General features: G+C 65.2%; 72 protein-coding genes and 1 pseudogene. 35 read left to right on the top strand and 38 right to left on the bottom strand.

Going from position 1 to position 89,198, the window contains the following annotated elements:
• Positions 1-285: 285 nt before the first annotated feature.
• The 5 genes from HV711_RS23695 to HV711_RS23715 all read left to right on the top strand — a co-directional run bounded on the left by HV711_RS23695 (position 286) and on the right by HV711_RS23715 (position 5,989).
• The gene (locus HV711_RS23695; protein WP_035484134.1) at positions 286-693 is read left to right on the top strand and encodes a hypothetical protein; all 408 of its coding nucleotides are present in this window, start codon (positions 286-288) and stop codon (positions 691-693) included.
• Between the two features lie 950 nt (positions 694-1,643).
• On the top strand, positions 1,644-2,435 hold the full coding sequence (locus tag HV711_RS23700; RefSeq protein ID WP_035484135.1) for a gamma-glutamyl-gamma-aminobutyrate hydrolase family protein: 792 nt from the start codon (positions 1,644-1,646) through the stop codon (positions 2,433-2,435).
• A 30-nt stretch (positions 2,436-2,465) separates the two neighbouring features.
• A complete protein-coding gene (locus HV711_RS23705; protein WP_013588276.1) occupies positions 2,466-3,800 on the top strand; it encodes a glutamine synthetase family protein in 1,335 nt (444 codons plus the stop codon).
• 27 nt (positions 3,801-3,827) lie between these two features.
• Positions 3,828-5,264: an aspartate aminotransferase family protein gene (locus HV711_RS23710; RefSeq protein ID WP_035484137.1), complete on the top strand. Its 1,437-nt coding sequence runs from the start codon at positions 3,828-3,830 to the stop codon at positions 5,262-5,264.
• A gap of 248 nt (positions 5,265-5,512) precedes the next feature.
• Positions 5,513-5,989: a tellurite resistance TerB family protein gene (locus HV711_RS23715; protein ID WP_035484139.1), complete on the top strand. Its 477-nt coding sequence runs from the start codon at positions 5,513-5,515 to the stop codon at positions 5,987-5,989.
• Here HV711_RS23715 and HV711_RS23720 read toward each other — a convergent pair.
• Entirely contained in the window at positions 5,947-6,828 is an 882-nt protein-coding gene (locus tag HV711_RS23720; protein ID WP_013588273.1) for a LysR family transcriptional regulator, read from the bottom strand. The two genes, HV711_RS23715 and HV711_RS23720, sit on opposite strands and share 43 nt — an antisense overlap.
• A gap of 131 nt (positions 6,829-6,959) precedes the next feature.
• Between HV711_RS23720 and HV711_RS23725 the strand changes: the two genes are divergently transcribed.
• Together HV711_RS23725 and HV711_RS23730 are read left to right on the top strand one after the other, a co-directional pair.
• Entirely contained in the window at positions 6,960-7,727 is a 768-nt protein-coding gene (locus tag HV711_RS23725) for a TerC family protein (protein ID WP_028363111.1), read from the top strand.
• Between the two features lie 74 nt (positions 7,728-7,801).
• Positions 7,802-8,095, top strand: a complete 294-nt coding sequence (locus tag HV711_RS23730) for a TFIIB-type zinc ribbon-containing protein (protein ID WP_035484141.1) — start codon at positions 7,802-7,804, stop codon at positions 8,093-8,095.
• Between the two features lie 89 nt (positions 8,096-8,184).
• On the opposite strand, the gene HV711_RS23735 is transcribed toward HV711_RS23730, so the two are convergent.
• Entirely contained in the window at positions 8,185-9,597 is a 1,413-nt protein-coding gene (locus HV711_RS23735; protein WP_028363110.1) for an MFS transporter, read from the bottom strand.
• A 396-nt stretch (positions 9,598-9,993) separates the two neighbouring features.
• On the opposite strand from HV711_RS23735, the gene HV711_RS23740 reads away from it, so the two are divergent.
• From HV711_RS23740 to HV711_RS23760, 5 genes are all read left to right on the top strand, one after another.
• The gene (locus HV711_RS23740) at positions 9,994-10,947 is read left to right on the top strand and encodes a 2-hydroxyacid dehydrogenase (RefSeq protein ID WP_035484142.1); all 954 of its coding nucleotides are present in this window, start codon (positions 9,994-9,996) and stop codon (positions 10,945-10,947) included.
• Positions 10,948-11,044: 97 nt separating this feature from the next.
• The gene (locus HV711_RS23745) at positions 11,045-11,989 is read left to right on the top strand and encodes a LysR family transcriptional regulator (protein WP_028363108.1); all 945 of its coding nucleotides are present in this window, start codon (positions 11,045-11,047) and stop codon (positions 11,987-11,989) included.
• 45 nt (positions 11,990-12,034) lie between these two features.
• Positions 12,035-12,946 carry an MBL fold metallo-hydrolase gene (locus tag HV711_RS23750; protein WP_035484144.1) on the top strand — a complete coding sequence of 304 codons (912 nt, stop codon included), beginning with the start codon at positions 12,035-12,037 and terminating at the stop codon, positions 12,944-12,946.
• 146 nt (positions 12,947-13,092) lie between these two features.
• Complete coding sequence (locus HV711_RS23755) at positions 13,093-14,025, top strand: LysR family transcriptional regulator (RefSeq protein WP_013588266.1); 933 nt, start codon at positions 13,093-13,095, stop codon at positions 14,023-14,025.
• A gap of 167 nt (positions 14,026-14,192) precedes the next feature.
• A complete protein-coding gene (locus HV711_RS23760) occupies positions 14,193-15,896 on the top strand; it encodes an IS1634 family transposase (RefSeq protein ID WP_175145267.1) in 1,704 nt (567 codons plus the stop codon).
• 58 nt (positions 15,897-15,954) lie between these two features.
• On the opposite strand, the gene HV711_RS23765 is transcribed toward HV711_RS23760, so the two are convergent.
• The 9 genes from HV711_RS23765 to HV711_RS23805 form a co-directional block, all read right to left on the bottom strand.
• Positions 15,955-18,969, bottom strand: a complete 3,015-nt coding sequence (locus tag HV711_RS23765; protein ID WP_035481884.1) for an ATP-binding protein — start codon at positions 18,967-18,969, stop codon at positions 15,955-15,957.
• 134 nt (positions 18,970-19,103) lie between these two features.
• Positions 19,104-19,592, bottom strand: a complete 489-nt coding sequence (locus HV711_RS23770) for a DUF3331 domain-containing protein (RefSeq protein WP_035481885.1) — start codon at positions 19,590-19,592, stop codon at positions 19,104-19,106.
• 39 nt (positions 19,593-19,631) lie between these two features.
• Complete coding sequence (locus HV711_RS23775) at positions 19,632-21,359, bottom strand: FAD-dependent oxidoreductase (RefSeq protein WP_035481887.1); 1,728 nt, start codon at positions 21,357-21,359, stop codon at positions 19,632-19,634.
• A gap of 48 nt (positions 21,360-21,407) precedes the next feature.
• Positions 21,408-22,937 carry an alginate export family protein gene (locus tag HV711_RS23780; protein ID WP_035481889.1) on the bottom strand — a complete coding sequence of 510 codons (1,530 nt, stop codon included), beginning with the start codon at positions 22,935-22,937 and terminating at the stop codon, positions 21,408-21,410.
• A complete protein-coding gene (locus HV711_RS23785; RefSeq protein WP_035481891.1) occupies positions 22,927-23,886 on the bottom strand; it encodes a hypothetical protein in 960 nt (319 codons plus the stop codon). Before HV711_RS23785 ends, HV711_RS23780 begins: the two co-directional genes overlap by 11 nt.
• Positions 23,887-23,992: 106 nt before the next feature.
• Positions 23,993-24,244, bottom strand: a complete 252-nt coding sequence (locus HV711_RS23790; RefSeq protein ID WP_035481893.1) for a DUF1427 family protein — start codon at positions 24,242-24,244, stop codon at positions 23,993-23,995.
• Positions 24,245-24,268: 24 nt separating this feature from the next.
• Positions 24,269-24,910, bottom strand: a complete 642-nt coding sequence (locus HV711_RS23795) for an HD domain-containing protein (protein WP_013588259.1) — start codon at positions 24,908-24,910, stop codon at positions 24,269-24,271.
• Positions 24,911-25,191: 281 nt separating this feature from the next.
• Positions 25,192-26,661, bottom strand: a complete 1,470-nt coding sequence (locus HV711_RS23800) for a mechanosensitive ion channel domain-containing protein (protein ID WP_035481894.1) — start codon at positions 26,659-26,661, stop codon at positions 25,192-25,194.
• A 61-nt stretch (positions 26,662-26,722) separates the two neighbouring features.
• Positions 26,723-28,594 (bottom strand): amidohydrolase, encoded by a 1,872-nt coding sequence (locus HV711_RS23805; protein WP_035481896.1) that lies wholly within the window; start codon positions 28,592-28,594, stop codon positions 26,723-26,725.
• A gap of 623 nt (positions 28,595-29,217) precedes the next feature.
• Here HV711_RS23805 and HV711_RS23810 point away from each other — a divergent pair.
• The 8 genes from HV711_RS23810 (at position 29,218) to HV711_RS23845 (ending at position 41,430) form a co-directional block, all read left to right on the top strand.
• Positions 29,218-31,590: a type VI secretion system Vgr family protein gene (locus HV711_RS23810; RefSeq protein ID WP_035481898.1), complete on the top strand. Its 2,373-nt coding sequence runs from the start codon at positions 29,218-29,220 to the stop codon at positions 31,588-31,590.
• Positions 31,591-31,692: 102 nt separating this feature from the next.
• Positions 31,693-32,949 (top strand): DUF4123 domain-containing protein, encoded by a 1,257-nt coding sequence (locus HV711_RS23815; protein ID WP_175145269.1) that lies wholly within the window; start codon positions 31,693-31,695, stop codon positions 32,947-32,949.
• A 125-nt stretch (positions 32,950-33,074) separates the two neighbouring features.
• The gene (locus tag HV711_RS23820; protein WP_254604875.1) at positions 33,075-33,578 is read left to right on the top strand and encodes a DUF3304 domain-containing protein; all 504 of its coding nucleotides are present in this window, start codon (positions 33,075-33,077) and stop codon (positions 33,576-33,578) included.
• Positions 33,579-33,580: 2 nt separating this feature from the next.
• Positions 33,581-34,264 carry a DUF3304 domain-containing protein gene (locus tag HV711_RS23825; RefSeq protein ID WP_244142723.1) on the top strand — a complete coding sequence of 228 codons (684 nt, stop codon included), beginning with the start codon at positions 33,581-33,583 and terminating at the stop codon, positions 34,262-34,264.
• 2 nt (positions 34,265-34,266) lie between these two features.
• Positions 34,267-35,787, top strand: coding sequence for a T6SS phospholipase effector Tle1-like catalytic domain-containing protein (locus tag HV711_RS23830; protein WP_244142722.1), 1,521 nt, complete (start codon positions 34,267-34,269; stop codon positions 35,785-35,787).
• Between the two features lie 538 nt (positions 35,788-36,325).
• Positions 36,326-37,147, top strand: coding sequence for an alpha/beta fold hydrolase (locus tag HV711_RS23835; protein WP_082201577.1), 822 nt, complete (start codon positions 36,326-36,328; stop codon positions 37,145-37,147).
• 222 nt (positions 37,148-37,369) lie between these two features.
• Positions 37,370-38,332, top strand: coding sequence for a helix-turn-helix domain-containing protein (locus HV711_RS23840; protein WP_015002524.1), 963 nt, complete (start codon positions 37,370-37,372; stop codon positions 38,330-38,332).
• 167 nt (positions 38,333-38,499) lie between these two features.
• A complete protein-coding gene (locus HV711_RS23845; protein WP_035484336.1) occupies positions 38,500-41,430 on the top strand; it encodes an ATP-binding protein in 2,931 nt (976 codons plus the stop codon).
• A gap of 39 nt (positions 41,431-41,469) precedes the next feature.
• Here HV711_RS23845 and HV711_RS23850 read toward each other — a convergent pair whose 3' ends face one another.
• From HV711_RS23850 to HV711_RS23865, 4 genes are all read right to left on the bottom strand, one after another.
• Positions 41,470-43,284 carry an HAD hydrolase family protein gene (locus HV711_RS23850; RefSeq protein WP_035484337.1) on the bottom strand — a complete coding sequence of 605 codons (1,815 nt, stop codon included), beginning with the start codon at positions 43,282-43,284 and terminating at the stop codon, positions 41,470-41,472.
• Between the two features lie 72 nt (positions 43,285-43,356).
• Positions 43,357-44,430, bottom strand: coding sequence for a glycosyltransferase family 4 protein (locus HV711_RS23855; protein WP_035484338.1), 1,074 nt, complete (start codon positions 44,428-44,430; stop codon positions 43,357-43,359).
• 199 nt (positions 44,431-44,629) lie between these two features.
• Entirely contained in the window at positions 44,630-44,896 is a 267-nt protein-coding gene (locus tag HV711_RS23860) for a hypothetical protein (RefSeq protein ID WP_013588251.1), read from the bottom strand.
• Between the two features lie 29 nt (positions 44,897-44,925).
• Complete coding sequence (locus HV711_RS23865; protein WP_035484340.1) at positions 44,926-45,189, bottom strand: DUF2934 domain-containing protein; 264 nt, start codon at positions 45,187-45,189, stop codon at positions 44,926-44,928.
• 252 nt (positions 45,190-45,441) lie between these two features.
• On the opposite strand from HV711_RS23865, the gene HV711_RS23870 reads away from it, so the two are divergent.
• Entirely contained in the window at positions 45,442-46,176 is a 735-nt protein-coding gene (locus HV711_RS23870; protein ID WP_013588249.1) for a DeoR/GlpR family DNA-binding transcription regulator, read from the top strand.
• Between the two features lie 69 nt (positions 46,177-46,245).
• On the opposite strand, the gene HV711_RS23875 is transcribed toward HV711_RS23870, so the two are convergent.
• The 7 genes from HV711_RS23875 to deoC form a co-directional block, all read right to left on the bottom strand.
• Entirely contained in the window at positions 46,246-47,352 is a 1,107-nt protein-coding gene (locus HV711_RS23875) for an ABC transporter permease (RefSeq protein ID WP_035484342.1), read from the bottom strand.
• 24 nt (positions 47,353-47,376) lie between these two features.
• Positions 47,377-48,933 carry a sugar ABC transporter ATP-binding protein gene (locus HV711_RS23880; protein WP_035484361.1) on the bottom strand — a complete coding sequence of 519 codons (1,557 nt, stop codon included), beginning with the start codon at positions 48,931-48,933 and terminating at the stop codon, positions 47,377-47,379.
• A gap of 59 nt (positions 48,934-48,992) precedes the next feature.
• The gene (locus HV711_RS23885; RefSeq protein WP_013588246.1) at positions 48,993-49,997 is read right to left on the bottom strand and encodes an autoinducer 2 ABC transporter substrate-binding protein; all 1,005 of its coding nucleotides are present in this window, start codon (positions 49,995-49,997) and stop codon (positions 48,993-48,995) included.
• 132 nt (positions 49,998-50,129) lie between these two features.
• The gene (locus tag HV711_RS23890) at positions 50,130-51,191 is read right to left on the bottom strand and encodes an ABC transporter permease (RefSeq protein WP_035484345.1); all 1,062 of its coding nucleotides are present in this window, start codon (positions 51,189-51,191) and stop codon (positions 50,130-50,132) included.
• Positions 51,192-51,240: 49 nt separating this feature from the next.
• Positions 51,241-52,209 carry a ribokinase gene (locus HV711_RS23895; protein WP_035484347.1) on the bottom strand — a complete coding sequence of 323 codons (969 nt, stop codon included), beginning with the start codon at positions 52,207-52,209 and terminating at the stop codon, positions 51,241-51,243.
• Positions 52,210-52,329: 120 nt separating this feature from the next.
• Positions 52,330-54,711: an aldehyde dehydrogenase family protein gene (locus HV711_RS23900; RefSeq protein ID WP_035484349.1), complete on the bottom strand. Its 2,382-nt coding sequence runs from the start codon at positions 54,709-54,711 to the stop codon at positions 52,330-52,332.
• Between the two features lie 13 nt (positions 54,712-54,724).
• Positions 54,725-55,729, bottom strand: coding sequence for a deoxyribose-phosphate aldolase (gene deoC, locus HV711_RS23905; protein ID WP_028363088.1), 1,005 nt, complete (start codon positions 55,727-55,729; stop codon positions 54,725-54,727).
• Between the two features lie 534 nt (positions 55,730-56,263).
• Here deoC and HV711_RS23910 point away from each other — a divergent pair.
• The 3 genes from HV711_RS23910 to HV711_RS23920 are packed head-to-tail and all read left to right on the top strand — an operon-like array spanning position 56,264 to position 61,883.
• A complete protein-coding gene (locus HV711_RS23910; RefSeq protein WP_035484351.1) occupies positions 56,264-56,845 on the top strand; it encodes a DUF2760 domain-containing protein in 582 nt (193 codons plus the stop codon).
• A complete protein-coding gene (locus tag HV711_RS23915; RefSeq protein WP_035484352.1) occupies positions 56,842-58,701 on the top strand; it encodes an Hsp70 family protein in 1,860 nt (619 codons plus the stop codon). Before HV711_RS23910 ends, HV711_RS23915 begins: the two co-directional genes overlap by 4 nt.
• Positions 58,698-61,883 carry an Hsp70 family protein gene (locus HV711_RS23920; RefSeq protein WP_175145272.1) on the top strand — a complete coding sequence of 1,062 codons (3,186 nt, stop codon included), beginning with the start codon at positions 58,698-58,700 and terminating at the stop codon, positions 61,881-61,883. Before HV711_RS23915 ends, HV711_RS23920 begins: the two co-directional genes overlap by 4 nt.
• 119 nt (positions 61,884-62,002) lie before the next feature.
• Here the strand turns inward: HV711_RS23920 and phnX are convergent, their stop codons facing one another.
• Both phnX and HV711_RS23930 read right to left on the bottom strand, forming a co-directional pair.
• Positions 62,003-62,806 (bottom strand): phosphonoacetaldehyde hydrolase, encoded by an 804-nt coding sequence (gene phnX / locus HV711_RS23925; protein ID WP_035486317.1) that lies wholly within the window; start codon positions 62,804-62,806, stop codon positions 62,003-62,005.
• A 40-nt stretch (positions 62,807-62,846) separates the two neighbouring features.
• A complete protein-coding gene (locus tag HV711_RS23930) occupies positions 62,847-64,070 on the bottom strand; it encodes a 2-aminoethylphosphonate--pyruvate transaminase (RefSeq protein ID WP_035486320.1) in 1,224 nt (407 codons plus the stop codon).
• A 132-nt stretch (positions 64,071-64,202) separates the two neighbouring features.
• Here HV711_RS23930 and HV711_RS23935 point away from each other — a divergent pair, with 132 nt between their 5' ends.
• Complete coding sequence (locus HV711_RS23935; RefSeq protein WP_013588237.1) at positions 64,203-65,093, top strand: LysR substrate-binding domain-containing protein; 891 nt, start codon at positions 64,203-64,205, stop codon at positions 65,091-65,093.
• Positions 65,094-65,207: 114 nt separating this feature from the next.
• Here HV711_RS23935 and HV711_RS23940 read toward each other — a convergent pair whose 3' ends face one another.
• Positions 65,208-65,954, bottom strand: a complete 747-nt coding sequence (locus tag HV711_RS23940) for a glucose 1-dehydrogenase (RefSeq protein WP_013588236.1) — start codon at positions 65,952-65,954, stop codon at positions 65,208-65,210.
• Positions 65,955-66,541: 587 nt separating this feature from the next.
• On the opposite strand from HV711_RS23940, the gene HV711_RS23945 reads away from it, so the two are divergent.
• Entirely contained in the window at positions 66,542-67,882 is a 1,341-nt protein-coding gene (locus HV711_RS23945) for a TAXI family TRAP transporter solute-binding subunit (RefSeq protein ID WP_035480895.1), read from the top strand.
• A gap of 68 nt (positions 67,883-67,950) precedes the next feature.
• On the opposite strand, the gene HV711_RS23950 is transcribed toward HV711_RS23945, so the two are convergent.
• From HV711_RS23950 to HV711_RS23965, 4 genes are all read right to left on the bottom strand, one after another.
• On the bottom strand, positions 67,951-68,775 hold the full coding sequence (locus tag HV711_RS23950; RefSeq protein ID WP_035480896.1) for a ProQ/FinO family protein: 825 nt from the start codon (positions 68,773-68,775) through the stop codon (positions 67,951-67,953).
• Positions 68,776-68,880: 105 nt separating this feature from the next.
• Positions 68,881-69,762: a hopanoid biosynthesis-associated protein HpnK gene (gene hpnK / locus HV711_RS23955; protein ID WP_051224185.1), complete on the bottom strand. Its 882-nt coding sequence runs from the start codon at positions 69,760-69,762 to the stop codon at positions 68,881-68,883.
• Positions 69,752-71,125 (bottom strand): bacteriohopanetetrol glucosamine biosynthesis glycosyltransferase HpnI, encoded by a 1,374-nt coding sequence (hpnI, locus tag HV711_RS23960; protein ID WP_028363079.1) that lies wholly within the window; start codon positions 71,123-71,125, stop codon positions 69,752-69,754. Before hpnI (HV711_RS23960) ends, hpnK begins: the two co-directional genes overlap by 11 nt.
• Positions 71,126-71,136: 11 nt before the next feature.
• Entirely contained in the window at positions 71,137-71,487 is a 351-nt protein-coding gene (locus HV711_RS23965; protein WP_035480897.1) for a hypothetical protein, read from the bottom strand.
• 436 nt (positions 71,488-71,923) lie between these two features.
• On the opposite strand from HV711_RS23965, the gene HV711_RS23970 reads away from it, so the two are divergent.
• Complete coding sequence (locus HV711_RS23970; RefSeq protein ID WP_013588230.1) at positions 71,924-72,583, top strand: response regulator; 660 nt, start codon at positions 71,924-71,926, stop codon at positions 72,581-72,583.
• Positions 72,583-74,028 (top strand): ATP-binding protein, encoded by a 1,446-nt coding sequence (locus tag HV711_RS23975; protein WP_175145274.1) that lies wholly within the window; start codon positions 72,583-72,585, stop codon positions 74,026-74,028. The genes HV711_RS23970 and HV711_RS23975 overlap by 1 nt, the downstream gene beginning before the upstream one ends.
• Here the strand turns inward: HV711_RS23975 and HV711_RS23980 are convergent.
• The 4 genes from HV711_RS23980 to HV711_RS23995 all read right to left on the bottom strand — a co-directional run bounded on the left by HV711_RS23980 (position 74,025) and on the right by HV711_RS23995 (position 78,561).
• A complete protein-coding gene (locus HV711_RS23980; protein ID WP_035480900.1) occupies positions 74,025-75,128 on the bottom strand; it encodes a lysylphosphatidylglycerol synthase domain-containing protein in 1,104 nt (367 codons plus the stop codon). The two genes, HV711_RS23975 and HV711_RS23980, sit on opposite strands and share 4 nt — an antisense overlap.
• Before the next feature lie 186 nt (positions 75,129-75,314).
• Positions 75,315-76,487: a bacteriohopanetetrol glucosamine biosynthesis glycosyltransferase HpnI gene (hpnI, locus tag HV711_RS23985; RefSeq protein WP_028363075.1), complete on the bottom strand. Its 1,173-nt coding sequence runs from the start codon at positions 76,485-76,487 to the stop codon at positions 75,315-75,317.
• Positions 76,484-77,905: a hopanoid biosynthesis associated radical SAM protein HpnJ gene (gene hpnJ / locus HV711_RS23990; protein ID WP_013588226.1), complete on the bottom strand. Its 1,422-nt coding sequence runs from the start codon at positions 77,903-77,905 to the stop codon at positions 76,484-76,486. Before hpnJ ends, hpnI (HV711_RS23985) begins: the two co-directional genes overlap by 4 nt.
• A gap of 452 nt (positions 77,906-78,357) precedes the next feature.
• Complete coding sequence (locus tag HV711_RS23995) at positions 78,358-78,561, bottom strand: cold-shock protein (RefSeq protein ID WP_013339388.1); 204 nt, start codon at positions 78,559-78,561, stop codon at positions 78,358-78,360.
• A gap of 307 nt (positions 78,562-78,868) precedes the next feature.
• Between HV711_RS23995 and HV711_RS24000 the strand changes: the two genes are divergently transcribed.
• Entirely contained in the window at positions 78,869-80,314 is a 1,446-nt protein-coding gene (locus tag HV711_RS24000) for an NAD-dependent succinate-semialdehyde dehydrogenase (protein WP_013588225.1), read from the top strand.
• Between the two features lie 98 nt (positions 80,315-80,412).
• Complete coding sequence (locus HV711_RS24005; RefSeq protein ID WP_035486184.1) at positions 80,413-81,003, top strand: GNAT family N-acetyltransferase; 591 nt, start codon at positions 80,413-80,415, stop codon at positions 81,001-81,003.
• Positions 81,004-81,044: 41 nt separating this feature from the next.
• On the opposite strand, the gene kdgT is transcribed toward HV711_RS24005, so the two are convergent.
• Positions 81,045-82,061, bottom strand: coding sequence for a 2-keto-3-deoxygluconate transporter (gene kdgT, locus HV711_RS24010; RefSeq protein ID WP_035486186.1), 1,017 nt, complete (start codon positions 82,059-82,061; stop codon positions 81,045-81,047).
• 315 nt (positions 82,062-82,376) lie between these two features.
• On the opposite strand from kdgT, the gene kduI reads away from it, so the two are divergent.
• From kduI to kdgR, 3 genes are all read left to right on the top strand, one after another.
• Positions 82,377-83,213 (top strand): 5-dehydro-4-deoxy-D-glucuronate isomerase, encoded by an 837-nt coding sequence (gene kduI / locus HV711_RS24015; RefSeq protein WP_035486190.1) that lies wholly within the window; start codon positions 82,377-82,379, stop codon positions 83,211-83,213.
• A 46-nt stretch (positions 83,214-83,259) separates the two neighbouring features.
• On the top strand, positions 83,260-84,060 hold the full coding sequence (gene kduD / locus HV711_RS24020) for a 2-dehydro-3-deoxy-D-gluconate 5-dehydrogenase KduD (RefSeq protein ID WP_013588222.1): 801 nt from the start codon (positions 83,260-83,262) through the stop codon (positions 84,058-84,060).
• 112 nt (positions 84,061-84,172) lie between these two features.
• Positions 84,173-85,051: a DNA-binding transcriptional regulator KdgR gene (kdgR, locus tag HV711_RS24025; RefSeq protein ID WP_063826583.1), complete on the top strand. Its 879-nt coding sequence runs from the start codon at positions 84,173-84,175 to the stop codon at positions 85,049-85,051.
• A 118-nt stretch (positions 85,052-85,169) separates the two neighbouring features.
• Here the strand turns inward: kdgR and HV711_RS24030 are convergent, their stop codons facing one another.
• Positions 85,170-85,718 carry a cytochrome b gene (locus HV711_RS24030; RefSeq protein WP_013588220.1) on the bottom strand — a complete coding sequence of 183 codons (549 nt, stop codon included), beginning with the start codon at positions 85,716-85,718 and terminating at the stop codon, positions 85,170-85,172.
• Positions 85,719-86,378: 660 nt separating this feature from the next.
• On the opposite strand from HV711_RS24030, the gene HV711_RS24035 reads away from it, so the two are divergent.
• Together HV711_RS24035 and HV711_RS24040 are read left to right on the top strand one after the other, a co-directional pair.
• A complete protein-coding gene (locus HV711_RS24035; protein ID WP_035486188.1) occupies positions 86,379-86,750 on the top strand; it encodes a hypothetical protein in 372 nt (123 codons plus the stop codon).
• A gap of 61 nt (positions 86,751-86,811) precedes the next feature.
• Entirely contained in the window at positions 86,812-87,081 is a 270-nt protein-coding gene (locus HV711_RS24040; protein WP_013588217.1) for a hypothetical protein, read from the top strand.
• 83 nt (positions 87,082-87,164) lie between these two features.
• Here the strand turns inward: HV711_RS24040 and HV711_RS24045 are convergent, their stop codons facing one another.
• From HV711_RS24045 to HV711_RS24055, 3 genes and pseudogenes are all read right to left on the bottom strand, one after another.
• Positions 87,165-87,416: a hypothetical protein gene (locus HV711_RS24045; protein WP_028363069.1), complete on the bottom strand. Its 252-nt coding sequence runs from the start codon at positions 87,414-87,416 to the stop codon at positions 87,165-87,167.
• A 143-nt stretch (positions 87,417-87,559) separates the two neighbouring features.
• Positions 87,560-88,738 (bottom strand): 4-hydroxybenzoate 3-monooxygenase, encoded by a 1,179-nt coding sequence (locus tag HV711_RS24050; RefSeq protein WP_035486189.1) that lies wholly within the window; start codon positions 88,736-88,738, stop codon positions 87,560-87,562.
• Between the two features lie 255 nt (positions 88,739-88,993).
• Positions 88,994-89,198 (bottom strand): annotated as a pseudogene (locus tag HV711_RS24055) (threonine ammonia-lyase, biosynthetic); the annotation flags it as partial.

The following is an 89,198-nucleotide window of genomic DNA, read 5'->3' on the forward strand; positions in this document are numbered from 1 at the left end:
GCAGGCCGTAGTGGCCGAACCCGTCACGTATCGCCAGATCGCGCAACGTCCGCCAAAGGTCAAAGCTTCACCATAATGTGAAATTGTGGAGCTAAATGGATAGCCCTTATGGATGTACAGTAGTGCACGCGGATTCACGCCTCGTCACACCAACGGCTGGCCGGTTGATAACGCAAGTACGCGACCGGCACGATTGCGACGGCAGCCCAGGCTGCGATGAGCCGCGCATCGGCACGACGAGAGGCTCCCTTGCGTGGGAAAACCGGCGACTGGAGGGAAAGCAACATGTTTCGATTGGTAGGCGCGGGTGCAGTGCTGCTGATGGTTGCGTCGACAGTATCGGCAGGCGAACGCTATGTCGAAATCTGGAATCCGCCGGAGGCGCGTATCGGGCAGCCACTCAGGCAGTCGCTCACGCAGCCACTCACGCAGCCACTCACGCAGCCACTCACCCAACCATCCTGCAGGAAAAGCAACTGCAGAACGGGGCACCCGTCGCGTCACTCGACTGCATTGACGCCGCACCGTGTGGCTGACCCTCTCGCCAATCCTTCTGCGCACAGCCGGGTCCGGGCAGACAATTCGAAGAAGCACGCGGATCCTCGACCCGCCGAGCTGCCGCGCATCATCACGCCGGAAGGCAACATCTTCCGGGTAGGCACACGTGACGCGACGGTCAGCGTGCTGCGCTAGCAGCTTTCCGGCACGGACCGCGGCCGCGACAAGCGCCAGTCGACGCCACCTGGGCAAGAAACACGCGCTTTTTATGCTGCGGCTCAACGACGCGAGCCACGCGTCGTGCTGCAATCTTCCCCTGTAACGTCGTGAACCCTGCTCACGCTTTACGACATTCCGAACTCAATATCGAGCCCCCGCGCGGCACATAAAAACATCCTTTGGGCCAGCGCGAACCCGTCTCCCGCGACAAAACCAATTGACGGCATGGCTGGCTCGTATATGCTGGTTAACAGGCGATCGTAAGCCCCGCTTCGCAAAACACATTGTCGTATCTTGCGAAGCAGCAAATCCGCTTTGCAACGGATAAACCGATCAGCCAGGCGTGCTATTTCTCAGCAGCACGTTCAACCTGTTCAACGTCGCTAGTCGAGTGTCATCGTGAGAGTCCGTGGCCCTTTGGTGAGATGGAACCGCAGTCAGGCGAGCTGTCCTCGCGCTGACGGCGCCATTGCCAACGGCAGCAGCGGCAGCCTTGCGTTCCGCCGCTTCCTGTCCGTCTTCACAATTCTTTCGCGTCGTTCCGTTCGACGTCACAACTCCGTCTCCGCGCGCGCGTTCATCGCCGTGCGCACAGACGAGGTCGCTTCGCTGTTGCCCTAGCGCCTCCCTCCTGTTTGCCCTTCGATCCGTCCGTCTGGCTGAACGCGTCTGTGCCACGCGCGCGTTCGCGCACGCGCAGCGTTATTTGACGTCGCTCTGTCCGGCTCGCGTGCGCCTTGCCGCGCCCCGCGACGGGCGGCATCGAACGGTGCATCAGTTCATTACGCGCGGCGCGTTCCGTTGACGGCGACCGCCCGCCCTGCTCCGGTGACCTGACACGGCGCATCCGGCCGCGACCTGGTACCGCAGCGTATTTCGAAGCACTCCGTGCCGCATTCGCGGCTCTACAAACACATCTATTCGTTATGCGAAATAAACCGCTAATCGGCATTAGTGCCGACAGAACGACGATAGGCAGCCACCCGTCGCACCTAGCCGGCGAGAAATACATCACGGCCATCGTGGACGGCTCAAACGCGCTGGCCATGCTGCTGCCCGCACTCGGCGAGCGTCAATCCACGCAAGACGTGCTGGCCGCGGTCGACGGCCTGCTCTTTACCGGCAGCTATTCCAATGTCGAGCCGCGCCGCTACGGCGGCGAGCCCGCCGCGCCCGGCACGCTGCACGACGCGGCCCGCGACGCGACCACGCTGCCCCTGCTTCGCGCCGCAATCGCAGCCGGCGTGCCCGTGCTCGCCATATGCCGAGGGTTCCAGGAAATGAATGTGGTGTTCGGCGGAACGTTGCATCAGAGCGTTCACACGACGCCGGGTCTCAACGACCATCGCGAGAACAGGCACGACAGCCTCGACGTGCAATACGCGCCCTCTCATTCGGTCTCGCTCGCACGGGGCGGTCTATTGCAACGTCTTGCACACGGCGCACAGGAAGCGCGCGTGAATTCATTGCACGGCCAGGGCATTGGGCGATTGGGCACGGGCCTCACGATCGAAGCCACGGCGCCCGACGGGCTCATCGAAGCGGTCAGCGTGACACATGCGCGCGCTTTTGCGCTGGGCGTGCAGTGGCATCCCGAGTGGAAGCATGCGGACGACGCGCTCTGCGCTGCAATTTTTCGTGCATTTGGCGACGCCTGCCGCGATCGGATGCGCGCAAGAGACGACGGTCGCGCGGCACCGGCTGTTACGCATAACTAACTGCGGCCCAACAGAACAGAGAGAACCATCATGCATGACATCGACGATTTTCTAAAGAAGAACCACGTCACCGAGATCGAAGCGATCATTCCGGACATGGCCGGCATCGCACGCGGCAAGATCATCCCGCGCAGCAAGTTCGAGTCCGGCGAATCGATGCGCCTGCCGCAGGCGGTCATGATTCAGACGGTCACCGGCGACTATCCGGACGACGGCACGCTGACCGGCGTCACGGATCCGGACATGGTGTGCGTTCCCGACGCCACGACGATCCGCATGATCCCTTGGGCTGTCGATCCGACCGCCCAGGTGATTCACGATTGCGTGCACTTCGACGGCACGCCCGTCGCGATCTCGCCACGCCGTGTGCTGCGCCGCGTACTGGAGCTGTATCGCGCGAAGGGCTGGAAGCCCGTCATCGCGCCCGAGCTCGAGTTTTATCTGGTGGATATGAACAAGGACCCTGACCTGCCCTTGCAACCGCCGATCGGCCGCACGGGGCGTCCGGAGACCGGGCGCCAGTCGTATTCGATAGAAGCCGTGAACGAATTCGATCCGCTCTTCGAAGATATCTACGAGTACTGCGAGGTGCAGGAACTCGAAGTGGATACGCTGATTCACGAAGTGGGCGCCGCGCAGATGGAGATCAACTTCATGCACGGCGATCCGCTGAAACTCGCGGACAGCGTGTTCCTCTTCAAGCGCACGGTGCGTGAAGCCGCGCTGCGTCACAAGATGTACGCGACCTTCATGGCCAAGCCGATGGAAGGCGAGCCGGGATCGGCCATGCATATGCACCAGAGCCTCGTGGACGAAGAGACCGGCCGCAATCTTTTCACCGCCGCGGACGGCAAACCGACCTCGCTATTCACGAGCTATATCGCCGGCTTGCAGAAATACACGCCCGCGTTAATGCCTATTTTCGCGCCGTATATCAACTCCTACCGGCGGCTGTCGCGCTTCATGGCCGCGCCGATCAACGTGGCCTGGGGCTATGACAACCGCACGGTCGGCTTTCGCATTCCGCATTCGGGGCCCGCGGCGCGCCGCATAGAAAACCGCATTCCGGGCGTGGATTGCAACCCGTACCTCGCGATTGCGGCGACGCTCGCGGCGGGTTATCTCGGCATCACACAAAGGCTCGACGCCACCGAGCCGCTGCTGAGCGATGGGTACGAGTTGCCGTATCAACTGCCGCGCAATCTCGAAGACGGACTAACCTTGATGAGCGCGTGCGAGCCCATTGCCGAAGTACTCGGCGAGAAATTCGTGAAGGCGTACCTCGCGCTGAAGGAGACCGAATACGAAGCGTTTTTCCGCGTGATCAGCTCGTGGGAACGCCGGCATTTGCTGCTGCACGTCTAATGCAAAGAGAAAATACCAGGAGACTGTATGAGTTACAGAACAGAAGAGATCGCCTACGTGCAAGCGGCGCCGTCCGCCGCGAACCGGCGCGCCGAAACGCAACGCAGCACCGCGGAACTTCGCGCGCTCGACGCCGCGCATCACATTCATCCGTTTTCGGATATGGGCGCGCTCAATCGCAACGGCAGCCGCGTGATCGTGAAAGCGCACGGCGTGTACTTGTGGGATTCCGAGGGCAACAAGATTATCGACGGCATGGCCGGGCTATGGTGTGTGAACGTCGGCTATGGGCGCAAGGAACTCGCCGATGCAGCGTATCGGCAAATGCTGGAATTGCCCTACTACAACACGTTCTTCAAGACGACGCACCCGCCCGTCATCGAATTGTCCGCGCTGCTCGCCGAGCTCGCGCCGCAGCCGTTCAATCACTTTTTCTACTGCAATAGCGGCTCGGAGGGCAACGACACCGTGCTGCGCATCGTTCATCAATACTGGGCCACGCAGCGCAAGCCTGCCAAAAAGGTCGTGATTTCGCGCAGAAACGGCTATCACGGTTCGACGATTGCAGGCGGCACGCTCGGCGGCATGGGCTATATGCATGAGCAGATGCCGTCGAAAGTCGAAAACATCGTGCACATCGACCAGCCGTATTTCTTCGGCGAGGCCGGAAGCGGCCAGACACAGGAAGAATTCGCTCTGGCCCGCGCCCAGCAACTGGAGGCAAAGATCCTCGAAATTGGCGCTGATAACGTGGCCGCGTTCATTGGCGAGCCGTTCCAGGGCGCGGGCGGCGTGATCTTTCCTGGCTCGTCCTACTGGCCGGAAATTCAGCGCATCTGCCGTCAATACGACGTGCTGCTGGTCGCAGACGAAGTCATCGGCGGATTTGGCCGCACGGGAGAATGGTTCGCGCATCAGCATTTTGGCTTCGAGCCGGATCTCATCACGCTTGCCAAGGGGCTCACAAGCGGCTACGTGCCGATGGGCGCCGTCGGCCTGCACGATCGCGTTGCGACCGCCATTATCGAGAACGGCGAGTTCAATCACGGCCTCACCTACTCCGGGCATCCGGTCGCGGCCGCCGTGGCCGTGGCAAACCTCAGGCTGCTGCGCGACGAGAAGATCGTCGAGCGCGTCAAAACGGACACGGGGCCATACTTCCAGAAAAAGCTGCGCGACACCCTGGCGAACCATCCGATTGTCGGCGAGATTGCGGGCGCTGGGCTCGTGGCCGGCGTGCAACTGGCAGAAGAGCCGTCATCGCGTAGACGCTTTGCAAACGGCGGCGATGTCGGCACGCTCTGCCGCGACTTCTGCTTCAACGGCAACCTGATCATGCGCGCAAGCGGGGACCGCATGCTGCTGTCGCCGCCGCTCGTCATCAGCCGGGAGGAAATCGACGAGATCGTCGCGAAGGCAAAAAGCGCCATCGATGCGACAGCGCGACAACTCGGCGTGTCATAAGCTTTACGCTCGGATCGGCGTGCGCGTGGCGGGTTCTCGTGCGGGCTTGCGTGCGGGCTGTCGTGCGGGTTTGCGTGATAACCCCGCGTATGCCGGCTCCGCAAAGAAAGCGGCGCCGCAAGCCGGTGCTCAACGAGTCTTCGTATTTACCGAACCTTCACTTCGTGATTAGCAGATTTATTCGACACGAACATTGCCGGAGACTGGGCTCATCTTCAATACGGACATCGTCCGCGAAAGGACCGATCATGCGCACCTATCCGCGAAACAGTAAAGAAGCAGCCGCACGAATCGTCGCGCTTGCGCTCACGTCAGACGGCCACGTCTGCAGCTCCGAGGAGCGCGCTCTCGACAAGCTGAACATAGCCGGCGAGCTCGGCCTTGCGCCGGCGCAATTTGCGCAGATTCTACAGGCGCTCTGTGAGGACCGCTCGATTGCGCAGCTGTCGTCCGCGCCTCCCATGGGGCGCCTCGACGCCGCGCTGCTGGCCATATTGATCGACGAAATCGACGATCCCGCGCTGCGCCGCAAGGTCATTCGTTTATGCGTTGCAGTCACGGTGGCCGACGACTATCTCGCGGACGGTGAAATTGCCCTGCTCGCCGCGGTGTTCGACGCATGGGGCCACCAGTTGAAACCCGCCGCAAGCCGGCGCGGCGTTCCGTCGCCTGCGTTTCGCGGTTACACGCGCGCGGCGTCCACGACCTCGGAAGCCAGCCCGTGATGCTGGCCACGGCGGGAGCGGATCGCGTGAATCTCTTCGATCACGCCTTCCGCGCGGCCGAGCCGGCGCAAGCCGCGTAGCAGCGACAGATCGTCGGCGCCCAGTTCCGCGAGCGGAAACACGCCGAGACCGCGCGCGGCAAAGACCGCCATCAGCGCACTGTCCTCGAATTCGCCCACCACGCGCGGCCGGATGCCTTGCGAATCGAACCAGCGGTCGAGCCGCGCGCGCAATGCGGCATGGCGCGTGGGCAGCAGCACCGGCAGCTCGGCGAGGCACTGCGGAAAGCCCGCTCGCGCGGATTTGCGCACGATCTCGGCCGGCCCGTACCAATCGACCGGCGAGCCCACGAGCCGCTGACTCAACACACGCAAATCGGAGTTGTGCGGCGCCGGCTGACAGGCGAGCACCAGATCGAGCCGGTGCAGCGCGAGTTCGGACAACAGCTCGGCAGGCTCGCCCTCGTGACAGAGCAGTCTGAGCGAAGGCGTGCCGAGCACCGGCGCAAGAAGCGCATGAGCCGCGAGCTTGGAAATACCGTCCGAGAGGCCGACTGCAAGCCGCGCGACACCCTCGCCGCCCGCCTCATGCATGTCGTCGAGCAGCGCCTCGCCGAGCTGGAAAATCTGCTCCGCGCGGCTGAACGCCGTCTCGCCGGCTTCGGTCATGGTGACGCCGCGGCCGGCCGGTTTCAGCAACTGTCGCCCAAGGGATTTTTCGAGCTCGCGCACCTGCGCGCTGATGGTCTGCACCGCCATATCGAGCCGCTCGGCCGCGCGCGCAAAGCCGCCCTCCTTCACGACGATCCAGAAATAGTACAAGTGACGGTAGTTGAGCATGATGGTGCCGACGGACGTGAACTTCGAAAAAACCGATCTATTCGTCAGCTTAACACTGGTTTATCCGAGTCGTGCGGGCGGCGATCATAGGCGCTATCCGATCATTAACTCATCCGTTCGCTCACCGACTCATGGACACTCTGCTCGCCCTCGTTGCCGACCCCGCTGCGTGGGTAGCGCTCCTCACGCTCGTCGTGATGGAAGTCGTGCTCGGCATCGACAACCTGATCTTCATTTCGATCCTGAGCAACAAGCTGCCCGAGGCGCAGCGCGCCCGCACGCAGCGTCTTGGCATCATGCTCGCGCTGGTGCTGCGGCTCGGCCTGCTCGGCACGGTCGCGTGGATCGCGCAGTTGACCGCGCCCGCCATTGCGCTGTTCGGCCACGCGTTCTCGTGGCGCGACCTCATTCTGCTCGGCGGTGGTTTTTTCCTCGTCTGGAAGGCGACGCGCGAAATGCACCATCACGTCACGCACGCCCCCGCGGAGGATGAAAGCAGGAGCGCGGGCGGCACCGTGCAGTTGACCGTCGCGGGCGCAATCGGCCAGATCCTGCTGCTCGATATCGTGTTCTCGGTCGACAGCATCATCACCGCGGTCGGCATGACCGACCACATGCCGATCATGTTCGTCGCGGTGATCTGTGCTGTCCTCGCGATGCTGTTTGCCGCGCGTCCGCTGTCGCAGTTCATCGAACGCAATCCGACCATCGTGACGCTTGCGTTGAGCTTCCTGCTCGTGATCGGCATGACGCTGATTGCGGAAGGCTTTGGTACGCACGTGCCGAAAGCGTACATCTACGTGGCGATGGCGTTCTCCGCATTCGTCGAGGCGGTGAACATGCTGGTGCGGCGCGCCAGGTCCCGACGCGCGGCCGGCGCGGGCGGCATGGGCCAGTAACGGCTGTGTGACAAGCACCCGCGAGCCACGCGCCCCCCGATGTTCTTCTACTCATCCTGTCGAGGAGCAACACTATGAAATGCCCTGTTTGCACAACACCTGACCTGCTGATGACCGAGCGCCGCTCGATCGAAATCGACTACTGTCCCGAGTGCCGCGGCGTGTGGCTCGATCGCGGGGAACTCGACAAGCTGATCGCGCAGGATGCCGCACAGACCGCCGCGCCCGCCCACGCGCGCCCGGTTCGCGACGACCGCCGCGAGCGCGAGCACCTTTACGACGGCGAGCGCCGTTATGACGAGCATCGTTCGGGCTATCGCACCCACAAGAAAAAGCGCTCGATTTTCGACGTGTTCGATTTTGATTGAGCGAGATGCACGGGCTGCCGTCCCATCGCTTGTCAAGCTGGTCCAACACCCTGCATGGCGCGTAGCAACGGCACGCCTCATCCACGCGACTACTGGCTGCCTCCGGTTCGCGCCGGCGTCTCGCCGCGCCGCGCGGCAATCGGCTCGACGACGCTAAAGAGCAGCACCAGGCAGAGAAACGCGGTCCCGACCATGTAGAGAAACACGCTCGTCCAGCTGAACCTGTCGAGCAGAATGCCGACCGCAAGCGGTGCGCAGGCGCCGCCGATCTGCCCGACGCAATTCACGATGCCGAACGCGGTCGGATACGTGGACTTGGTCGCGAGTCCCATCGGATACGCGGAATAACCGGCAAAGCCGATACCGAGCATGAGGCCGGCGAACATCAGCGTGACGCCCAGATACGCGACGCTGTTCGGCGCATCGATCAACAGCAGCATCGTCAGCATGGTGCCGAGCGCGCCGAGCATCATCATGGGCTTGCGGCGGCCGCCGAGCAGGCGGTCGGAAATCACGCCGCCGAGCAGGTTGCCGGCCACCGCGCCCATAAACGGCGCGGACGCGAGAAAGCCCATTTTTACCGACGCAAAACCCTTCACCGTGACGAGGTAGGTCGGCATCCACGACATGAAGATGTTGCTGATGCCGATCATGCAGCCATAGCCGATGGCGACGCCGAGAATATTCCATGAGCCGAACACCTCGCGAATCGTCTCGAGCTGCGCCACGCGTTTCGTCCGGTTGAAGGCGTCCAGATACGGAATCCGCGCGACTTCGCTCGTGAGCGGTCGGCCTGGTGCCGCTTGCCCGTGGCCTTGCCGCGGGGTGTCGTCGGCGATATAGCGCTGCTCGGCTTCCGAGCAGAAGCGGTTTTGACCGGGCGAATTGGTGACGAGAAACATCCAGAGAACGGCGAGCACAATGCCCGGCACGGCGAACACGTAGAAGATCTCGCGCCATCCCCACAACTGGATCACCACGATGCACACCGACGGCACGATGAGCGGACCGAGCTTCGATGCGGCGATCCATAGCCCCGTCGCCGTGCCCTTTTCCTTGGCGGGGAACCAGCGATTGATCACGTTCGTGCAGCCGATTCCCAACGGACCTTCGGACAGGCCCAGGCCGACACGGTACGCCTGCAGCAAAAATACCGACGACGTGGTGCCCATCAGCCCCGTAAAGACCGACGTGAGAATCATGAAGACCGAAAACAGAAAGCCTGTGGTCTTCTCGCTGAGCCGCTTGTACAGCAGGCCGACAGGGATCTGCACGAAGCCGTATGCAAACGAAAAGAGACTGACGATCAGACCGGCTTGCGTGTTGGTGATGCCGTATTCCTTCTTGAGGTATGGCAGGGCGATGCCGAAATTGGCGCGATCCGCACAGGCAATCGCCCAGATGCAGAAAATGAGGCCCATCACGATCCACCGGTGGCCGGTGCGCTTTTGCGCCAGCGGCCCGGCCTTGGCAGTGGCGACGACACTCTCGGCATTATTCATGGCGCGGCCCTCGCGACACTGCGTCGGGGCGCGGCTGCACGACAAATCGAGCTGATGCTGCCGCAGGCGTCATGCCGCAGCATGCTGCAGACGCCTGACTTCACGCATGTTTTCACGCTCTGTCTCCGATGTATTTGAAATTTATGGGCGCTTCCATGTGGGCAAGCCGGTGAAGCAATGCTCCTTCCGATGCTGTCGATTCTCGCGACGACGCCTTACCCCGTCCAATCTTTTATCGCTATTACCTGATGCCTGAATTGAATCATTGCCGGGGCGCCGTTCGCTTCGATCCGTGGATCAACTGATAGCGTTTTGGGATTGGACGCAGCGCATGAAAAGCCCGATCATCCGCCGACATCGCGACTGGATACGTCGACTACAACAAGGAGCGCCGCTTTGAAGCCGAACATTCTGCAGCTGAACCCGATTCTGGTTCCCGCCATCAACGACAAGCTCGCATCGCTCTACACCGTGCACCGGCTCTTCGAGCAAAGCGATAAGGATGCCTATATTCGCGAGCACGGCGCGTCCATCCGCGGCGTGATCACGGGCGGCCATACAGGCATTTCTAACGACCTGATTCAACGCTTGCCTGCATTGGAAGTCATCGCGGTCAACGGCGTGGGTACCGACGCGGTGGACCTCGCCTTCGCGCGTTCACGCGGCATTCCGGTCACGGCTACCTTCGGTGCACTGACGGAAGACGTCGCCGATCTCGCCATCGGCCTGATGCTCGCGGTATGCCGCGAAATCTGTGTCGGCAATCAGTTCGTCAAATCGGGGAACTGGCTGAAGAATCCGCATCCGGGCGCCTTGCCGCTGTCGTGCCGCCTGAGCGGCAAGCGCGTCGGCATTGTCGGAATGGGTAAAGTCGGACGTGCGATCGCGCAGCGTGCAAGCGCATTCGATTGCCCGATCACCTATACCGACTTGCGCCGCATGGACGATGTCGCGCATCCGTTCGTTGCCGATCTGCTGTCGCTCGCGCGCGGCTGCGATTTTCTCGTGCTGGCCGCGGCGGCCGACAAGGCGCAAGGCATCGTCAATGCAGCCGTGCTCGACGCGCTCGGCAAGAACGGCTATCTGATCAACGTGGCGCGGGGCAAGCTCGTGGTGGAAAGCGACCTCGTGCAGGCGTTAAAAGGCGGCGTGATCGCGGGCGCGGGTCTCGACGTGTTCGTCGACGAACCGAACGTGCCGCCCGCGCTCTTCGAGATGGACCGCGTCGTCCTGCAGGCGCATCGCGCGAGCGCCACCGTCGAATCGCGCACGGCAATGGGCGACATGGTGCTGGCAAGCCTCGCGCAGGCACTCGCGGGACGGCGCCCCGAAGGCAGCCTCACGACCTGATGCGGCAGCGGCCCGTGCATGTTCGCGGGCCCGCCGGTTGGGGCGGGACGTGCGCACCTATAATGACCGTCCGCTCCCCACCCATGTCGATACCAGCATGCTCGATCTCGGACAAGTGCGCTGCTTCGTCGCCGCGGCGACAGAACTGAACTTCAGACGCGCGGCCGCGCTGCTGCACATGACGCAGCCGCCATTGAGCAGACAGATCCAGTTGCTCGAAGACAACCTCGGCGTGAAGCTCTTCGAGCGCGTTGGGCGCACCGTCAAGCTGACTACCGAAGGCCGCGTGTTTCTCGCCGACGCCAGCCGTCTTTTGAATCTCGCCGAACAGGCCGAAAGCACCGTGCGGCGCGCGAGCAAGGGCAAGACCGGGCGCGTGCGACTCGGCTTCACCGGAGCTGCAGGTTACGAACTGATTCCCGAACTGCTGGTGGCCGCCGCCGACGCGCTGCCCGAGGTCGACGTCGTGCTGCTCGAGCTCGTTTCCGCCGCGCAGATCGAAGCATTCGCCGCGAACGCGATCGACCTCGGCTTTCTGCGCCCCTTGCCGTCGCGGCAAAAGCTGGAGTTCGTGCGCGTGGACGAAGAGCCGCTTATCGTCGCGCTGCCGACACGCCACGCTTTGTGTGCATTTGCACAGGTCGAACTGAAGCAGCTCGACGGGCAGCCGTTCATCATGCCTTCGCCCGCGCAGGGCAAGTACTTTCATGACCGCATCATGGGCATCCTCGCGGCCGAGGGCGTGAATCTGAACATCGCGCAATACATCGACCAGACGCCCACCATTCTGTCGCTGGTGCGCGCCGGACTCGGGCTGGCTATCCTGCCGGCGTCGGCGCAACGGTTTCATTACGACAACGTGGAATTCCGCCTGATTGCCGGCAACACGCTTCACGCAGAAATGAGCATGGCGTGGCGCGCCGATCAGGACAATCCCGCCGTCACCGCATTCCGCTTGATGGCGGCCGGCTACTTCGCCGACAAAACACGCGCGCGCACGGCGCCGCCCGACGCCGATCCCGCCGGGCGCGCCCAGGTATAGCGCTTGCGCGCCATGGCGTGCCTCCTGCGTTACGGACGACACGCGATGATCGTGCACCACCTCAACTGCATTTCGACCTGCCCGCTGGGCGGCCGCCTGATGGACAGACGCACCCGCTCGCTCGCCGAGCGCGGCCTCCTCACCTGTCACTGTCTGCTGATCGAAGCCGCAGCGGGCCTCGTGCTGGTCGACACCGGCTTCGGTTTGCGCGACGTCGCCAATCCGCGCTCGCGTATCAGCCGCTTCTTTCTCGGGCTCGTCAGCCCGGATTTCCGCGAGGAAATGACCGCGATCCGCCAGCTCGAGCGACTCGGTTTCGATCCGCGTGACGTCAGACATATCGTGTTGAGCCACCTCGACTTCGATCACGCCGGCGGCCTCGACGACTTTCCTCAGGCCACCGTGCACCTGTTGCGCGTCGAGCGCGACTATGCGCTTGAGCAGAAAACGTGGATAGACCGGCAGCGCTTCCGTCCGCAACAATGGCCGACGTCCGCGAACTGGCGCGTGTATCAGGCGAGCGACGGCGAAACGTGGAACGGCTTTGCGCGGGTGCAGCAATTCGACGGACTGCCGTCCGAGCTGCTGATGGTGCCGCTGCGCGGCCACACCTTCGGTCATGCGGGCATCGCCGTTCAGACCACGGGCGACAAGTGGCTCTTCAACGCCGCCGACGCCTACTTCCACCATGCCGAGATGCACGCCAATCCGCATTGCACGCCGGGGTTGCGCTTTTATCAGTGGATGCTCGAAAAGGATCGCACGGCACGCTTCGAGAATCAGCGCCGCCTGCGCGAACTCGCGCTGACGAGCCGCGCCGTGACCGTGTTCTGCAGCCACGACGTGACCGAATTCGAACGGCTTGCAAAGCGTCCCGCGAACATGCCGGCGCGGCGTGCCGTGGATATGAGCGCAGCGCCGCACGCTTCCCGATCGAGCGACGATCGCATCGCGTAGCGCCGCGAGGCACACGCACATCGGCGACCACACGAAGCGCGACGAAGAAGGCGACGCGCAAGCCGTCGCGAACGCCACGAAATCCAGTATGCTGAGCGCTCGAGCCGCCCGGCTCGATTGGATTTCGCCCTTCGCCATTCTTCGCCATGAATCTTTCGTTTGAAGTTCTGCAGGTGCTCGACGCCGTCGATCGAACCGGCACGTTTGCCAACGCCGCAGAAACGCTGCACAAAGTGCCGTCGTCGCTCACTTATCTGGTCCAGAAGCTCGAACTCGACCTCGGCGTGAAGCTGTTCGACCGCAGCGGCCGCCGCGCGACGCTTACGCATGCGGGGCGCGTGGTCGTCGAGGAGGGCCGCCGCCTGCTGGCTGCCGCCGAAGACCTGGAATGCAAGGCAAAGCGCATCGAACAGGGCTGGGAGTCCGACCTGTACGTGGCCGTCGACGAGATCATTCCGTTCGCACTGCTGTGGGATCACGTCGACGAGTTCTACAAACTCAAGCTCGACACGCGGCTCAACCTGTCGAAAGAAGTGCTGGGCGGTTCGTGGGACGCGCTGCTCACGCGCCGCGCGGACCTGATCGTCGGCGCGGCGGGCGACCCGCCGCCCATTCCGAACCTCGTCGCAAAGCCGATCGGCTCGCTGCGGCACGTGTTCGTGGTCGCGCCGGATCATCCGCTCGCGGCCTTGCCCGGACCGTTGACGCTCGACGCGGTCGCGCGCCATCGCGCGGTGGCGATCGGCGATACGTCGCGCGAACTCGCGCCGCGCACGATTGCCCTCGCAGACAACCAGGAAGTGCTGACCGTGCCCACGCTCGAAGCCAAGCTCGCCGCGCAATTGCGCGGGCTCGCGGCGGGCACGATCCCCGAATGCCTTGCCGTCGGGGCACTGAGAAACGGTGAGCTGGTCCAGAAGGAAGTGCTCGGCATGCGCGAGGTCACGCATTTCTATCTGGCGTGGCGCGACGACGAAACGGGCAAGGCGTTGCGCTGGTGGGTCGAGCGGCTCGATCAGCCCGACCTGATCGACAAGGTGGTGCAACAGCAGATGCTGCAGTCAAAAACCAGCGTGTGATTCATGCTGCGCCAAGCCGCCAAGCCGCCAAGCCGCCATGGCGCGATAGCGCTAGCCCTACTTTCGCAAACCTGAAGTTTTTTTGAGGTGCGCGAAGCCGTAAAGCGGCTGGAATGATGGATTTTGCAGTATTCTTGGCCAATTGAAAATTGCTACATGAAAGAACAATGCACATTTTTGAGCGCGAGGTCAACGGCCATCGCTACCGTATCGCAGCTCAGTCGGTGTGGGATGCGAAAAAAGGTCGCTCTGTCGCGCGCCAGGCGGTGCTGGGGCCCGTCGCGCCGCCACCGGTAGCGGATCTGCGTGCTACGCGGACGATTGGTACGCGCGGGGTCGGCGATGTCGGTGCGTTGGTCTGGGTCGCTGAGCAACTAGATTTGGTCGCGCACATTGATCGGGCGTGCGGAGGGCTTGGCGCCAAGGGCGGCCCATCAGTGGGCGAGCTGGCGGTTGCCGTGGCGATCCAGAGGGCTTGCGCGCCGGGACCCAAGCGCGACCTCGGGGAATTCCTTGATGCCAGCCTGCCGCGCGTATCGTGCTTGCCGGGCTCTACGTTTACCGGCCAGGCCTTCCATCGCGTTGCCCAGCAGGTTACTGATTTGGACTTGGAGCAGGCCCAGGTGGCGATCTCGAAGGCGGCAGTAGCCCGGTTCGAGCTGTCGGCGGACGTGCTCGCGTTCGACACGACCAACTTCGATACGCACATCGCCACGCTAACGCCGGGCGAGCTGGCCAAGCGTGGACACGCAAAGAGCAAGAGGAAGGACCTGCGCGTGGTCGGGCTCGGTGTTCTGGTCAGCGAGACGGGACACGTGCCGCTGCTGTATCGGACCTATTGCGGCAATGGGTCGGATCAAGCGGTGCTGGGAGCGTGCCTGGGCGGGTTGGCGCAGCTGCACGAGGCACTGGACAGCGGCGAGGGCCGGCAGCGACCCGCGCAGCGTACGCTGGTACGAGATGGTGGGTTCTGGAGCCCACAACTGGAGCTGGATCTCGACGGCGCGGGCTACTACAGCCTCATCTCATTACCGCTCGGGCACGGGGCTGCGCAAGAGGCGCTGCAAATGGCGGCGCAACGCGGTGCGATGAAGCCGCTGACGGGCAAGCTCAGCGACGTCCGAGCGGCGCGCGTGCGAACCGCGGTCGGAGCGCTGGACCGGACTCTCGTCGTGATTGAGAGCCAGGAGCTGCTGGAGGGGCAAAAGCGCGGCATTGCGGTGGCCCTGCGCAAAGCGAAGGAGGAACTGGGCAAGCTCGAGCGGCTGATAGAAGCGGGCCGCATCTCGCTTGCACAACTTGAGCTTCGGGTCCGCAAGGCGATCGCCCGGGAGCACCTGTCGAGCTTCGTGGTGACAACCGTCGCCGGAAGCGATAAGGCGCCGACCCTGCAGTGGCACGTGGATGCCTCATTGCGCCGCGAGTTGGAAAAGACCCGGCTCGGCCGGCGCGTCTTGTGCACGGATCGGCACGACTGGAGCACGGGTCGGATCGTCTACGCCTTCCGAGGGCAGTGGAACGTCGAGGAGCTGTTCCGCAGAGCCAAGAAAGGCGGCGTAGTCCCCTGGGGGCCGTCGCATCAGTGGGCCGACGGCTCGCTACGCCTGCACACCTTTGCAACCGTCCTTGGGTTGATGCTCGTCAGCCTGGCCAGGATCGCGCTCGGCACCGACGCCTCGGCGCGTTGCATGCTGGAGGGATTGGCTGAAATCAAAGCGACGTTGGTACGGACGACTACCGGAGGCGCGGGTCGACGGCCAACGGTCATGCTTGCGCCAGAGCTCACGAAGGAGCAGCGCGTGGCTGTGAAAGTCTTCGAGCTGGAGAGGTGGTATCCAAATATTCTTTCATGTATCTCAGATAGCTCTTGATAAGCCATGAATCGTGGGAGAAACGCTACGATCTGCGCTGCGACATGCGAAGGTAGGGCTAGCGGCCTTCGCTGAGTTCCGGCGGCCGCGCGCCTGCGACGCGCGGCGCCCCGCCGGCGCCCTCACCTCGCGCACAGCGCGAGGCCGCTGCTGAGGAAGCCCTCGCGGCTTCGAGCATGTGCCGCGCGGCGCGGAAATCGTCGAGATCGAGCCCTTGGGTCAGCCTTGCGCAGGCCGCCTCGATCACGCGCACGGCGTCGTCGGCGCGCCCTTGCGCACACCACAGGCGGCCGAGACTCGTCGCCGCGCGCAACTGCAGCGAGGCGCAGCCTTGCGCGAGCGCTTCCTCCATCGCTGCATTCAGAGACGCTTCTGCGTCCGCCGCGGCGTCGCCGTCAACAGGCGTTGACGCACCGTCGAGCAGCAGTAGTTCGCCGTGCACGCGCCGCAGTTCCACCACATACCAATGGTCGCCGCTTTCGTCGCATTGCGCCAACGCGCGCGTCACCGCGGCGAGGGCCTCGTCGCGTCGTCCCGCGCGGCCCAACGCAAGCGCGTACTGGGCGACGAGCATCGCGCGCTGGGCGGCGTATTCGAGCGCATCCAGTTCGTCCAGTGCCGCGCGAAAGGCGTGAAGACGCTCGGACCGCACGTCGTCGAGCGAGCACAGGTACGCGTCGAAACAGCGGGCGCACGCCTGGGATACGCCGAGGCCCGTGCGCGCCGACACATCGCGCAGCAATGCAATGGCTCGCGCCGCGCGCTCGCGTTTGCCCGACAGCAACGCGAGCGGAATCTCCGCTTCCACGAGCACGTAGCAGGTAACGATCGCCTGGTCCTGCGCACCCGCGCTCGCCACGCAGGCTTCTGCAAGATCGAGCGCCTCGTCACGCGCCCCCTGGAACCACAGGAGCCGCGCCAGCGTCGCGCGGCCCACCAGCCCCTGGTCGATGGATTGGCCGAGCGGCAAACCGTGCTGCAGCGTGTCGGCTTGCAGCAGGAAGCGTTCGAGCGACGCGCGCGCCTGCTGCTGATTGCCGGCGTAATGCCAGGCTATGCCGAGCAGTCGCGAAGCGAGCATGCCATTGCTCATATCGCCGGTTTGCGCGGCGAGCGACGCGAAACGATGGGCGAACGCGAGGGCATTGCGCGCCGCGCCCGACGACTGGCTCGCATTCCACATGCCCCACAACGCGCGCGCCTCGAAAGCCCGGTCGGCGAGCGCGATGGCGAGTGCCAGCACCTCGGCCCACACCGCGAGCGTTTCGCGGTTCGGCCCGTTCACATAGACGAGCGCCGCGCCGAGCGCCGCGAGCAGTTGCATGCGCACCCGCAGATGACGGGCCGAGCCCGACGCGCCGTGGGTCTGAGCGACACTGTCGAGCGCGCGGCGTGCCCACGCGCAGCATTCGTCGACGAGCGAGAGCTCGTACAGCAGCGCGACCACCTTGACCGCGAGTTTTTCCGCGAGCGCGTCGTCGCCCTTTGACGAAAGCGCCCAGCCGAGCGCCGCGCGCAAATCGTCGAGCGAGGCGCGCATGCGCGCATGCCAGCCGTCGGCGCCGCCCTCCGGGGCGCGTGCTTGCGCCGACATCTGCCGCTCCAGCAAGCCGGCGAAATAACGCGCGTGGTTCAGCGTGGCCATGCGCCGCTCGCCGTTGTCGTCGAGCTTTTGCAGCGCGTACGCACGCGTGGTTTCGAGGAGCCGATAGCTCGCCTTGCCGCGGTCCGCACGCGCCACCACGAGCGACTTCTCGACGAGCCCCGACAGCGCCGCGATCACCTCCGCTTCCTGCAACCCCTGATCCGCGACCACGGCGATGGCCGCCTCCATTGAAAAGCTGTTGACGAAGATGCCGAGCCTGCGCAGCGTCGCGCGCTCGGCGTCGTCGAGCAGACCATGACTCCAGTCGAGTGTCGCCTTCAAGGTCTGATGCCGCGGCAGCGCCGTGCGGTTGCCGCCCGTCAGCATGCTGAAGCGGTCGTCCAGGTGATCCGCGAGTGTTTCGATGCCGAGAATCGCCGCGCGTGCGGCCGCGAGTTCGATTGCGAGCGGTATGCCGTCGAGCCGGCGGCATACCGTGCCGGTCAGATGGATGCTGCGCTCGTCGGACGAAAAACGCGCGTCCATTGCGCGGGCGCGCGACAGGAACAACTGCACGGCGCTGCACCCGAGCACATGCTCGCCTTGATCGTCGTGTGTGGGAACGTCGAGCGAGGCGACCCAATACAGATGTTCTTCGGCGACGCGCAGCGGCTCGCGGCTCGTCGCCAGCACGCGCACGCCCGGGCCCGCATTCAGCAGCGCTTCGGCCAATTCGGCGGCCGGCGCGAGCACGTGCTCGCAATTGTCGAGCACGCACAGCACGCGCCGCTCGCCCCACTCGCGGCTCACGCGTGTGAGCGTGAGCGGACCGCTTGCCTTGCTCACGCCGACACTCGCGGCCAACATGGCGAGCACGCTGTTCGCATCCGACGTCGACGCGAGCGGGACCAGATAGACACCGTCCGGATAGTCGCCGACGAGCCGGCGCGCGACCTCCACCGCGAGGCGCGTCTTGCCGATGCCGCCTGCGCCGAGCAGCGTGACGTGACGCGCCGCGGCAAGCGAGCGCGCGACATCGAGAAGCGCGCCGTCGCGGCCGATCAGCGGCGAGAAACTGGCGGGCAGATTGTGCGGGCTCTGCGCTGCGGTGCTGTGCGCGTCATGGCCTGCATGAGCCTCGGAGCGCGGTTCGGTCAATCCGGCGCTCGACGCGTCGCGCGTCGCGGCCGGCAGCGGCGACTGCCTCGCGACGAGCCGGTAGCCGCGGCCCGAGACGGTCTGGATGAGTCCGCGGCTTTCGCCAAGCACCTTGCGCAGAGCGGACATGTGCACCTGCAGATTGTTTTCTTCGACGATGGTGTCGGGCCACACTTGCCTCAACATGTCGTTCTTCGAAACGAGTTCGCCTTTCGCGGCGATCAGAACGGCGAGCATGTCGAAGGCGCGGCTGCCGATGCGCACGGGTTGTCCGTCGAGAAGCAGTTCCCGACCGACCAGGTCCACCTGAAGCGGGCCGATGCGAATCATGAGGCGGTATCCAGAACACGAGGAATGACGATGCAGCCGGGCAGGCGCGGCCCGGCGAGGCGTCCCCGAAGTCTAGACCAGGCGCAAAAAGGCATGCGCGGAAAAAACTGAACCTATCGTTCAAATTTTTTGGATTAAACCAGCGGATGCTGGACGTCGACCACCGACGCAAGAATCATCGCGGCGGCATTGACGGGCACCGCGCTGCGCACTCTCGGCTTGTAGATCAGGTCGTTGCGGCGAATCGTGGCGCCGCTCAGCGCGCAGCGCCCTTTTAATCGCGCGCGGCAACTGATCCACACCTGATCCGCATAACGGCACAGCGTGGCGTCCTGCCAGAGCACCGCAATCGACGTCTCCGACAAACGCTCGATCACCTCGACCTGCCGATGCCGCGACGGCCCATTGGCCGCCTCGCGCGTGAGCGGCACCGCGAGATACGCCGCGCCTTCGGCTTCGCCGCGATAGCCGGCAAGCAGCCGCTCGATCATGTGATTCCAGACGGGTGCGTGAGCGCGCGCCTCCGCGTGTTCGTCGCGCGCCGCAAGGCCTTCTTCATGATGCACGCCCGCTTCGTGCCTGGCTGCATTCGTGCATTGCTTGGCGGGTAATTCGGTGTGCATCGCGATTTTCCTCGTATGTGGGTGAGGCGTGGGTGAGGCTTAAGAGTGGGCCGCGGCCTTCGCCGTCTGGCTCAGATACGCGTGGATCTGCGCGACGACCGCCGCGCCGTCGCCGACCGCCGCGGCCACGCGTTTGGCCGAGTCCGAGCGCACATCGCCGACGGCGAACATGCCCGGCACACTCGTCTCGAGCGGATAGCGCACGCCGGCCGCGGCCCCGCCCGGTTCGCTTCTCGCAGCGCCCGTCACCACGAAGCCGCGATTGTCGAGCTCGACGCCGCTTGCCGAGAGCCAGTCGGTTTTCGGATCCGCGCCGATAAAGAGGAACAGATGCCGCGTGGCCACGACCTCCTCCTCGCCGCTCGCCTCATGGCGCACGCGCACCTGCGCGAGGCCGGCTTCGTCGCCTTCGAGCGCGCTCAGCGTGCAGCCCGTGCACAGCGACACGTTGGGCAGCGAACCGATCCGGTCGATCAGGTACTTCGACATGCTTGCATTGAGATCGCGGCCGCGAATCAGCATGCGGATGCTGCGCGCAAAGTTCGCGAGAAACACGACAGCCTGCCCGGCCGAATTGCCGCCGCCGACCAGCACGATGTCCTGCCCCTTGACGAGCTTCGCCTCGATCGTCGAGGCCCAGTAGTAGATGCCGCGTCCCTCGAAGCGATCGAAGCCCGGCACCGTCGGCGAGCGATACGCGGCGCCGCTCGCGACCACAACCGTGCGCGCCTGAATGCGCTGGCCGTCCACGAGCTTGAGCACGAAGATGCCGTCTTGCCGGCTGACCTCGGTGACCTTGCCGGGAATCGCGAGGTGCGCGCCGAACTTGAGCGCCTGCTGAAAGGCACGCGCGGCGAGCGCCTGGCCCGAGATGCCGGTGGGAAAGCCCAGATAGTTTTCAATGCGCGAGCTCGCGCCCGCCTGGCCGCCCGGCGCGCGCTGGTCAAACACCGCGACCGAGAGTCCCTCGGTTGCCGCATAGACCGACGCCGCGAGTCCCGCGGGTCCCGCGCCGACAATGGCGACGTCGTAGCGATGCGACTGCTCGAACGTCGGCACGAGCCCGAGGCACGACGCAAGCTGCGCTTCGTCCGGCGCGCGCAGCACGTGGCCGTTGGGGCAGAACACCAGCGGAAAATCGCCGGGACCGGTGGTCATGCCGCCGAGCAGCGCGACGGCTTCCGGATCGGAGCGCGCGTCGACCACGGTCCCCGGATAGGCATTGCGGCGCAGAAAGCCTTGCAGGCCGACGAGGCGCGCATCGTCGCCATTGCCGACGATGATCGGCCCGAGCCCCTGCTCGATCAGCCCGAGCCGCCGCAGGATCAGCGCGCGCATGATGTGCTCGCCGAGCTGCGCGTCGGCGACAATCAGCGCGCGCAGACGCTCCGGCTCGATCACGAGCGTCTCCACGTCGGTCAGTGCGAGGCCGTCGATCAGCGCCGGCTTGCCGGACAGTTGCGCCATCTCCGCCATGAAGTGGCCGTCGTCATGTTCGGTGACGAGTGTCGAGCGGCCGAAGCTGTCGCGCGAAAAGATCCGCACGCGGCCACGCAGCAGCACGAAGAGTCCGAGCGCGACTTCGCCAGTCTTGAAGATGAGGTCGCCGGCGCGGAAGTTCATCGGCCGCGCGAAGCGCCGCACGCTCTGGATCTCCGCCGCCGACAGACGCGGAAACATCTGATGCTGCCGGTATTCGAGCGACGAATACGGAAACTCGAGCTCGGACGGCTGCGATGCGTCGAGCGATAAACCGGGAGTGCTCATGAGCTTGACCTTTCTGTTCGTGACGGCTTGCCCGGCCGCTGTTGTCCGCTACCAGCCGAACTTGAGCTCGGCGCCCACATAGTCGGCATTGCGCGCGCCGAGCTCGCGCAGCGACGGTCCGACCTGGAAATGCACGGCCTCGAGCGCCGCCGCGAGATTCGCGGTGACGGCCCAGTCGGCGCGCAGTTGCGTATAGAAACCCGTCCAGCGTCCGCCGCGTCCCGCCGTGCCCGGCACGACCGCCGAGCCCTGCTGATAGACCGCGTCGGCGGTGGTCTCGCGCCACTGCAGGCCGACGCCCGCGAGCAGCGAGAGCTTGCTGGTCGGCTTGACGACGAGCGTGGGCTTCACGTGGATCAGGTTCGTGTAGCCGGTGTAGCCGGCAAGCGCGAAGTAGTAGCCGTTCGGAAACAGCGGGTTGAACGTGCCGACGCGGCCGTCGCCCGGATGGCTGTCGCCCGAGGCCGCATCCACCTGGATGCCGACGCGCGGCGCCCATGGCGCGGAGGCGAACGTGTAGCCCGCCAGCGAACCGACCGCCCATGCGCCGATCGTCTTCGTGCCCACGTGCCCCGACTGATACATGCCCTCGACGTCCCAATCCACATGGCCGAGCGTGCCCGCATAGCGCGCGTCGAACACATCGCGATGCTCGTCGCCGGCCGCTTCCAGAAAGCGCGCGTTGCTGCGGTTGTAGCGCGAGTAATAGGCGGACACGTCGCCGGGACCCACGCCCTTGCGCTCGACCCGCACGCCGCTGAACGTGAGATGCCGGTTCGATACGTCGTCGAAATCGCTGTTGTAGCGGTACTGGACCGGCTGCGTCGCATACGCGATCCAGCGCCACGGACCGGTCTCGTAGTCGGCCCACAGCGCGTCGAAGGCCTGGCGCACGTTCGGGCCGTCGCGCACGGAAATGAAACGCTGCAGGTCGAACGCCATCTCCTGACGTCCCACCCGGAATTTGACGACGCCCGGCCCGAGCGGCTCGACGACGGCCACGAACGCCTGACGCAAATCGAGCGGGTTCCTGTCGACGGGCGACACCATGTCCTTGCCGTACGGATGCGCATCCTCGACTTGCGTGAAGATCTGCACGTGCGGACCGAGGCGCACGTCCGCGTGCACTTCGAGCCGTTGCAGCAGGTAGGTGTCGTCGTGCGGCGCGCCGAGACCGAAGAGCGGCGCGTCGTTGGTTTCGAGCCGCTCGCGCAGCACCACGCCGAGCGACACATAGGCGTCGGGATTGCCGAACAGCGGAAGGTACTTGAGCGAATCGAATGGCCGCTTCGGCACGCAGGGATTCGCAAGCGCCGACCAGTTTTCCTGCCAGCGGTTGAACATCACCGTGGGACGCGCGCACGACGTGCTCGCGGCGCTCGCGCTGACGGCCGCGGTGTCGTCGGCGCTGCCGAGGGCGGTGTCGGCGGCCATGGCGGGAAGGCTCGCGGTAAGGCCTGCCGCGAGGCTCGCCACAAGACTCACCTTCAGACGCATGCCAAGACGCATCCGCGCGGGCCGCCACGTTGCGCTCGCCCGCTGAGCGGCCGCGCGACTCGTCTTCGAATTACCGGCCATCGTGCACTTCGGCGATATATCCGCCCGGGAATTCGAGCACGGCGGTCTTGCCTGCGGCGGTGGCATACGGCGCATACAGCACCTTGGCGCCGGCGCCTTGCGCGCGCTGCAGCGTTTGTGCGAGGTCGCCGACGGCATAGCCGGTGGTTTCGCGGCCGAACGGGAACGGCAGCTTGCCGTCGGTCACGAACACGACCATGCGGCCGAAGCCCGACGTGAGGCGAATCTCGCGGATCGTTTCACCCGGCCGGCCGATCACGCCGGCATCGGCATGCGCATTGTCCGACAGCACCTTGCCGTGCGAAAAGTGCAGCCAGCGGCGCACGAAATTGTCGGCCTCGTAGCGCGACACATATACGCGGTTGTCGGGCACGCTTTGCAGCGGCGCGTAGTTCGGCGCCTTGGTGTGCCAGTAGAGCTGCATGGTCACGCCGCCGGGCCACTGGATGATCGCGTCCTTGCCGATAGGATCGTCGAAGCTGTCGACGAGCACGTCGGCGCCTGCTGCGCGCGCGGCCTTCACCGCCTCGCCGAGATTCGTCACGAGGTAGCCGGTGCGCTCATTGCCGAACGGGTACGGCACGGGCGTTTCGAAGCCGAACACCGACAGCATGCCGACCGGCGTCTGCACGTATTGCGAAGCGGTTCGGCTCGGCGTCGGCGTCACGGTGAACACCGCGCGCGGCGACGCCTTGCCGCCGAAGGTCGCGATGAAGCTGTTGACGAACGCGTCGAGGTCCGCCGACGCCACGTAGACATGCGTCGTGTCATATTGCGGCCCGACCGACACATCCGCGTGACGTGCGGCGAGCGCGGCCTTTGCGCCCGGCACTTCCGGCGGACCGGCATCGGCGAAAGCGGACGTGAACGGCGCAAGGCCGATCAGCAGCGCGGCGGAAACGGCCGCCAGCGAACCACGGGAACGAAGGCGCTGAAACGAATCGAACATATGCGTGACCTGATGAGTTTTGAAAAATCCGTGTGCAACGGAGTGAAGGAATGATCTGATCGCCGCGCTGCGTGCACGAATGCGCACGCCCGCGGCGCGCTTACGATCAACCGCCCTCTTTCGCCGTGCCGGGCGCGAGCGGCTTCTTGGCGCTGCTAGCCGATGAAGGCGGCGCGCTCTGAACCGTCGCGCCCGGCGTGAAGATCTGAGCCTTCACGACGGGTATGGCGTGTTCGCCGAGCACCATGCCGAGCAGGCCGGCAAGCGCGATCAGCGGCGGCGCCGGCGACTGCACCTTGAGCAGCCAATAAAGCAGGCCGACGCCGAAGCCGACGCCGAGTGAAATGAGGTAACCCATGCCCATCTCCTATCGAGGCCGGGCTCAGTTCGGCCATTCCGAACCGAGCACCAGCCCGCAAAAATTCAGACGCCGGTAGTTCGGGTCCCACCGGTCCAGCACGTCGGCATTCACGGTGCCGAACGTCGTGTGCGGACGAAGCTCCATGCCCCGCGCGTATTCTTCGAGAATCCGCTTCTTGAAGCCCGCTTCGCGCGGACAGGCCGCGACGATGTCATCGCGCTCCTGTGCCGCGAATTCGTCGTAGCGCGCACCGCGCACGTCCATCTGCACGCCCGCGGCCAGCAAGGCGGCGAGCGGCGCGAGATGCTCCGGAATGCCAGGCGTCGTATGCAACGCAATGGCCAGCCACACTTCGTCGATCGCACTGGCCGCCGCGTTGTGCTCGCGCATGAACTCGCGCGCCGCGTTCGCGCTGTCCACCTCGTAGCGGCATGGCGAATGCCGGTGCGCGGCATTCAGGCCGACGTTATGGAACATCGCACCCACGTACAGCAGTTCCATGTCGAACACCCGTTGCTCGCGATAACCGGTCAACGCGCCGAACAGAAACGCCCGCCGCGCGTGATGGAACATCAGCGCGGACTGTGTCGCGCGGATCCGCTCGGTCGCCCCGCGGGCCATCGCACTGTCCGGCATCGCGATGCCCGCGATGGTCTCTTTCATGTCACCTCCTCCATGTAACGCATCGCCGGCGATGCGCGGGCCTCTTCGCCCGCAGTCCAGGGCCTCGCCCTCGCGTCCCCGCACTCGCGTGTCCTCACGCTTGCGTGACGAATACTCACGCGCGGATGAGTCATGCCGCTGAGTCATGCCGATGATCATGCGGATGAGTCAGCGGCAGGCCGTCGCCCGACTCACAGGCAGCGTAACGGTTGCCGACGATAAAAGCCTTGGCGCAGACTTAAAAAGCCTGAAACGAAGCCGGCCCGCGCGGCGCCCCGCTCTCACAGCGCAAGTTCGTGCAAGCGCCGCATGCCGTCGCGGATCCAGTGCAGCAAGCCGCCGTTGCCGGCCTCGCCGCTCGTGGACGGCGCGAGCAGCATCTTTTCGCTTTCGTGATGAACGGAGAGCAGCCGGCACATTTCGCGCGCCACTTCCGGACGCCGCGCGAGGATGGGTGTCAGCGCCTCCTTGTCGAGCCGGAACACCGTGGCGCGCGTCAACGCGCGCACGATCACGCCGGTGCGCACGCCGGCGAGTATTCCGGACTGCCCGACCGAATCGCCCGGCGCAAGCCGGCGCAATTCGAGCTCGCTGCCTTCGTTCGGCACGACGGCTTTCGCCACGCCGCGCGCCAGAATGTGCAATTCGTGACCGCCTTCGTCGGCGGCGTTGTAAATGGTCTCGCCGGTATCGAACTCGTGTGGTGTCAGCCGCGCGGCGAGCTCGGCGATTTCGGCGTCGTCGAGCGTGTGGAAAATCAGCACGTTGCGCAGCAGCCTTGCTTTTTCGTCGAAGTTTTCGCCCGTCGGCTCGGCAACCGACAACGGCCGCAGCACCACGCCGCGCGACAGCAAATGCCGGTGCGCGAGGTCGTACAGATCGTTGCGCACGCCAATCTTCTTCGTCCACGCATCGACGTAACAGACAATCTCGTACTCGATCGCGTCGTTGGTCGCGCGCTTCACGCTCACGAGCGGCTTAGGCTCGGCCAGCACGTCCGGCGAACTCGCGGCCGCGTGCGCGAGCGCCTGCAACACCGTCGCGGGCCGGATGGAGGGCTTCACAGGCAGCACCACACTCACGCCGTGCGTATGCATCGGCTGATTGGCGTTCACGATATTCGTGCGTGCCGCCGCGCTGTTGGGAATCACGACGATGTTGCCCTGCGCGTTGAGCAGGCTCGTCGCGCGCCAGTTGCTCTCCACCACCCTGCCTTCCACTTCGCCGATCGTGATCCAGTCGCCGATACGGAACGGCTGCGTCGCATTCAGCACGACGCCTGAAAATACGTCGTTCAATGTGCTTTGAATGGCGAGGCCGAGCACCACCGCCACCGCACCGGAGGTCGCCAGAAGCCCGCGCACCGGCAGTTGCAGCACGAATGCAATCGCGCCGACCGCGGCGGCGAGAAACACCAGCGCGCCGAGCACGTCCTGAAAGAGGCGTTCCTTGTGCCACGTCTCGGGCAGCACCAGTCGATCGAGCACGACCGTGAGCAGCCGCGCGCCTTGGAGCCACCACACGACTTCGAGAATCTGCGCGAGCAGATGGTGCACCGGCTCGCCGGGCCAGGGCGCCTCGCGCAGCGGGTTCATGCCGTGGCTGAACAGCACGTAGCTCGACAGGCCGAACATCAGTGCGCGCAACGCGAGCCGCGCCTCTGCGCCGCGCCGGCCCATGAAGCGCCAGGCGAGGAAGTCGAGAACCAGAATGCCGAGCCCATAGAGCACGCCATCGGTCAGAGTCGGCATGAGGGTTCCCGCTTGCAATGAAGCATTCAGAGGCGCTGTAGGCGCGCGGTGTGCACGGTGTTCAGAACGCGAAGCAGCTGCAGCCGAGCGCGCCCCAGAAGCCGTTCGAATCGCTGACGGGCACGTTCTTGCGCCATGCAAAGCCGTGCGCGTGCGCATGCACGCGGCACAGATTCACGCAGCCGTCCGCACAGGCGATGGCCATCGGCTTGTAGCGGCTGTAGCCGCCGAACTCCGCGACCGGCGACCACGACGGGCTCACCGGCAGATCGGGCGGCGCGAGCGGCGCGAACTCGTCGGCTGCGTAGACGACCTTGCCGCCCACCACCGTCAGCACCGACTCGAGGTACTTGATGCTGGTTTCGTCGACGGTGAAATAGTCGTCGGTGAGCACCGCGAAGTCCGCGAACTGGCCCGGCACGAGCGCGCCCTTGCGGTCGTCCTCGTTCGAAAACCACGCGCTGCCCACCGTGTAGCGGCGCAACGCCTCCATACGGTCCAGCCGGTTCGCGCTCGAATACATCGCCGTGCCGCCCACCGTCTTGCCCGAGACCATCCAGTACAGCGAGACGAACGGATTGAAGCTCGCGACGCGCGTGGCGTCGGTGCCGGCGCCGACGGGCAGGCCGGCGTCGAGCATCTGGCGGATCGGCGGCGTGTGTTTGACGGCTTCTTCGCCGTATTGCTGGATGAAGTACTCGCCCTGATAAGCCATGCGATGCTGGATCGCAATGCCGCCGCCCAGCGCGCGAATGCGCTCGATGTTCTTCTGCGTGATGGTTTCGCAATGGTCGAAGAACCAGCGCAGGCCGTTAAACGGAATGTCGGCGTTCACGCGCTCGAACACGTTCAGGAAGCGCTCGATCGACTCGTTATAGGTGGCGTGCAGGCGGAACGGCCAGCGGTTCGCGACGAGAAGCCGTACGACGGCCTCGAGTTCGGCTTCGAGCGTGTCGGGCAGATCGGGGCGCGGCTCAAGGAAGTCCTCGAAATCCGCCGCCGAAAACACCAGCATTTCGCCCGCGCCGTTCACGCGCAGGAAATCGTCGCCCTCGCCCGGCTTCGTCATCTTCACCCACTTCGCGAAGTCCTCGATCTCTTTCTTCGCGTTCTGCGTGAACAGGTTGTAGGCGATCCGCACGGTCAGCTCATTGCGTTTGGCCATGTCCATGATGACCGCGTAGTCGTCCGGATAGGCCTGATAGCCGCCGCCCGCGTCGATGGCGCTCGTCACGCCGAGCCGGTTCAGCTCGCGCATGAAGTGGCGCGTCGAGTTGCGCTGATCGTCGGGCGCGAGCTTGGGGCCTTTCGCGAGTGTCGCGTACAAGAGGCCGGCGTTGGGCCGCGCGATCAGCATGCCGGTCGGATTGCCGCGCTTGTCGCGCTGAATCTCGCCGCCAGGCGGATTGGGCGTGTCCTTCGTGTAGCCGACCGCGCGCAGCGCCGCCGCATTCAGCAGCGCGCTGTCATAGAGATGCAGGATGAAGACGGGCGTGTCCGGCGCGATCGCGTTGATTTCTTCGAGCGTCGGGCCGCGCCGCTCGGCGAACTGGAATTCGTTCCAGCCGCCCACCACGCGAACCCACTGCGGCGCCGGTGTGCGCGTCACCTGCCTGCGCAGCATGTCGAGCGCGTCGGCGAGCGAAGGCACGCCGTCCCAGCGCAGCTCCATGTTGAAGTTCAGGCCGCCGCGAATGATGTGCAGATGCGAGTCGTTGAGACCTGGAATGACGGTACGGCCTTTCAGGTCGATGTGGCGCGTGGCGTCGTTCACGTGGCGCATCACGGCCTCGCGCGAGCCGGCGGCGACGATGCGGCCGTTCGCGACGGCAAGCGAATCGGCGAACGAGCGCTTGTCGTCCTGCGTCGCGATCTTGCCGTTGAAGAAAACGACCTCGGCCGGGGTGAATCCGGAAGACAGGTCCTGGGACATGACGGGCTCCGTATGGGAAAGGACAGGCAGACTGAGGCGACGTGCGGCGCGCGCCCGCCGGGCGGGTCGCGCTGGGTGTCGAATGTGGGAGGCAGTCTATCGGCGTGCTTTGGCCGCGTCCTTGTCGAAGCCCTTAATAGTTCTTAAAAGTGCTGTGGGTGAAAAACCGCGGGGCGCCTACGCGCCACGCGCCTGCCGGCATCAGGTTCGAGATGCGTTCGCTGTGCGATCAGGACAGCGGCGGCGGCGTGAGTGCAGGACTGCTCTAAACGGGGCGACGACCCGGAACGCGAAGCTTTCTGAAAATTCTTTTGATTCAGTGGGTTAGCCAAATTTTCAGCCAGCAAATGTCTGACACGTCTGTTACGAACCCACGACTGTCGACGTCACTCGAACCCGAGAACCGGATCGACCTTGCCACCATGCTGACCGGCCTCGGACTGGTGTAAAGCGGGCGTTCATGAGGGAGACGGGGATCTGTTATCGCCCCGGCCGGCTCTCATCAACAGCTTCGCGGCGCCAACTGTGAATCGTTGCCGAATTCAGATCAGTCTGATACCACTTCGCGTCAACGGTCCATTAGGATCCCGTAGGATATCTGCAGACGTTTGACAGGGGGTTCCTTGACTCAAAGTACGGCCATTTCGGACGCGACTGCGCGCGCGGGGGTCAACATCCACCAGTTCTACAGCCTCGACCTCATGGGGGCGCCCGCCGCAGCGCTCGCGGACATCTACGAGTTCGACGGCGAGCGCGGTATCGGCGAGCCGACCCGGTACACGATCCAGTTTACCCATCCCCGCCCTGACCTGTCGCGCAACGAGTTTCTGAACCGGATGGGCGCATTCGTGATCCAGCCGCCGCCGCGTAGCCGCTGGAGCCAGCCCGAAGCCGCGCGGCGCATCCAGGGCGTAGTCACGGGCTTCGCGCAGAAAGGTACCAACCGCGACCAGTCGCTCTACGAAATCGCGCTGGAATCCCGCCTGGCGTTGTTGCGCAATGCGCCGAAATGCCGGTTCTTCGTGGATATGAAGACTCCCGAAATTATCGAGCAGATCCTGCGGGAGCACGAGTTCAACAAGATCTTCGCTGACTTCGAATTCAGGCTCCGCCGGACGTATCGCAAGCGCAGCTTCGTCATGCAGTGGGGCGAAGACGACCTCGCGTTCATTACAAGGCTCTGCCGCCGTTCGGGCATCTGGTTCGTGTGCGAGGAAGGCGAGCGCTGTGAACTGGTGCGCTTTGGCGACGACTATGCGCACTATCGGCGTGACCCTACCCGCCTGACATCGGTCTACCGCTCGTACAGCGGTCTCGAAACCGGTGGCGAGGAATCTGTCAGCGAGCTCGAGATGCGCGCGAAGACCTTGCCGACAACGTACGCGGTGCGCACGTTCAGCACCGAAGCCGCTGTATCCGAGCCGATCGAGGCGACCAGTCCGATCCGCGAGGACCGCACCACGTATGGCGAGGCGTATACGTGGGGAACGCCGAACCTGGGCGAGGAGGAGGCAAAAGAAGAGGCCGAATTGCGCCGTGAGGCGGCGCTCGCCCAGCAGATCGAGTATCACGGCGTATGCGACATGCTGGACCTTACGGCCGGCAGCGTACTGAAACTGTCGAACCGGGAGTTGCCGGACGCGAAGCATGGGCTGCTGGTGGTTCGGATGACGTGCCGCGCGTCGCGCAAGCAGGCGTATCAGGTGAAGTTCGACGCGATTCCATCCGACCGTCAGTACCGGCTGTCCTTGAAGGAAGACGCATGGCCGAAGGTTCACGGGGTCATCACGGGAACGGTCGCGTCCTCGGGCGGCTGGCGGGACCCGTATCTGGACAGACAGGGGGAGTACATCGTCCATCTCCATTCGGATCGCGAGACGCGTACGCCTGGACTCCAAAGCTGCCCGATGCGATTGGCCAAGCCGTTCGCGGGACCGGGCCAGACCGGTTTCCACTTCGGGTTGGTCGAGGGCACGGTGGTCGGCGTAAGCTTCCTTTGGGGCTGCGTGGATCTGCCGTTCATCAGCCACGTACTCCACACCAGCCAACACACGGACCCCATCGTGGCAGGTGTCCCGTGGGGTAGGCGCAATACGATCCGAACGCGGTCTAACAACACGTTGGAGATGGACGACCGGCAGGGGCGCGAACACATCAAGATTGCTACCGAGCACGGCAAGACTCAACTGAACCTGGGCTACACGGTCGACCGGAACAACACCGACCGGGGCGAAGGGTTCGAGCTCCGCTCGGACTTGAAGGGTCATGTGCGTGCAGGTGGCGGGATGTTGGTCTCGACGGACGCCCAACCAGTCGCACGCGGGCGCCTGACGGACATGGAACCGGCGACGGACCAATTCCGGCTCACGCAGACGCAGGCAAAGGAACTCGCTGACGTGGCCCGGGCGGCACAGGCGGAGATCGCGGATCTGAGGGCGGAAAACGCATGGCTGAAAGACGAACTGACCGGCCTGAAACAGGCCGTGATAGCGCTGTCCGCGCCCAACGGAATAGGCATGGCGACACCGGATCGCGTGCTGGTCTCCGCTGGCAAGGACGTGAGCGTGACGACGTCCTCAAAGTTTAATGTCAGCGCGATCAGGCACGTCGCGATCGCGGCGGGCGAAGTGCTGTCCTTGTTCGCGCACCGGCTCGGCATCAAACTGTTTGCGGCGCGCGGCAAGGTCCAGATACAGGCGCAGAGCGACGAAATCAGCATCGCGTCGGAACAGGACACGACTATCACCAGTTCGAAGGGGCGTGTCGTCATCGAGGCGAAGAAAGAACTGTTGCTCAAGTGCGGCGGCTCCGACTTACGCATGACCGCCAGCGGAATCGAGGACGGGACACCGGGCGACCGTAAATGGCGCGCGGCTGCCTACGATCGCAGCGGTCCGGCGAGCCTGTCAGCCGAGCTGCCGGTGCTCCCGGTCCCCGCAGAGACGGAATGCGCGTTGCGCGCGAGCCGTGCCGGTGTGCCTTTCGCGCGGATGTAACCCCTCGTCAATAATCGAATCTCCATGGCATTTAAACAGGACGATCCCTTACTAGATCGCTTTCGCGCCTAGTATGCCGAGTACAGAGCGACTCACCCGCGCATGCAACTCTATGCGCTGCTCGACGTTGCGTCCGTGTCCGCCAACCGGCAGCGCCTTCTGTCAGACACGATCGGGGCGATGCCGCGCATACCCCTCTACGGCAGCACCGGTCTGGACGATCTGGCGGCAACCGGGCCATTTCTGATCGTGTGTCCTGCCCCTGAGGGGGACGAGCCATTGCGCGCATACCGCTCACTTCTGAGGCTTGGCCGGGACGACGGTCGGTTCGTGTCGTGGCTATGGGCCACGCATGAGGTCGAACCGCTCATTGAACACTTGCAGACGCTGTTGCACGCGAGGCTCGGAACAGCAGGCGAGGACGCGTGGTTCTTCTTTCATCAACCGGCCTACTTGCCCGTCTTGCACCGCACGTTGCCGGAGGGCACGCGGCGCTACCTGTTTGGCCCCTGCCTCGCGTGGTGGTGTCTGGACTATCGCAGCGAACTGGTTGAACTGGCGGGCGAGAACCTGCCGATCCCTGACGCATGGGAGGCGCTGCCGGTTCCCGACGAAGTAGTGGATGCGCTTCACCGCGCGGGCGCGCCCGTTCAGGTGCGGGCCTGGCTGCAACGTGTGCGCCCCGACGTGTTCGACGACCGCGACTACCCGAACGATCAACTGCAGCAGGTCGCGCCGCTGGTCGAACAGGCATTCGGCTATGGCGTGACTGAAAAGACCGACCAGGGTGTCTATGTTGCGGCGGGTCTACTTTACGGCCCGCAGTACGACGATCATCCGGCATTGCAGGCAGCCCTTACGCAGTTCCGAAACGGAAAGACGGCGTTGATCGATGCCTACATGGCGCTGGGCGATGACGTCTGGCGGGAAGTTGCGGCAACCTCCAGGCAGCGTGCAGCAGAAGCTGCGGCTGAGGCGCGTCAAGCAAAGCTGCGGGAATACGGTCACGCCACGTTGCGGGTCAAGATCATAAACGACACCCCAATCCGCAAGCGGACGATCGAGATTGAATCGACGCGCGGCCATTTTTCGACCAGCGCCAGCCTCGGTGATATCGATCCCCACGGATTTGAGCCGACTGAGCGCGTGATCGCGGCTGCGCGAATGCCGATTCCTGGAACGCGGGTTACCGTGAAATGGATTGGCCCGATGGGCGAGAACTCGGACGACGCCATGGTGGCAGGCGAGTTGCCCCGCGTCGAAGGCGAAGGACTCGCGATCGTCAAATTTGCGCGTAACTGGCGCGTCTACGTGAGCATGTATGCGGTGGAACCGAAGCCGGAAGCGCGGCTCTGGTAACTGAACAGGGCAACGATACGGGGAAGAAAGTGCTATCCCACTTGCAGTCCAGCCACGCAAAGCTGAGCAATTTTTCAGATGCCCAGGCAACTTGGCCGATCACCGTCACAAAGGAGAACCAGGCAATGACGCGAATGGCGCGGATTTTCATTGCGATGATGTTGAGCATGCTGGCCGCCTGTGCGACAGGCCAGCGGATGCACCATGTCGATGCCTCGGCCTGGAGTGCGAACTACACCGAGGACTATATCCAGGACTTCTGGATTCAGACCGCTGATGGAAAAAACACCGGACTCAGCGGCGTCCAGGTCAAGGAATTCTCGGCAGGAGGAACAGGCGGCTCCGAATGCTGTTCGTTGATCCCCGGCGTAGGCCAGACCATCAAGGTTGTGTGGCGCGTCGGCGGTCATCAGGAGGACGAGTCCACATGGAAGACCTATAGCCGCGATGTCGAGGTCAAAGGAGCAATGCCTACTCAACCACAATCGCACAGCTATCTGATCGTCCGTTTCTTTCCTGATCATGAAGTTGAGGTCGAGCTATTTCCTTCGGCAGACTTGCGTCCCGAGAATCCGAGAGTGGACAAACTGTTTTCAGGCCAGCGCGTCATGCGGCACATAGGAGAATGACGATGCAGCACTGGATAACCGACGATCCGACGCACTTCCTGCGGTCGATGAAAACTGCAACGCCATTGCAGTGGAAGCTTTCCAACAGACGGCGTGCCGCGCTGGCCCCGCCCGAGCGCAGTCGGCGGCGAGCCCACCACGTAGCACATCCGCTTGCTGCGAAGGAAAACCAGGCAATGACGCGGATGGCGCGGATTTTCGCCGTGATGATGTTGAGCATGCTGGCCGCCTGTGCGACAGGCCAGCGGATGCACCATGTCGATGCCTCGGCCCGGAGTGCGAACTACACCGAGGACTATATCCAGGACTTCTGGATTCAGACCGCTGATGGAGAAAACACCGGACTCAGCGGCGTACAGGTCAAGGAATTCTCGGCAGGAGGAACAGACGGCTCCGAATGCTGTTCGTTGATCCCCGGCGTAGGCCAGACCATCAAGGTTGTGTGGCGCGTTGGCGGTCATCAGGAGGACGAGTCCAGATGGAAGACCTATAGCCGCGATGTTGTGGTACTGGGAAAAATGCCTCGAAATACGCAGGATCACAGCGTGTTAATGATGCGCTTCTTTCCCAATCATGAAGTGGAAGCGGAGATTTTTCCAGGTGACGGCGATTTTGGTCCTTCCAATCCTCGCATGGACAAACTGCTTTTCGTCGGACCCCGAGTGATGCGGCACATAGGAGAATGATGATGATGCAGGACTGGGTAACCGACGATCCGATGCACTTCCTGCGGTCGATGAAAACTGCAACGCAATTGCATGCCGAAGCGTTCATGACCTGCACAACGTGCGAACAGCAGCCCTGGTTCAGCTTCTTCTTTGACGGCACGGGCAATAATCGCAACGTTGACGAACCGCAGCAGAAGCTCTCCAACATTGCCCGTCTGTATCTGGGTCATGTCGAAGAGCGTCCCCTCATTTGGCGATTTTACTATCCCGGCGTCGGCACCCCACTCGATACAAGCAATCCGCACTGGTGGGAAAAGATCCGCGACAGCGAAGCGTTAGGCGGGGGCGCAGGGCTAGGCAGCGATGCGCGCTTGATGAAAGCCGAAGCAGATTTCGAAGATAGCTTGCACTTTAACCACAAAGTCAGCCGCATCGACATCGCCGTATTCGGCTTCTCGCGCGGCGCGACACTTGCACGGGCATTCGCGAACCGGCTGTTGAAGAAATGCGCGATGAAGGACGGTGTGCCGCACTGGCCCTGCCCTAGCGCGGTCGACGGCGAATCTGCGCCGCTGCACATCCGCTTCTTAGGCCTATTCGACACGGTCGAATCGGTTGGCCTGCCCGCGCACGACCTTTCCGGCATGGGTCTGCAGGTCCCCATTCAGGTCGAGCGGTGTCTCCACTTCGTCGCAGCCCACGAATTGCGGGCCTGTTTTCCACTGACGCCGGTACGCGGCAGCGCCGGCACATATGAGGAAATCGTGCTGCCCGGCATGCATTCCGATGTCGGCGGCGGCTATCGTCCCGGCGAGCAGGCACGCTCCGACCTGCTCCCTCGTATCGCGCTGAACCGGATGCGTCTGGAGGCTGCCATCAGCGGCGTACCGTTCATCGCCCCCAAACTCGCCGACAAGAAGATCAACGATCTGTTCGAGTACGACGAGGACGTCAAGACGCTCTTCGATGAATACACGGGCACCGTCGGCACTACCGGCACGCTGGAGCAACAGGTCTTTGCGCACATGTGTCTCTACTATGGCTGGCTCAAGGCCCGCTTCGGCCAGAGGCCTTCCGACATTTACAAAGACGCGAGTTCGACCGATCCGGGAATCCAGGCGCAGTTGGAGCGGATCAAACAGTTCCACGAAAGCATGAAGATCGACATCGACACGATGAACTGGCGCGCCTATCTGACCCAACTGTGGAACAGCGATCGCGGCGAATACGAACGCACGGTATCGACGGCTGGAGGAGATGCGGAAATGAACAAGCCCCTTTCCGATGAGCAACGGGGCTACTGGAATGCGTGGCTGAGCCCGCCCGCGCTATCGTCGGGTCTGCTCCGCCTGTTCGACCAGTACGTGCACGATTCGCGCGCCGGATTCCTGAGAATCGACAGTAGCGGCTACCTCCGGCCGCGCCAGGTCATCGACGTGTCGGGCGTGCATGCCCCTGCCGCCCAAACGGTAACCGGGCCGATGCCCATTGCCCCAACCGTGGGCACGCAGCGCACCGCGCTTTCCGAGACGGTGATGTGACCGTCCCGATGACGACCGACCAGCCCATGTGCGGCGAGCTCGGGTCGACCGCAAATGTATGGCGCGGATTGCGGACAGTCGCGCACGCGGCACCTGACACGCTGAATCAACAGCACTTCCAGCAGACCGGATTCCGACTTATAAGCCCAAATCCGGATCGACGACGCGCGCGGGCGCGTGCGGCGCCCGTTCGCGGCGGGCTGCGAGGCGCGAGCGGGGTAAACGACCCCGCGTTTAACAACAATTAAGCAATCTGAAGTACGCCGAATATCCGCGCCCGTACGATTCAAGCCTGCGATGCCGCGTCATGCACGCATGACGCATAAGCGGCACGCGCACAACAACGTCACAGGTACGGAGAAACGAATTGGCTAACTCATCCGCAGTTCCCTCGGCAAATCGCCGCCAGTTGCTCGCAGCAGGCGCCAGCGCGGCCGTGGCCGCGCTCGCCGCGCCCGGCGCCGCGATGGCCGCGGCATCGGCCGGCAGCAGCGGCCATGCGGGCACATCTCACTCACAGCACGGAGAGCGACACACCATGAACACGGTCACGACGAAAGACGGCATCCGGATTTTCTTCAAGGACTGGGGCACCGGTAAGCCCGTCGTCTTCTCGCACGGCTGGCCGCTCGACGCCGACGCCTGGGACGCGCAGATGCTGTTCCTCGTGCAGAAGGGTTATCGCGTGATCGCGCATGACCGCCGCGGCCATGGCCGCTCGGATCAGCCGTCGCACGGCAACGACATGGACACCTACGCGGACGATCTCGCCGCCGTGCTCGACGCCTTGGATGTCAAGGAAGCGACGCTCGTCGGTCATTCGACGGGCGGCGGCGAAGTTGCTCACTATATCGGCCGCCACGGCAGTTCGCGCGTTGCGAAGGCCGTGCTGATCGGCGCCGTGCCGCCCATCATGGTGAAGACCGAGGCGCATCCGAACGGCTTGCCGATGTCCGTGTTCGACGGCATCCGCGCGAACGTGGCGGCGAACCGCTCGCAGTTCTACAAGGACCTCGCGGTGCCTTTTTATGGCTTTAACCGTCCGAACGCAAAAGTCTCGCAAGGCATGATCGACGAGTTCTGGCGCGAAGGCATGCTCGGCTCGATCAAAGGCCAGTATGAGTGCATCAAACAGTTCTCCGAGGTGGACTACACGCCGGACCTGAAGAAGATCGACGTGCCCACGCTGATCCTTCATGGCGACGACGACCAGATCGTACCAATCGACGCCTCGGCGCGCCTTTCGGCGAAGCTCCTCAAGCATGCGACGCTGAAGGTGTATGCCGGCGCGCCGCACGGCATGTGCACGACGCACGCCGACCAGGTCAACGCCGACCTCCTCGAATTCCTGCAGAGCTAAAACGCACGAGGCGAGCGCCGCGAGCGGGCGGCGCCGCACCTCTTCATGGCGGCCGACGCCCCCCGCCTTTCGTCCGCGCCACGGCCCATGATGCAAGAAGCAATTTGGCGCATTTCCAGAATCGCCGGCAACCGGCATAATGACAATTCACTTACATTTAACGATGTCCGAGTAAATTAGCGGCATGCAGTCGGGGCGCTGCGACGAACCGAGGTGACAACCATGTTCAACGATACGCTTGCATCCGCCGCATCTTCCGCTTCATCCGCCGCTTCCGGCAGCGGCGACCCGGCCGCGCGCCGCAAGGATTCGCTCGGCTGTCTGTCGAGTCAGTTGCAACACGACGTCGAACTGGACACCGGCGAGTTCCGCTTCTATCGCAAGTGCACGCGCGACAGCGACACGAACCCGGTCGTCATGGACGGCTCGGACCGCGGCGTGTTGATCGGCGTGTCGCTCAAGGCAGGACATCGGCGGCGCATCTATTCGCAGCATCGTTGGGCGACGCATGAGTTCGACCGCGACTCGGTCTATGTGCGCAATTTCGCCGACGACTACCGCGCCGAGCTGCTTGGTGGCTTCGACTTCGTGCTGATCGAACTGTCGCGCGCGTTTGTCAGCGACACGTGCCACGAGCGCGGCGGCAGCGGCCTCGCACACATCGCGACGGTGGCCGGCCGCAAGGACCCGGTGCTCGGTCATCTCGCGCAGGTGCTCGCACTCACGCTGGGTGCGCAAAACAGTGCGCAAAACAGCGCAAGCCCGCTTTTCATCGAACAGCTCGGCGTGACCATCGGCACTCATCTGTTCGATCGCTACGGCGCGCCCGCGCGCGGACCCGAGCACGGCAGCCGGCGTCTGTCCGCGCTGCAGGAAGCACGCGCGAAGGACATGCTGCTCGCCCGGTCGCAGGGCAACGTATCCCTCGAAGACATTGCCAGCGCGTGCAACCTCTCGCGCAGCTACTTCATTCGCGCGTTTCGCGAGACCACGCAGCGCACGCCGCATCAATGGCTGCTGGAGCGGCGCGTCGAAGAGGCGCGCGAACTTCTGAAACGCTCGGACCGCTCGTTGTCCGAGATCGCCATCGCTTGCGGCTTCTCCGATCAGAGTCACTTCACGCGCACGTTCTCGCAGCTCGTCGGCACGCCGCCCGGACATTGGCGCCGTCAGGCAAAGCGCTAGGCGCGCGGCACGACTTGCGCACAGGCGCGTTGCTTCGCCTCATTCCGAGACTTTCATACAAAGCATCGCACTAACCGACAAGACGCGCCGGCCAGAAGACGGTAATTTCTGCCGTACCGCTTGCCTGTTTTTCCTCTCAGCCCGTTGTCCCGGAAATTGAAAACGACATGATTGAACTAGGCCGCTTTCAAATCGATCTGGAACTGCGCACCTTGTGGCGTGACGGCGAGCGCGTGCCGCTCGGCTCGCGCGCCTTCGACATCCTCGCCATGGTAGCGAGCGCCGCCGGACGCCTCGTTACCAAAGACGAGTTGCTGGACGCCGTCTGGCCCGACACCATCGTCGAGGAAAACAATATCCAGGTGCACCTGTCCGCGCTGCGCAAGATTCTCGGCGCGGACCGCGATCTGATTCTGACCGTGCCCGGCCGCGGCTACCGGCTCGTGCAGCGGCAGCGCTCGGCAAATGCAACGCAGCCGGCCGTGCAGACGCCGGCCGGACGCCCGCTGCCGCCGCAGCGCATGCAGCTCGTCGGGCGCGACACGGCCGTCGCCGACATCCGTTCGATGCTGCAACACACGCGCGTGCTGACGCTCGTCGGCGCGGGCGGCATCGGCAAGACGAGTCTTGCCGTCGAAGCCGCCCGCCATGCCGCGGCGGATTTCACGGAGCCCGTGTGGTTCGTCGAACTCGCGACGCTTAGCACGCGCGACGAAGTGCTCGCCGCCATCGCACAAGCTTGCGGACTGCCGGTCGAGCACACGACACCGGACCTCGCGCAAATCGCGTCGGCACTCGCGGAGCGTCGGCTGCTGGTGCTCGACAACGCCGAGCATGTGATCGAGCATGTCGCCGAAGCCGTCGAGGCGCTGGCCGCCGCGAACGCGGACTTGCGCGTGCTCGTGACGAGCCGCGAGCCGCTGCGGATCATGGCGGAAGCCGTGTTTCGCGTCGAGCCGCTGGAGGTGCCGCCGCCCGGCAGCGCCGACGCCGAGATCCTGCGGCAGTCCGCCGTCAATCTGTTTTTGCTGCGCGCCCACTCCATGCAGCGCGATGTCAGCCGGGACAGCACCGAGCTGCAGCTCGTCGGCGAAATATGCCGGCGGCTCGACGGCATTCCGCTCGCGCTCGAACTCGCGGCCGCACGCGTCGTGACGCTCGGCGTGGCGGGCGTCCATCAACGGCTCGACAATCGCCTCGCGATACTCGCGGGCGGCTACCGGACCGCCCTGCCGCGTCATCAGACCTTGCGCGCGACGTTCGACTGGAGCTTCGCGCTGCTCGATGCGAAAGCGCAAGCCCTGTTTCGCAGAAGTGCCGTATTCGGGGGCGTATTCAGTTTCGAAGCGATGTGCGCGGTGGCATGCGATGCATCGCTGAGCGTCGCCGACGCAATCAGTGCGATCAGCGAACTGCTGGCGAAGTCGCTCGTCAACGTGGAGTTCGACGGTCCGGTCGCGCGCTACCGTCTGTCCGAATCGACCCGCGCGTATGCGCTCGACAAGCTGCAGGCCGAAGGCGAGCGCCAGGCGCTGGCAGTGCGCCACGCGCGCTACCTGTCGCAGTGCTTTATCACGCACACCGCGCAGACGGTGCGCGGCAAAGCGGACAGCGCGGCTGCGCTCAAACACACGCTCGACGACGCACGCCACGCCTGCGACTGGGCGTTCTCCGCGGATGGCGACGCGCAATTGGGCGTCGAGCTCGCCTCGAATCTGACGGCTGCGCTGCTCGACGGCGGCATGGTCGCGGAATGCTGCGAGCGTGCCGAGCGCGCGGTCGAGGCGCTGGACGCGCTGCCCGCGGCGAGCGTCGACGCGCTCGACGAAATGCGCGTGCGCGCGGCACTGGCTTCGGCACTGCCGCATGTGCGCGGCTCCGTGTCGAAGTCGGAGCAACTGTGGCGCAAGGTCTACGCGCTCGCGACGGAACGCCGCGACGCCGGCTATCACGCCCGCGCGTTGTGGGGCCTGTGGACCACGATGATTTCGAGCGGCAACATCCATGCGTCGGCGGAATTCGCGCAGCGCCTGCGGCAGCTCGCGCAGGAGCGCGAGAACCCATGGCAGGAGACGCTAGCCGACCAGATCGCCGCGATTTCGCAGCACTGCCTCGGCCGTCACGCCGAGGCAAGGACAGAACTGCTGCGTACCAGAAACCGCTTTGCCGAGCTCGAATACGGCGGCCTGCGCGACGACACGATCGCCGTCGATCCGCTCGTCTACTGCAACGGCACGCTCGCACGCATTGCGTGGATCGAGGGACACTGCGGCGAGGCAATGCGGCTTGTCGACACACTCGTCGGTCTCGTGCGGCCGGACATCATGGAGCCTTCTCTCACGCATACCCTCGGTGCGTCGGCGGCGCCGCTTTCGCTGATGTGCGGCGACCTCGGCCGCGCGGCGGTGTATCTCGACATCATGCGATCGCAAGTCGCGCTGCATGGGCTCGACGTCTGGCGCGATTACTGCAACTGCCTGTCCGCGTACCACGACATACTCGGCGGCGACACCCAACGTGGCATCGCGCTGCTGGAAAGCTCGCTCAACGCGCTGATCACGCGCGGCTTCAGGCGTCTCATCACGCTTTTTATCGCGGCCTATGCAGAGGCGCTCGTGGCAGCCGGACGCAGCGACGAAGCGCAGCGCCGGCTCACCGACACGTTGCAGTTCTGCGAGAGCCACGGCGAGATGATGTTCGTCCCCGAGCTGTGGCGCGTGCTCGGCATCGCCGCGCGCGCACAACACAAATCCGCCGACGCCGAAGCCTGCTTTACACAGGCGATCGACCTCGCTCGTGTGCAAGGCGCGAAGATGTGGGAATTGCGCGTGTCGCTCGCATTGGCCGCATTGTGGCGCGACGAAGCTCGCGACGGCGCGCGCGATGCCGATGCGCTGGAGATGCTGGAGCACATGGCGCTCGCTTTCGATGCGCCCTCCAGCACGACCGACGTGCAACTGCTGTTCGAGACGCTCGCGACACTGCGTCAAGGGCAATGCATGAGCGCCGCACCTGCCATGCCGGCGAATCCGCTCCCGCCGGACCCGCGTCGCCGGGTCGCGCGCAAATCGAACAGGAGCCTTGCGCGCGTCGATTAGAACGCAGGCGCACCGCGTCAAATTAGTACGACATCCCAATCATTTTTCAGTGGCTCGGCGCGGGTCCTCATCGCCGCCGGTGGTCGCGACGTCGGCGTTCTTCGCGGTCAGCACCGCGGGCATCGACGGGTTTTCGGGCTGCGTGTAGCGCTCCTGCACGGCCGCCTTGATCCGCGCAAGGCTCGCGGCTGCATCGAGCGCGGCATCCTGCTCGATCTGCCGGGCCTGCGCCGCGAGATCAGGGTCGCCGATCTCCGTTTCGAACCAGCGCGAATAGTCGCCGCGCTCGCGGTGATACTGCCATGTGCCCGCATCGACACCTTCGGCAATCTCCACGAACAGCACGAGATTATGGGCGCGCAGATTCAGTGCGTGCTCGGGCCCACGGAAATAGAAACTGCGCTCGGGAATCAGCAGGCCTTCCGCGTATTTGCGCCGATGTCTGAGCCGGTGCTTGCTGCCCGGCTCGAGCCGGATCACGCCCTCGGGCGCCGGCTCGTCGAGGCGCCATAACAAAGCCTGCCCCGTTTCGAGCGCGGTTTCCTGAAGCTGCGGCACGGGCCGGCCCGTGGCCTTCGCGAGTTCCTGCACGGCCTTGCCGGCGCTCGGGCCCATCGCGAGCAGCAGATTCACCTGACGCAGAAAGGCGCCATCCAGTTGCTGCGGCGACACCGTGATGGCGAGCGCCGTTTCCAGCGCCGCTGGAATGGTTTGGCTTGCGCCCGCCCATCCGGCCGGAAACAGATGATGCGCCTCGTCGAACACGAGCCAATGGGGCCGGCCGGTTCGCATGCGCAACTGCTGCACCTCGAGCAGCAGCGACGCGCAGAACGCGGGCCGCTCCGGCAACGGCACGCGCAGCAGATTCACCGCCACCGCCGAACGCGGAGGACGCGCGAGCAGCTGCACGACTTCTTCGATCAGCGGCGCGGTGTGCGCGTCGCCGACTACGATCGTATCTTCGTCGTTCTGATAGTCGCCTTCCGGATCGATGATGCACAACTGCTGGTGCATGCCCGCGAGGCGCTCGAGCAAGCCGGCGCAGGCGGTCGACTTGCCGCATCCCGATTCGCCGGCGAGCAGCACGACCGAACCGTGCGCGGGACAGTACAGGTTGGCGGGCTCGCTGGCGCCGCGCGCATGCCCGATCAGCACGCGGCTCTTCTGCGCCACGCTCGTGCGTTCGCGCAGGTCGTCCTTCACCAGCGCGTCCACCAGTTCGGCGACACCCGCCCCCGCCGCCTGGCTCGTCACCATATCGGCGTGCGCCTTCAGCGCGGGCAGCGCATTGGCGACCGCCACACCAAAACCGCAGGCGTCGAGGAGCGCGTGATCGTTCTCGGCGTCGCCTATTCCGGCCACGTTGAAGGCGGACAACGCCAGCTCGCTCAGCGCCTCCTGCAAGCCGCTCGCTTTGGAAATGCCGGGCGACACGATCATCACCGCGTCGCCGTTGAAAATGATCTGCAGACCGAGGCCGAGGTCGCGAATCGCGGCGAGCGCGATCTGCTCGGCGGGCTTCATCATCGCGACGAGCGTCTCGCTCACGCTGAAGTGGCGCAGACCGCGGCTTTTCAATTCGTCGACGAAAGCGGCCGGCGGCGGCGGGGCGAGCAGGCGCCGCGTGCCCGTCGAAGGCGTGTACAGCACGCCGCCGTTTTCCGCGACGACTCGCGAAAACAGATCGAGCCGCGGACAGATAGCAAGCAGGTCGTCCATCTCGCGTCCGCTCACGAGGATGGCCTGGCGGCCCGAGGCGCGCAGGCGTTCGAGCGCGTCCCACGTCGAGTCGGCGACGCGTCCGTCGCAGGCGAGGGTGTTGTCGTAATCGGTCGCAATGGCAAAAAATCGCATGAAAAGCGCTCCGTGTCTGGATTCGTTCGCGGTGTTCCGCGGTGCGGGTCCGCCCTGTTCTCGGGCTCCGCTTCAGTCCGTCTGAAGCGGTTGCGTATCGTGCGTGTTGGGGGTATCGCGTGTGTCCGGCAGCATCGCTTCGTAAATGCCGGCGTATTGATCGACCATCCGCTCGACGGTGAAGCGGCGCTCGAAGGCCGCACGGCACGCGGCGCGACTGATGCTGTCGATCTTCGCGAGCGCGGCGACGGCGTCGTCGACGGATTGCACGAGAAAGCCCGTCACGCCGTGTTCGACGATTTCATGCGCGGCACCGTGATCGAATGCGATGACCGGCGTGCCGCACGCGAGCGCCTCGATCATCACGAGGCCGAACGGCTCCGGCCAGTCGATCGGAAACAGCAAGGCGCGCGCCTGTCCGAGGAAATCGTTCTTGCACGAATCGTCGACTTCGCCGCAATACTCGACGTGCGGCAACTCGAATAGACCCGCGATTTCCTCTTCGAAATAGGCGCGGTCGCCATTGTCGATCTTCGCGGCGATGCGCAGAGGCACAGCCGCGCGCCGCGCAATCTCGATCGCGCGGTCGGGCCGCTTCACGGGCGAGATGCGGCCGAGAAAAGCTGCGTAATCGCCGGGCGTTTCATGAAAGCGCAGCAGATCCGCAGGCAGGCCATGATGAACTGTCGCGCGCCAGTTGAGCCAGGGCAGCGGCGTGCGTTGCGCGGCGGAGATCGAGACCACCGGCATGTCGGCGAATTGCCTGTAGAGCGTGCTCAGGCCGGGCACGTCGAGCCGCCAGTGCAAGGTGGTCAGCGCGGGGCAGCGTAAGCGGCGCGCGAACGGAAAGCTCTGGTAGTCCGTATGAAAATGGACAATGTCGAATTCGTCCGCGCGCCGCACCACTTCTTCGAGCATGGCGAAATGAAAAGCCTGCGGGTCGGCGGTATCTTCAATCAGGCGAATCGCACAGTCGCTTCCCGAGACGAGCCGCGCTCGCGTGCGCGAGTCGCCGCTTGCAAAGAGCGTGACGTCGTGGCCTCGCGCGACGAGCCCGTCCACGAGCCACGCCACCACTCTTTCGACGCCGCCATAAGCGACCGGCGGCACCCTCTCATACAGCGGCGAAACCTGCGCGATACGCATGCCCTGCTCCGTTCGACGAACCGACGTCAGACGCGCCGCATGGTGCATGCCCGGCCCTGTCGCGCGTGAACCGCGCCACGTCGGGCCGATGGAAAAATGTACAGGCCGTCAATGAAATTAAGCGGTGCGCGCGGCACTTGCCATTCGGCAGTTGAATGAGCCTACACGCGCCGCGCACCGCGGTTGAGCTCACCTCGTGTTAACTGAGCGGCCTCGCGTAACCGTCGGCGGGCGCCGCGGGCTCGGCACGCTCCACGTGCTCGTCGATCCATGCCGTCGCGCGCTCGCGGGCGAATTCGAGCGCCTCGTGCTCGTCGACGAAATCGCGATGAAACTCCATGTCGTGCGTATCGTCGCCCGAACTCACGCTGCCCGGCGTCACTTCGATCCGCGCATGCGCGACGATCATGCCGCCGTCGACACCTGCCGTCAGATGGACGATGCAGCCTCCGTATTCGAAATCCATGATGCTCTCCCGCGTGTCGTGTGATGCGGCTAGCTGCTGCCGGGCGCGTTGCCGGCGGCCTGCGCGCCCTCGTCGTCGCCGATGGCTTCCGCCGCGCGCCGCCCTTTGCCCGATTGATCGGAGGCCACCGCCGGCTCGGTGTCGCCCGACTCGCCTTCGGCTTCGATCTGCGCTTCGGCGCGTGCCCAGTAATCGTCGGCGCGTCCTTCGGGCGAGCCGTCGCTTTCCCACAGCTCGTACGCGCGCTTGCGAATACGGTCTTCGACGGTGGGTTCGTGAGGCAAGCCGTCCATGGCAGTCTCCAAACGTTCGTGGTCAGTTGAACGCGCGTACGCCATGCGGCGCCGCGCCGGTCATGGAGCAAAGCGCGTTCCCATGCGTCGCGTGCCGGCGCATTTCGTCGCGAAGGCGATAAGGCACTCCGCGCGGGCCGGGTTGCGTGCGCCGTCGCGCTCGCCGCGCGCTGCACCTGTCGTTATAATCGTTTCAGCAAACATGATTAAAACCTAACGTCGTTCACACACTCTTCACGCGCCAGGACCTCCATGCTCAAACCCGATCGCCTTCGCGCTCTGGCCGACGCGCTGACACGGCAAAACGTGATGCGCCTGCGCGATGCCGCCGCCCTGCTCGGCGTCTCCGAAATGACGGTGCGCCGCGACATTGCCGCGAATGCGGATCGCTTCACGTATCTGGGCGGCTATATCGTCAGTGCCACCGACGTGCCGAATAACGCCGGCAACGCCGGTTATTCGCTGGAGCAGGAAAAGGATCACTTCGCGCAGGCCAAGGCGGAGGCGTCGGCCATTGCCGCGGGATTGATCGGCAACAACGAAACGCTTTTCATCGATTGCGGCACGACACTCGTGGCGCTCGCCCGGCTCATTCCGCCCGAGCGCCATGTCACCGTGGTGTGTTATTCGCTGAATGTCGCCGAGGTGTTGCGCCGCAAACCGAACGTGCGGATGATCCTGCTCGGCGGCGTCTACGTGCCTTCGTCGGATTCGTTCGCGGGCGAGGAAAGCCTCGAGATGCTGCGCCGCATGGGCATCAACAAGGCGTTTATTTCGGCGGGCGGCGTGGACCCCGCGCGCGGCGTGACCTGCTGGAACTTCCATGAAGTCGCGGTGAAGCAGGCGGCCATGGCGAGTGCCGTCGAACGGCATCTGGTGGTCGACAGAAGCAAATTCGGCGTGGTCAAGGCCGTGCGCTTTTCACAGATCGAAGACTTCGACTCGATCATCACCGAAGAGGGCCGGCAGGCGCGCAAGCGCCAATAGCCGGCTATCGGCGCACTATGCACGGGTTCGCCCGTGCCTGTGCGGCGGCGATCCTCCGGCCGCGGCGCCTCAGCTCTTGCGCTGCAGTGCGAACAGCGTACCGGCCAGCAGAATGAACGCGCCGATAATCACCTTCTGCCAGGTGCTCGGCACACCCACGAGAATCAGCACGCTCTTGATGAGCGTGACGAGCACGACGCCGAGCAAGGTGCCCACCACCGTGCCTGTGCCGCCCGTAATGCGTGCACCGCCGAGAATGACCGCGGCGATCACGTCCAGCTCCGAGCCCACGAGGTCGAACGGATTCGCGAGGCGGTTGTTCGACACGTGCAGAATGCCCGCGATGCCGGCGAGCATGCCGGTATAGCCGAACACGAACAGATGGATCGCGCGCAGGTTGTAGCCGAGCCGCTCGGCGATGGCGAGCGAGCCGCCCATCGCGTAGACGCCGCGTCCCATCATCGTGCGATTGAGCAGCCACCAGGTGACGAGCGCCGCGGCGACGAGCGCCAGCACCGAGGCCGGCAGCACCGCGCGCAGTCCGTCAGCGGTGTGATAGAAAAAGAGCGGAATGCGGCCGAAGTGATCCATGCTGTGCGGAATGTTCATGAAGAACGTCGTGCCGATGAACGTCAGCAGCAAGCCGCGATACAGGTATTGCGTGCCGATCGTGACGATCAGCGAAGGCGCTTTCAGCCTATGCACGAGCAGCCCGTTGACGACGCCGAGCACTACACCGCCCAACGCACCCGTGACGAGGATCAACGCGAACGGCGCATCCGGCCACCAGGCGAACACAGCCTTGGTGATGCCGTACATGGTCAGCGCGGCAATCGCGGTGAAGGAGACGTCGATGCCGCCCGAGGCGAGCACGACGAGCGTGCCGAGCGCGAACAGCGACATCGTGGTCGCCGAATGCAGCAGATCAAAGAGCGTCGCGAACTGAAAGAAGCGCGGATTGATTGCACCGACGATCAGACACGTCACCACGATCAGCGCGACGGTGAACCACTCGGGATTGCGCGCGAGCCTCATGCGCAAACCTCGCGGTTCGGCGCTCGGCGCGATTTCGACGACATTCGGAGTGCTCATGGTCTGCTTGATGGACGAGTCAACGGACGAGTCGATAGGCGAATCGATGGACGAGTCGATGCGCGGCTGGATGCGCGAGTTCATGGCGGTTTGGCGTCCTTACTTCCTCTAGGCCGCTTCGGAAAGCAGCGCGTGGTACAGATCGGCCTCGCTCAATGCGTCCGCGCGATACTCGGCGGCCACGCGGCCCTTCTTCATCATCAGAATGCGGTCGCAGTTCTGCAGCAGCTCCGGCAGGTCGTCGCTGATCAGAATAATGCCGATGCCGCGCTGCGAGAGCCGCTGCATGATCCGATAGATGATGTCCTTCGAACCCACGTCGACGCCGACCGTCGGGCCGTGCAGGATCAACACGCGCGGGTCGATGGCGAGCCAGCGGCCGATCAGCACACGCTGCTGGTTGCCGCCCGACAGCGACTGCACCGGCTTGTCGACACCCGGCGTCGCGATCTGCAGATCCTTCACGGTCTGCACGGCAAGCGCCTCGGCACGCGTGCGGTCGATTTGGCCGAAGCGGTCGCGCAGGCTCGAGATCATCGCGGTGATCACGTTGTCGCGAATCGGTTTGTCGAGGAACAGCCCTTCGTTCAGGCGGTCTTCCGGCACATAGCCGATGCGGTGCCGCTTCGCGTCGGACGGCGTGCGCAGCGCAATACGTTTGCCGTCGAGCAGCACCGCGCCCGACTGCGCGGGCGCGACGCCCGCCAACGCGCGCGCCAGTTCGTTGCGGCCCGAATCGAGTAGACCGGTCACGCCGAGAATCTCGCCGCCGTGCAGCTTGAAAGCGACGTCGCTGAACTGGCCTGCGCGCGTGAAGTTGCGCACGTCGAGCACGACGTCCTCGGCATGCGCGCCTTCGCGATACCGCTCGTTCGACAGATGGCGCCCCGTCATCAGTTCGCTGATTTGCGCCTTGGTGAACTGCGCGATCGGCCCTTGCGCCATTTTCTGCCCGTCGCGCAGCACGATCACTTCGCCACCTATTGCATAGCATTCGTCGAGCTTGTGGCTCACGAACAGCACCGTCACGCCCTGCGCGCGCAGATTGGCGAGCACGGCAATCAGGTTGTCCACTTCCTTTTGTGTGAGCGACGTGGTCGGCTCGTCCATGATGACGAATTTCGCCTCGCTCGCAATCGCACGCGCAATGGCCACCAGTTGTCGCGTAGCGAGCGGCAGCTGTTCGATGAGCGTCGCCTGGAAATCCGCGTTGCCGGGCAGGCCCACTGCTTCGAGCGCGCGTGCAGCCGTGGCGGCAAGGACGCGGCGATCGAAAGTACGCGCGAGCCGCCCTTCGTGCGTGGCGAGTTCCGACGTGAGCGCAACGTTTTCCGCGACGCTCATGTTGGGCAGCAGCGACAGATCCTGATACACGGTTTCGATGCCGGCCGCGAGCGCCTCCAGCGCGGAGAGCCGCGCATGCGGCACGCCTTCGATCACGAGTTGCCCTTCATCGGGCGGCTGCGCGCCGGAAATGATCTTGATCAGCGTGCTCTTGCCGCAGCCGTTTTCGCCGAGCAGGTGATAAATTTGCCCGCGCTCGAACGCGAGGCTCACGCCGCGCAACGCATGCACGCCGGTAAAGCGTTTATGCACGCCCACCACCTCCAGGAACGGCTGCGAGGACTGCGACGGCGGCGCGAAAGAGACGTCTTCTTGATTCATCATGATGAGTCGCGGTGCCGAGGCGTGCCTATCGACACGCCTCGAAGTGAACAGCGGAATCAGAACGGATACTGCTTATAGTTCGACTTGTCGACGTTCACCCAGCCCTGGCCGCGCACGATAATGCCCTTGCCTGGCCCTTTGGCGACCGTGACCTTCGTGTAGCCCGGAATGCCGAGGTCCGCGCCGTTCTCGACCGTCTTGCCGTCCACCAGCATCTTCGCGACCTTGTTCATCGCGATGCCGGCGAGCTTCGGATCCCAGAACGCGATGCCGTTGATCGCGCCGCTTTCGAGGAATTTGCCGGCCTCGTTGGGCAGACCCGTGCCGTACACGCAGATCTTGCCTTGCATGCCCGCCTCTTCCACCGCACGGCCGATGCCGATCACATCGAGCGAGGACGAGCCCTGGAAGCCCTTCAGATCCGGATGCTTGCGCAGCACTTCTTTCGCGACTTCATAGGCGCGCTCGCCGTCGTTGTTGGTTTCGAGCTTCGGCTCCACGAGGTTCATCTTGGGGTACTTCGCCTTCGCATTGCCGATGCCGCCGTCGGCCCATTGCACCTGCGAGCGGCTGCCGAGCGAGCCCACCAGTACCGCCCACTTGCCTTCGTCGTGCATGCACGACGCGAGCCGCTCGTTCAGGCCTGCGCCATAGGCGGTGTTGTCGAACGCCTCGATGTCGACCATGGTGTTCTTCGCGTTGTCCGCTTCATGCGTGACGACCTTGATGCCGCGGTCCATCGCTTTCTTGAGCGCCGGCTCGAGCGTCGGCGGATCGTAGGGCACCACCGCAATCGCGGTGACCTTCTTCGCGATCAGGTCTTCGATGATCTTCAGTTGCTGCGCCGCGTCCGCGCGGCCCGGACCCGTCTGGTAAGCGCTCACGCCCGGGTTGTCTTTCGCGAATTCCTTGACGCCTTCGTCCATCCGGTTGAACCAGTTGATGCCCGTCACCTTCACGACCGTGACGATGGTCTCGTTGGTGGCAGCCTGTGCCGCGGCGATCGCGCCTACCGCCACTGCGCCTGCTGCAATCGCGGCACCCAGTCGAGTCAGTTTCATGCAATGTCTCCTTTATCGTTCGATGTCGCCCGTGCTGGCCGTGTCAGCCGTCGCGAACAGGCAGGGCACCCTGTTCGCCTCGATCGTTGCCTTTGCCTTTGCCTTGCCTTTGCCGTTACTCCGCTGGCGTGCCTAACCCTTCGGGGCCGCGCCGCTATCGGCGCGAGCGGAAGCCGGGTTCGCACCCCCGCCGCCTAAGCCGAAAATCGCGCGCACCCGTTCGCCGCCCGCGAACGCGAGCGACAACAGCAGCAAGAAGCCCCATGCGCAGTCGCCGAAAAACTGGGAAACGCCGAGCAGATTGAAGAGGCTCGACAGAAACTGCAGCACCGTTGCCGCAAAAAATACACAGACGATGCGACCATAACCGCCTGCCGGATTCACGCCGCCCATCACGGCAATGAGAATCGCGATCAGCAAATAGGAGTTGCCGTAATCCCATTTCGCGCTCGACGTATGCGTCGCGCTGATGAGGCCGGCGAGCGACGCGAGCACGCCGCACATCGCGTAAGTGGTGATGAGCATGCGCGCGCGCGGAATGCCCGCGTAAAAAGCGGCTTTGGGATTCGTGCCCATCAGATAGAGCCGCAGGCCGAACGGGCTGCGCCTGAGCAGCCATCCCAGCAGAATCACGGCGGCGATGAAGATGCAGAACGCAATGGGCACCTGAAACACGGTGCCGTTGCCGATATCCGACAGCGGCTCGACATAGTCGACATGCACCGAAGCGCCGTTGCTGATCACGACGGCAAAGCCGGTGAAGAGCAACTGCGTGCCGAGCGTGCAGAGAATCGGCGTGAGCCTGAGGCGCGCAATCACGACACCGTTGAGCAGGCCGCCGAGCAAGCCCATGGTCAGCACGATCGCGCAGAAAAGCGACGTGTACAGCAGCGGCGAATCGTCGCCGCTCACGAAGCGCGGCACCACGATCGCCGCCACCATGCCGGACAGATTGGCGAGCCCGACGCCGGAGAGGTCGATGCCGCCGTTGCCGGATACCATGGAAAGCATGATGCCGAGCGCGAGCAGACCGAGCTCGGGGAGCTGGCCGCCCATCGACTGGAGGTTGTCGATGTCGACGAACTGGCCGCGCGAGAGCCACGTCGCGACCAGCACGACGAGCACATTGACGATCAGAAGGAAGTTCAGTTGCCGGTCGGCAAACAGTTTTCCCGCAGCAAACGAAGACTTCATGGCGCTCATGATCTCCCTGCACTGCACTGCACGTTACTTCACGAATGGATTACGACACCTGTGCTGCCCGGCTCGATTCGCTGTGCCGATTCAGCACCTCATTGACTTCGGCGAGCGTCGGCATGGAAGGCGCGGTGCCCGCGCGCGTGACCGAGATGCCCGCGAGCGCGCAACCGAAGCGCAGCGCCGATACCGCGTCCTCGCCGCGTGCCAGCGCGGCCGCGAAGCCGCCGGTGAAGCCGTCGCCCGCGCCCGCCGTTTCCACGACGTTACCGCAGCGAAACGCGGGCAGCCAGACCGATTGCGTCGCGTCATGCAGCAACGCGCCGCCTTCGCCCAGCGTGACGATGACGGCGCCCACACCTTTGGCCAACAGGACGTCGGCCGCGCGCCGGGCGTCGTCGACAGTCGATATCTGCACGCCGGTGAGCGCCGCCGCCTCGCTTTCGTTCGGCGTGATGTAGTCGCACAGCGGGAAGATGTCGTCGTCGAGCGGCATGGCGGGCGCCGGATTGAACACGGTGACGACGCCATGCCTGCGCGCCACTTCGAGTCCGCGCCGCGCGGCCGCGAGCGGCTGTTCGAGCTGCGTCACGAAGACCCGCGCGCCCGCAATGTCGGCTTCTATCGCATCGACGTCGGCGGCGCACAGTGTCCCTGCCGCGCCTGCCGCGACGATGATCGCGTTCATGCCGGTGGTGTCGTCGACGAAGATATGTGCAGCGCCCGTCGCGACGCCGGCCGCCACCGTGGCACGCGCCGTGATGCCCTCGCGCGCCCAGGTGGCCTGCGCGATCGAGCCGAATGCATCGTCGCCGATGCGCGTGCAGAACACCACCTCGGCGCCCGCGCGGGCGGCGGCCACGGCCTGATTCGAGCCCTTGCCGCCCGGCCCCATCGCAAACGCGGAGCCCGCAATCGTCTCGCCGATCAGCGGCATGCGCGCCGCGCGAAACGTCAGATCGGTCACGTAGATGCCGAGAATGACGACGCGTCCGCCCTGCTGCTGCGCGCTCATGACGCGAGCCTCCGTCGCGGCGCGTGCGAGGACGCGGCGTTCGTCAACGGCAAGAAGTCGAGAGTATTCGGCACGTTGTCTCCATCATGTTGTGATCGCCGCGCATTCGCTGCAGCGCGGTCAATCGCCGTACGGTATCCAGATGTTCTTCACCTGCACAGCCTGGCGCAGGAACGGCCGGCCTTCGCTCGCCCGGTCGAACCAGTCGAATGCGTGGCCGTAATCGGTGAAGGTGCGCTTCAGGTTGCCGACCGATTCGCGTTCGACGAGCGCCGCATCGGCCGCACTGCCGAAGCACCACAGCGCATCCACGTCGTCGTGCTTCGCGAGCGCCGGCAGCAGCGCCGCGCGCCTGCCCGTGACGATATTCAGCACGCCGGCCGGCACGTCGGACGTCTCCACGACCTGATAGAAGTCCGTCGCCGCGAGTTGCCCGGCTTCGCCCGGCAGCACCACCACACGGTTGCCCATCGCCAGCGCGGGCGCGACCAGCGAAACCAGCGCCAGCAACGGCGCCTCGTCCGGACACGCCATGCCGATCACGCCGAGCGGCTCGTGCATCGCGAGCGCGACGCCGCGCAGCGGCGGCGTGTGCACCGCGCCGTCGAACTTGTCGGCCCACGCCGCGTAAGTGAAGAGACGCGTGACGGACGCCTCCACTTCGGCACGCGCCGCTTCCGGCGTCGCGCCGTTGCGCGCGCAGAGCCGCTGCGCGAATTCGTCGGCGCGTACCGCCAGATTCTCCGCGAGGTAGAACAGCACCTGCGCACGGTTATGCGTGCTCGCCTGCGACCACTTGTGCGCCGCGCGCGCCGCTTCCACCGCGTTGCGTATGTCCTTGCGATTGCCTTCGCCCACTTCGCCGATCGGCGTGCCGTCCGGCGCGTGAACCGCGAGCGAATAGCCGCTATCCGGCCGCACCTGCTTGCCGCCGATAAAAAGCTTGGCCGTGCGGTCGATCGACACGATGTTCGGCGCCACGCTCGAAACCTGTGGTGTCGCGCTCACCGGCCGGCGCTTCGGAAGATTGAGCCACGCGCGCGGTTTGAGATATTCGTAAATGCCCTCACGTCCGCCCTCGCGCCCATAGCCCGATTCGCGATAGCCGCCGAAACCGACCGCCGCGTCGAAGAGATTGGTCGCATTGATCCACACGACGCCCGCCGCGAGCCGCGGCGCCACGTCGAGCGCCCGGCCGATGGTCTCGCTCCACACGCTCGCGGCGAGCCCATAGCGCGAATGGTTGGCGAGCGCGACGGCTTCGTCCGGCGTGCGAAAGCTCATGGTGACCAGCACCGGGCCGAAGATTTCCTGCTGCGCGAGAATCGATGCGGGCGCAACGTTCATGACGAGCGTCGGCGGATAGAAAGAGCCGTCGGCAGGCAATGCCGATTCGCCCGCCTGCCAGATCGCGCAGCCTTCGCGCCGCCCGCTTTCGACAAGCGAGCGGATCCGCTCCAGCTGCACCGGATCGACAATTGCGCCGAGATCGATGTTCTTGTCGAGCGACCTACCCACGCGCAGCGTCTCCATGCGGCGCTTGAGCTTTGCGATGAAGCGCGCTTCGACGCCCTCCTGCACCAGCAGCCGCGAGCCCGCGCAGCACACCTGGCCCTGGTTGAACCAGATCGCGTCGACCACGCCTTCCACGGCAGCGTCGAGGTCGGCGTCGTCGAATACGATAAAGGGCGACTTGCCGCCCAGTTCGAGCGTCAGCGATTTGCCGGAGCCGGCCGTCGCCGAGCGAATCAGCTTGCCCACTTCCGTCGAACCGGTGAACGCGATCTTGTCGACCTGCGGATGGTCGACGAGCGCCGCGCCCGTCGAACCGTCGCCGGTCACCACGTTGAGTACGCCCGCGGGCAAGCCGGCGCGCTCGGCGAGTTCCGCGAACAGCAGCGCCGTGAGCGGCGTGTATTCGGCAGGCTTCAGCACCACGCAGTTGCCGGTCGCGATAGCCGGCGCGATCTTCCACGCGAGCATCAGAAGCGGAAAATTCCACGGCACGATCTGGCCGATCACGCCGAGCGGCGCGTAGCCCGTGAATTCACTGTCCTGCAACTGCGCCCAGCCCGCGTGATGCAGAAAGTGACGCGCCACGAGCGGTATGTCGAGATCGCGCGTCTCGCGAATCGGCTTGCCGTTGTCGAGCGCTTCGAGCACCGCGAAGAGGCGGCTGTGCCGTTGCACCATGCGCGCGAGCGCATACAGATGCCGTGCGCGGCCCGCGCCGCCAAGCGCCTGCCAGCCGGGCTGCGCGGCGCGCGCGGCGGCGACCGCGGCGTCGATGTCGGCTGCGTCGCCCTGGGCGATCTCGGCGAGGCGCTCGCCGGTTGCGGGTGCGTGCGAGACGAACCGCGCGCCGCTCGCGCTCTCCTGCCACGCGCCGCCGATGAAATGGCCGAAGCGTCCGTCATGTTGCGCGAGCCACGCGCGCGCCGGCTGATCGTCCTCGGACGCGGGGCCGTACTCCATCGAAGAAAAATACTCCGCTACGCTCATGGGTGGATGTGTTTCAGGCTACAGGGTGACGGTTGAAAGCGGAATAACGGCCGCTCACGTGGTGTTCGAGCTGCCGCTCGATATCGGCGAGCAGGCTCGATGCGCCGATCCGGAACAACTCCGGTTCGAGCCAGGCGCGGCCGAGCTCTTCCTTCATCAGGATCTGATAGGCCAGCACGGACTTCGCGCTCGACACGCCGCCCGCCGGCTTGAAGCCGATCGGCACGCCGGTGCGCTCGTGATAGTCGCGGATCATGCGGACCATGACGAGCGACACGTCGAGCGTCGCGTTCACGCCTTCCTTGCCGGTCGACGTCTTGATGAAGTCCGCGCCCGCCATCATGCAGACCATCGACGCGCGCGCGACATTCGACAGCGTGCGGATGTCGCCCGTCGCCAGAATCGCCTTCAGATGCGCGGGGCCGCAGGCCGCGCGAAACTCGCGCACTTCGTCGTAGAGCGCCTGCCAGTTGCCGGTCAGCACATGTTCGCGCGTGACCACGATGTCGATTTCAGCCGCGCCGTCCGCGACCGACGCCTCGATCTCCTTCAGCTTCAGCGGATGGGGGATCAGTCCGGCCGGAAAACCCGTGGAGACGGCCGCGACCGGAATGCCGCTGCCTTCGAGCGCATCCACGGCAGCAGCGACGAAGCGGTGATAGACGCACACCGCGCCGGTGGTGATGCGTTGCGGCGCCATGCCGAGCGCTTCCAGAATGTCCGCGCGCACCGGCTGGCGCGCCTTCGCGCACAGGCGTCGGACGCGGCCTTCGGTGTCGTCGCCGTTGAGCGTGGTGAGATCGATGCAGGTGACGGCTTTCAGAAGCCACGCGGCCTGCGCATCCTTCTTGACGGTCCGGCGCGTGGCGAGCGTCCCCGCGCGGCGTTCGACCGCCGACTGGTTGACGCGCAAACCGTCGAGCCATGAGGCGTCGAACGGCACGCCGGGATTGCGCACCGGATGAACGAGCGGCCCGCCGCGCAACGCGACGACCGAGGATGGAAAAGAATCAGGCATGAGACGTCCTGGTTAGCGCCCGGCCACACGTCGGCCGGCGAACGATTCGGGGCTATGCTACTCCGTTTGAGAGGATTATCACACGCACTACGGGTAAATCCTCACATTCTGATGGTGATAGCCGCTTGAAACGACGCGCGTGTGAAGCAGAAGCGGAGAATTGTGATGGACATATCACAAACGTCGCGTGGCGCGACGGCGGCGCGCCCCGGCGCCCACGCGACCGGGGTCGTGCAAACCCGCCAATCGGACCGCGTTCTCACCCGAGAATGTGCGGGTTTGCCCGCAGCCGTCGCGTCACAAGGCAAAATACCGGTTTTGCGCGCAGGTTTGTACGCGGGATGAGCACCCGCCTTTTTGCGCTGGCGCCGCGCCGCGCGGCGGCTTCATGCGCCGCCGAAGATGCCGGCGACGGTGCCCGCGTCGCGAACGGGCGCCGCGCCTGCGTCGCCGGAGCGCACCGCTGCGGTTTCGCCTCGCGCCCACCCCGGACACAGGACCGCTCGTCCTTGAACAGAGCCCTCAGGAGCATTTATGACCGATTCGAACCCATCCTTCCTCGGCAGGATTACGCTGGCCGTCAGCGCCTTTTTCCGCATTCTCGGCGACGGCGAGTTCGCCGCCGCCGTGCTGCGCGTGCGTGACGGCGGCGCGTCTGCGCCAACCACGGCGTCCACCCCGACGCCGGCGCCCTCGCCCGCCCCCAAGGCCGCACCCGCGCCGACGCTGAAGGAAGCCAGCCCCGACGCCGCGCTGCAATTGCTCGGCCTGCTGCAACGCGACGCGCGCTTCATCGACTTCGTCGAGGAAGACATCAAGCGTTTCAGCGACGCCGATATCGGCGCGGCCGCGCGCCTCGTGCACGAAGGCTGCCGCGCGACGCTGCGCGAGCACTTCACGATCCGCCCGGTGCGCGACGAAGCCGAAGGCAGCCGCGTCACCCTCCAGGAAGGTTTCGACGCGAGCGCGATCCGGCTGACCGGCAACGTCGTCGGCAAGGCGCCGTTTGTCGGCAGCATCAGCCACCGCGGCTGGCGCGTGACCGAAGTGCGTCTGCCGAAGCTCGCCGAAAGCCATAACGCGAAGGTGATCGCGCCGGCCGAGGTGGAGCTATGAGCGGCGCGCGTTATTCGATCGGGATCGACCTCGGCACGACGCACTGCGCGCTGTCCTACGTCGACACCAGCATGAGCGACGGCGAGAAGACCACCCTCGCGGTGCTGCCCATTGCCCAGTTGACGGGCCCGGGCGCCATCGACGATCTCGATCTGCTGCCCTCGTTCCTCTATTTGCCGCATCCGGACGAACTGGGTGCCGGCGACCTGCATCTGCCGTGGACCGGCGAGCGCGACTTCGCGGTCGGCGAATTCGCGCGCAGCCGCGGCGCGGCGACGCCGATCCGGCTCGTGTCCAGCGCGAAAAGCTGGCTGTGCCATCCGGGCGTGGACCGGCGCGCGGCGATCCTGCCGGGCGATGCGCCGCCGGAAGTCGCGCGCGTCTCGCCGCTGGAAAGCTCGGTGCGTTATCTCACGCACTTGCGCGAGGCGTGGGACCACGCGCATCCGGACGCGCCGTTTCGCGACCAGGACATCACGGTGACGATTCCCGCGTCGTTCGACCCCGCCGCGCGCGAGCTGACCGCCGAAGCCGCCGAGGCCGCCGGTTACGGCCGCATGACGCTGCTGGAAGAACCGCAGGCCGCGCTGTATAGCTGGATTCAGAAGAGCGGCGGCCAGTGGCGCAAGCAGGTCAAGGTCGGCGACATCATCCTCGTGGTGGACGTGGGCGGCGGCACGACCGACCTCTCGCTGATCGCCGTGGTGGAGCGCGACGGCAACCTGGAACTGCATCGCGTGGCGGTCGGCGAACACATTCTGCTCGGCGGCGACAACATGGATCTCGCGCTCGCGCATGGGGTCGCGCGCAAACTCGCCGCCCAAGGGACCCAGGCCGACGCGTGGCAATTGCGCGCGCTCACCTACGCGTGCCGCTCGGCGAAAGAAACGCTGCTCACCGACCCGGCGGCGGACACCGTGCCGCTCGTCGTGCCGAGCCGGGGCTCGAAGCTGATCGGCGGATCGATCCGCACGGAGCTCACGCGGGCCGAACTGACGCAGACCATTCTCGAAGGTTTTTTCCCGCAGGTGGACAGCGCGGCACGGCCGGTCTCACGCACGCGCGCCGGCCTCACGCAACTGGGCTTGCCCTACGCGCAGGACGCGGGCATCACCCGGCATCTGGCGGCGTTTCTCGGCCGGCAAGTCGGCGCGCTCGCCGAACTCGAAGGCTTGCGCGACACGGCAACCGAGGCTGCGGCACAAGCGGCGAGCTTCCTGCATCCGACAGCGGTGCTGTTCAACGGCGGCGTGTTCAAGTCGACGCTGCTCGTCGAGCGGATCATGGGCACGCTGAACGACTGGCTCGCCGCGGAAGGCGCGGCGCCGGCGCGCCTGCTCGAAGGCGCGGATCTCGATCTGGCCGTCGCGCGCGGCGCCGCTTACTACGGCTACGTGCGGCGCGGCCAGGGCGTGCGGATTCGCGGCGGCACCGCGCGGGCGTACTACATCGCGATCGAATCGGCGATGCCCGCGGTGCCCGGACTGGAGCCGCCTATTCAGGCGCTGTGCGTCGCGCCGTTCGGCATGGAAGAAGGCACCGAGGCCGAGTTGCCCGCGCAGGAGTTCGGGCTCGTGGTCGGCGAGCCGGTGCATTTCCGCTTTTTCGGCTCGTCGGTGCGTCGCCAGGATCAGGTCGGCACGCTGCTCGACTTCTGGGGCCCCGCCGAGTTGCAGGAGCTCGAAGAGATTCAGGCGACACTGCCGGCGTCCGGCCGCACGGCGGGCGAAGTCGTGCCCGTCAGGCTGCACGCTCGCGTGACCGAAGCGGGCACGCTCCAACTTGAAGCCGTGCCGCGCGGCACGGACGAGCGCTGGAAAGTCGAATTCGATGTGCGCGGCAATGCCCATGCATGACTGAGATGAAGCGGTACAGCGTCGGTATCGACCTCGGCACCAGTAATACGGTGCTCGCGTATGCAGAGGCCGGGTCGCAGGAGGTTCGCGTCTTCGAGATCGAACAGCTCGTGAGTCCCGGCGAGGTCGCTGCGCGGCCGCTTCTGCCCTCGGTGCGCTACCACGCGGCGCGAGGCGAGCTCGCGGCTGGCGATCTGCAGTTGCCGTGGAGCGGGAGCCGGGTTGCGGCCCGGCCTGCGGCGCAAGCGCGCGGGGCAAGCGCCGCGGGCGTGAGCATGGCCGGAGTCAGCGCAAACAGGAACGCGGATCAGCAGGCTGATCCGCATGCAAGCGAGCGCGCGGTTCCGGCCGCCGGTTCAGGCTCAGGTGCGGGATCGGGCGCTGGTTCAGATACAGGCTTGCGCGCCGCGCCTGCCGATGGCGATTCAGACACGCCGCCCGTGGTGATCGGCCGGCTTGCGCGCGTGCTCGGCGCGCAAGTGCCCGGGCGGCTCGTGACCAGCGCGAAAAGCTGGCTCTCGCATGCGTCCGTCGACCGCGTCGCGCCGATCCTGCCGTGGGGCGCCGCCGACGACGTCCTCAAGGTCTCCCCCGTCGAGGCCAGCGCGAGCTACCTCGCGCATGTGCGGGCGGCATGGAATCAGCGCTTTCCCGACGCGCCGCTCGAGCACCAGGACGTGGTGCTCACGGTGCCGGCCTCGTTCGACGAAGGCGCGCGGGCGCTGACCGTCGAAGCCGCGCGCATGGCCGGCCTGCCGGCGCTGCGGCTGCTGGAAGAACCGCAGGCGGCGTTCTACGACTGGCTGTTTCATCATCGCGAGCGGCTTGCCGAGGAACTCGCGCACACGCGCCTCGTGCTGATCTGCGACGTGGGCGGCGGCACCACGGACCTCACGCTCATCCAGGTGCGCATGGAGAACGGCGAGCCGCAGCTGACGCGGATCGGCGTGGGCAACCATCTGATGCTCGGCGGCGATAACATGGATCTCGCGCTCGCGCATCTCGTCGAAACGCGGCTGCCGGGCGGCGGCGAGCATGGACGCCTGTCGGCGGCGAGCCTGTCGCAACTCGTCGAGCGCTGCCGTGCCGCCAAGGAACAACTGCTGGGCGCCGAAGCGCCCGAGTCGGCGTCGATCACGCTGCTGGGTGCCGGCGCGAAGCTCGTCGGCGGCGCACGCACGGCGCAGGTCACGCGCGACGAAGTGGAGCGTGTGATCGTCGACGGATTCTTTCCTGTAGTCGCCTCGCATGAACGGCCTGGCCGGCCGCGCGGCGCGATTGTCGAGTTCGGCCTGCCGTACGCAACCGATGCCGCCGTCACGCGCCATATTGCCGCTTTTCTGAGCCGCTTCGACGCGCAGTCGCGCAAGGCGCTCGGGCCGGATGGCGGTGAGGTGGAGACGGGTCGCCCGGCAGACGGCGCTGGAACGGGTGGCGCCCGCGCCGCAAGCGATGCCCGCGTCGCTGCCGGCGACACTGCCGACGCCGCAGCCCTTGCGCCTCTTGCTGCCGGGAAGCGTCGCGGCGCACCTCTCACCGACGCCCCGCCCGCCGCGCTCGCCCCCCTCGCCGTGCCGGACACGCTTCTGCTGAACGGCGGCGTGTTCCGTGCAGAGGCCTTGACGCAGCGACTCGCCGATACCTTGAGCACGTGGCGCGGCGAGCCGCTTAACGTGCTGCACAACGACAATCCGGACGTCGCCGTCGCGCGCGGCGCGGTCGCCTACAGCCTCGCGCGCGCGGGCGGCGCGCCGAAAATCGGCGGCGGTTCGCCGCGCAGTTACTTTCTCGTGCTCGACGAGTCCGCCGATGCAAAGCGCGATGCTAACGACCCGCCGCCCACGCAGCGCGGCATTTGCCTGCTGCCGCGCGGCATGGAGGAAGGCCACGAAATTCTCATCGCCGAGCGCACCTTCGCGCTGCGGCTCGGACACCCTGTGCGCTTTCACCTCGTGTCGTCCAGTGCGGATACGGCCTATGCGCCGGGCGAGCTCGCGGACCTCGCGAGCGGCGACTTCGTGCGCCTGCCGCCCATTGCGACCATCGTTCCGCCGCGCGGCGCCGGCAGTGCCCGCGAGCGGGCCGTGCGCATCGCCACGTCGCTGACGGAAGTCGGCACGCTGGAAGTGCACTGCATCGACCGCGACGATCCCGCCGGGCGGTGGCTGCTCGAGTTCCAGTTGCGCCGCGAGAGCGCGCAGGTGAATCTCACCGGCGATGCCGCGGCCGCCCGGCATCCGCGCCTTGACGAAGCCATCGAGCAGATCGACCGCGCGTTCGGCTCGCGCTCGCAAAACGTCGATAAAAAGGACGTCAAGCGCCTGCGCTCGCAGCTCGAACATCTGCTCGGGCCGCGCGAGAGCTGGAACAGCGGGCTGCTGCGCGAACTGTTCGGTGCGCTATGGGAACGCGCGAAGCGGCGCCGCCGCTCGGCGGACCACGAGCGGCTGTGGCTGAATCTGGCCGGTTACTGCGTGCGTCCCGGCTTCGGCTATCCGCTCGATGAATGGCGCGTCGAGCAACTGTGGTCGCTATTCGACGACGGTATTCAGTACATCCAGGAAAGCCAGGTCTGGTCGGAATGGTGGACGCTGTGGCGCCGCGCGGCGGGCGGCCTCAACGAACACGCGCAACTGCGCGTGCTGGACGCGATGGCGTATCTGCAAACGGCCGCGCAGTCGCGTCACAAGCTGCCGTTCGACGTGGCGAAAACCGGCATCGCCGATATGGTTCGGCTGAGCGCGTCGCTGGAACGCATTCCTGTTGAACGCAAGATCGAGCTCGGCGAATCGGTGCTCGCGCGGCTGCAGAAGCCTTCGGAGAATCATCAAAGCTGGTGGGCGGTCGGGCGGATCGGCGCGCGCCGGCCGTTTTATGGCAGCGCACACACCGTTGTGCCGCCGGATGTCGCCAGCCGCTGGCTCGACGCGATTCTCGCGCTCGACTGGAAGAAGGTCGACCCGGCCGCGTTTGCGGCCGTGCAGATCGCGCGCATGACGGGCGACCGTTCGCGCGATCTGCCGGACGCGCTGCGCGAAGCCGTCATTCGCAGGCTCGAGGCGGTGAATGCGCCGCGCGCGTGGGTCGCGATGGTCGGCGAAACGGTCGAGCTGGATAATGCGGACGAGGGCCGCGTGTTCGGCGAGTCGCTGCCCGCGGGGTTGAAGCTGATCGCGGGCTGAGGGGCTAAGGATCGGACCGGTCGAGGCGCCGAACTGGCTGGCAAGTCCAGCCGGCGCAACACCGCGCCACACCGCTTTGCGCCTGTTCACGGCCGTCAAGGCTTCAGGGCTTCAAGGCTTCAGGGCCGTTCGCCGCGCGCAAGCCGCGCGTCGATCTGGTGGACGACCGGCATCAGATCCGCGACGCTGTCGATCACATAATGCGCGCCCGCGGCTCGCAGCCGTTCGATTGCCGCCTCGCGTCGCCATGCATACTCGTCGGGCGCAAGCGCCTTGACGTCGTCTTCCGCCATGCCGAACGCGTTGCCGCTCACGGCGACGCCCACGGCCCACGTACCGCCGTTAATGCCTTCCTCGATACCGACCTCGGTGTCGTCGACCTTGATCGCGTCTTTCGCGCGCCACACGCCCAGCTCGGGCAGCGTTCGGTAGATCATGTACGGCGACGGCCGGCCTTCCGGCGTGTCGCCCGTGCACACGATGCTGTCCGGCGAAAAGCCCTGCGCCGCCGCGCCCGGCACGATTTCCGCCATGATCTCGCGGGTATAACCGGTCGTCGTGCCGATGCGGATGTCGTCGCGCCGCAGCGCGCTCGCCACTTCCGCGACGCCGGGAATCACCGAGCTGTAGCTCGCGGCCACCGCGATATTCTTCGGCACGAACACGTCGTAGACCGCGTCGATGTCCGCTTCGTCCGGCGCGCGGCCATATTTGCCGGCCCATGCGCGCGCAATGCGCGGCAGCGCGAGCAGCGCCGCGATGTGCGGGCGCTTGGCCATGCCCATCGGTCCGCGCGCTTCCTCGACCGTGATCGATACGCCGAACTGCTCGAAGGTTTCGACAAACGCGCCCATCGGCGCGAGAGAACCATAATCGACCACCGTGCCGGCCCAGTCGAAAATCACCGCCTTAACATGTTTCATTGTGCGTGCTTCACTTGCCTTCGATGTGACCGGCGACCGTTCATGCGGCCTCGCCGAGCAGCTTACGTTCTTCAATGGCGGCCGTGGACGGCGCGGCGTGATCGACGCCCATCGCTTGCAACGAACTCGCACACGCGTTGACGACGCGGCGCATCACGTGCTCGTCGACTCGGCCGATGCAGCCGATGCGAAAACTCTCCACCACGGTCAGCTTGCCCGGATAAATGATGAAGCCCTGCTCCTTCATCAGCTCGTAGAAGCGCTCGAAACTGAACGACGGATGAGCCGGCGAGAAAAACGTCACGATAACCGGCGAGCGCCAGCGCGCGCTCAACAGCGGCTCGAAGCCGAGCTCACGCATGCCCGCGACCAGCACGTCGCGATTGTTCGCATAACGCGCGAGGCGCGCGGGCTGTCCGCCTTCCTGCCTGTAAAGCCGCAGCGCCTCCATGAACGCCGCGACCGCGTGGGTCGGCGGCGTGAAGCGCCATTGACCGGTGCGGTTCATCACGTCCCATTGATCGTGTACGTCGAGCGCGAGCGAATGGCTGCGGCCGCGCGCGTCGTGCAGCGCGCGCTTGCGCGCGATCACGAAGCCGAAACCGGGCACGCCCTCGATGCACTTGTTCGCCGACGAAACGAAGGCCTCGCACGCGATGTCGCGCACGTCGAGCGGCAGCGCGCCGAATGCGCTCATCGAATCGATCAGCAGCTTGCGGCCTTTGGCGGCGGTGACCTCGGCGATCTCTTCGATCGGATTGAGAATGCCCGAGCTCGTTTCGCAGTGCACGGCGACGACGTGCGTAATACTCGGGTCGGCGTCGAGCATGCGCTCGACTTCCGCGGCGCGCGGCGGCAGGTAGTCGCCCTTGTCGAGCACGGTTTGCGCGCGCCCGAGGTAACCCAACGTGGTCGCGATGCGTTTGCCGTATGCGCCGTTCGCGAGCACGAGCGCATGGCCGTCGCGCGGAACGAGGCTGCCGAGCATGGCCTCGACGCAATACGTGCCGCTGCCCTGCAACGGCACGCAATCGTATTCGCCGGCTTCGTTGCCCGCAATGTCGAGCAGGCTGCTGCGCAGTTGTGCGGTCATCGCGCGGAAGTCGCCGTCCCACGAGCCCCAGTCGCGCAACATCGCTTCTTTCGTCGACAAGGCGGTGGTGAGCGGGCCGGGCGTGAGCAGATAAGGCTCGCCTTGAGCCGGCGGCGCGCAGCTCGCGCCGTCGTGTGCGGGCGCCGGGGAACTGCCAGTCGCGCTTTGCATGCCGAATCTCCGGTCTTGCGGGTTGAGATACCGCTACAGTACCGGCGCGCGGCGCATCGGTAAAATCGATATAATCGATGCGTACATCGTAATTACTTATAGCGGGCCGCTTTCGCCGCGACGGAGGTTCACGTGCAATACGCGCAATTGCGGGCGTTTCATGCGGTCGCCGAACATGGCGGCTTTTCGCGGGCCGCACAGGCGCTGTCGCTGTCGCAGCCGGCGGTGTCCGATCATGTGCGGCGGCTCGAGCAGGATTACGGCGTGAAGCTGTTCGAGCGTGGGCCGCGCGGCGTCGAAACCACGGAGCTCGGGCTGCGGCTTTTCAGCGTGACGCGGCACATGCTCAGCTGCGAGCGCGACGCGCGGCAACTGCTCGAATCGGCGGGCGGGCTGGAGTCCGGCTCGCTGTCGCTCGCGGCGGACGCGCCCGATCTCGCCGTCGCGCTGATCAGCGCGTTTCGCAAGCTGCATCCGGGCATCGTGGTGACGCTGTCCATCGCGAACGCCGCGGACTGCATGCAGCGCGTGCTCTCGAGTGCCGTCGACGCCGCCATCACCGCCGCGCCGCAGGTGCATAGCCGGCTCCACTCGCGCGTGTTGCGCCGCGATCCGCTGGTGGCCATGGTGCCGGTGCGCTATCCGGTTGCGAAGAAACGCAAGCTCAGCTACCGCGAGCTCGTGCAGCAGCCGATGATTTTCCGCGAGCCGCAATCGGTCACGCAGCAATTGCTGGAAATCGAACTGGTGCGGGAGTCGCTGCAGGTCGAGCCGGTCATGTATGTGGACGGCCGCGAAGCGCTGGAGGAAGCGGTGGCCCAAGGCATGGGCGTGGGCGTGATCGCGCGCGCGGAATTCAACCAGTCGCGGCGCATCCGCATGATTCCGCTCGAAGACTGCCAGGTGCGCATGATCGAATCGCTGACGCGGCTCGCCGAGCGCCCGGGATCGAATCTGCTGGATGCGCTCTTTGCCGTGCAGTTGCCGGGCACCGAGTCGGTGAACGACACAGCGGACGCCTGACGAAAAAAGCGGCGCCCGCGGGCGCCGCTTGCCGGTACCGCATGGCTCTATTGGAGTAGCGAACGGCTCGTCAACGCTGGCCCAACCTTGGGCCAACCGCGAGCCGACGCCGGCTTAGCGCGCCCCGCCGCTCGCAATGATGCTTTCGCCGGTGAGCCAGCGTGCGTCGTCGGATGCGAGGAACGCGACCACATCCGCGATATCGTCCGGCTGGCCGATGCGGCCGAGCGGCGTCGTGCTGAGCGCCCACGCTTCGAGGTCCGAACCGATAATGCCCGCGCTATGCGTGCCTTCGGTCGCGACCATGCCCGGATTCACCGAGTTCACGCGGATCTTGCGCGGCCCCAGTTCCTTGGCGAGCACGCCGGTGATGCCGTCCACCGCGCCCTTCGTTGCCGTGTAGACCGCGCTGCCCGGCGGCGTGATGCGGCTCACCACCGAGCTCACGTTGACGATGCTCGCGCCTTCGCCCAGATGCTTGACCGCCGCCTGCGTGACGAGCAGCAGGCCCAGCACGTTTACATTGAAGTGCTTGTGGAAATGCTCTTCGGTGATGTCGTCGATCGGCGCAAATTCGTACACGCCCGAGTTATTGACGACGATATCCAGGCGGCCATACGTTTCGACGGCCGCGTCGATAATGCCCTTTGCATCCGCGGCTTTCGACACGTCGCCCGCCACGGCCACGGCCTTGCCGCCCGCGGCGGTGATGGCGGCGACCACTTCGTCCGCGCCCGCACGGCTCGACGCGTAGTTCACGACCACCGACGCGCCCTGTGCGGCCAACGCTTTCGCGATTGCCGCGCCGATCCCTTTCGATCCACCCGTTACGACTGCCACCTTGCCTGTAAGCTTGCTCATGATCGTGTGTCCCTTGATTGAGTTGGCGCCGGCGTGTTGCCGCGGAGATTCGCGGCACTCACGCTGCTTCAGCACGACGCTGCGGCGCTGGCACTGGTGACAATGTAGGGGGCGCGGCCTCGCGGATAAAGCGGCTGGCCGCGAATAGATACGTCAAGAGAACCGAACAATCGGCAAGCGCGGTGTAAGGCGGCTCCATTCGAGCCAGTGTCTGCGGGCTCGCGTGCCTTCAGCGCTTGCGCCTCAAGGCGTATGCAAGATGCACGGCGATGCTGAGCAGCACCGCCAACGCGCCCAAAGTATCCAATGCAGCGGACAACACGATCGTCTCCTCGGTAACCCTAACGACTCATGCTTCAGGAACGATTGGATGGCTTCCCGATTAAACGACTTTTGCGAGGAATGAGCAAAGGCACAGGCGAATTCGGTAGAGCCGCGGCCACGCCACCCGAACAAAGGCCTGACCGCGAGTGCCCAAAGCCGGCACCGCCGTCGGTCCATTGCGCCGTCAATAGAGCAAACTGCCGACGACAACTGCGCCTGCCGCAGTGGACAATGCCCCATTCCGGCCACCGTCCCGAATGCCTATGAAAGCGCCGCGTCCGCGCCGTCCGCCGCCGTTTCCCCGCGATCCGCTTCACGCCGAGTGGCGCGATCACACGCTGCCTTATATCGCCGCCGCCGCGCTGATCGTGCTGGTCGTCACGCTGATCGTGTGGCTCGTCGACCCGGCGCCGCCGAAAACCATCACGCTGAGCGCGGGTCCGCGCGACAGCTCGTTTGTCGTCGCCGCCGAACAATACAAGAAGATTCTCGCGCAAAACGGCATCACGCTGAACGTGCTGGAATCCGACGGCTCGGTGCAAAACCTGCAGCGCCTGCTGGACCCGAAGCAGCACGTCGACCTCGCGCTCGTGCAAGGCGGCGTGGCGAACGGACTCGATACGTCGTCGCTGATTTCGCTCGGCAGCGTGTTTTATGTGCCGGTCGTGGTGTTCTACCGCGGCACCGGCGTGACGCAGCTGTCCCAACTCGAAGGCAAGCGGATCGCGGTGGGCCGTGAAGGCAGCGGCACGCGCCTGCTCGCGCTGAAGCTGCTCGATGCAAACGGCATCCTGCCCGGCGGCGATACGACGCTCGTGCCGAGCGACGGCCTCCAGGCGGCCACCCAACTGGTGACGGGTGACGTCGACGCGGCCATTCTAAGCGGCGATTCCGCCACGCGCGGGCTGATGCTGCGCCTGCTTCGCGTGCCCGGCATTTCGGTGATGAATTTCGACGAAGCGGCCGCCTATACGCGGCTTTTTCCGTATCTGGATCAGATCGATCTGCCGCCCGGCGTGCTCGATCTGCGGCACAAGATTCCGCCCGAGACCGTGCACCTGGTCAGCCCGACGGTCGAGCTGGTCGCGCGAACCCGTCTGCATCCGGCTATCTCCGATCTGCTGATCGAAGCGGCGCAGGAGGTGCACGGCATGCCCGGCCTGTTGCAGCGCGCCGGACAGTTCCCGAGCCCGGTCGCGCATGAATATCAGATCAGCGAAGACGCGCAGCGCTATTACCACACGGGCAAGAGCTTCCTATACCGGACGCTGCCCTTCTGGCTCGCGAGCATCGGCGACCGGACGCTCGTGTTGCTGTTGCCGGTGGCCGTGCTGCTCTTTCCCGCGATGCGGCTGATTCCGGCGCTGTACCGGTGGCGCGTGCGCTCGCGCATCTATCGCTACTACGGCTCGCTGATTGCAATCGAGCGCGGCGCGCTCTCGCACACCACTGACGAAGAGCGCAAGCGGCTCTTCGCGGAACTGGATCAGATTGAGGAATCGCTGAACGGGCTGCGCATGCCCCTCGCGTATGCCGACGCGTTCTATGTGCTGCGCGAACATGTCGGCTTTGTGCGCAGCCGGCTCGGCGCGGCGGCGCGCTGAGCGGCCACCGGGAGCTTCAGGTGGCTCAAAGTGGCTTCGGGTGGCTTCCGATGGGCGCGGCCGCAGGCTCAGGCTTCCGGCGTGGCGGGAGCCGCCTCCGACAGATTGGCGGATTGAGCAGCAACTTTGTCGTCAGCCGACGCATCGGCTGCATCGGCTTGCGGCTGACTGTCGCCGTCCTGATGCGCGACGGCTTGCGAGGCTTCCGGTGCCGCGTCCTGCGGAACCTGCTCAGACGCCGCTTGCGCGGACACGTCCTTCTGCGTTTCGCCCGCTCCGGCCGCTGCCTTCGCGCTCTTCGCGGCGCGATGCGCCTGCAGGCGCTGCGCGCCCGCCGCTTCCTGAGCCGTGACCTTGCCGGCCTCGGCGCCCGTCAGATCGACCCGCGCGGCGCCTTCGACGAGACACTTCCAGTAGCGGCTGCCGCGGCACCACGTCTTGATCGCGTCGCGCAGTTCGGCTTCGCTCAGCGAGAGTTCTTTTGCATGCACGACGAGGTCTTCGAAGATGCCGACTTTCAGCGGCAGCTTCGGCGCCGGGTTCTTCGGAAACGCATTCGGGAAGCGCTTTTGCAGACGTCCAATGGACTTGACCACCGGATCCACCGGCCGTGCGTCTGCTGCCGGCGCCGCCGGTTTTGCCTGCGGCGCGCCGCGGCGCGGCTGCGCCGGCTTGCCCGCGGGCCGTGCGCCTGCCCTCGCGCCGGAACCCTTGCCCGTGCCGGGCTTTACGGCGTTAGCCGCGGGCTTGCCGTCGCTTCTGACATCGCGCCTTGCTTCCGACCTGCCCTCGGGCCTCGCGCCGGATTTGCCATCGCCCTTGGCGGCGGGCGCAGCCTGCGCGCGTGCCGCGGCCAGTTGCTTCTTCAGTTCAGCGAGTTGTTCGAAACCCATAGCGCACAACCAGATCGAGAAAGACGAGATTGTAGCAGCGCACCGCAAAGACGTTAGTGACGGCATTGCAACGCCGCGCGGGCTGCCTGCGGGAACCGGGACCGGTTAATCCACGAAAACATCTCCGAAAACATCGCTGAAACCGCCGACTCTGACGCCGAGGTGTCGGATCGCTCGGGCCACATCCGGCGAAAGCAGCGCCGCAAATTCGTCCGCGTGCCGGTAGTCGCGCATGCCGTCGGTCAACGCGCGCTCGCCCGGCACCGCGGGATGGCAGTAGATTTCGCCGACGCCGTCAGGCAGCGCGGCAAGCGCCGCCAGCCAGGCGGCTTCGTCCATACGGCCACTGCGGGCAATGCCGATCACATAATCGTTGTGACAGATGCCCGCGCGGTCGAGCCGCTTCCTCACCTGCGCGATCCACGGCTTGAGCCACAACGGCGCATTCGCTTCGAACGGCAGGCGCATCGCCTTCATGCCGAATTCGCGGCCGATCTCCAGAATGAGACCGAGCACCGTGGGATGCAGATGGAAATGCTTGTGTGTGTTCACATGGTCGAGCACGAGCCCGGTCTTCGCGAACGCCTCGAACTGCGCGCGGATTTCGCGCGCCAGCTGCTCACGCACGTGCGGCAACAAGAAGAACCGCACGCCGTCGCGCACCATGTTGCTGCCGAAACGGCCATGCTCGTCGACGAGAGCGGCGATGCCCTCGCGCGGCATGACGGCGTCGCCGTCGGCGAGCACGAGGTGCAGGCCCACGCGCAAGGACGGCAGCGCGCGGGCTCGCGCGAGCGCATCGGCCGCGGCGGGCGCGCCGACCATCAGGCTCGCCGCGGCGAGCACGCCGTCGCAATGTGCCTGTTCCACGGCCAGATTGACGCGCGGGTGCAGGCCGAAGTCGTCGGCCGTGACGATCAGCGCGCGCCGCTTCAGCGCTTTGGCATGGGATGCGTGACGCTCGATGGCCCGAAGGTCAACGGCCATCCGACGCCTCCATGACCTCGATCACGCGCAGCGATCTTGCGCGCGCCGTCGAAGGCGGCGTTTCGAGCGGCACCCGCGTGCCGCGCCACATCACATGCGAACCAAACCCGCCCGCGAACCACTGCAACAGCAAAAGCGTATCGCGCAACGGCACGAGCGGCAGATCGCGCCAGAACGCGCGCGCGAACGAGTCCCGGGCCGTTCCCGGCAGCGCGCCCTGCAACGCGGTCTGCTGACGTGCGGCGCGTGCATGCAACAGCACCCGCGCCGCGACGCCCGCCGCCGTACTGGCTGCGCCGACCAGAAGCGCCGAGCCGTGCACGCCGCCCTGCGCGCCCGCCGCGAGCGCAGCCGTCAGGCAGGCGCCGGCCATGAGCCACGGCGTCGGAAAAGTAATGAACAGGAAGGCGAAGCCGAGCGGATTCACCGAACGTATCGTGCGCAGCCAGCGCGTTTCGCGCTGCCAGAGCGCGGCGAATGTCGGCTCGATCACGTCGGTGGCCACCATCACGCGCGAGAGCACCGTTCGCAGTCCGAGCGCCCGCACATGCTCGGTGAGCCAGTAGTCGTCGGCGAGACAGTTTCTCAGCGCCTCGAAACCGCCGATGCGCTCGAGCGTCTCGCGCCGCAGCGCAAGCGTCGCGCCGAAGCCGAAGCGGCGCGATCCGGCCATATGCGCAACGCGTACCGAAGGCGCGAACCATTCGTTGATGAAGAGCGCGCCCACGCGCGACCAGAAGCCGCCCACGCCTCGCGCGACATAAAGACACGTGAGCACGCCGACGCGCGGGTCGGCAAGCGGCGCGGCGATGCTGTCCAGATAATCGGCTTCCACGGCGATGTCGCTGTCGGCCATCACAATCACGTCATGGCGCGCGTGCCTTGCCATATTGATGAGGTTGCTGACTTTGCGATTGCTGCCGTGCACGCGCGTATCGACGACGAGTTCGATGTCGAGCGCCGGATAGTCGGCCTGCAGGCGGTGCACGACGCTGATCGCCGGGTCGTCGGCGCAGCACACGCCGAGCACGAGCTGAAAATGCCCGTGACGCTGCTCGCAAAAGCTGCGCAGGTTTTCGTAGAGGCGCGGTTCGGCGCCGCATAGCGGCTTGAGCACGCTCACGCCCTGCTGCGCGACTGGGTAGGCGGCTTCCGAGGCCCTTGCGTCGAGATCCGCGCCGTGCACGGGTCGAAGGTGCACGCCTGCGGACGCGGCCTGCGCAAGCCGGGCAAAGCGCGAGCCTGCGCCGCGGCGCAGCATGAAGAACGGCATGGCAACCGCCGCCACGAGCACATACAGCGACGCGCCGACGCAGCCGGCAAGCAGAAGCCATTCGCATAGGGTCAATGCGTGCGCAGCCATTGGCGGGCCCGTCAGTGTCCGCGCAAGACGAACGGTTTGCCCGTGAGGCGCAAATGCAGGATGACGAGCCAGAGCCGTGGGCAGTCGGCCGCGATGACGATTGGCCGTGCATGGCTGCCGGCCGGACTCGCGTGACGGTCCGCGAGCGCCAGCTCGAATGCCGCCTGCCCCAACTGGCGCGCGACAATCACGCCGCCTGCCATGACGGCGAGCGCAGCGAGCCGGAAAGACGCGGAGACGAACAGGTGTTGTGCACCGGGCAGCATGGCCACCGTCAGGCACGCGAGCACGTCGGCGGCGAGCGCCGTGAGCGAGGCCACCATCAGGTGGGCGCGCAGCGTATCAGCGGTGACTGGCTTCATGGCTTCGTCCCGTGGCCTGATGAAAGCACCGTGCGGCTCGTGGCGAGCGGCCGATGCCGGCTTTGGGCGCATCCGCCGGCACCAACAGCATGGCCGGCGGGCCCCGTGCATTCCATCGATGTACTTACGATCGCGCCTCAGCAGTCCGACAGCGAAACGCGATGCTGCGTGCTTATGTCACTCATGCGACAGTCAGCTTTTGTTGGGCGATAGTATCGAGTCAAGCTGAAGGAAACCTTAAGCAAAGGCGCGGTATAAAGCAACTCCTGAACAGCATGGTTAAACTGCGAGGCGGCGGCGCTTGCTCCCGGGTTTGCTCCCGCGCTTGCTCCCGCATTTGCGCTTGCAACCGCTTTGCACACGCTGCGGGCGCCTTGCAGCAGACCCGCACGATGCGTGCCGCCGGCGAAAAAACCTCCAACGGAATCGATGCTCCATGCGTGTACTCCTCGTAGAAGACGACGACCTGATCGGCTGCGGAATCGAAGCCGGTCTGCGCCAGGCAGGCTTCACCGTCGACTGGGCGCGCGACGGCCACAAGGCCGGCCTCGCGCTCGACACCACGAGCTATGCGCTCGTCGTGCTCGATCTCGGCCTGCCGCGCGTATCCGGCATGGAACTGCTCAGGCGCTTGCGCGACGCCGGCAAGGACGTGCCGGTGCTGGTCCTGACTGCGCGCGGCACGGTGGTGGATCGCGTCGGCGGCCTCGAAGCGGGTGCCGACGACTACCTCGGCAAGCCGTTCGACCTGACGGAGCTGATTGCGCGCTGCCGCGCGCTGCTGCGACGCGCGCAAGGCCGCAGCGTCGATGTGATCCGCTATCGCGAGCTCTCGGTGAATCCGGCCGCGCAAGCCGTCGAGGTGGCGGGCAAGCGCGTGTCGCTCACGTCGCGCGAATGGGCGATCCTCATGCAGTTGCTGACCAATCAGGGCATTCCGCAATCGCGCTCGCGTCTGGAGGAAAGCCTGTACGGCTGGCAGGAAGAAATCGAAAGCAATGCCATCGAGGTGCACGTGTCGAACCTGCGCAAGAAGCTCGGCGCGCACCTTATCCGGACCGTGCGCAATATCGGCTACGTGGTGGAGAAAGAGTGATGGGCGCATCCATTCGGCGGCGGCTCATGCTGCTCGTGCTGGGCAGCATTGCATTCGTCTGGGCGATCGCGCTCGTGTCGAGCTATCGTCAGGCGACGCGCGAAGTCGCCGAATGGGAAGAAGCGCGGCTTGCCGAACTGGCGCAGATGCTGGCGCTCCTCGATCAGTCGAATCTCGCGACGCTCGCGAACGCGCACATCGACGTGCGCGAGGAAGAAAAAGGCGGCGAAATCAGCGCCAACGACACGGACGACGACGACTCGCTGCCGCGCGACGCCCTCTTCCAGGTGCGCGCGCGCAACGGCGAGGTCATCGCCGGCAGCCCGCCGCTGCACGCGCTCAATGCGTGGGACCTGCCGGTGCCGCCCGTCACCGGTACGCAGGACATCGTGCTGGGCGGCCAGACTTACCACTCGTTCACGCTGCGCGACACGGCGCTCGGGCACACGGTGCGCGTATTCGAGCAGGCCAATACGCGCAGCGACCTCGTGAGCGGAGTCGCGAGCCGGATCGCGCGCCCCGCGCTAATCGCGCTGCCGGTGCTGGCGCTGCTGGTGTGGTCCAGCATCGGCTGGGGTCTTGCGCCGCTGCGCGTGCTCTCCGATGCGATCCGCGCGCGCGACATCAACCGTCTCGAGCCCGTCGATATCGGCCACGCGCCGACCGAGGTCCGGCCGCTCGTCGACGCGATCAATCAACTGCTCGCGCGCCTGTTGCATTCGCTCGAACGCGAGCGCTCGTTTACTGCCGACGCCGCGCATGAGCTGAAGACGCCGCTCGCGGCCATCAAGGTTCAGGCACAGGTCGCGCTCGCGGAGCCCGACCCGGCACGCCAGCGGCTCGCCATGCAGCGCGTCGTGCAGGGCGTGGACCGCAGCGCGCGGCTCGCCGAGCAGTTGCTGTTGCTGGCGCGCCTCGACATGCACGAAAAATTGTCGAAGGCGCCGCTCGCGCCCGGCGCGCTCGCGAAAAACGCGCTGCTGGCGAATGCCGGCAATGCGCAGCAGAAAGACATTCACGTGACGCTCAATGGCGATATGCGCGCGCAGATCGACGCGGAGCCCGTGCTGATCGGTATTCTTTTCGACAATCTGCTGGATAACGCGATCAAATATGGCAGCGAGGGCGGCCGCATCGAAGTCGCGGTGCAGACGGTGCGGGCGCCGCACGGGTCGAAAACTGACCGCGTCGCGGTGAGCGTGCGCGACGACGGACCGGGCGTAGCGCCGGCCGACCTGGACCGCCTGACGAACCGTTTTTTTCGCGCGACGGCCAACCAGGCAACCGGCAGCGGCCTTGGGCTGTCGATCGTAGCGCGCATTGCGGAGCACTTCGGGGCGACCCTGCAGTTCGGCACCGGGCTGGAAGGACGTGGACTCGCCGTCGAAGTGTCGTTCCCTGCTTACACGAGCGAGCCCGCCGAGCGCTTCAAGCCCGCGGCCTAGCGGCGGTTCGCGTCGCCAGCCGCGCTGCTTTCCGCGAGTTCCGCCCGTGCGGGGCCGCTCTCCTCGGGATCCCCGGCGTGCGCATCGGCTCGCGACTCGCCGTGCGTCGCCCCAGCCGGCACCGGCGCAGGCGCGCGGTTCGCGGCTTCCGCAAACTGCCACGCAACGAGGCCCGGCACGAACATCAGCAGATCGCGTATGCGCCGCGCGCCGGCCAGCGCCAGACAGGTGGACGGGTCGAGGCCCAGCGCACCGCCGATCAGGATGAAACCGCCCTCCTGCACGCCGAGGCCGCCCGGCACGAAGAACGCGGCACTGCTGATCGCCTGGATCAGCGACTCGATCACGACGGCTTCGACCAGCGTCACGGGCGCACCGAGGAAATACAGCGCGAGCCAGATTTCGAGCGACGTCAGGAAGCATTGCAGCGGCTGCCAGCAGAACAGATAGCGCAGCACGACCCCGCGGCGCCGCCAGATCAGCTTGATTGCCTGATCGATCTGCGCGGACTGCCCGACGAGCGCGGCAAGCTTGCCGCTCGTGATGTGATTGAGCACGCGCGTCATGCGCTCGAACGGACTGGCGTGCTGCACGAGCGCGAACAGGACGAGAAGCGGCGTGAGCACGACGACGCCCCACGCGAGCTGCCCGGCGAGCCGCAGCGTGTCCGAATGCGCATGCGCGAACAGAAAGCCGATGCCGACCATGGTGAAGAGCAACTGGCTGATCACGGTCAACTGCATATCGGCGATGATGCTCGCCACCGCCGTGGACGGCCGCACGCCCCACCGTCTGAGCATGCGGAACGACACCACTTCTCCGCCGATGCGCGCGACCGGCAGCAGGCTGTTGACGGATTCCCGCACCCACACGAGGTGCAGCATGTCGAGCACGCGCGGCCGGTTGGCGCCGCGAATCAGCGAGCGCCAATCGCAGGCATTGGCGAGCATCGGCAGAACATGTGCGAGCGCCGCCACCACGAGACCCGCGCCGGCGGCCCGCAGCGCGCCGAGCACCGCAGCGGGATTGTCCCGCCAGACGAGCCACAGGGACACCACGAGGCCCGCCAGCGCGGCCACGCGGCCGAGATGCTTGATCATGCGCACACCTCCCGCGCGCGCGGCGTGCACCGGATTTGCCGCTTCGGATTCGATTCAGAAAAACTGCGCGTCATTGCTGCATAACCTGCATGGTTCGTCGCTTCTTTTGTCGCTGTTTTTGTCGCTGTTTTGTCGCTTTTTTCGTCACTGTTTTGTGGCTATTGCGTCGCTTGCCTGCTTCGTCTTTCACTCGTCGCGCGCGGCCGACAACAGGCCGTCGCTGTCCACCTCGAAGCTGAAGCCGCGCCACCTCACGCGCGAAGACCAGAAGCTCGCGACAAAGATCGCAAACGACACGATATCCCATATCGGCATCAGCCATAGGCCGCCCTGCCGGCGTCGCAAGGCGCGATCCACGCCGAGCTTCAACGCGAAGCGTGCCGCCACTGCAAGCCCCGCGATCAGCCACGCCCAACGCGCGCCGTCCGAGAACGCCACGGCCAGCAGCGCCAGCGCGAGCGGATGCATGAACACGGAGCCCAGATGGCCGAGCGGATCGACACTGCGGATGGTCCGGCTCCAGCGCAATTCATGCGAAAGCAATTTCCCGGCGCTCGACTCGACGCACGCGTGCGAGACCAGCATCGGCGGAATTGCCACCTTTTCGCCGGTTGCGCGCACTGCCTCGCCGATTGCATGGTCTTCCGCGAGATGGCGCACGAACGGCATGAAGCCGCCGATCTTCTCCAGGGTGGCGCGCCGCATCGCAATCGTCTGGCCAAAGCACGGCCGCGCGAGACCGAGCGCGAGTCCGGTGACGACACCGGGCAGAAACTGATAGTGCGTCGCCGCCGCCGACAGGCGCGGCCAGAAACCCGGATCCGGCGCGCCGCGATACACGCAGGTCACGAGCCCGACATCGGGCTTCTCCAGTTCGCCGACGATGTTGCGCAGATAGTCCGGCCCGACGCCCACGTCGCTGTCGGCGAACACGAGCACGTCGTGCCGCGCGTGCGGCAGCATGTTGAGGATGTTGCTGATCTTGCGGTTCGGCCCGTAGAGAGATGCGTCGGCGATGACGGTGATCTCCGCTTGCGGATGAAGGCGCCGCAGTTCGTCGACAGTTTGCAAGGCCGGGTCCGCTGCATCGTGCACGCCGAACAGGAACTGCACCGGGCCGGCGTAGTTCTGCTCGCAGAAAGTGGACAGATTGTGCAGCAGCGCCCACTCGCTGCCGTGCAGCGGCTTCACGACCGTCACGGGTGGAGAGTGCTGCGGCTCGGCCACCGCGCGCGCGAAAAAGCGCCCGATCAGCACGCTTGCAAGCAGCGTATAGCCGATGCCGAACACCGCGCTCGCGGCGCACACATACGCAGATGCATGGACAGACGCGGCGACGGCCCAAAGGGCGCCGTTCACGCCTCGTGCGCGCGCAGAAAGCGGAAAAATTCGACGCCTTCACGCAAGCGCCGTTTCATCATGTCCCAGCTCGTCAGCATTTCGCGCAGGATTTCCCAGATCTTCGACGGCCGGAAGTAGAAGCGTTTGTAGAAGTTTTCCAGCTGGTGATAAATCTCTTCGCGCGACAGATGCGGATAGCCGATGGCCGCCAGCTGAACGCCTTCCTTGCTGACGAGGTTGATGACCTTGTTTTCTTCGAGCCAGCCGTTTTCGACCGCCTGATCGTAAAGGCGCGTGCCCGGATACGGCGCGGCGAGCGACACCTGAATGGTGTGCGGATTGATCTCTTTCGCGTACTCGATCGTCTTCTGGATGGTCTCCTGGGTTTCGCCCGGAAGACCGAGAATGAACGTGCCGTGAATCTTGATGCCGAGCTTGCGGCAGTCTTCGCTGAAACGCCGCGCGATGTCCGTGCGCAGGCCCTTCTTGATATTCAGCAGGATCTGGTCGTCGCCGGATTCGTAGCCGACGAGCAAGAGGCGCAGACCGTTTTCCTTCATGATCTTGAGCGTCGAATACGGCACGTTGGCTTTCGCGTTGCACGACCACGTCACCCCGAGCTTGCCGAGACCACGGGCGATTTCTTCGACGCGCGGCTTGAAGTCGGTGAAGGTGTCGTCGTCGAACATGATCTCCTTTACTTCGGGCATGTTGTCGCGAATCCACTTCACTTCTTCGAGCACGTTTTCCACCGAGCGCGTGCGGTAGCGGTGCCCGCCCACGGTCTGCGGCCACAGGCAGAAGGTGCATTTCGAGCGGCAGCCGCGTCCCGTGTAGATCGACACATACGGGTGCTTCAGGTAGCCAATGAAATAGTTGTCGATCTTCAGATCGCGCTTGTAGACGGGCGCGACGAACGGCAGCTCGTCCATGTTCTCGAGGATCGGGCGGGCCGCGTTGTGCTCGATCGAGCCGTCGGCAGCGCGATAGCTGAGCCCGAGAATCTGCGCGAACGGTTTGCCCGCGGCCACTTCCTCGCAGGTGTAGTCGAATTCCTCGCGGCACACGAAGTCGATCGCCTCGCTCGCCGTCAGCGAATTGTGCGGATCGACGGCGACCTTCGCGCCCACCATGCCGATCAGGACCGATGGCTTGCGCTTTTTCAGGTCTTCGGCGAACAGCGCGTCGGTGGGAAAGGACGGCGTGCTCGTATGAATGACGACGAGCTCGTATTGCTGCGCGATGTCGAGCGTTGCCTCGACCGACAGGCCGTCGGCGGGCGCATCGAGCACACGGCTCTCGGCAACGAGTGCGGCCGGTTGTGCAAGCCACGTCGGATACCAGAACGAGCGGACTTCGCGCTTGGCCTGGTAGCGCGAACCGGCGCCACCATCGAAGCCGTCATACGAGGGCGCCTGCAAGAACAGAGTTTTCATGGATGCTCCAGCAAGCCGTGTAGCGGCGCCTGGTGTGGTCTGTCGAAAAACTGTCGGATGGCCGCTGCCCGCCGGGCGGCATGCAAAGGCCTATGTTCGCGCAGATGGTACGGAGCAAAGCTGAAGGAAACCTTAAGCTGAATAGTACACGCGGACCCTGTCTCGCGCCTGTCATTCGCGCCTGTCGCCGGGCATTACTACAAGATTTCGGCATGCTTACTAATTAGCCGCCGAGAACGGTCAAGCACGGCTAAGCACGGTGCATAAGCGGATCGGCGCAACACAGCCTGCCGCGCCGGCTCGGAGCCGGTTGGCATCGAGCCGGCATCGGCCGCGTCGGCCATGTCCGGGCGCGGCTCGGTCGGCGCTCGCGGTTACCCGCGCCGCGTGAGGCGCCGGCCTGCGGTTTGGCTATGCCGTTGCTGCTATTGCTGCTGCCGCTGCGCGCGCCCCTAGATCGGCTTGATGTCCGCTGCCTGCTTGCCCTTCGGCCCCTGCTTCACTTCGAAGCTGACCTTCTGGTTTTCCTGCAGCGATTTGAAACCCTCGGCGCGAATTTCCGAGAAATGGGCGAACAGGTCTTCACCTCCGTCGTCGGGTGTGATGAAGCCGAAGCCCTTCGCGTCGTTGAACCACTTCACTGTACCGGTAGGCATGTCGATTCCTCATGTGCATCGGGTTGACTGGAACTACCGCCTGACTGTAACTCTCTTCTGACGACTGCGCTTTGCCCGGGCCGCCACGCGCGAACCCTTGTCGTCCTCGTGCAGACGGGAACGGTAGCCCCAAGAAGAGACCACGCAAAATGCGTGCCGCACCGCGGCGGACCGGCGCGGCCGCCGGTGCGTTCGAGCACAATCAGATAAGATGTTTCCTTATCGGCAGTGCCTTTCCGGCCACACGCGCCCTGCTCGCTATCCGGGCGCCGCGCAGCCTGTCGTTTTCCCATTTACAGGAACCAGCATGGCAATTTCGAGCTACACCGATACCCGACTTCTCATCAACGGCGAGTGGTGCGATGCCGCAAGCGGCAAGACCATCGACGTTCTCAACCCCGCCACCGGCCAGGTCATCGGCAAGGTCGCACATGCCGGCATCGCCGACCTCGACCGCGCGCTCGAGGCGGCTCAACGCGGCTTCGAAGCATGGCGCAAGGTGCCCGCGCACGAGCGCGCGGCGGTGATGCGCAAGGCAGCGGCGCTCGTGCGCGAGCGCGCATCGGACATTGGCCGCCTGATGACGCAGGAACAGGGCAAACCGTTCGCCGAAGCGAAGATAGAAGTGCTGGCCGCCGCCGACATCATCGAATGGTTCGCCGACGAAGGCCGCCGCCTCTATGGCCGCGTGGTGCCCTCGCGCAATCTGGCGGCGCAGCAACTCGTGCTGAAGGAGCCGATCGGCCCGGTCGCCGCCTTCACGCCGTGGAATTTCCCGGTCAACCAGATCGTGCGCAAGCTGAGCGCCGCGCTCGCGAGCGGCTGCTCGTTCCTCGTGAAGGCGCCGGAGGAAACCCCGGCGTCGCCGGCAGGCCTCCTGCAGGCTTTCGTCGAAGCGGGTGTGCCGGCCGGCACGGTGGGCCTCGTGTTCGGCGACCCCGCCGAAATCTCGAGCTACCTGATTCCGCATCCGGTCATCCGCAAGGTCACGTTCACCGGCTCGACGCCGGTCGGCAAGCAACTGGCCGCGCTGGCCGGCGCGCACATGAAGCGCGCCACCATGGAGCTGGGCGGTCACGCGCCCGTCATCGTGGCTGAAGACGCCGACGTCGCGCTTGCCGTGAAGGCCGCGGGCGGCGCCAAGTTCCGCAACGCGGGCCAGGTGTGCATTTCGCCCACGCGTTTTCTCGTGCACAACAGCATTCGCGAGGAGTTCGCCGCAGCGCTCGTCAAACACGCCGAAAGCCTCAAGCTCGGCGACGGTCTCGCGGAAGGCACGACTCTCGGGCCGCTCGCGAACGCACGCCGTCTGACGGCCATGAGCAAGGTGCTCGACGACGCGCGCAAGACCGGTGCGAAGATCGAAACGGGCGGCGAGCGCGTCGGCTCGGAAGGCAACTTCTTCGCGCCGACGGTGCTCACGAACGTGTCGCTGGAAGCGGACGTGTTCAACAACGAGCCGTTCGGCCCGATCGCCGCGATCCGCGGTTTCGACAAGCTGGAAGAAGCGATTGCCGAGGCCAACCGGCTGCCGTTCGGTCTCGCCGGCTACGCGTTCACGAAGTCGTTCAGCAACGTGCATCTGCTGTCGCAGCAGCTCGAAGTCGGCATGCTGTGGATCAACCAGCCGGCCACGCCCACGCCGGAAATGCCGTTCGGCGGCGTGAAGGATTCGGGCTACGGTTCGGAAGGCGGACCGGAAGCGATGGAAGCGTATCTGGTCACGAAGGCCGTCACGGTGATGTCGTCGTAATACAGGTAGTCGGGCACTGCGTGGACACGAGCAGTGCCCGAGCCCCGCTCCCCTAGGTCCGCGGGTTCCGGCTCGCGGACCTTTTTGTTTGGAACTTCATGCAACCCACACTGACAGGCAATACGGTCGAACTGCGACCTCTGGAGCGCGCTCATGCGAAGGCGCTGCTCGCGGCAGCCGCCGACGGCCAATTGTGGAACCTGAAGCTGACTGTCGTGCCGGGACCGAACACGATCGACAGCTATATCGACACTGCTTTGGCGGGACGCGACGCGGCAACGGGGATGCCGTTCGTGATCGTGCGCCGCGATACCGGCGCGATTGTCGGCAGCACGCGGTTCTGGAAAATCGACCGCGCGAATCGCAAGCTTGAAATCGGCCACACGTGGCTCGCGGAATCGGCGCAACGCTCCGCCGTGAACACCGAGGCGAAATATCTGCTCCTCTGCCACGCCTTTGAAACGATGCAATGCGTGCGCGTGCAGTTCACCACCGACGAGCTCAACGAAAGGTCGCGCGCGGCGATTCTGCGGCTCGGCGCGCAGCAGGAAGGCGTGGTGCGCCACGAGCGCATCATGCCGGACGGACGCAAGCGCAACTCCGTGCGCTTTAGCATCATCGACGACGAATGGGCGCGCGTTAAGGCCACGCTCGAGGCCCGGCTCAAAACGACGCCCAGGCCGCGCTGAAGCGGCCCGGGCTTAGCCGCGGCGTTGGCGCCCGGCTCGTGTTACACCTGCACGTCGCCTTCCTTCAGCGGCCGCGCGGCCGGGCTTAGCAGCTCCTCGCGCAGCGCATCGCGCGTCGAATGGCGGCGCACCCACACCGCGGTCAGCATCGGCACGAGAATCGCGGTCACGAGACAGGCCGTGGCGACCATCGCGGTCGCCGCCGGCACGAGCGGCCTGAAGCTCGGAATCATCTCGCCGATGATCGCCGGATTGGCCACCGCCGCGCCCGCCGTGGACGAAGCCGCCAACCCCGCCGCGCCATTGCCGCCCGCAATCCAGCGATCCGCGAGAATCAGCGGAATGCCGGTCACGACGATCACGGCGAGCCCGAGCAGCACGCCCGCCATGCCGCTCTTCGCGATCACGGCGAGGTCGATGCCGTTGCCGAGCGCGAAGCCGAAAAACGGAATCAGCGGATGCACGCAGCGGCCGAAAAACTCACGCAGGTCGCTGTCGATATTGCCGAGCGCAAAGCCGATCAGAAACGGCAGCACCGCGCCGACGAAAAGCCGCGGCTCGAAGAACGCCACGCCCGCCGCGCCGAGAATGATCATGCTGACGAGCGGCCCCGACTCGACCGACATCAGCACGAACGCGCCGGCCTCCTCTTTCGTGCCGTACTGCTGCATCACCGCGGCGTAGAGACCGCCGTTGGTCATGTCCATCGACGTGGTGATCGCGAGCACCGAGAGGCCGGCGAAGAGCCCCGCCTTGATGCCGTCGACCGGAATGAAATGCGACGCCACGATGGTCGCGATCCACGCGACTACCATCTTGGTGACGAGCAGCGTGCCGGACTTGCGCAGCACCGTGCCGGTGGCACGCAAATCGATCGTCGCGCCCATGCAGAAGAACCACACCGCAAGAATCGGCACCGTGCCGGCAATCAGTCCGTTGGTGAACGAGCCGAAATACTTGCCCGCGCCGGGCGCGAACGTGTGAACGCAAGCGCCGAGCAGCAACGGCACGAGCATCAGGCCGCCAGGAATGCGGTCGATGGCCTTCTTAAGCTTCATTGTCTCCTCCGTGGACTTGTGGTCCGGTGATCGGGTGACTGCACCTTGCGTAAGAACCGGTCTTGCGCCGGCTGCTCCCTTTCGGCGCAATATAGCATTGTGAGAGGAACGGCGTTCCGATTTTTTCCATTGCCGCGATCATCGTTTACCCGGCTTACCATTACCGGCGTCGACCCGCGACTCACGCGTCCCAATTTTTTCTGGACCACCGTTCCGAAACAACGAATAACGCGCTACAGTCGAGCCCATACGTGCGCCGCCGCCGACGTGCGGCGAGGCGGCTCACTCACCGGAGACCCGATCGTGGAAGCAACCCTGCAAGTGAGGCAAGCCATCAACAGCGAATACGCGAAGACGCTCGACACCGCCGGGCTGCGCAACGCGTTCCTCGTCGACCCGGTGTTCGAGCGCGATGCGCTGCGCCTCACGTATAGCCACATCGACCGCATCATCGTGGGCGGCGTGTGGCCGGCCACGCGCGCCGTCGAGGTGCCCGGCTCGCTCGGCAAAGCGATCGGGGTCCACTCTCTGCTCGAGCGGCGGGAATTGGGCGCAATCAACATCGGCGGCGACGGCTGGGTGGACGTGGACGGCACGCGCTACACGGTGCGCAACGAGGAAGCGATCTACATCGGCCGCGGCGCGCAGGCGGTGGCCTTCGGCAGCGACGACGCCGCGCGGCCCGCAAAGTTCTACCTGAACTGCGCGCCCGCGCACGCGTCGCATCCCACGCGCACCATTTCGCTTGCGGAAGCCTCGCCGCAATCGCTTGGCGATGCCGCCACCGGCAACCGCCGCACCATCTACAAGTTCATCGTGCCGGAAGTCCTGCCCACCTGTCAGCTGTCGATGGGTATGACGAGGCTGGAACCGGGCAGTCTCTGGAACACCATGCCCTGCCATACGCACGAACGGCGCATGGAGGTCTATTTCTATTTCAATATCGCCGACGACGCCGCGGTCTTTCACATGATGGGCGAGCCGAACGAGACGCGGCACATCGTCGTGCATAACGAACAGGCCGTGATCTCGCCGAGCTGGTCGATCCACTCGGGCGTCGGCACGCGCGCCTACACGTTCATCTGGGGCATGGTCGGCGAAAACCAGGTATTCGGCGACATGGACCACATCGCCGTGCAGGATTTGCGCTGAGCGCTGCGCTTGCGCATCGGCTGGTTATGAGCACTCCACACATGACATGGGCTTTGATACTGTGAATCTCTCTGCCACGAACCGCGTTGCGTCCCATCCGTTCGATCTCAGCGGCAAGGTTGCCGTCGTCACCGGCAGCAACGCCGGGCTCGGCGCCGGCATGGCGGTCGCACTTGCCGAGGCGGGCTGCGACATCGTCGGCGTATCGCGTGCCGACGCCGGCGAGACGCCCGCGCGCGTCACCGCCGCCGGCCGCCGGTTCGCGGACGTGCGCGCCGATCTGGCTTCGATCGCGCCGGTCGACGACATCGTGCGGGCCGCCGTGGAAGCGTTCGGACGCGTCGACGTGCTGGTGAACAACGCGGGCATCATCCGCCGCGAGGACGCGCTCGACTTCAGCGAGGACGACTGGGACGCCGTCATGGACGTGAACCTGAAGAGCCTGTTCTTTCTCGCGCAGGCGGCCGCGCGGCAATTCGTGCGCCAGCAAGGCGGCGGCAAGATCATCAACATCGCGTCCATGCTGTCCTTCCAGGGCGGTATCCGCGTCGCGTCGTATACGGCGGCGAAAAGCGGCGTGCTAGGTCTCACGCGGCTCCTTGCAAACGAATGGGCGGCAGAGCGCATCAACGTGAACGCCATCGCGCCGGGCTATATGGCGACGGCGAACACGGCCGCCTTGCGCGACGACGCGCAGCGCAACGACGAAATCCTGAGCCGCATTCCGGCCGGCCGCTGGGGCGCGCCCGCCGATCTCGCGGGGCCGGTGGTTTTTCTTGCGTCGTCGGCATCGGACTACGTGCATGGGCATACACTGGCGGTAGACGGCGGATGGCTCGCGCGCTGACCCGGCGCGAGACGCAAGACGCGATAGGTTCGCGGCGCCTGCAAGGCGCGGTATGCTCGCGGCGCCCGCGAGAAGGCGGCACAGACTAGCGTTGAATCAGGAAATCACGGAAATGGCAGCAAGCGGCAGACAGCAGCGCAAGGACGACTCCCCGCTCCTCGCGCACGACGCGGACGGCGTCGAATCCGGCAGCGACAAAGGCGAATCAGCTTCGTCGATTGGCCGCGTGTTCGCGATTCTCGGCGCGATCGGCGAGCACGGGCAGATCGGCATCAGCGAACTGTCGCAACGGCTCGGCCTGTCGAAAACCACCGTGCATCGCGTGGTGCAGACGCTCAAGGCGCTCGGCTACGTCACGCAGGAAGTGGAGACCGAGCGCTACCGCCTCACCATTCGCCTCTTCGAACTCGGCTCAAAGGCGCTGGAAAGCGTGGATCTCGTGCGCGAAGCCGATGTGGAAATGCGCCGCATCGGCCAGTTGACGCGCGAGGCGGTGCACCTCGGTGCATTCGACGAAGACGCCATCATCTACATCCACAAGATCGATGCCGATTACGGACTGCGCATGCAGTCGCGCATTGGCCGGCGCAATCCGCTTCATAGCACGGCGATCGGCAAGGTGCTGCTCGCCTGGATGGATCCCGCCGACGCGCGCGAGGTGCTCTCGCACGTCGAATTGCGCAAGTCGACGCAAAAGACGCTCGCCTCAGCCGAGGCAGTGCTGAGCATCCTGCCGCGCGTTCGCGAGCAAGGTTACGGCGAGGACAACGAGGAACAGGAAGAAGGCTTGCAGTGTCTCGCGGTGCCGGTGTTCGACCGTTTCGGCCGGGTGATCGCGGGTCTGTCGATTTCGTTTCCGACCATGCGTTGCGGCGCCGACACGAAGTCGCATTACGTCGCGCTGCTGCGCGAGTCGGGCCTCGCGATTTCCACGCGGCTCGGTTATCGCGAAGCGGCCGCGCCGCAGCCGGCGGCCGCCGAACCAGGTTGAGGCGGTAATCGTGCAGCACTCACGCGGCGCGTGAGGCAGCGCGGCGGCGCGGCTTCACGCCGAGGCAGATAGGAGACAGGAGACAGGACGGCGGCAACCGCCATCACATCACCGGGAGTCAAGGCAGCATGCGCTGCAAGACGCCGTCCTTCAGCACGAGGCGATGAAAGAGCGCTCCCGCCACATGCAGACCGATCAGCACGAGCAGCGCCCACGCGAGAATGCCGTGGATGTCGCCCATCGCGTGGCCGACGCTCGAACCCACAGGCGAAAGCGCCGGATAAGGCAGCACGCCCAATAGCTTGACCGTCCAGCCGCGCGACGATGCATTCGCCCAGCCGAGCACCGGCACGATGACGAGCGCGAGATACAGCAGCCCGTGCGTGATATGCGAGACCGCGCTGAAGAACGGCGACACAGGTGCCGGCGCCGGGCGATGCGTGACTCGCCACACGATTCGCAGCACGACCACCGCCACCAACGCTGCGCCGACGCCGAGATGCCACGCGATCAGCCCATCCGGCACCGTACCCTTGTGAATATCCGGCATCGTCCAGCCGATCACGAACTGGGCGGCGATCAACAGGACCACCAGCCAGTGAAGCAATTTGGCGACGCCGTCATAGCCGGGCGCATAACGGGGCGAATTCGTATCTAAGGATTGCATGTTGACTGGACCTATCGTCTTTCTCTTTGCGTCGTGGGAAGCGCGTGTCGCGCCAGCGGGGGAGTCAGTATGCTACCTGGCGAATATTAATAGAAGCTGAACGGCCGCCGCAGCAGGCGCCTCGTGCGCCGCGGTGTCGCACGAGAGCCCGCGTAGAACGCCAGTCTGCAACCGAATGTATCCGCATAGCATAGCCGCGGCGCCTTGCCGCGAGCGCCGCTTTTCAGCGTCCGCTGCGCTTAGCCGTTCTGCCGCTCCGGAAGCTGCAAGGCGCGCGCTCCAGGGCTTTTCGTCGCGCGCTCAAGGGCTTGCCTGCGGCGCGCAGACCATGGCCGCCCGTTTCACCGTTCTCGCGCGCCCTTACCTGTCGGCAGCACGCGCAAGCCGTCCGCACGGTGCAATCGACACGTCCTGTTACACACGAACACAACGGTAATACCGCCTCTCAGTAGAGTTCGGATCAACAGGAAAGAGGAGCACTGTCATGAAACGAATTTTTGCACTGGTCATTGTGGCGGCAACGCTCGGCACGGCATTGAGCGGCTGCATCGTCGTGCCCGAAGGCGGCTATCACGACCATTACCGTTACCACGACCGTTACTGATCGCGACTCGCGCCGCACCGTCCACACTCAATCATAAAAACGCGGGAATCAATAACATGAACTCATCACGAAGCCGCTTGCTGTCTATTGCGCTCGTCGCCGGTCTTGGCATCGGGGCGTCGTCCGCCGCACTCGCTCACGTCGACGTCGGCGTGAACATCGGCGTTCCGGGTGTCGTCTATGCACCCGAGCCGGTCTATGCGCCGCCTCCGCCCGTCTATGCGCCGCCGCCCCCGGTAGTGGTCGTGAGTCCGGGCTGGTACGGCGACCGCTACTACGACGGTCACCGGTACTGGGAACGCCGTGAATGGGAAGAGCGTCACCGCGAACGCGAGTGGCGCGACGCGCGCGGCCCGCATGGAGACTGGCGCGGCCGCGACGAGTGGCACGGCCATGGCGGGTGGCACGGTCACGGCGGCGACCATTGAGGCGCGGCGACCGCGCCGCGCCGTGAGCGACTCCGCGTCAACACCTTGCAGGAGCAACACTTTGCTACGCACTGACCCACGACGCGTCACCGCGCAGATCGACGGCATGCTCGTCTGCGCGGAATACAGCGAGCAGACCGGCCAATTATGCCTGCGCCAGGACGGTGCGCTCGTTCGCGAATGGTTTCCACCGCATTCGTGGATCGCCATTGCATCGGTGGCCGGCGCGCGGCACTGGGGCACGCGGCCGACCGACGACGACCTGCTCGCGCTGTTGCGCAACGAGATCACCTTGTTGCGCTCGCCGCAAGCGGATGCGATTCAGAAATAGAAAACAGGAATAGGAAATAAGAAAAGCGCGCGGCGCATGATGCGTCGCGCGCTTTTTTATCGGCGCCTGCTTGCAGCTAGTGCTCAGCGCACGTTGTAAACCGGCGGCGAGTAAGAGCTGAACGTGATGTCGCCGCCGCGGCCCGCTTGCCAGGTGCCATGGCTGTCCGAACCATAGCCGCTGTGGACTGCCTGCACGGCGTCCTGCTGAGCCGCCGCCTGGCTTTGCGGTACCTGCGCACCTTGCGGCGCGGCTTGTCCCACGTTCTGCGCCATCGAGGCGATCGGCGCCCCCAGCACCACGGCAACAGCAACAGCGCGAATAAGCGATTTCATTTCACCACCTCCGGTCATGTCTTTATCGGTGCCGCGAGCGGGATTCGTTCGTAGCGATGGAGGCAGTGTAGGTTCGTCGCAGCAGGCGATAAATCCGCTAATCCTGAATTCACTGTTGCTGTTGGCCCGACAATCGCTCGCGGCTAATCTTCCCGCACCGCCACGCCCACATAGTTCTCCGCCATCACCGTGGCCGCGGAGCGCGACGTCGTCACGTATTCCAGTTCGGCCACCTGGAGCTGCTGCTCGAACGGCGACGCACCCTCGATGCGATGCATCATGCTCGTCATCCAGTACGAGAAATGTTCGGCGCGCCAGATGCGCTTGAGCGCCGTTTCGCTGTAGCGCTCGAGCAGGTCCGTGCGATTTTCGACGTAGAACGCGTTCAATGCCTTCGTGAGCAGACGCACGTCGGCGACGGCCAGGTTCATGCCTTTTGCGCCGGTGGGCGGCACGATGTGCGCGGCGTCGCCTGCAAGAAAGAGCCGGCCGTGCTGCATCGTCGCCGAGACGAAGCTGCGCATGCCGACAATGTTTTTCTGGAAGATCTTGCCGTCCACCACATGCTGGCCATCGTGCGAATCGACGCGTGCGTGCAGTTCGGCCCAGATGCGATCGTCGGACCAGTTGTCGACGGAATCCTTCGGGTCGCACTGGAAATACATGCGCTGCACGTTGGCCGAGCGCGTGCTGATCAACGCAAAGCCGCGGTCGTGGCGCGCGTAAATGAGTTCATCCGATGACGGCGGCCCTTCGCATAGGATACCGAACCATCCAAACGGGTAAACGCGTTCGTAGTCCCGCCGCAGCGCCTGCGGAATCGACGCACGCGATACTCCCTGCGAGCCGTCGCAACCGATCACGAAGTCGCATTGCAGCTCGCAGGCCTCGCCTTCGTGGCGATAGCGGATCGACGGCTTGTCGGTGTCGATATCATGCAGCGACGTGTCCGACACACCGAAGCGCAATGCGCCACCCGCCGCTACGCGCGCCGCGACCAGATCCTTGATGACCTCGTGCTGAGCGTACACGGTGATCGAGTGGCCTGTGAGTCCGGTGAGGTCGATGCGCCGGCGCTTGCCTTGGAACGCAAGCTCGAAGCCGTGATGCAGCGCGCCCTCGGCCTTCATCCGCTCGCCGACGCCGGCCTGAGTCAGCAGATCCATCGTGCCCTGCTCCAGCACGCCCGCGCGAATCGTCGATTCGATCTGCTCGCGCGTGCGGGTTTCGAGCACGACCGACTCGATACCGCGCAAATGGAGAAGATGAGAAAGAAGCAGGCCCGCCGGCCCTGCACCGATAATGCCAACCTGGGTGCGCATGATGTGTCTCCTGTGTGCAAATTTGATTTGAGACAAGTTTGACAATCGCAGGGGCTATCGCGCAACGCGATATGGCGGATAGGCTGTATCTCGTTTTTAGATAACGCACGGGCCGTGCAAAGTGGCTGGAACGCCGCCAGCACGGCGCACTGCCCTGCTGACGGCGTTTGCGCCGCGGCCACGGTGTATCCGCTCCGAGCGCGCACGCACGTGGCACTCAAGGTAAACCCCGAGCACGCGCTGCGCTCAACAGCCTCAACCCAGGAACAGCCGATAAACCGGATTCTGCGTCTCTTCCCAGTACGGATACCCGAGCGTTGCGAGGAATCGGTCGAACTCCGCCTTATCGGCTTCCGGCACCTGAATGCCGACGAGAATCGAGCTGTAATCCGCGCCCTGGTTCCGGTAGTGAAAGAGGCTGATGTTCCAGTCGGGCGCCATCGACGACAGAAACTTCATC

It is taken from the genome of Paraburkholderia phenoliruptrix (assembly GCF_902859825.1).
GTDB lineage: Bacteria > Pseudomonadota > Gammaproteobacteria > Burkholderiales > Burkholderiaceae > Paraburkholderia > Paraburkholderia phenoliruptrix.

What these genes read in the sequence shown, in the direction of transcription:
- HV711_RS23695 (WP_035484134.1), top strand. Translation starts at nt 286, where the DNA reads ATGTTTCGATTGGTAGGCGCGGGTGCAGTGCTGCTGATGGTTGCGTCG.
- HV711_RS23700 (WP_035484135.1), top strand. Translation starts at nt 1,644, where the DNA reads ATGCGAAATAAACCGCTAATCGGCATTAGTGCCGACAGAACGACGATA.
- HV711_RS23705 (WP_013588276.1), top strand. Translation starts at nt 2,466, where the DNA reads ATGCATGACATCGACGATTTTCTAAAGAAGAACCACGTCACCGAGATC.
- HV711_RS23710 (WP_035484137.1), top strand. Translation starts at nt 3,828, where the DNA reads ATGAGTTACAGAACAGAAGAGATCGCCTACGTGCAAGCGGCGCCGTCC.
- HV711_RS23715 (WP_035484139.1), top strand. Translation starts at nt 5,513, where the DNA reads ATGCGCACCTATCCGCGAAACAGTAAAGAAGCAGCCGCACGAATCGTC.
- HV711_RS23720 (WP_013588273.1), bottom strand. Translation starts at nt 6,828, where the DNA reads ATGCTCAACTACCGTCACTTGTACTATTTCTGGATCGTCGTGAAGGAG.
- HV711_RS23725 (WP_028363111.1), top strand. Translation starts at nt 6,960, where the DNA reads ATGGACACTCTGCTCGCCCTCGTTGCCGACCCCGCTGCGTGGGTAGCG.
- HV711_RS23730 (WP_035484141.1), top strand. Translation starts at nt 7,802, where the DNA reads ATGAAATGCCCTGTTTGCACAACACCTGACCTGCTGATGACCGAGCGC.
- HV711_RS23735 (WP_028363110.1), bottom strand. Translation starts at nt 9,597, where the DNA reads ATGAATAATGCCGAGAGTGTCGTCGCCACTGCCAAGGCCGGGCCGCTG.
- HV711_RS23745 (WP_028363108.1), top strand. Translation starts at nt 11,045, where the DNA reads ATGCTCGATCTCGGACAAGTGCGCTGCTTCGTCGCCGCGGCGACAGAA.
- HV711_RS23750 (WP_035484144.1), top strand. Translation starts at nt 12,035, where the DNA reads ATGATCGTGCACCACCTCAACTGCATTTCGACCTGCCCGCTGGGCGGC.
- HV711_RS23755 (WP_013588266.1), top strand. Translation starts at nt 13,093, where the DNA reads ATGAATCTTTCGTTTGAAGTTCTGCAGGTGCTCGACGCCGTCGATCGA.
- HV711_RS23760 (WP_175145267.1), top strand. Translation starts at nt 14,193, where the DNA reads ATGCACATTTTTGAGCGCGAGGTCAACGGCCATCGCTACCGTATCGCA.
- HV711_RS23765 (WP_035481884.1), bottom strand. Translation starts at nt 18,969, where the DNA reads ATGATTCGCATCGGCCCGCTTCAGGTGGACCTGGTCGGTCGGGAACTG.
- HV711_RS23770 (WP_035481885.1), bottom strand. Translation starts at nt 19,592, where the DNA reads ATGCACACCGAATTACCCGCCAAGCAATGCACGAATGCAGCCAGGCAC.
- HV711_RS23775 (WP_035481887.1), bottom strand. Translation starts at nt 21,359, where the DNA reads ATGAGCACTCCCGGTTTATCGCTCGACGCATCGCAGCCGTCCGAGCTC.
- HV711_RS23780 (WP_035481889.1), bottom strand. Translation starts at nt 22,937, where the DNA reads ATGGCCGGTAATTCGAAGACGAGTCGCGCGGCCGCTCAGCGGGCGAGC.
- HV711_RS23785 (WP_035481891.1), bottom strand. Translation starts at nt 23,886, where the DNA reads ATGTTCGATTCGTTTCAGCGCCTTCGTTCCCGTGGTTCGCTGGCGGCC.
- HV711_RS23790 (WP_035481893.1), bottom strand. Translation starts at nt 24,244, where the DNA reads ATGGGTTACCTCATTTCACTCGGCGTCGGCTTCGGCGTCGGCCTGCTT.
- HV711_RS23795 (WP_013588259.1), bottom strand. Translation starts at nt 24,910, where the DNA reads ATGAAAGAGACCATCGCGGGCATCGCGATGCCGGACAGTGCGATGGCC.
- HV711_RS23800 (WP_035481894.1), bottom strand. Translation starts at nt 26,661, where the DNA reads ATGCCGACTCTGACCGATGGCGTGCTCTATGGGCTCGGCATTCTGGTT.
- HV711_RS23805 (WP_035481896.1), bottom strand. Translation starts at nt 28,594, where the DNA reads ATGTCCCAGGACCTGTCTTCCGGATTCACCCCGGCCGAGGTCGTTTTC.
- HV711_RS23815 (WP_175145269.1), top strand. Translation starts at nt 31,693, where the DNA reads ATGCAACTCTATGCGCTGCTCGACGTTGCGTCCGTGTCCGCCAACCGG.
- HV711_RS23820 (WP_254604875.1), top strand. Translation starts at nt 33,075, where the DNA reads ATGACGCGAATGGCGCGGATTTTCATTGCGATGATGTTGAGCATGCTG.
- HV711_RS23825 (WP_244142723.1), top strand. Translation starts at nt 33,581, where the DNA reads ATGCAGCACTGGATAACCGACGATCCGACGCACTTCCTGCGGTCGATG.
- HV711_RS23830 (WP_244142722.1), top strand. Translation starts at nt 34,267, where the DNA reads ATGATGCAGGACTGGGTAACCGACGATCCGATGCACTTCCTGCGGTCG.
- HV711_RS23835 (WP_082201577.1), top strand. Translation starts at nt 36,326, where the DNA reads ATGAACACGGTCACGACGAAAGACGGCATCCGGATTTTCTTCAAGGAC.
- HV711_RS23840 (WP_015002524.1), top strand. Translation starts at nt 37,370, where the DNA reads ATGTTCAACGATACGCTTGCATCCGCCGCATCTTCCGCTTCATCCGCC.
- HV711_RS23845 (WP_035484336.1), top strand. Translation starts at nt 38,500, where the DNA reads ATGATTGAACTAGGCCGCTTTCAAATCGATCTGGAACTGCGCACCTTG.
- HV711_RS23850 (WP_035484337.1), bottom strand. Translation starts at nt 43,284, where the DNA reads ATGCGATTTTTTGCCATTGCGACCGATTACGACAACACCCTCGCCTGC.
- HV711_RS23855 (WP_035484338.1), bottom strand. Translation starts at nt 44,430, where the DNA reads ATGCGTATCGCGCAGGTTTCGCCGCTGTATGAGAGGGTGCCGCCGGTC.
- HV711_RS23860 (WP_013588251.1), bottom strand. Translation starts at nt 44,896, where the DNA reads ATGGATTTCGAATACGGAGGCTGCATCGTCCATCTGACGGCAGGTGTC.
- HV711_RS23865 (WP_035484340.1), bottom strand. Translation starts at nt 45,189, where the DNA reads ATGGACGGCTTGCCTCACGAACCCACCGTCGAAGACCGTATTCGCAAG.
- HV711_RS23870 (WP_013588249.1), top strand. Translation starts at nt 45,442, where the DNA reads ATGCTCAAACCCGATCGCCTTCGCGCTCTGGCCGACGCGCTGACACGG.
- HV711_RS23875 (WP_035484342.1), bottom strand. Translation starts at nt 47,352, where the DNA reads ATGAACTCGCGCATCCAGCCGCGCATCGACTCGTCCATCGATTCGCCT.
- HV711_RS23880 (WP_035484361.1), bottom strand. Translation starts at nt 48,933, where the DNA reads ATGAATCAAGAAGACGTCTCTTTCGCGCCGCCGTCGCAGTCCTCGCAG.
- HV711_RS23885 (WP_013588246.1), bottom strand. Translation starts at nt 49,997, where the DNA reads ATGAAACTGACTCGACTGGGTGCCGCGATTGCAGCAGGCGCAGTGGCG.
- HV711_RS23890 (WP_035484345.1), bottom strand. Translation starts at nt 51,191, where the DNA reads ATGAAGTCTTCGTTTGCTGCGGGAAAACTGTTTGCCGACCGGCAACTG.
- HV711_RS23895 (WP_035484347.1), bottom strand. Translation starts at nt 52,209, where the DNA reads ATGAGCGCGCAGCAGCAGGGCGGACGCGTCGTCATTCTCGGCATCTAC.
- HV711_RS23900 (WP_035484349.1), bottom strand. Translation starts at nt 54,711, where the DNA reads ATGAGCGTAGCGGAGTATTTTTCTTCGATGGAGTACGGCCCCGCGTCC.
- deoC (WP_028363088.1), bottom strand. Translation starts at nt 55,729, where the DNA reads ATGCCTGATTCTTTTCCATCCTCGGTCGTCGCGTTGCGCGGCGGGCCG.
- HV711_RS23910 (WP_035484351.1), top strand. Translation starts at nt 56,264, where the DNA reads ATGACCGATTCGAACCCATCCTTCCTCGGCAGGATTACGCTGGCCGTC.
- HV711_RS23915 (WP_035484352.1), top strand. Translation starts at nt 56,842, where the DNA reads ATGAGCGGCGCGCGTTATTCGATCGGGATCGACCTCGGCACGACGCAC.
- HV711_RS23920 (WP_175145272.1), top strand. Translation starts at nt 58,698, where the DNA reads ATGACTGAGATGAAGCGGTACAGCGTCGGTATCGACCTCGGCACCAGT.
- phnX (WP_035486317.1), bottom strand. Translation starts at nt 62,806, where the DNA reads ATGAAACATGTTAAGGCGGTGATTTTCGACTGGGCCGGCACGGTGGTC.
- HV711_RS23930 (WP_035486320.1), bottom strand. Translation starts at nt 64,070, where the DNA reads ATGCAAAGCGCGACTGGCAGTTCCCCGGCGCCCGCACACGACGGCGCG.
- HV711_RS23940 (WP_013588236.1), bottom strand. Translation starts at nt 65,954, where the DNA reads ATGAGCAAGCTTACAGGCAAGGTGGCAGTCGTAACGGGTGGATCGAAA.
- HV711_RS23945 (WP_035480895.1), top strand. Translation starts at nt 66,542, where the DNA reads ATGAAAGCGCCGCGTCCGCGCCGTCCGCCGCCGTTTCCCCGCGATCCG.
- HV711_RS23950 (WP_035480896.1), bottom strand. Translation starts at nt 68,775, where the DNA reads ATGGGTTTCGAACAACTCGCTGAACTGAAGAAGCAACTGGCCGCGGCA.
- hpnK (WP_051224185.1), bottom strand. Translation starts at nt 69,762, where the DNA reads ATGGCCGTTGACCTTCGGGCCATCGAGCGTCACGCATCCCATGCCAAA.
- hpnI (WP_028363079.1), bottom strand. Translation starts at nt 71,125, where the DNA reads ATGGCTGCGCACGCATTGACCCTATGCGAATGGCTTCTGCTTGCCGGC.
- HV711_RS23965 (WP_035480897.1), bottom strand. Translation starts at nt 71,487, where the DNA reads ATGAAGCCAGTCACCGCTGATACGCTGCGCGCCCACCTGATGGTGGCC.
- HV711_RS23970 (WP_013588230.1), top strand. Translation starts at nt 71,924, where the DNA reads ATGCGTGTACTCCTCGTAGAAGACGACGACCTGATCGGCTGCGGAATC.
- HV711_RS23975 (WP_175145274.1), top strand. Translation starts at nt 72,583, where the DNA reads ATGGGCGCATCCATTCGGCGGCGGCTCATGCTGCTCGTGCTGGGCAGC.
- HV711_RS23980 (WP_035480900.1), bottom strand. Translation starts at nt 75,128, where the DNA reads ATGATCAAGCATCTCGGCCGCGTGGCCGCGCTGGCGGGCCTCGTGGTG.
- hpnJ (WP_013588226.1), bottom strand. Translation starts at nt 77,905, where the DNA reads ATGAAAACTCTGTTCTTGCAGGCGCCCTCGTATGACGGCTTCGATGGT.
- HV711_RS23995 (WP_013339388.1), bottom strand. Translation starts at nt 78,561, where the DNA reads ATGCCTACCGGTACAGTGAAGTGGTTCAACGACGCGAAGGGCTTCGGC.
- HV711_RS24000 (WP_013588225.1), top strand. Translation starts at nt 78,869, where the DNA reads ATGGCAATTTCGAGCTACACCGATACCCGACTTCTCATCAACGGCGAG.
- HV711_RS24005 (WP_035486184.1), top strand. Translation starts at nt 80,413, where the DNA reads ATGCAACCCACACTGACAGGCAATACGGTCGAACTGCGACCTCTGGAG.
- kdgT (WP_035486186.1), bottom strand. Translation starts at nt 82,061, where the DNA reads ATGAAGCTTAAGAAGGCCATCGACCGCATTCCTGGCGGCCTGATGCTC.
- kduD (WP_013588222.1), top strand. Translation starts at nt 83,260, where the DNA reads ATGGGCTTTGATACTGTGAATCTCTCTGCCACGAACCGCGTTGCGTCC.
- kdgR (WP_063826583.1), top strand. Translation starts at nt 84,173, where the DNA reads ATGGCAGCAAGCGGCAGACAGCAGCGCAAGGACGACTCCCCGCTCCTC.
- HV711_RS24030 (WP_013588220.1), bottom strand. Translation starts at nt 85,718, where the DNA reads ATGCAATCCTTAGATACGAATTCGCCCCGTTATGCGCCCGGCTATGAC.
- HV711_RS24035 (WP_035486188.1), top strand. Translation starts at nt 86,379, where the DNA reads ATGAACTCATCACGAAGCCGCTTGCTGTCTATTGCGCTCGTCGCCGGT.
- HV711_RS24045 (WP_028363069.1), bottom strand. Translation starts at nt 87,416, where the DNA reads ATGAAATCGCTTATTCGCGCTGTTGCTGTTGCCGTGGTGCTGGGGGCG.
- HV711_RS24050 (WP_035486189.1), bottom strand. Translation starts at nt 88,738, where the DNA reads ATGCGCACCCAGGTTGGCATTATCGGTGCAGGGCCGGCGGGCCTGCTT.